This is a genomic window from Rhizobium ruizarguesonis, from assembly GCF_012349115.1.
Taxonomy (GTDB): domain Bacteria; phylum Pseudomonadota; class Alphaproteobacteria; order Rhizobiales; family Rhizobiaceae; genus Rhizobium; species Rhizobium ruizarguesonis.
Window position 1 is genome coordinate 1 of sequence record NZ_PQIG01000024.1, and the last position, 113,671, is coordinate 113,671.

Here is a 113,671-nt window from a genome sequence, read left to right on the forward strand (position 1 = left end):
CGGAGGAGAATTACTTCGAGGAAATCGACGAGAAAGCAGATCCGGATCTCATTCCCCTTGTGCAGCAGCTTATCAAGAAGAAGACCGCGCGTTGGTCTCCGGATATGGTGAGTGATCCAATCCAGGAGAGCCTGCTCAAGATCATCGCTGAAAAGAAGAAGGCGCTGAAGCCGAAAAAGGCGGCGAAGGGGAAGGCGGCCGAAGTCGCTCCGAAGTCCAATGTGGTCAGCATCATGGACGCGCTCCGGAAAAGCGTCGAGGCAGATCTCAAAGCTAGGAAGTCAGGGTAGTCGGATGCACTTGCTGGAAACGAAGATTGTTCACGAGAAAACCGGATGGCGGGTAGACTTTGTCGGCGACGACGGGGAAGCGGTGTCGATCAAGGTGGCGGACGGTCACGCTGCAAGCGAAGACGAGGCCATTGAGCGTGCGAAAGAGGTCATGGTTCAGTTGACGGCATATGGCACGCGTGGCGGCGGCCGGAGCCTCAACCCGTACGATGCCGCCAGCAATGGAAACTTTGACGACGACGAGCCGTTGCTGGATACTTGGCACTGATCCGCCCTGAGGAAACTCCAGCCTCTCAGGCAACAAAAAAGGCCGGGGCGAAACCGCACCGACCTTCCTCATCATCGCCTTCTTACCAGTGCCAGCGCATCCGTTGTCAAAAGCATTTCAGCGATGCGGCCTTGCGAGCAAAGAAATTCAGTGCTCATGGATCCTGAACAAGGAACCAACCTGACCCCACGGCGTGGTCAGTCTTGGGCAGCGGGCCAGTCATTCGAAGGTTCGTCGACCTCGGCGCCCGGATCGTCAGTGGGATCCGGGTCGCGGTCGTACACAGCTCTCAGAGAGTCGAGTTCCCGGCGAGTTGTGGTCCCACGCCCTCAATCGCACCAAAGAACGTCCTGATCAGCGTTACGCCCCCACGTCCCGAACGTGGTGCTAATGTCACAGCACCCACAGGCTCGAAAACCTCACCTTCGCCGTCACTATCGCAAACCCAGCTCCCCACCCTCCGGCGCACTACGTCTTGCATCTTCGCAACCATTCCCCTCGAAGCGACCGGCGCGCTATGATAAGTCGATTGGTTTCGGCAGCCCTGCTGTTACGTTGCGATTGAAGGCTTCACTGCGCTCGAACGGCACTAAGATCGAGGAGTCGATCTATCTCGCAGCAGATGACGCAGGGATATGATCAGCGAGCAGAAATCATGGAGCTGCGACAGAACCGCCTGACGTCCCATTATTCGCCTGATCCCCGTGCCCCCGGCAAGCCGTTCCACTTGGGGGCACCACCCGTGGTGCCTCACCTCACCTGCCCGGCCGTGCCAGTGACCGGGCGATATCGACGATGTCGTCGCGCGAGGCGGTTGGGTCCTCTTTATTCCAGGCGACACCAAGCCCGATCCGGAAGTCGATGCCCCGGACCGCCTTCAGCTCGAAGGCCCGGTTCGGCAGGCCCTCGGTCCATTCCGGCGCAAAGCCGATGCCAAGGCCTGCCGAAACCAGCGACACCAGCGAATAGGTGTCGTCGCAACTATAAGCGATGTTGCGGGTCAGATCGTATTCCTCGAACTTCTCGTTGAAGTACCGCTCTGTATAGGAGAGGTTCTTGCGATTGAAGGCGATGATCTTCTCCGAGCGCAGGTCGTCGATGGAAATCTCCGCCTGCTCCGCCAGCCGGTTGCTCCTCGCCACCGCCAGCAGATAACGCTCATGGGCGATCGAGGCGAAGCGCAACGAGCCGATGTTTTCCACCGGTCTGATGAAGCCGAGATTGATCTGGCCGTTCTCCAGGCCGCGGATGATGTCGCCGGTATTGCCGCTTGAGATATGGATGCGGATATCCGGGTACTTGCGGGCGATCTTTGCCAGAAACGCCGGCAGCACGCCGGTGGTCGCCGGATAGACGGTGCCGATCCTGATCTGCCGGATCGTCTTGCCGGCCACCGCCCTGGTGATCTCGGCGGAAAGATCGACCTCGCTCAGGATCCCGACGCAGCGCTCATGGAAGATCTCCCCTGCCCGCGTCAGCTCCACCCGTCTGGTCGAACGGATGAACAGCGCACAGCCGAGTTCGCGCTCCAGCGCCTGGACATGGTTGGACAACGCCGGCTGGGCGATGCGGACCTTGGCGGCCGCCCGGCCGAAATGCAGTTCCTCGGCCACCGCGACGAAGTAGGAGAGCTGGCGTAGTTCCACGATGACTTCCCCCTACGCCACAGCCGCGTAATGGAGGTCACCCAGCGTGACGGCAGACAAAGTTCTGCTATTGTCGGAATCAGCCATGATCCGAGCTCCTGACAGCTTAGGTTGTGGTCAGGCCGTATCCGGTGGCGCAAACACCGAATACGGCCGATGAACCAAAACATTGCACATGAACTAAAAAGTTTCAATGAGAAATCGAAAATAATGAGCGAAATAACCGGGGCTCAGATTCGGGCGGCGAGGGCTCTACTCCGATGGACAGCTGAAGATCTTGCAGACTCGGCCAGCGTAGGGTTGTCGACGATACGGCGTGCAGAAGCGGAGGACGGTCCGCCATCGATCACAGCTGCAAATTCAAAATTAATCCGAATGACACTGGAAAATGCCGGGATTCAGTTCATCACTAGGAACGGTGGAGGAGTGGGCGTTAGGTTTAAAGACCCGAACTGAAAGGAAGCAGAGTGGTTGAATGTACCGCACTCGAAATGCGGCATACCTGCAAGGGTATCGTGGGTTCAAATCCCACCCTCTCCGCCATAAGATTACCTTGGGTTTCAAGCATGCCCATGATGTTTTACCTGGGCAAGTGTAATTGCGACATGCTTCTCTTAGCCGTCGCGCAACGGGACGCTGTCGGCACTGGAGGCACTGGCGAACTGGGTAAGGGCGAGCAAGGTGGCCACGGCGACGAACGTGGTGGTCAGCATATCCAAACTCCTCCTGTCATTCAGAATCACCCCTTGGCCTGGCGGAAGCTTGATGCTGAGAAACGATGGCAGCATCGCGACGACGGCCCACGGGAACTGCGTCGGCGTCCGCGAGTTCTTTCTCCAGAAGGAGAACCAACATGGCCAGGAACTCTATCCCCGGTGCTGCAAAGCTTCCGCCGAAGTCCTTGAACGAAGACACTCAGGACAACGAGCTTCCCGAAACGAACCGCGACGAACAGAGCGCCCCACCCGTGAACATGGGTAACAGCAGGGAGGCCGGAGACGCCGTTGCCGATGCCGATCCGAAGACGGGGCGAGCCGGTGCGAAGGCCCGCATTCCGGCCCCTCGGACGGCAAACCGGGATTGAATGGAAGAGTGCAAAGGCTATTTGAATACCGAGGAGCTGCAGGCGGACGACGAACTGTCGCCGATTCCTGCGCGCGAGACCCCGCTTCGGCAAAGCGAGAATGCCCGCCGGGCCGGAATCGAAAGACGAGCGCTCCCGCCCCCGCGGCTGCGTCGGATTAGGTGAAACCCATGTCCAAGATCACGACCGGTGTCAATGACGCACCGAAAGACGCCACGATCGCCCAGAGCGGGCCCGGTCTTCCTGACGATTCCAGCCAGCCTGTCGAGGCGACGGAAGAAGAAGCCCGGCTAATTCGTGCGAAGCCCGGAAGCGAGGACGACGAGGAGCGGAAGGACGACGCCGACGATCTGGCGACGCAGCTCGCCCGCCCGCCCGAAGCACCGCCTGATGCCCGGAACGTTTTCCTCGATCAGCATATTCGCTTACGATCTCAATGATCGCGGCGATCAGTTCAGGCTTGGGAGTCGGTCGCCGCGGGTTCTCGAACTGTGCAAGCGGTCTCGCTTTTAGTTTGTTTGCAGGGGCCTGAGCGCACAGAGACTTGTAAAATCGTCGCTCTTGAGATGCGAACTGGAGACCCGGTCATCCAGATCGTTCTATGTCTGGATTATTCAACGACCTCGGGTACTCGTCCAGGCAAGAATGCTAACTCGCTTAGCACCCTAAACTGCAACATCACCTTTTATAGCACTTTGTCCCTGATGACCCTAGCAGGCGCCCGAAGCGGTTCGAGCGCCTGCGTCCTTTAGTAGAGCTGCAGCACCGGTCGATCGTACCGCAAAGGATTGGGGGCGGGTGCTGCAGGTAGCCCGAACGCAAGCCTTTGCATACAGGGCAGGCAAAGGTCCGTAAGTGTCATAAGCACAACGGGATTGAGCAGCTCCTTGTTGGAAAGATGGAATTCGGTTTCCTTGTTGTGAACGATTGAGCATCGGACTTGATAGATAATCTTCGGAAGTGCCGCCCGCAGGTCGCCCGCGTTATTGGTGTTCAACACCTCATTTCGTTTTTTCACGGTCAACCGCCGCATAAATTCTTGGAATGGTTGCTCGACGAAATCAGCCCGCTGAAACAGGCCCGCGAACTTAGTGTCCACGAAACCAGCCAGTGTCTGACCACCGATATCAATGTCCCAGGAGACCCTAAACAATTGAGTTAGGTGCTCCATTTCCTTTTTCTCAACTGCAAGCTCCATCTGCTTGAAATGACGAATGCCGAAAAAAGCACCGAGATTGTCATTGGCGACTTTGGCTATCTGTGCTCGTATCATATAGTTTTCGAGAACATGATAGCTGCTTAAAATCGTGTCCAGCACAGTCGTTCGGCCATTGATCTCGCCCAGGATCTCGAATGGTTCAGCGAATTGACTGTATTCGTTAGCGGTGGTTAACGTCTCCGCAATCCCCGCGAGCGCATTTGAATTGGGGGCCATTATCGCATTTGTCAGGCGATATCCGTTCAAAAGAAGATGATACTTCACGTAGGATTGACGACGAACCTCATTGTTCATTGAGGAAATTATCCATCGCCTCCCGATCATGTCACCGGGATGCTGGCCGACCATGAGCGTCGCGCAGGCGGTCATCATCTTAGGAACGGTTTGCGTGGTGACCGGGTTGCCCTGGGTCAGGTCGATAAATACGAAGGATTCCGCGAGATGATTAGGTCGTTCATAGACATACAACTGGACCGGTTGACCGTCACGAGCATAGGCATCCAAGTCTGTGACTTCGCTGATATTGAGCTGATTGATTCCAGCGGGCGCCGGTTCGTCTAAATCATCCAGGTCGACGAGGCTGGCCAAATCCAGGAAAGCAGGTAGATTCACCGCCTTCGGGAATATAGACACCAGCGGAAGCTCCGGGGGGAGGCCTTCCAGGAACGCTTTGACCTGTTCAGCATAATCACCGTCTTCCTCTACGAACAGGTCAGTGGCCCGGGAGGCGAGTTCCGATGCTGCGAAAATGATATGATTGTTGGCGTCAAGAATTTCGTTGGGCAGGACGGTTTCGTCGGCCGTCAAGGCCTCAGAAATTATTTCAATAATGTTCTCACGAAGCGTCATTGGCGGGCCCCTCCCCGATGTCTCCCCACCGGATGAGACCGTGATTAAGCCCCTTGAGAAACTGAAGGGTCGCGTTGAACACTTCGCGCTTGTTTACGTTTCCTATGTTGACCTTCGATAACTCGAGACTATTGCGCCACCGCTCAAACTCCTGAAGGTTCAGGCTTGCGATGAATCGTGGCATTTTTGTCTCAAAATCTCGGAGTGCCTCGACCTTACCTCCGGAACCTCTTTCAGCGAGCGCTCCAATGGCTCCAAAAATTCCGACGAGAACGACCTCTCGACCTAACCAACGCACGCCGACTTCCGTTCGGAGGCTATGATCGAGTGCGGCAATGGTATGGGCAAACGCTCGCAGAACCTGATCATCGACATCCAGCAGAGTCTCATCTGACTCGTTCTCCCCTGGAAAAGCTTGGTCGGCTGAATACTCCGCATTGGTCTTGACGAGCGCTCCATCGAGCAACGAAACGAATGCGGAGATCAGGTGGGCAAAATGATATTCGCCGGGTTTGCGACCCTTGCTGTAGCTGATGGAAGATTTATCTTTTTCGCGGAAAACCACGCCCGGTGCAAGCTCGGCTTGCAGCTTCTCGAACCGGCTCCAAAAGATCAATTCGATCTGGTGTTTTATGTTGACAGATTTGTGACCAGCATTGAGCACGAGCATTTTCTGAATCTGCGCGGCTTCTGAAAGTCCGAACCATACCTCCAACCAGATGGTATTACGTTCAAAAAGGAATTCCCGCCCATTGCCTTCGCGGTGTGCTCCAAGCGCTTTCTGAAAGATCTGCGGATTGATGCCTTTCTTCCGGAGATTATTTGCTTGCTGCCGTGCAAGTTGAGGTACGTTCAGCGAGGTGTTATCATCAAATTCGTTCTCAATGAAGGCGACGGTATCCCATATCTCCTTCAAACGATGGCTGCGCTGCAGTCCGTCAAGGACCTTGAAATCTGCAGAAAAGTCGAATTCTTCCTGTGAGGATAGATCAGGAGGCGTCTCGCCTCCCACCAGAACGATGGGTGGTATGTGACGCTGCGCCGACAGGGTATCCCAAAGATTGTCGAGAAACCTGTTCGTGACAATGCCGCGTTGAATGTAGAATTCGCGAAAGTTTTCTGGTAGGCCATTCACATAATCAGCGAGTGATGCTTTGCAAAGCAAGCATGTGGCATCTCCCTCGCGGAACTTGTCCAAAATCTTTAACTTCATATTTTTCTCTGACCCACTACAGGCTGATCACTTTACCGGACCCCAGCCGAGAAAAAACCTGTATCATAGAGCTTTGACCAATTGGTTAAATGCACGCGCGGGTTGATCGTCTCGCAGCCCGAGGGACCTACCCTCATTGCAAAACTTTGAATTGTTCCCTATACGTTCCGGAATGATTTGGCGGTCCACAGGAATATGGAGGCGTGGTGATGCAATGTGCACCACTTTGGCATAGCTTCGGTGATAACTGCACCGGTACGATTCATGCAAGCTCCAGTTCATAAGAAAACCGTCAGAACGTCCGTAATGCTTCCGGAAGCGGTTCATAACCGCATCCAGTCGCTTGCAGATGCCAGTGATGTTTCCGCCGCGTGGGTTATCCGTGCGGCAGTCATGCAGTTTCTCGCGGAGCACGGTGAAGAGACGAACCTCCCGCTGCGTCTTCCGAGATCGAAAGAGGATGTGAGATGAGCGCGGAAACGATTCGTCAGAAAATCGCGCGAATACAGGCCGGCGGCAAACCGCGACTTCTGGACCTTTTTGCCGGATGCGGCGGCCTTTCACTCGGCTTTCACTCAATCGGGTTTTCCGTTCGTGCTGCCGTCGAGTTCGACCTGGACGCAGCGCGTTCCCATGGTCTGAACTTTCACGGGGGTGACGCGCGTCACAGCAAGGCACGCGACATCATCAATACACATCCTGAAGATCTCGTTGCAGAGCTCGGCTTGGGACCGGTCCAGGATGCGTTCGACATTCTCGTTGGCGGCCCGCCATGTCAGGCCTTCGCACGTGTCGGCCGCCCGAAGCTTCGTGAGATCGATGCTCACCCGCAGGCTTTTCGTCACGACCCACGCGCGCGTCTGTATCAGGAATATCTGCGTTACGTCGATGCATTCAAACCGTTGGTCGTCGTGGTGGAAAACGTTCCGGATGTACTGAACCATGGGGGCCAGAACATCGCCGAGGAGATCTGCGAGGTTCTCGAGGATAAAGGATACGTCTGCGGCTATACACTGCTGAACGCGGCGTTCTATGGCGTGCCGCAGATGCGCGAACGTATGTTCCTGATTGCCTACCGTCGCGAAGTCTCCGAGAAAATATCATTTCCTGACCCGACAAACTGGCTTGTCCTTCCTCCGGGCTATGAGGGATCTCGGGCCGTTGCGCTCAAGGTGCTCAACGGCCACCTTTCGTCAGCGCATGACTATCTCGAACCCCCCTCTGCAGTCCCCTCCCTGCCCGCGGCAGTCACCGTCGAACAAGCGATCGGAGATCTTCCACGCATCGATGCCCGCAGCAAACTCGCCTCAGGAGAACTGCGGCGTGGCGCACGTCGCATGGATGAGACAATCCCTTACGACCGGCGTCAGAAGATATCGGCATATGCGAAGCTGATGAGGTCTTGGCCGGGCTTTGAAGCGCCGCAAGACGGGCTGCGCGACCACGTCATCCGCTACCTGCCCAGAGACTACCCTCTGTTTGCTCGTCTTAACCCAGGCGACCAATATCCGCAGGCATGGCAGCACGCGATCAACATGTTCAATGAAAAACTGGCTGATCTCAAAAAGACCGGGAAGCATATCGCCGAAGGTTCCCCCGAATACGAGAGCCTGAGGGATGCGATCGTCCCACCCTACGACGCATCAAAGTTTCCGAACAAGTGGCGCAAGATGTGGAGCGATCAGCCGGCCAGAACCCTGATGGCTCATCTGGGCAAGGACAGCTACAGCCATATTCACTATGACAGCGAACAGGCACGTACGATCTCGGTGCGTGAAGCCGCCAGATTGCAGTCGTTCCCGGACGGATTTGTCTTCAGCGGTACTATGAACCCGAGCTTCAAGCAGATTGGAAATGCCGTACCTCCCCTGATGGCAAGAGCACTTGCTGCCCGGATCATGGAGACCTTGTGTCCGAGTCAGAAAGAAAACCTTGATGGATATCCGAGAGCGGCAGCAGCAGTATAAGGACGCAGTTCAGGCCTTTCCGGGCATGACGAAAGGGACACGCGTAGCAGACGCATTTGGTGTTTCGAACAGCGCCAAAATTGTCGGCGGGGCACTCTTTGCCTTTAACATCAATCTCGCATCCTATAGCACGGCATATGATCAGATAGCGGTCCATTGCCTGCTTCGCTTCCCGCCGGAGGACGAGATCTATTTCACGATCTTCGTGAAGAACGACCTCCCCGTGCTCGAAGCGCGGCTTGAAGAGATGCGTGCCTCGGGCAGCTCGAAGCCGAGGAACTCCGGGCCGAAAAGCGTTGCTGATGAGGACGAAACCGTCGAGGAAAGCATCGTAAACGATGAATCGGTCGCTGCTACAGCCCCTGACACCTTGGATTACACTGACAACAACAAGAATGTGAAAGGCTACATTGCCAGCGACGGGCGTCTTTATCTGCGCAATAAGGGCTACTGGGATACGATGCCCGCAGACCTCTCGACGATCAGCAAGCCCGTAGCAATTGATAGGATTGTCTTTGCCATATGGCCGCCGGCAGCATCTGCCAGCCGCGGCCTGATGGCTCGCGAGTTGATCGGGTATCTGGGTAACCTGATCGGGCGCGAGAAAATCCATGAGTTACGCGTATGGGCTGACATGGACGCCGTCAGCGCCGACATGCAACGCATGCCGGCCAGTTTGACTGTTAAGGAGATCGAGGACGCAATCGCCGCGGCGGGCGGCCATTATGCCGACGGAGAAATTTCGCGCTTCCACGGCGCCATGAATTTCCTGTCCTCTAAGCATTTTGTCATCCTGTCCGGGCTATCGGGCACCGGGAAAACTCGCTTGGCGATCCAATATGCCCATGCTGTCCACGGATTAGGTGCCAACGACTCCCGGGATCCGTTCCTGTTTATATGCCCGGTGAGGCCGGAGTGGACGGATCCGACAGGACTGACCGGCTATTACGACGTGCTTTCGAACCGATATATGATTCCACCGTTTCTTGAGGCAGTTCTGCTGGCGACGGCGCATAGGGATTCGCCCGTGTTCGTCGTCCTTGACGAGATGAATCTCGCCCGAGTTGAGTACTACCTTTCAGATGTTCTTTCCGCAGTGGAAAGTGAAGAAAAAATACGCCTTCATTCGAGCGGCGTGCCGTTGGAGGGCTCAAACGGCACGCCGGTTCCTGCAGCGCTTGAGCTCCCGTCGAACCTTTACATCACCGGCACAATCAACGTCGATGAGACGACCAATCCTGTCAGCGACAAGGTACTGGACCGCGCCATCGTTATCGACATGTCCAATGTTGATCTCCCGGGCTTTTTTGATGCCCTTGTGAAACGCGAACCTTCTCTGACCGATGCGCGAGGGGCCTGCGAGGGAGTTCTTGGTAAGGCGAGAACAATCCTTGCCGCGCACGGATTGGGGTTCGGCTATCGCGTTGCTGAGGAAGTTGTGCGCTACCATGCCTTCGCAGAGAAGCACCTAAGCCCGGCTCCGAATTCAGTTATCGACGATCTGATGGTTCAGAAGGTTCTGGTCAAGCTGCGCGGCGGCGAGCGTCAGCGCGCTATGCTGGCGGGCCTGACAAAGGCGCTGGCAGGGCTTCCGAGATCTCAGAATTTTCTGACAAGGCTTCTTTCAGATTTGGACGAGTTCGGGGCCTTCCAGGCGAACAGGTAGCCAGATGGCAGCGCTGCTCATCAGAGACGAGAAAACCGGCGCTGAATGGCGCGTCTGGCCGGATACCGATGTCATACCGGCTGGATCCATCCACGAGACCGGCTCCTACCTATTTGAACTCACTGGAGCTGAGGACGCGGACACAGCGGATCTCCTGATTGACGACGTGAGGCTGGAGGCTTTGCGGGCTCCAGCACCCGACGCCGCGCGATGGCGATGGCCGCCGGGATTTCAGGCCGGGCTGGTGGAAGCTGAGCTTCGTCTTTCAGGCCGCGCGCCTCGCCGCTTCGAGATCACCACCGATCCTGATCTGCGCAAGCTGACGCGGGACGACTTCGATGCAATGGTTCGCGAAATCCTCGACGATACGTTTGCCCTTTTTTCACTGAGCAGCTTCAGAAAGGGGATCGCAAGGGGGAACGGCGCCCGCCCACCGGCGATAGCTCGGTTGGAATTCCTTCGCTCGCGCATCGAGGAACTGGAAATAGTCGTCGCTGCGATAGCACGCAGTCCAAGGCGGATCCTGAAGGCGCAGGAACGGAATGTCGCGCACTATCAGGCCACGCGGGCAACCGGCCCCGAAATTCTGCGATCCTTCCAATCCGGACCAGTTCTGAGAGAGACGACGAATACGACGCGGCTGCCGGCCGCCCTGAAAGGTTTTCTTCCAGGTCAGATTCGGATCCGTCAGCGCCAGAGTTCTCTTGATCTTCCGGAACATCGGCAAATGGCAGCCTGTCTTCGCGCCTGGAGCGCATGGCTGACGGTGGCGGCCGAGCAACTGGAAAAAGGTAGCCGCGAGCGCGGCAGCGAGGTCAGCAGGGAAGCGAGCGTCTGGGCCAGGCGCTGCAGGCGTCTTGCCAGACGGCTGAGCAAGCTCGGGACGTCTGCACCGTTCGTTGAGGCGGGAGACGCTCCACCGCGGCTGACGCTGTCGGCACTGTTTCGGAACGACCCGTCTTATCGCCGTTTTTATCGGCTCTGGCAGGACATGAATCTTGGCATCGCTGCGGTCTTCGGTAACTTCCTGAACCTGCCGCTGGCGCGAACCTTCGAGCTGTACGAACTCTGGTGTTTCCTGCGGCTCGTGCGGGCCGCGACGCTGGAATTCGGAGACGATAACGTCGCTGTTCAGGACCTCTTTATCAGCGATGGTTCGGGAGGGCTCACTCTTGCAGCCGGCGCGGTCACCGTCTCTGTCGGCGACGGCTGGCAGCTCTGCTTCCAGAAACAATATCGCGAATTCTGGCTTGAGCCTGATCGGCGTGGATCTTACAGCCGCACGATGACGCCGGACATCGTCGCCGCTCGAAACGCGCCGGCTGACGGCGACCGGGGCAGGATGATCGTTCTCGATGCTAAATACAGGGTCGCTGACGGGCTGAACGATGCTTTGACCTCAATTCACACTTATCGTGACGCGCTGGTTCAGGAGGCTGAAGCAGGAGACGTCAAAGGTATTGTCAGCGCTGCCTATCTGCTCACGCCCGACATGCCGGCCGTCGGAAGCACTTACCGCTCCACCGCTATGCCCGGCCGGCTGTTTCATCCGCAGTATCGGGCCGGCTTCCGCTTCGGAGCAATGACTTTGAAGCCGGGCATGGCTATGTCAGATTTGACCTCAGCCCTCCGACTGATCATCGCCGACGCCACGTCAGAGGAGCCTGCATAATGGATGTTCTGACGAAGGAACAACGCCGTCTGAACATGAGCCGCATCCGTGGCCGGGACACGAAACCTGAATTGTTGCTCCGCAAAGGGCTGCACGCAAGAGGCTACCGCTTCAGGGTAAACGTGACCGGTCTCCCCGGCCGCCCGGATATCGTTTTTCCAAAATACAGAGCAGTCATCCAAGTTAACGGATGCTTCTGGCACGGACACGACTGTCATCTGTTCAGGATGCCCGCCTCGCGTCAGGAATTCTGGGCGGACAAAATTTCGGCAAATCGTGAACGTGACAGACGGACTAACCAAGCTCTGTCAGACGCCGGGTGGAGTGTCCTCACGGTCTGGGAGTGTTCCATGAAGGGAGTAAAGCGGAGACCGCTTAGCGAGGTCCTTACTTTCTGCGAGGTTTTTCTTCAAGAATCAAAATCAAGCTTTCTAGCATTGGGGCCACGTAAACAATCACTGCTAGGGGGCTTAAGACAAACAACGCCATCGCCTATAAAGATACAAATTTTACCTCACATTGTTTAGCGAATGCCGGCAGGATTGCTTTCGACGGCGACGATGTCTTCCTCCGATCAAACCTTGTTGCTTACATTGGAACGAAGCTGAACAAGAGCAAGGCTCATGCACGGCCGTGCATTTGTATGCGTTTGGCTGCACATCAAAATTATCCTGCTAAAATCTATCTCAGCAGGTTGTGGGGACTTGCAGTTTTTCAACTTGAGTTGCTTTATGACAACGTGAGAGATGCACTTTTTTGGGAAGTGTAGGGCTTTGACTTCGAATCACAGTTACGGCCGATTTCAACTACATTTAATGGGGTAGCCTGCATACGGGGGGCAGATGAGTACGGTTCGTGTTGCCGTTCGTCAGGCAGGGCAGATTGTTGATACAATAGACCGGCCGTTGCGTGAAACCGCCGGCGTACCGGCGGTTGTCTACCGCCGCAAACTTTGGCGCCTGATCGACGGGCATATCGACCTCGACGAGCCATCACTCGACAGATCGGGAGCCGAAGCCCCTATATTGACGGCCGGGGCGGGAGCAGCGAGCCGAATGCTGCTGATCGAGCAGCCGGATGATACCGATGCGCGTCAGGAAATCATCAACGCGCCGGCCGCGGCCCGCATGATCGTGGAAGCGGGGCCGGGTATGGGCAAGACTGAGCTCGCTGCACGTCGGCTGGCAAGCCTTATCCGCAACGAACTCTCGCCGGCACAGATCCTGGTGCTCAGCTTCTCTCGAAGCGCGGTCAGAACCCTAACCAGCCGCCTTGGCAGGATCGGTGAGACAGATCCGCGCGTCTTGGAGGAATTGCGTCATCTTTCTGTGCGCACATTCGATTCATGGGCCTTTCGGATGCTGAGACTGCTTGGAGAAGCACCACGCATCCTGCTGACGCGAAGCCACGATTCTAACATCGCCGCGCTGACTAAGTTGGCCGCTGGCCCACGGCGCGACGACATTCGTCGCTTCATGGGTGATCGGCGGCACCTCATTGTGGACGAGTTTCAGGATCTTCCCGGTGTCCGTGGAGATCTCGTCCTCACTCTCCTGTCGCTTCTGGCTCCCCGGGACCACAAAGGATGTGGGTTCACTATCCTGGGCGATCCAGCACAAGCTATCTTTGGTTTTGCGCGTGGAGTTCGCGAGGACGGAGCGCCATTCCCGTCACCTCAGGAATATTGGCAGCAGGTTTCAGTGACCTACGGCGGTCAACTCGTCGAAAAGAGGCTGGCGCGCAACTTTCGTGCCGATCCGCCGCTCGCGCACATGTCGGCCGAACTGCGCGGTGTGCTCGTAAGCAGCCTATCGGAGAAGGAGAAGCTGCGTCACATGCTTGCGGCCGTGGCAGCGCTGCCGGAACCTTCGCGGCCCCTTGGACGCGATCTGCTCGGGGCGGCCACCGGTGGCAGTCGGGCCATATTGACCCAAACCAATGGAGAGGCGCTGAGGGTGCTCCGGGCGCTGTACGGCGAGGACCCCAAGCCTAGCGCGATTTCTGTGAGGTTACATGCGGGCAGCCACGCGACGTTGCCACCGGCATGGATTGGCGGCTTACTAAGAAAGCTGCGTTCCACTTCCTTGCCGCGTACGCAGTTTGCGAGGATCCATGCACTCCTGACGAAGCTGTGGGGCGAAGAGGCTTGCCTTCGGTTGGGTCTGCCGGACGAAGAGGTCGCCTGGGGTCGATTGGCACAGGCAAGCGGAGCCGCCAAAGATGCGACCGCCATCGACGTCGGGCAGCTTCGCGAACGTGTGGCGTGGCCCGATGCATTCCCGGATGACCAGCCGCTCGCCGAGGATGCTGTGATTGTCACCACCGTCCATCAATCAAAGGGCATGGAGTTCGACGTCGTCACACTTCTTGAACCTTCGGATGTTGGTGACGAGGAAGGCGATGAAGCGGCCGACAACGCGAGTGACGAAACGCAAGGTGAGCGCGCCAGCGTCGCCTACGTCGCCGTGACGCGGGCCGCCAAGTCTCTCGACCGCGCAAGCGCTGACCAGATTCTCCAGGCACCGGTTCACTGGGAGTTTGCCGGCGGGCGCCGCCGCCTGTGCTCACGGCAGAAGAACTGGATCAACATGGAAATGGGGCTGCGCGGGGATGTCGATCCCATTGGCTTCGCCGACCCGGCTCTCTTGGGTGGACCGGCTGGCGTCGAGGATCTGCAGGCGTTTCTACTCTCTAATGCCGGAGCGCTCGCGGGCCAGAAGGTCATGCTTTGCAAGCAACATGCGGATGGCAAAGCCGTGTGGCACATCTGCATCCAGGAGGGTACGAAGCCTGGCCGCTTAATTGGCCGAACAGCTAATCAGCTTTCGCTCGATCTCCTGAGCGTTCTGCACAAACGAGGTTTTCAGCTGCCGCGGATCATTATGAATCTCCGGATATCGTCTGTGGGAACCGTCACCTCCGATGGCGCGGTCAGCCTCGGTGAGCCTGAGAAAACCAGTGGGCTGTGGCTTGGCGTGGGCCTGTTCGGCACCGGGGATTTCCAAACATGGAAGGACAAGAAGTGACTCGCTCCGATCACCACCCGGTTCGCAGAGATCTGCTGCGCATTACAGAAGCTCTGCTCCTTGGACCTCTCCAGTCAGACGAAGAGATCTCTTCGGCACCCGTCGACACCTACCTCACCGGCATACTCTGGCCTGAGGGCGCAACGCTCGACGCAATCGAGGACGACCAGGACGATGGCGCGCCGAACGACATCGACGGCGAGACCGATGGCGGTGTGCCGGGCTATCGAGCCGTTCGCCCCTGTTCGATCGGCCTCACCTTCGCCGCTGACGAGAACGCTACCGTAACCGTGTCGACTGCGTCGACGGCGCGATACAAACCGATCGACCGTGAGCCTGCCGAAGGGGGCAAGAGACGCCGCCGGATGTGGTCAAGGCAGCAGCTTAATTATTTCTATGAGATCCAGCCCGGCCATGCCGGCACCTGGCGCGTTAACGACTTCACCGGGCCGGACGGCACTCCTGTTCACGACCCGGCTGTCAACCTCCATATTCGCCGCCGCCTCTCTGGAGGTCGGCAGGTCCTGACCATCACCCTGATCAACAAAGCGCAGCCGACAGAAGATCGTCTTAGGGACGAATTCTGCCTTCTGCAGGCTGGCCTCAAAATTCAATCGATTACGCGCGATGGTATAGGGGCGATCCGCCCGCGGCAGACTTCGCTACCCGCCGGCGCAGACGATGACGCCCGTTCCGCCGCGCTTCTCTACCGCGATGTGCTCGAATACGCGGTCGGACATGGTGTGGCGGTGATATGGGAGCCGAATTCCGATCAGCGGACAGGCTGGCTGGAAACGGCATGGATGCCGGTCGCAACTGTGAAAGGAATGAACGCATCTGGGCATGGGAAGCTGAGAGAATTTCTTAGCCGAAACCCACAGGCGCTATCTGCTCAGTGGCTAGCCCAATGCGAGGACCGTAGCGAGGTCTTGGACGTTCTTGGCGGTTTTGCGGGCGTATACGAAGAATGGATCCGCGAGGAGTTGGCTTCTCGAGTCGATCGCTTCTCTGGCGACCTCCGGATCGCGGCTAAGCGGAACGTGGATCTCTGCAGGGCGGCACTGAGGCGCATAGAGGCGGGTGTCGATATGCTTGCCCGTGACGTCCACGCCTGGAAGGCCTTCACGTTAGCTAACGCGGCGATGGACAGGCAGTCTCGTTTCCCGGCCAAGGGCGAACGCGCCGGGCCGCTTACCTGGAGGCCATTCCAGCTCGCATACATCCTTATGGTCTTACCGGGTTTGGTTGATCCGAGGGATCTGGACCGCGATCACGTCGATCTGCTCTGGTTTCCAACCGGCGGGGGGAAAACCGAAGCGTATCTTGGATTGACGGCCTTCCAAATCCTTCACCGCCGCCTCACTGACGCAGATCGACGCTCCGAAGGCGGCGTAGATGTGCTGATGCGATATACCCTCCGACTACTGACCGTGCAGCAGTTCCAGCGCGCGGCAGCATTGATTTGCGCATGCGAAGCCATCCGGATTGAGCGCGACGATCTCGGCGAAGCGCCGATCTCCCTCGGTCTCTACGTCGGTGGGGATGCCACTCCAAACAGGGGTCGCACAGCAATGGAAGCGCTCGATCTTGAACACGACGGTCAGAAGCCGAAGTCGACCCCCCGACAACTGTTAGAGTGCCCGGTCTGCGGTAACAGGCTTGGCGCCGATTGTTACCAACGGGCTCCAGAGGACGCTGGCATAGATATCCGCTGCTCCAACGAAGACTGTGCGACCTACGGCGCGCCGCTGCCAGTGATAACCGTGGACGACTTCATCTACGACGCGCCGCCCAGCCTTCTGATAGGCACAATTGACAAGTTTGCTCAGCTTCCCCGACGAAGCGACTTGCGTGTACTTTTTGGCCTTGATGGAGGCCTCCGACCTGGGCTGATTATTCAAGACGAATTGCATTTGATTTCTGGACCGCTCGGCTCGATGGCTGGTCTGTATGAGACCGTCGTGGACCTGCTCTGCACCGATGATGGTTTCCGCCCCAAAGTGATTGGTTCAACGGCCACAATCGGACAGGCCGGACGCCAGGTCCGGGCATTATTCGATCGTCCAGTGCTGCAGTTCCCACCGTCCGGCTTCGAGGCATCGGACTCTTTCTTCGCCGTCCGGGATGACGACGGACCGGACCGGCTATATGTTGGCTTGTGCTCTGCCGGCCGAAGCCCGAAGTTTGCCCTCCAAGCGGCAGCCGCGGCGCTTCTTCAGGGCATCGGTCATCTGGTCAATACTGGAACTGATCCTGCGCTCGCTGATCCCTACTGGACAGCGGTCCTTTACTTCAACAGCCTTCGTGAACTCGGCGGCGCACACGTGCTTTTGCAGGACGACATTCCGCGCCAGATTTCTTTTCTCGCGAGCCGCCTCGGGGGCCGTAGGCGCGTCCTGGAGACAGATGCAATCGAGCTGAGCAGCAGGGTATCATCCCGCGATCTCCCCGATTTCCTCGCGCAACTTGGAAATCCGCTTACAGATGGCAGCGATCCGTTCGAACCCCAGCCGCGTGATTCGGTCCTGGCATCAAACATGATTTCCGTAGGTGTCGATGTGTCCCGGCTCGGTCTGATGCTGGTGAACGGACAGCCAAAGTCGACCGCAGAATACATTCAGGCGAGCAGCCGAGTGGGCCGGGGCCTCGACGGTCTCGTAATGACTCTCTACAATTTCGGCCGTCCCCGGGACGTCTCTCACTTCGAGCACTTCCTCACCTATCACAGCGCACTTTACCGAAGCGTCGAGGCAACCAGTGTCACTCCCTGGGCTCCCCGGGCGCGAGACAAAGCACTTCATGCTGTAATTGCGGCCGCAGTCCGGCACCTCACCGACGGTATGAAGGACGACCAGGACGCCATAGCCTTCGACCCCCAGGACAAAGAAGTCAGACGGCTCATCGACGCCATCCGGCAACGTGCGGTTTCAGCTTCCGACGGAATTGAGGGGGAAGACGCCGCAGAGGACATCGATGCCATTGTCGAGGAGTGGGCGTCGAGAAGCCAAAGCGCTCAAGCTTCCGGAACTGACCTGCTCTACTGGAAACGGTCCGCACCATTCGGGAAGACCAAGCCACATCTGATGCTATCTGCTGAGGAGGGAGGACAACCGGGCTCGCTGGCCTGGGCAACCCCGAATTCTATGCGTGAGGTCGAGCCCTCGACAGCCTTTGCCTTGAAATCGATCAGCAGGAGGAACTGAATATGGCAAGACGTCCCCGGAACGCCCCTGCGTCCGAACCGACTGATGCGGTGGAACCGATCGGGACGGTTCGCCGATCCCAGCTTGTCTCTTCCTTCGGCATTGGGGCGATCATCGACCTTGAGAAGGGCTCGTTCATGCCGATGGGATTGGAGGACTGGGAACGGATCAACTCGCTTCCGTCTCTTAGGATCGGCGAGGAGCGGCTGCAGTCGATGCTTGGCGTCAGCCACTTCCGCCTTGGCCCGGTGAAGGAGCAAATAGCTGGAACAACACAAGTCCGCGCTCGCAGCGCAGCACCTGCCGTCAGGTTCCCCGAATGGCATGAATGCCCGAAGTGCCATATTATAGGACGGGAGGGCACTCCCTTCGAACTGGCCGACGATGGCGCTCGGCTTCGCTGCACGGCCCATGGTGGCAAAGTCTTCACGAACCCCGTCCGCTTTGTTGTAGCCTGCCGTCGGGGTCACCTCAGCGACTTCCCTTGGGAATGGTGGGCGCATCGTGGTTGTGAAGGGGGCATTTGCCAGCGTCCCCTGCTGCGGCTGGGCTCGCGCGGTGAGTCCGCATCGCTCGCAGACCTCTTTGTGGTCTGCGAGGCTTGCAGCACCCCCGAACGGAAAACCATGCAATCGCTCGGAACAGCCTTTGGTGCTGATGCGCTGACTGGATGGACGTGCGATGGCTTCAGGCCCTGGTTACATGATCGTCAGGCTGACTGCCGGGAGCAGGTCCGCGCATTGCAGCGCGGTGCCTCTAACGTGCACTTCGGTGTAGTTGGCTCAGCACTGTCCATACCTCCTGCATCAGAGGCGTTGACGCAGATCGTCGAGCAATCCCGGATGTATCTGGATGGAGTGCCTGAGGCGGCACTTCCGTCAGTGCTCACAGGTGTGTCGCAGACCTACGGCGTCCCCGTGGATCAGTTGCTGGCCGCATACCGACGGCTGCGGTCGATTGAAGTAGGCGGCCCTCCTCTGACCGAAAAAATCGCGCGTGAGCAAGAGTATGATGCGCTGTCGCAGGACCGCGACGACCCCATCGTCGGCGGGGTTGTGCCGCAGTTCCAGAACGAGGTATTCGACCCGCCTCCAGCGCTCTCACACTGGTTCGATCTGGTCGGGGCAACGTCGCGGCTTCGCGAGGTGCGTGCCCTTGCAGGGTTCTCCCGGATTGAGCCGCATCCGGTGAGTCCGGAGCGCGTGCGACAAGCGATTGCGGAAGGTAAGGTTTCCCCACTCTCGAAGACTGAAAGGACCTGGCTGCCCGGCGCCGAGATCAGAGGTGAAGGCATCTTTCTGCGCTTCAGGACGGAAACCGTCGATAAGTGGATCGACGACAATCCCGGCCTGGCCGCCCGCGTCGCCATCCTCGAGACTCGGAGCATGCAGATTGCCGAAGAGCGCGGCTATGAGCGAGACTACACGATCACCCCGCGTCTGCTGCTGGTACACTCTTTCGCTCACGCTTTCATTCGACAGATTTCGGTCGAGTGCGGCTATTCGGCCTCTGCATTGCGCGAACGGCTATTTGTTTCCGACACTGGGAGGACCATGAATGGCGTCCTGATCTACACCGGCTCGCCAGACTCCGAAGGCAGTCTTGGAGGGCTTGTCCGCCTGAGCACCCCCGACCTGCTTCAACCGATCGTACTTCGAACGCTTGCCAATGCCGGATGGTGTGGCAGCGATCCGGTGTGCCTGGAGACGGATCCCACGCAGTCAGGCGACCGGATTAGCGGTGCGGCCTGTCACTGCTGCCTTCTTCTTCCTGAAACCGCTTGTGAGCGTTTCAACCGCGAACTCGATCGCGCTGTTCTGGTCGGTGACGCGGATCAGTCGTTTGCAGGCTTTTTTGGCAATCTCATGCCGGAGTCCGAATGGCAGTCTTGATCCCCGATGTTCCTGAGCGTTGTCCTAACAGCGAGCGGCTCGTCTATGAGCGACTGGGTCGCGAACTGCCGGACGACTGGGTTGTGCTCCATTCGCTGGGATTGCCGGGTCACGAGAAAAAGATCTGGGGCGAAGCGGACATGATAATCCTGTCGCACCTCGGCGTCTTTGCGATCGAGGTAAAGGGAGGAAAGGTATCCTGTACCGACGGCGTGTGGACTTTCTCAGGCGACTTCAAGAGCTACACAAAGAAGGAGAGCCCGTGGTCACAGGCGTCGGGCGCCATGAACGCAGTGAGAGACCGTCTTCATGCCGCAGCCGGCTCGTTCAAGGATGTACTTTTTGGCTTTGGCGTAGTGATGCCCTACACGACCTTCACTACGACGGGCGCGGAAATCATACCGGAGGTTCTACTCGACAAGCGGAAATTCCGCGATACCCTTGCCCACTTCATCTCCGCGATCCAGCGATACTGGCATGATGTCTGTCTCGAAAAGCGTGGGAGGACTTATCGCGGCCTCAGACCGGACGAGATCCTTCTCGCGAGGCAGATATTAAGGCCGGATCTTGAAACTGCACTAAGCCTGGGCGGATATCTCACCGGTGTCGACGCGCGGCTGATCTACCTGTCCAATGAGCAGATTCGGGCATCGCGCCGCCTCGCGGCCAATCCGCGGACGGTCGTGCGTGGAGCGGCCGGTACGGGCAAGTCGGTTATCGCGCTGGAACGAGCGCGACAGCTCGCCGCTAATGGCAAGCGCGTATTAATGCTCTGCTTCAATCAGCTATTGGCCGCCCACGTGCGGGAGGGGCTCGCAGCCGATGATAGTGGCGCGAAGCTGGAGGTCCGCCATACACACGCCCTTTACCGCGAACTTATCGCAGCCGCCGGTCTCCTACCACAACTTGAGAAGGAGGACTCTGACCACCACGAGTTCTTCCCGAAGCGGTTTCCTGAACTGGCGGCGGAAGCGCTTTGCGAACACGCTCCAGAGCTATGGGACGTCCTGATTGTTGACGAGGCTCAGGACCTTCTCACCCCGGAGCATCTTGACGTTATGGATCTGCTGGTTCGTGGCGGGTTGCGGCGAGGCCAGTGGCACCTTTTCCTGGACCCGCTTCAGAACATTTACAGCGTCGAGACCCAGGAAATGGTGGAGCAGAGGCTGAGCGAAGGAGCACCCGCTTTCGATGATCTGTTCGAGAATTGCCGGAACACGCGACAGGTAGCCGTGCAGGCTTCGATTATCTCAGGGATTGACCTGGCCGTAGTCGGTGCCCCGGACGGACCACAGTGCCAAATTCACTACCATGCTGATGCGAAAGATGGAATCACGCAATTAGAAGCCATCATTCGCGATCTCATCGCCCGGGATGTCCCGGCCAGCGACATCGCTATCCTCTCGACCCGCCGCCATGAGAACTCACTCCTCGCGGGGCAGCGCGAATTAGCGGGCCGTCGACTCGCCGATCCCGCGGACAAAGCTGCACTGCGCGCCGGGTCTCTACTGTTTACGACGATGCACTCATTCAAGGGACTGGAACGGCAGGTCGTGATTGCGATCGACATGGCGGAAACAGGTGACGAACGATGGGCCATGCTCCACTATGCCGGACTTTCGCGTGCAAGGGGACTGCTCCACGTGCTTTTGCCCACATCTGCCCGCCGGGCGTACGATAGACAGGGAGAGGCATTTGGTAGGCGACTAGAATCCCGCCGAGCCTGACTCCTGCAAGTTCTGATCTTGAGGCTTGCTGTGTCTGATGCCATCCGTCAGGTACGTTACGGCGCCGGCTGGCTCGACTTCTCATACACTCCGCCGATCAAGATGACGCGTAATGGTGAGATCCAGCAGGCATTGCGCCTGCTCGGATATAGCGGATATTGGCGCCTGCTGCCTGATCGGCCGACCCTCGCCGCTTATCTGGACGCCCGTACCGGTGCTGAGCGCGATCATCCCTGTGTCGTGTTTCTCAGCACGCACTGCGTTGCCGTGAGCGGTCATGTGTTCTGCGATGTCTTCAGCCGCGGTGTCGTCATCGACATCGACGACGCGAACGGCCGCCGCAAGAGAGTCAACCGTGTCTTCGTGCTGACCAAGCGGATCGCACCCTCGCCGATTGCCACCAGGCAGCCGGTGCCGAACGCGGCGAAAGCGGGTGCGAACAGCAAAGTCGACGGCTTTTTCGTGTGGCGATCAAGGCTGAGACGGGAGCACTCCGCGTCAAGATCACCCCGAATGAGGTCTTCATCGTCCATCCTGGTGAAGGCGGCTGGTATTGGCTGGGAAGCCGGGAGAGCGTCGAGGACCTGATTATCCGGCCGACCTCCGATGGCCGGCTTCGCGGCAATACCGACGAGGCCGCGGCCTACCGCAAGGCCATGGGCGGTTAGCCACGCCGACGGGATGAGCGTGATCGCGGCAATTATTGCCATGAGCGAACCCTTTGCTCCGCGGCACGCTCGCACCTCCGGCGCCCCCAATCGCGAACTGCCGCTGGGACCATCCGATGCCCAAACGCGTCCTGTTTTATGCTCGCCATTCGTCCGACGACCGCCTCTGCGCTTGCTTCGACAGGCAGAACTATCATGCCAAACGCTTCATCAAGGAGAACGGCTGGAAGTTGGAACTGACCTGCCGTGATGAAGACATCGGCGGAGTTGTGTTCACCGCGCAGCCTGGTATCCACAAACTCCTTGAGAAGGTTGATCATGGATCAATCGATGTCGTCCTTTGCCACACGCTGGATCGTCTGTGCTCGAGTTTCACCGTTGCAGCACGGCTGCTGCATGATCTCAAAGCCAAAGGCATCGAGCTCTGGGCGGCGGACCCCGCGGTATGCGGATCAAGACCAAGGACCTGATCGAGTACTATTGCACTGATCCGGGTAGACCGCTCGGAGGTGGTCGCCATTTCTAGGCGAAGCCTGATGACCTCTATGAAGTGGAACACCTTGTCCGCCTCCCGTACGGATACCGCTATACGGGCGCCTACAATGCCGATCGGCAGTATGTCTTCGGGTTCAGGATCCTGGATCCCGAAGCCGCCGACGTCGTCCTGCGGATCTTCCTGATGTACGCCGACGGGTTGTCGCCGGCAAAAATCGCGGCAGTCCTCAATACGCAAGGGGTGCCGAGCCCCCACGGTCGGATGTGGCGTGACGCCACCATCCGCGGAGACCGCGCTCGGAGAACCGGCATTCTCAACGACGACAGCTACATCGGCCGCTCCTGGGTGCCCGGCAGGAACTACTACGATTACTCGCAGGCCCTGCAGATCGTCAGCGATGAACTCTGGAGCCGCGTAAAGTTGCGCCAGGAATTCTCGGCGCGGCGTGCGGCGCCGTAACGCCCTTAAGCCAGCAGGTCGAACGCACCTGCATCAAACTGGCCGGCCTCGCCGGCCAGTTTTACCAATGACTCTGTTCAAGATGGAATCCAGCACATGACCAAGACCGTTCTGTTTATGCCCGCTACTCCACCGAGCGCCAGCACGAAGTCTCGATCGAGACGCAGATCGAACTGGGCGAAGCCTTCGTTAAAAGGCAGGGTTGGAAGCTGGCTGCGACCTATTCTGACGCCGCCATCAGCGGAACGAGCTATCAGTCGCGCCCCGGGATTCAGAGCCTGATCTCGCATGTATAGCGCGAGCGCATCAATGTCGTGCTCTGGTGACCGTCGATCGCTTGTCGCGCGACGTCGAGCATAGCGCCAAGATCCTCAAGGAGCTTCGCTGTCGCGACGTCGAACTGTGGACCGTCCACGCCGGCACCCCTGTCACCGACCTGGAACTGGCAATGCGCGCAGCACTCAGCCACGAGATGGTCGAGCAGATCCGTTACCGGACGCGTGAAGGCATGAAGACGGCGGTACGCAAGGGTACGCGCGACAAACTGGTCTTGGAGCTTGCCGGCACGGACGCGCCGGTGGAGGATTTTCAGGAGAAGATCGCCAAGCTGAAGCAGCAGTTCAATCCGGCCAATGTCGAGGTTGCCATCGCAAGCTGCTGTTCCTCGCCCGCAACAATGGCGACGAACACGCCAAACAGCGTCTGATGCCGATCGTCCGCGATCTGATCCAGACGGTTGTGATCGGCAAGACGCCCGGCCACCAGCCGGCAAGCCTGCAGGTGCACGGCGACATCGCCAATATCATGGCGTCCATGAAGGTGCTGGATCTGATGGAGCAGCAGTTCCTCGCTGCGGCAGGCAACGACATGATGGCGCGGATTGCGTCCGGCGAGATTGACACGGAGGCCAAACGCAAAAAGCTCCTCGACCGTTATGGCGAGGAGCTCAAGAGCAAATATTTGGAATGGGAGAATTTACAAGTTTCAGTGGTTGCGGGGGCAGGATTTGAACCTGCGGCCCGGTTATGAGGCGCCCGCCACCTCCGCCCGGAACGTTCAGAACGCGCTGGAATGAGCACCACGGCTGCAGAGCAAAAAGGGCGCTCGACCCTTGCGGGGAGCGCCCTTATCCTGTCGGACACGAGCAGCTCGACGACGTCGATACCGCGCGCATCCATTTTTCAGGCAGGACCGGTATATGGACCCTTCCCGCCGGGGTTTCAAGAGGCGGTTCAGCGGTTTTACACGACAATTGACCGTAGTCGATCAGGAGGCGACCCCGGTGATCGGATTGACCACGGGTCGTTCGCTCTTGTCCCTGACCCCGGCCGGCTGCACCACCGGCGGCGCCATCGATTCTGCGTCGGCGGGCTCCGGCTTTTCAGGAACGGCGCCGACATCCTTGGGTCGTCGCTGCTCGGGCTTTACGTTTTGATCATTCGTCGACATTGTCGGTCTCCTTTCCAGAAAGAAGTCACGGCCGGCGACATGGTTCCGGCGATGGGATGGAGGACTACCGATGCTTGACAGGTTTTTGCTGCAGGGGCCTCAGGATGCGCGCTTCACGATCCTTCTTGCGCATGGCGCCGGCGCGCCGATGGATTCGGCGTCGATGACATCAGCGGCAAATGCACTCGCCAACGTTGGCTTCCGCGTCGCCCGTTTCGAATTCGCCTACATGGCCGCCCGCCGCACCTCCGAGGGCCGCAAGCCGCCGCCGCGGGCCGAAATGCTCAATCCCGAATACGAGGCGGCCATTGCCGAGCTCGGCGCCAGCGGCCCGCTTATTATCGGCGGTAAGTCGATGGGCGGCCGGGTCGCCAGCATGGTCGCCGACGATCTCCATCGTCGGGGAAAGATCGTCGGCCTGCTCTGCCTCGGCTATCCCTTCCATCCGCCCGGCCAGCCTGGGAAGCTGCGTACCGGCCATCTCGCGGGGCTGACGACGCCGGCGCTGATCTGCCAGGGAACACGCGACGAATTCGGCACGCGGGACGAGGTGCCGGGCTACGATCTGTCCGACAGGATCGAGATCCTCTGGCTCGAGGACGGCGACCACGATCTCAAGCCGCGCAAGTCGATCTCCGGTTTCTCCGGTGCCGATCACCTCGCCACGATGGCGAAGGCGGTGAAGGCATGGGCCGAACGATTGCCGGTTTGAGCATCACCCATATCCCCGGGGCCGGCCCGCGGCTGCCGCCGTCAGGCTGCAAGCTTCCTGACGTCGATACGCCGGTCGGTGGCCGAAACGGTGATTTCGAAGTGGTCGGCCTGCACCACGCCCTGAATATTGCGCGGCCGATGCGCGACGATGGCCACTCCGCCTTTCATCCGGACACTATCATAGAAGATACCGGCGCCGCCGCTTGAGCGCACCTCCTCCCCCAGCACCTGCGACGCCGCATAGCTGGTGCCGTCATAGACATCGGGCCGCAGCGTCTGCTCGCCGCGAATGTCGAGGTAATCGCCAATCAGAGTGGCCGAATAGCTTCGATAGGTGCGCGCCATCGTCGCGACCCCGCGCGCGACGGCCTCGCGCCTGAGATGATGGCCAACCTCCGCGGCGGCCGTTTTGAGATTGTCGGCGGCATACCAGGCGCCGAGATCAGGGCCGTTGAAGCGCATTCCTCCCGGCGCGACATGCAGGAAGGCCGCCATGACGATGCTGGCATTGGCAACGCCATAAACCCATTGGTCCTCGGGAAGTCGTTGGATGCGGTCGGCGACAAGGCGGTCGTTGGTCCAGCCGACGAGCTCCATCACGGCTTGGAGATCGGCCGCCCGCGTCACCGTCTCGAAAAGCCCGATGGGCGGAAATTGCGAGGGGATCAACCGGTGTGACGGACGCGGCGCCTCTGCAAAACGATCCCTCACCGGAAGACGATGTCCGTATCTTCGTAGGGCGTGAACGCTTCGTCGAGTATATTTGGCTGCATGTAGAGACCGCCTCGCGCGCCATCGAGAAACCGGCGGACGGTCATCAACCCGTCCTGGGTCCCGTTCGTCACGATATCAAGCGGCGGATGCCCGCTGAAAACGAGCGCCTGATGCGGCGTGCGTAGCCAGGCGACGCCGGCGCGTTCATCGGAAAACAGCACGCCGAGAGCCTGATGGATACCAAGCAGGGCCGAGATGCGGGTCAACGTATCGACATCAAGCGTAAATGCGCCGAGCTCGCGCGCCTGTTTGGCCCAATTGTGGTAGGTCGACCGAGATGGATAGCCGAGCACGAGCAGACGCTGCTCTTCCGTCAGCCCCCAGAGATCGGCGATCGCCAAAAAGGTTCGCAAAGCAGGCGCGCTGAGCCTCTTGCGGTTTGCCGGAGCAAACCGCTCCATTTCCAGCCGCTGCGGCCCCTGGCCTTCTCGTTGCTCCCGTCGTGCATGCAGCATAAGGACCTCCTGTCTTGAAATAGACATAGTCCAAATCTGGGCATTCAACAAGCGAATTTAAAGAGCTGGTCCTGCTGACCACCGATTTAGCCGTCACCATAACCAGGCAGCAGCCGGTAGCGGACCTTGCGGCGGTATTCGGCGTAACCCGGCAGGTCTCTTGTCAGAAGCTTCTTCTCATCCAAGCAGCCGCGCAGCAATTCCGGCAAAGGCATGGACGAATTCCACCATCGCGTCCGTCGCCCTCCTGCCCAGATCCTTGTCCTGATTCTCCATCGGTTCGACCTCCGTTATGTTAGGCAACCTCGCCTGCCGCCTCGCGGATCGTCTGCATCAGGATCGATTGCGGCAGCGACGGCACGGCATCGGCGCGCATCGTCAACCCGACCGGTCCCTTGGTCTCGCCGGTATCGACCGGCAGAAGCGCCAGCCGCCCGTCGGCGACATCGTTGGCCACCACGCCGTTGGAAATGATCCAGATCGCATCGCTTGCCCGCAGAAAAGCGCGGCCGAAGGAATCCGACACCGTCTCGATCTGGTTCGGTAGGCTGGAGACGCCGTTGGCGATCAAGAAATTTTCGACCACCGGCCGGATGATCGAACCCCGCGTCGGCATCAGCACCGTAAAGTTGGCGAAGCCGGCAAACAGCGATTGCCGGCCGTCGAGCAGCGGATGGCCGGCGCGCACGGCAAACACCACCTGCTCGGAATAAAGATGTTCGAAGGAAAAACCCGCCATGTTCTCGGCGCCGGCCAGACGTCCGACAACGATATCGAGATCTCCGACACGAAGCTGCTCCAGGAGCACCGCGTTCTCGCCGGTGACGATCTTCACCCGGCTCCAGGTCTTTTCCTTGAGGAAGAGTTCCATCGCCCGCGGCATGATGCGCGATGACACCGTCGGCAGCGCGCCGATGCGGATCGGCGGCGCCTCGGAAAATTGCTCCTGCGACACGGAATCGAGGCCCTGGCGCAACGCGGTCAGTGCCGCGCCTGCGTGGCGCAGGAAGACCTCGCCGTAGCGGGTGATCTTGATGCCGCGGCCATCGCGCTCGAAAACATCGACACCCAGCACCTGTTCCAGTTCGCGGATCGTCTTGGTGACTGCCGGCTGGCTGACACGCAGCAATTCGGCGGCCTTCATGACGCTCTTCTGCCGCGCCACCTCGACAAAGGTTTGCAGATGGCGGAACTTGACCCGGCTGTCGATCATCGCTCGCATAACTCCAGGGTTATCGAAACGCCAATAAATATCATTTTACTTAACCGGATCAACCAGTCAATTTCACTAGACAGGAGGAGAGTGACGTGCAATTCGCCCGCATAAACGACGTGACGATCCATTATCAGATCATTGGTGCCCCTGCCGACAGGCCGGTGATCGTCTTTACCAATTCGCTTGGAACGGATTTCCGCATCTGGCGTGATGTCGTGGTGCGGCTTGCCGGCGAATTCGCCATCGTGCTTTACGACAAGCGCGGCCACGGCCTTTCCGATGTCGGCCAGCTCCCCTCATCGATCGAGGACCATGCGACAGATCTCGCCGGCCTGCTCGATCTGCTGTCGGTCAAGGATGCCGTCATCTGCGGCCTCTCCGTCGGCGGCCTCATCGCCCAGTCGCTCTATCACCGCCGGCCGGACCTGGTCCGCGCGCTGATCCTCTGCGACACCGCTCACAAGATCGGCACGGCGGAGAGCTGGGACGCCCGCATCGCCGCCGTCGAGAGAAACGGCATCGGCAGCATTGTCGACGCCATCATGGAGCGTTGGTTCACGCCCGCCTTCCGCCGGCCCGAGAGCACCGCCTATGCCGGCTATTGCAACATGCTGACGCGCCAGCCCGTCGAGGGCTATCTCGCCGCCTGCGCCGCGATCCGCGATGCCGATTTTACCGAAATCGCCAAGACGATCACCGTCCCGACGATCTGCATCGTCGGCGATCAGGACGGCTCGACGCCGCCCGATCTCGTGCTTTCGACCGCAAAGCTGATATCCAGCGCTCGCTACGAGGTCATCCCTGATTGCGCGCACATTCCCTGCGTCGAGCAGCCGGAGGCGCTGACGGCGATCATCCGCGCCTTCCTCACATCCGTTCCGTCTGGAGAAGTCAGCCCATGAATGAGACCGCATCCTCCTCCGAGCGCTATCGCCAGGGCATGGCGACCCGCCGCGCCGTGCTCGGCGACGCCCATGTCGAGCGCGCCGCCAGTGCATCGACGGAGTTCGACCGCCCCTTCCAGGAATTGATCACCGAAGCTGCCTGGGGCCATGTCTGGTCGCGCCCGGCGCTGACGAAGCGCGAGCGCTCGATCATCACGATCGCTCTGCTTGCGGCGCTGGGCCAAGACGACGAGGTCGCCATGCATGTGCGCGCCACCGCCAATACGGGGGCGACCCGGGAGGATATTTGCGAGGCGCTGCTGCATGTGGCGATCTATGCCGGCGTTCCCGCCGCCAATCACGCGATCAAGATCGCAAAGCAGGCTTTTGAACAGATGGACGCCGAAAAGGCGGCCTGAGGGAGGAACATGTCCGAACGACCGAACCGCAAGCCCGAGACCGGCGGCTTCTTCGCCCGCGACCGCGCCTGGCATGCGCCGGCGCTGACCCCCGGCTACAAGACCTCCGTGCTGCGCGCGCCGCAGCGCGCGCTGCTGTCGCTTGACGGCACGATTTCCGAGACCACCGGTCCGGTCTTTGGCCATTCGATGATCGGCGAACTCGACAACGACCTGATCCTGAACTATGCGCAGCCCGGCGAAAGTGCGATCGGCGAACGCATCATCGTCCATGGCCGCGTGCTCGACGAGCGCGCCAGGCCGGTTCAAGGCGCCTTGGTCGAGTTCTGGCAGGCCAATGCCGGCGGCCGCTATCGCCACAAGAAGGAAACCTACCTGGCGGCGATCGACCCGAATTTCGGGGGCTGCGGCCGCGCCATCACCGACGAGGACGGCCACTACCATTTCCGCACCATCCGTCCCGGCGCCTATCCCTGGCCGAACGGCATCAACGACTGGCGTCCCGCCCATATCCATTTTTCGATCTTCGGACACGGCTTTGCCCAACGCCTGATCACCCAGATGTATTTCGAAGGCGATCCGATGATCTGGAAATGTCCGATCGTCGGCACGATCCCCGACAAGGCGGCGATCGAGCAGCTGATCGCGCCGCTCGACTGGGGCAATACCATCCCGATGGATTCACGCGCCTATAAATTCGATATCGTGCTGCGCGGCCGCCGCTCGACGATGTTCGAAAACAAATTGGAGGGCAACTGACCATGCAACAGCTCGGCTATCTCAAGGAAACCCCGTCGCAGACGGCCGGCCCCTATGTCCATATCGGCCTGACGCCGAATTTCTGCGACATAGCGGGCGTCTACGACACCGATCTCGGCATCGCGATGGTCAACGACAAGACGCTCGGCGAGCGTATCACCGTCACCGGCCGGATCTTCGACGGCGCCGGCGCGCTGGTGCGCGATGCGGTCATCGAGATCTGGCAGGCCGACAGCGCCGGCCTCTACAACAGCCCGTCGGAAATGCGCGGCGCCGCCGATCCCAATTTCACCGGCTGGGGCCGCTGCCCGACCCGTGCTGAAGACGGCGTCTACAGCTTCGAGACGGTCAAGCCCGGCCGCGTCCCCTTCAAGGACGGCCGCAGACAAGCCCCGCACATCACCTTCTGGATCGTCGCCCGCGGCATCAATATCGGCCTGCATACACGCATGTATTTTCCGGAGGAGACGGAGGCCAATGCCGCCGACCCGCTGCTTTCGCGCATCGAACATCGCGAGCGCGTCGCAACGATGATCGCCACCCGCGACGGCGCCACCTGTCATTTCGACATCTATCTGCAGGGTCCGAAGGAAACGGTTTTTCTCGATATCTGAGGGTCTGCATGCCGGCTGCTTGTTCTAAGGGCTCCGTGCAGGTAGCCTCCCCTCACTCTACCCTCTCTCCCCGAGGGGAGAGGGTGCGGCAGCCGGATGGGGACGACGCAATAAACGAGAGACCGATGACCGCATCGCCCTTCGACCACCCCTTCCTTTCCGGCCTGCTCGGCGACGATGAAATCGCGCCCTATTTCTCCGCCGAGGCGGATATACGGGCGATGCTTTCCTTCGAGGCCGCGCTCGCCAAGGCTGAAGCCGCTCACGGCCTCATTCCTGCCGAAGCGGCAAGGCGCATCGCTGACACCTGCGCTGCCTTCTCGCCCGATGTGTCCAGTCTTCGATCGGCAACGGCAAGGGACGGTGTCGTCGTTCCCGATCTCGTCAAGCAGCTGCGCGCTGATGTCGGCGAGGAAGCGGCCAAAAGCCTGCATCTCGGCGCGACCAGCCAGGATGTCATCGATACCAGCCTGATGATCCGCCTGAAGGCCGTCGTCTTCCTGTTTGCCGGCCGGCTTTCCACTATTGCCGCAGGGCTCGATGCGCTGGACGGCCAGTTCGGGCGGAACCAGCTGATGGGTCATACCCGCATGCAGGCGGCAATCCCGATCACCGTCTCCGATCGCCTCAATACGTGGCGCGCACCGCTCGCGACCTATCGCGACCGCCTGACCGAACAGAGCTTTCCCGTTCAGTTCGGTGGTGCGGCCGGCACGCTGGACAAGCTCGGATCGCAGGCCGCAGCCATCCGCGCCTCGCTCGCCCAGGAGCTCGGCCTCACCGATGCACCGCAATGGCAGAGCGGGCGTCTGCCGATCGCCGATATTGCCGGCCTGTTCGCGTCGATATCGGGCAGTCTCGGCAAGATCGGGCAGGATATCGCGCTGCTCGCCCAGGCCGGCGATGAGATCGAAATTTCAGGCGGCGGCACCTCGTCGGCCATGGCACACAAGCAAAACCCCGTTTCCGCCGAAGTCCTCGTCTCGCTCGCCCGCTTCAACGCCACGGCGCTCTCGGGCATCCATCATTCCTTCGTCCACGAACAGGAACGCTCGGGCTCTGCCTGGACGCTCGAATGGCTGCTGCTGCCGCAAATGACGATGGCAACCGCCGCCAGCCTGCGGCTCGCCGGGGAGCTGATAAAAAATATTAAGAGACTTGGAACGGCCTAATTCAGAACCTGAAGCCCGTGCTTCTGCACGATCGAGAGCAGCTTCAGCGCTATTCCGCTCGGCCGCTTGGCACCGCTTTCCCATTTCTGCACGGTGGATTCGCTGGTGTTGAGATATCGTGCGAAAACCGGCTGGCTGACGTGATTGCTTTCCCGCAGTGCCTTGATGGCCTCGGGACCAAGTGCGTGCGGCGAAACCAGGCAGCTTTCATCGAAGGAGCGCATCGTTTCCTTGTCGATCGTTCCTATTTTATGCATGGGCTTCGCAGACGTGTGAATCGCCTCGAACGCATCGTTCTTGTACTTAATGCTTTTTGCCATGTTCGATCTCCAGACGCCGCCCAGATCACCGGCCTTGCCTTCCGCGACCTGCCTGATAGTTTTCAATAATTCGGAATCCGATATCCGCGCTTTGCGAGCTGCCTTGGTAAACCACCCGGTTTTGAAAGCGGTTCCGCCATGTCTCAAAGTAGCACCCGGTGCTATGTTTTTCAAGTTGACTTCCCAAGATGAGAGCAACCCCGTGACCTTCCCCCTCTTCGATCTCTCCGGCCGCCGCGCCCTTGTCACCGGCTCCAGTCAGGGCATCGGCCGCGCATTGGCGGTCGGGCTTGCCGAGCATGGCGCTTCGATCATCATCAACGGCCGCAACGCGCAGAAGGCGGAGGCCGCCGCCGAGGATATTCGTCGCAGCCATCGCCATGCCGTCAGCGCCGCCTTCGACGTCACCGATGCGGAGGCCAGCCGCACCGCCATCGCCTATATCGAGGCCGAGATCGGCCCGATCGACATCCTCGTCAACAATGCCGGTATGCAGTTCCGCTCACCGCTGGAGAACTTTCCGGTCGACAAATGGGACGAGATCTTCAAGACCAACGTCTCCAGCCTGTTCTATGTCAGCCAGCCGGTCGCCCAGGCGATGATTGCGCGTGGCCGCGGCAAGATCATCAACATCGCCTCCGTCCAGGCCGAACTCGCCCGTCCCGGCATTGCGCCCTATACCGCTACCAAGGGCGCGGTGAAGAACCTCACGCGCGGCATGGCGACCGACTGGGCGAAATACGGCCTGCAGATCAATGCGATCGCGCCCGGCTATTTCCGCACGCCGCTTAACCAGGCGCTGGTCGATGATCCAAAGTTTTCTGGCTGGCTTGAAACCCGCACCCCGGCCGGCCGCTGGGGCGAGGTCAAGGAGCTTGTCGGCGCCGCGGTCTTCCTGGCCTCGGATGCCTCCTCCTTTGTCAACGGCCATATGCTGACCGTCGATGGCGGCATCACCGCCTCGCTTTAAATTTGCATCATCCGAGCTTGGCGATGGCACGCAGATTGTCGGCCGTCGTCGTCGGGAATTCGAAGAATTCGAGATAGGCTGGAATCTGTTCGAACAACATGTCCGTCCCCACCTGAAATGCACAGCCGCGCGCCCGCACGGCCTCGAGAAAAGGGGTTATCTCCTTGGTCATCACGACTTCGCCGACGAAGGTCGAAGGCGAGATGCGGTCGATATCGATCGGCAGCGGGTCGCCCCGTCGCATTCCGAGAGGTGTCGCATTGACGACAATGTCGAAGCCTGCCGGATCGGCGGAGCCGACCGTTACTTCAAGCTGCGGATAATATTTCTTCAGCCTGTCCAGCAGCGCGGTCGCGGTCGTCTCGTTGGCGTCGAAGATGGCGAGATGCTCCACGCCCGCCTGTGCCAACGACGCGGCGATCGCCGAGCCGACGCCGCCGGCACCCGCAATGAGCGCATGGGCTCCTTCAACCTTTTTACCCTTGCGCAACACGCCGCGAACGAAGCCCTCGCCATCGAACATGTCACCGATCAGCCTGCCATCCGAACCGAGACGCACTGCATTGCACGAGCCGGCGACTTTCGCGTTGGTCGACGTTTCGTCGAGCAGCGCCATCGTCGAAATCTTGTGCGGCATCGTGATCAGAGCACCGTGGATATTGGACAACCGGAACAGAAGCTTCAGAAATGCCGAATAGTCCTCCGGCCTGCAGCCCATCGGCACGACGACGGCATCAATTCCGTTCTTCTCGAAGTAAGGATTGTAGATCAGCGGCGCCTTGAAGGACTCCGTCGGGTAGCCGAGGTGAGCGATGAGTTTGGTCGTCCCGGTGATCATGTGGTCAGACTTTCTGGGGATCGGAAGAGGCGCTGGCGTTAGAGAGGTGGATCATCTGCCCCCAGTGCGCCGATCTCTTGATCGCTTCGACGACCCTGAGCGTAGCAAGGCCCTCCCGGCCACTCACCAGAGGCGTGGCATCGCCACGAATGACATCGCAAAAATGTCTGAGCTGAACGCAAAGGGGATCGGCTGCTGCGAAAGGCACGCGCTGCTCGGCAAGCGGCTCCAGCCAATCGGGCTTCGAAGGGCTCGTCCAAAGCGTCAGATCAGGAATTCCGAGCGAACCCTTGGTGCCGCCGATCTGGTAGCAGAATTGGTCGTAACGGGGAAAAGCAGGGTTTTCGCCGGTGGTCGTCTCCCAGCTCCAGGGCGCGGCCACGGCATCACTGCCGTTGAGAGTGGCAAGCACCCCGCTTTCGAAACGCAGCGTCACGACAGCCGTATCCTCGACGGCATGGTTCCGCACGGCGTGGGATTCCATCGCATGGACTGCTTCGACCTCGCCGAAGAAATATCGGAAGAGATCGACATCGTGGATCAGGTTGACGAAAACCGGGCCGGCGCCCGCCTCGCGCCGCCAGGGGATGTCGAAATAGTCGTCGGGCTTGGCGACCCAGAACGTGCCGTGCACCGTGAGGATCCGGCCAAGCGTTCCGCCGTCGACGATCTGTTTGACCACCTGGATCATCGGATTGTGGCGCCTGTGATGGCCGACGAGCAGCGGTATGCCTGCCTTCTCGCCGGCGGCAACCAGGGCCGCTGCAGCATCGACATCGTCGGCGATCGGTTTCTCGATCAGGACAGGAATGCCGGCAGCGACGATCTCCATTCCGTTCTCAACGTGGAGCTGGTTCGGCGTTGCCACGATGATGCCGTCAGGCCTGTCCTCGACGCGGATGTCTGAGAAGCTCCGGTACCATCGGGCGCCGACATTCTCGGCAAAGTCGCGACCGGCGGCAGAAGGATCGATCACCGCCGAGAGAACGGTTCCGGGCTCGGAGATAATGCGCCCGACGTGGCGCCTGCCGATGAGGCCGGCTCCCATGACTGCAATCTCTATCGGCTTCATTGCCGGCTCCCATAATTTGCCAGAGGCATCGACCTTGAGACGCCTTACTTTCGCAGGATTTCTCCGAGGAATTTCCTGGTTCGCTCATGCTGTGGGTTGGTGAAGAACTCGGCCGGCGGGGCCTCCTCGACGATCGCGCCGCTGGCCATGAAAATCACGCGGTCTGCGACCTGGCGGGCAAAGCCCATTTCGTGGGTGACGCAGATCATCGTCATGCCCTCGTCGGCGAGCGCAATCATCGTATCCAGCACCTCCTTGACCATCTCCGGATCAAGCGCCGATGTCGGCTCGTCGAACAGCATCACCTTCGGCCGCATGCAAAGCGCGCGGGCAATGGCGACGCGCTGCTGCTGGCCACCCGAAAGCTGCACCGGATATTTGTCGGCTTGCTCCAGGATCTTGACCCGCTCGAGCAGCCCGCGTGCCCGTTCCTCGGCCTCCGCCTTGCCGACGCCGATAGCCTTCATCGGCGCCAGCATGCAGTTCTGCAGCACCGTCAGATGCGGAAACAGATTGAACTGCTGGAAGACCATGCCGACCTCACGACGGATCGCATCGATGGTCTTGGCCTGATTGCTGAGAAGAATCCCGCCGACGCGGATTTCACCTTTCTCGTAGGTCTCCAGATGATTGATGCAACGGATGAGCGTCGACTTCCCACTACCGGAAGGCCCGCACAAGACGATCCTCTCGCCGCTACGAACCGATATGTTGATGTCGTGCAGGGCTTGAAAAGCGCCATACCACTTCTCCACCCGCTCCATGGTGATCATCGTTTCTGCGCCTTGAGCAGGACTGGGACTGGTCATCAGTAGAACTCCACGTTGGCGGGCTGGACCGCGTCGAAGACGAGGGATGCGGATCAGCGCGCAGAGGCGGCAAACTTTCGTTCGAGGCGCGCGCCAAGGATCGTCAGTGGGCAGCACATCAGGAAATAGAGAGCGCCGACGATGCCGAAGACCGTCAGCGGTTGGAAGATCTGGTTGGAGATGATGTTGCCGGCCCGCGTCAGCTCGGTGAAGCCGACGATCGATGCCAGCGAGGTACCCTTGATCAGCTGCACGAGGAAACCGACCGTGGCTGGCAGCGAGATGCGCAGCGCCTGCGGCAGGATGACATCCCTCATGCGCGAGACGTATCTGAGGCTGAGAGCCTTTGCCGCTTCCGTCTGACCGCGCGGAACCGCTTCGATCGATCCGCGCCAGATCTCGCCGAGATAGGCGCTCGCATGCAGGGTCAGGCCGATGGCAACGGCCACCCAGGCATCGAGCATCAGCCCCAACAGCGCCAGACCGTAATAGACGACGAAAAGCTGCATCAGCAGCGGTGTGCCCTGGAAGACGGCGATATAGGCGGCCGTGACGCGTTCCAGCAGCGGTATGCCCGAGGCGCGCGCAAGGGCGACGCCGAGCCCTGCAATGCCGCCGCAGACGAAGCCGACGGCGGACAGGACCACGGTCCACTTCAGGCCGATCAGGAGGAAGACGAATTCGTCGTGACCCATGGAATTCCTCCTACTTGACCGGATATTTGAAGTAGCGCGCCGAAAACAGCGCGAAGATGCGCATCATCAGCCAGGAGATCACGAAATAGAAAACCGTGACCGTGAAGTAGACCTCGAAGCTGCGGAAGCTCTCCGACTCGATGCGCTGCGATACGGAGGTCAGCTCGTAGGCCGAAATCGCCGATGCAATGCTGGTGGTGAGCGTCAGGAGGACGAACTGGCTCGTCAGCGACGGATAGATCGCCCGCAATGCCGGCTTGAGAATGATCAGACGGAAGACCTGAGCCTTGTGCAGACCAAGGGCGAGCCCCGCTTCCATCTGTCCCTTCGGGATCGACTGAACGCCGCCCCGAATGATCTCGATGGCATAGGCACCACCGTTGATGCCGAGCGCGATAATCGCCGTCGGCGTCGGATCCAGCCTGATGCCCGTCAGCGGAAGCGCAAAATAGATGAAGAAGATCTGCACCAGAAAAGGTGTGTTGCGGATCAGTTCGACGAAGGCGATGACCAGCCATCGCGCCGGTTTGAGCGCAGAGTCGCGCAGCGCAACGCCGCCAATTCCAATGATGATCGCCAGCAGCATCCCACAAATGGCAAGCAAGAATGTCCCGAGACAGCCAAGCAGAAGGCTCGGCAGGCCATCTATGACCGGGGTGAAATCCAACTTATAATTCATGGCGATCCTTCCGGTCCGTCTTCCTGAAAGTTCAGTCCCGCTTGACCATTCCTGCCATCGCCTGGATAGCGAGTTCGTAGCCGTCGGCTCCAAAGCCGATCATGATGGCGGTGGCAACGCGCGAGATCAGCGAATTGTGGTAGATGCTCTCGCGCGCATGAACATTCGAAATGTGCAGTTCGATCTTCGGCGGGTCGAACATTTTCAACGCATCCAGAAGAGCGATCGATGTGAACGTATAACCGGCAGGATTGATGATGATGCCGCAGGCGTCGGTCCTGGCCTGATGCACGCTCTCCACCAGTTCGCCCTCGAAATTGGTCTGGCGAAACTCGACGTCGAATCCCAGGGCCTTTGCCTTGGTCACGCACCGTTTCCTGATATCGGCAAGCGTCGTGGTCCCATAGATTGCCGGCTCGCGCTGACCGAGAAGATTGAGGTTCGGTCCATTGAGCACAAAGATTGGCTTGTTCATGATCGCGCTCCCGGACGCGGGCCGAAGCCGGTCTCGAAACATGATGGTAGCGTTGGCGGGCATCACCAGGGATGCCCACCTCCTCGACTAAATTCTCGATTTATGAGCTTTCAGTTCGCCGCGAACGGAATGCCTTCCAGCTTTTCCGGGAATTCCGGAACTGGAACCTTCATCCACTTGTCGTAGACGGTCTTGAGTTCGCCGTTTGCCTTGATCTTGTCGATAAAGGTGTTGATCGCCGCATTGATTTCCTTTTCGCCGAGACGCGTGCAAGCACCGTTATAGAGCTTCTGGAATTCAAGCTTGTTTTCGAATTCGCCCGGACGGGCTTTCTCTACTCGGTCCATATAGAAAATGTTGCCACCAAGCGTCTCGACCTGGCCGGACACCAGGGCCTGGACGCTCGCGGCGTCTCCATCATAGCGCCGGATGGTGGTGCTCGGCGGCGCGTTCTTGGTGACCTGCGTGTCCTGAGCAGCACCCTTGGCGACGCCGACAGTGAACTTGGCCATGTCGGCATTCGTCTTGATCTCAGCCGATTTCGGACCAATCAGAACGATCGCGTTGGCAACATAGGGCTTGCTGAACTGCACGGCCTTTGCGCGATCCGGCAGCATCGCCATCGTGGCAAACAGAACGTCGACACGGCCGGCCGTCAGTGCGGGAATGCGATTGTTGACTTCAAGTGGCACGAACTCGACGGAAACACCCAGTTCCTTGGCAAACAGCGTTGCGATGTCGGCATCGAGGCCGTCCTGTTTGCCGCCGCTGGTCACAAAGCCCCAGGGCGGATTGTCACCCTGAATCCCGACGATGATCTTGCCGCGAGCCTTGATTTCATCAGGCGTGATAGCGGCGGCCGGTTGCGCCAGGGTGACGGCAGCCACCAGGGCCGCGGTTCCGAGCATCGCGTTTCGGCGCGTTAGCAAAGACTTGAACATGTAACTCCTCCTCCTTTGGCGGTCATTCGACCGGACAGCCACCTCACCTTTGACTGTGGAAGAAATGATTGCCAGAGAAGGACTCTCAAATCAACAGAGTTTTTCAAAATCATATGAGAATTTATCATAAGACACGCTATTTGAATTCCTCACGACATTTGCCATAATAGTAGCGAGCGGTTTTCCTGGAACGCATTGTCGTGTTCGGCGCTCGTTTAATCCCGCACGGATATCGGAAGGGCTTTGACATGAGGACCTCGATTGCGACTGTCACGATCAGCGGCGAACTGCCGGAGAAGCTCGAGGCGATCGCCCGGGCGGGCTTCGACGGCGTCGAGATCTTCGAGAATGATTTCCTCGCCTTCGACGGAAGCCCGGCCGATGTCGGAAAACTCGTCCGCGACCATGGCCTGGAGATCACCCTGTTTCAGCCATTTCGTGATTTCGAAGGCATGCCGGAGCCGCTGCGGAGCCGTACTTTTGACCGCGCGGAACGGAAGTTCGACGTCATGCAGCAGCTCGGAACGGACCTGGTGCTCGTCTGCTCCAACGTCTCGCCGGCCGCCATCGGCGGCATCGACCGGGCAGCAGAGGACTTTCATGAACTCGGCGAGCGTGCCGCCAGGCGTGGACTGAGGGTGGGCTACGAGGCGCTTGCCTGGGGTCGCCATATCAGCGACCATCGCGACGCCTGGGAGATCGTGCGTCGCGCCGATCATCCAAATGTCGGCCTTATCCTCGACAGCTTCCACACCTTGTCACGCAAGATCGACGTCAATTCCATCCGCTCGATTCCCAAGGAGAAGATCTTCATCGTCCAGCTTGCCGATGCTCCGCTGATCGACATGGACCTGCTCTATTGGAGCCGCCACTTCCGAAACATGCCGGGTGAAGGCGACCTGCCCGTCACGGCGTTCACCGAAGCCGTCGCGGCGACAGGGTATGACGGGTATTTCTCCCTGGAAATTTTCAACGACCAGTTTCGAGGTGGTTTGTCGCGGGCGATTGCCGCCGACGGCCACCGCTCGCTGATCTATCTTGGCGATCAGGTGCGCCGCCATCTCGGCATCGGCAGCATGACCGGGGCGGCGATGCCGGAAAGGCCTTCCGTCAAGGGCGTCGGCTTCGTCGAGTTTGCAACGGACGAGGAAGATGAAGTCGAGCTGGTTGCCTTGCTGCGCACGCTGGGATTCAAAAAGACGGCGGTCCACCGCACGAAAAAGGTCTCCCTCTTCGAGCAGGGCGAGATCCGGATCCTCGTCAATGTCGATCAGGCAGGATTTGCCAACGCCGCCTACGCCGTTCACGGTACTTTTGCATATGCCATGGCCCTGATCGTCGACGATGCGGCAAAGGCCTATGAGCGGGCGCTCGCCTTGGATGCCGAGCCATTCATCCAGCCTGTCGCAGATGGTGAGCTCGAGCTGCCTGCCATTCGGGGTGTGGGGGGCGGGATCATCTATCTCATCGATGACAAGAGCGCATTGGGTCGTTTCTCCGAAATCGACTTTCAGCCGGTCACGGACGACAGCGACGCGCCGTCGGCAGGCCTTTTGCGCATTGATCACGTCGCCCAGACGGTCGGCTACGATGAAATGCTCACCTGGCTTTTGTTCTACACGTCCATTTTCGAGACGCGGAAGACCCCGATGGTCGATATCATCGATCCGGCCGGGGTGGTCCGCAGCCAAGTCGTCGAGAACGACACCGGGGCGCTGCGCATTACCATGAACGGCGCCGAGAACCGCCGCACGCTGGCCGGACATTTCATGGCCGAGAAATTCGGAGCCGGCATACAGCACCTGGCGTTTTTGACCGACGACATCTTTGCGACCGCCGAAAACCTTCGTGTTTGCGGTTTCAGATCGCTGCACATTTCGCCGAACTACTACGATGACGTCGAAGCACGGTTCGGCCTCGATCCTGCACTGACCGAGCGGCTGAAGGCGGAAAACATCCTCTATGACCGGGACGAGCATGGCGAATATTTCCAGCTCTATAGCGGAACATATGGAGAGGGTTTCTTTTTCGAGATCGTCGAGCGCCGCGGCTACCGTGGCTACGGCGCGCCGAACGCTATTTTCCGGATCGCCGCTTTGAAGAAACAGATGCGTCCGGAAGGAATTCCGAAAGACGCCTCCTGAGGCCCTGGTTTAGAGCGGTTCAGCTTTTCATGGAGCGCAGAGCCACTCTAAGCTTTTGTTTTTACGCATTCCGGACGGAAAACCACTTCGCACTTTCCTGGAAATGCTCTAGCGAATCCGGCCGCTCTTGAGCACATGCTCCACGCCGCTTTGAACGTGCCGTTTGACGACGTCGGTCGCACCCGCGACGTCGCGCTGAATGGAAAGTTCAAACAAAAGCCGGTGGTCATCGACGACTGGCTTGCCGCGAAAACTCTCGGCCAGCATATGGTAACGAAGAAAGCGATCGAAGACCGACGACAATGTCGCCATCAGCGTCGCTGAATTGCAGGCCGAGACGATCGCCTGATGGAACTCCCAGTCGTATCGGACCCAGTCGACTGTCCGCGACACGTCGCCGGCAAGGAGCTTGCGTTCGGCGGCAGCCAGCCGGTGATGGGCGGCGACGATACGCCCCTCCCATTCGAGATTTCCCGCAGCGAAGGCAAGGCCGATCGCATGCGTTTCAAGAACGATCCTGAGGTCGGCGAGCTCGAGGAGTTCTCGGCGCGACGCAGGGCTGACCTCAAAGCCACGCTGCCCCTCGGCGACAACGAGGTTTTCCGTGGTCAGGCGGCTCAGAATTTCACGCAGCGATGAAATGCCGATGGAGTAACGCTCCTTTGCCTGCTCCAGCTTGATCTTGGCTCCCGGCGGCAATGTCCCGGATATGATATCCTCGCGGATCTGCCGGAAGACGACATCGCTTACTGTTTCAGCCGGGTCGTGGACTTGCTTGAGCATGGCTTTTCCTGGTTTTGCCGAAATGTCATCTGTGTTGGTGGACCTAAAGCGCGAAGAGAAACCTCCGGATCATCTCTATTTCAGCGTCCCTCTTGCCAGCGCATGTTCGACCCCGCCCTGGATATGCAGCACAAGCACGCGCTTGGCCGTCTCCGCGTCACGTCGCAATGCCGCATCCAAAAGCTGCTGATGTTCATTGGCCGCGACATCGCCTCGATAGGACAAGGCGACCATCTGATATCTGAGATATCTGTCGAAGATCACCGAGTGCGTCTCCATCAGCAGTTTCGACCCGCAGGCGGATATCAGCGCTTGGTGAAACTCCCAGTCGTAACGCTTCCAGTCCTCCGCCCTGCTGGTGTCGCCCGATGCCATCACCTGTTCCATCCGTGCCAATTTGTAATGCGCCGAGACCAGGGGAGCCTCCCATTCAACGTCGCCATGCACGAACGACTGTTCCAGCGCATGTGTTTCCAGGAGAAGCCTGAGTGCCGCTGTCTCCTTGAGGTCTGAAACGGACACCGGAGACACTTCGAAACCTTTTTGTCCCTCGGCAACGACAAGCCCCTCGGAGGACAGCCGATTCAGCACTTCTCGAAGCGTACTGATGCTGGTCTCGTAGGACTCCTTCAAGCTTTCCAACTTCAACTTTTGTCCTGGCGCCAGCCGACCAAAAATAATGTCGGCCCGAATGCGCCTGTAGCTGCTCTCGGCAATGGTCTCGTTTATAACCGGCTGCAACATGGCGAGTCTCTTATATTTTCTGTTTCGTCGGATATATCTCTTTCTGGCCTTCTCAATCAAGGAAGCATTCGCAGAATGGGAATTAGAATTTTCTCATATGATGCTGGTTTTTCCGGAGAACGTGGAGCCGACCGGGTCGAGCAGGGCCTGACCACAATACAGGTGCCCCATGCCTGTTAGACCAAGCCCTTTGGCCCGGCTTGCGTACTGCTCAAAAAACTGGATTTTTCGGCTCAACAGGGCAGCAATTGTTTTTTCAATCGCGCGCAACCATCTAATAGGCATGACATACGGGAAAATCCCGCGCTCAGCAGCCCGTTTACCGAAAACGAACCATACTGGGTTGCTTTCCGAAGCGAAAGCCGATTGCTTAGGAAAATCTACTTCTTCTTCCGCTAGCGGTTAGGAGAATGAAAGGGGGCACAGGCAAACCCGTGGAATTCTACTGCTTCGCATCGGGATGAACAATGACTACGATGGCGACGTGGGAAGGCCGGTTTGAAGAACGATGACGACAGATTTGTTTCAGGTAAAATTTTGGGGCGTCCGCGGCAGTATTCCCGTGTCGGGCCCCGAGTTCGATCGCTACGGCGGTAACACTTCCTGCATCGAAATTCGCTGCGGAGAACATAGGATGATCTTCGACGCAGGCTCCGGCCTGCGTGAGGCTGGGCTTTCGCTGCTCGCCGACAGTGTCAGCGACGTCGACCTGTTCTTCAGCCACTGCCATTATGACCACATCATCGGCCTGCCCTTCTTCAAGGCGATCTATTACCCCTCGATCAACGTCAACATCTGGTCCGGCCATCTCGATGGCAAGATGAGCACGCGGGAAATGGTCGAGCAGTTCATCAGCCCGCCCTGGTTTCCCGTCAAGACCGACATCTGCCAGGCGACGATGAACTTCCGCGATTTCCACGCCGGCCAGGTGCTGACGCCCCATGCGGGCATCGAGATCAAGACCTTCATGCTGAACCATCCGGGCGGCGCCATCGGCTACCGCATCGAATGGCAGGGCCGTTCGGTCGCTCTCGTCTATGACATCGAGCATATTCCAGGCAGCTACGATCCGGTTTCGCTGGAGATGATGCGGGATGCCGATCTCGTCGTTTACGACTGCACCTACAACGAAGACGAAATGCAGCGTTTCAAGGGCTTCGGCCATTCGACCTGGCAGCACGGCACCGAGCTTGCGAAGATGGCGGGCACCAAGCGCTTTGCGCTCTTCCACCATGCCCCCTCCCGCACGGACGAACAGCTGGCCCAGATGGAAATGCAAGCGCAGGCAGCCTTCCCCGAGTCCTTTGCCGCCCGCGACAATCAGATCGTGGTGATTGAGTAGGTCCGCTAGGGGCCTCCCGTTATCTTGTCCAGTCTGAAGCTCTTCGACGAAGTCGAACCGAGCATGCCTGCTTCGTCGCCACGGAACAGATGCCGGGCCAGACCGTTTTCCCGGCAGCGCAAATCAACGAAACAGGCTCCGTCATGACCGTGCTTTCCGGAAAGTGTCTCTGCGGGCAGGTGCACATTTCTGTCCGGGGCGAACCCTTGCGCGTTGGAATCTGTCATTGCACGGACTGCAGACAAGAAAGCGGTTCGGCCTTTACCTTCTATGGGATCTGGCCCGCCGGCCAATTCGAACATTCAGGGCAGACCGACGAGTTCCAGGGTCGGCATTTCTGCACCGGCTGTGGTTCGCGCCTGTTTTCCGCCGATGACCAGGAGGCGGAAATCAAACTCGGCATCCTATCCGAGGCCCCAACGCCGCTTGTGCCGCGCTACGAACTCTGGATCAAACGCCGCGAACCGTGGCTGCGGCCGGTGGAAGGCGCCGAACAGTATGAGGAAGACCGAGGGAAGAAAAACGAAAAACGATTCTGAGGAGCTCCCCATGGTCACTCTCGTCCGACATCGCTGGATGACCGTTGCAGGGGTCGAGACTTTCTACCGCGAGGCCGGCCGAGAGGATGCTCCGGTCTTGTTGCTGCCGCACGGATATCCCTGCTCATCCTATGAATTTCGCAATCTCATGCCGCGCCTTGCCGACCGTTGGCGCCTGATTGCGCCGGATTTCCCGGGTGCCGGCTACAGCGGCACGCCTGATGATTTCGACTATAGCTTCGATGGATACGCTGCCTGGCTGGAGGCCTTCGTCAGCGCGATGAATGTCGACCGGTTTGTCCTCTACCTCCACGACTTCGGATCGCCTATCGGTGCGCGGTTGGCGATCAGAGACCCCCGGCGGATCCTGGCGCTGATCATCCAGAATGGCGATATCCCCTATGAAGATGCCCTCGGGCCGAAATATGCGGATATCGAGGCGACGTGGACGCTTCCGGAATCGGAGATGAGAAGGGTGCTGGCGAAGGCAGTCAGCGAGGAGACTTTCAAGGAGGAATTCCTCAACGATCTGCCGCCCTCTCTGGCCGACACCATCCCACCGGATCTCTGGAAGCTGCATTGGTCGCTGATCAAGCCGCGCCGCAAGGAAATCGCCATAGACCTAATCGCCGGACTGAAGGAGAACCGGGCCTGGTTTCCGCAACACCGCAAATATCTGCAGGAATACCAGCCTCCGACCTTGATCGTCTGGGGGCCGAACGACCACTACATGCCGGAAAAATCGGCGCGAGCCTATCTGCGCGATCTGCCGGATGCGGAATTGCATCTGCTCGGCGGCGGCCACTGGCTGCTAGAGACGCATCTCGATGACGTCGTCGCAATCATGCGAGATTTCCTCGGACGCGTTCACGCCGCCTGATCGGCAATGTCTAGGTCCCTAAAGCGCGTCGCGATCTTTCAGATCCGCTCCTCGCGCTTTAGGTCTTGCTTTTGCGCATGTCGTTATCGCAAAACCGCGGCGCACTTTTACGCGACATGCTCTAGCAGTTCCGACGCCGATGACCAGCGGACGGCCGGATGCCCGCCCGTCACTGCAAACAAGGCCGACAGGAAGTCCCATGCGGCCGCGTCATGCACCAGATGGTGGGTGAGGACACCGATAGGCTCGTCGCTGCCGACAAACCGGTCGCGAAGCTCGGCCACCAGCTCGGCCACCAATTCCGCCTCGCTGCGTCCGCCGCGCGTGCCATGCCAGTCGATGATATCGACATGGGTGTTGAGAAGTGGCAGCGGACCGCCCTGCTTTGCCCGCCCGTAGACCGAAAGGGCTGCAAATCCGAGACCGGGCAGCGCCGGAATGAGGGCCGCATCGATCCGGTTCCACGGCGGCACCAGCACTGGCAGGAAGCGGGCCGGATGCAGCCGCTGCAGCAGCCGGAACCCCTCACCCAACTCGCTGAGCACGACCTCCGTCGGCCGCTCGCCGCCGAGTTCCTGTTTCTTCGCCTTAAGCCCCGCATGGTTCTTATGCGACCAACCATGCACCGCAACCGTGACGGCTGTTTCCTCCCCCAGGCGTGCGGCTAAGGCCTCGCCGGTCAGGCCGGGAATGACGGCGAGCGTCAGCGGAACCCGGCTTTCGCCAGCCAGCGCCATCAGCATCTCCAGCGCCAGGGTCGGCTCGACAGCATCGTCATCCCGCAGCCAGAACCGCGCCACGCGGCCGGCAGCCTGCCAGCGCTCAAGCTCGCGGCGCAGAGGGTCCCAGGCCGCCATCCTGTCGGTCATCACGTCACTCCTATTCCTGCATTGTCCCGCAAAATTCCGTTCAATAGCTGCGCCGCCATCACAAGCGAACGTTGCCCAAGCACGAAGCGCCGCGCCGCCTGCCCCATGGCGTCGCGCCTTTGCCTGTCGTCAAGCAGGGTAGCCACGGCCTCGGCATAGGCGGTGACATCGCCATCCGGCGACAGCAGGCCGGTCCCGCCAGCCTCGACCACTGCTGGCACGCCTGCCGTTTCCTGCGCGACGACGGGCAGGCCGGCGGCCTGGGCCTCCAGATAGGCAAGGCCATAGGCCTCGCCGCAACCGGGCCAGACATAGATGCCGCCATGCCCAAGCAGTTCGGCGATCTCGACGGCATTCCGCTCGCCCAGCCATTCGATGCGGCCGGCAAGGCCGGCAAACAGACCCTGCACCTCCTGGCGCATCGGACCATCGCCGATGACGGCAAGCGTCCAGGGCCGGTCTTCGATCAGCCGCAATGCTTTTGCGAGCATGACATAACTGTCCATCTTGTCGCCGGCCCGCATCATCGCCACCGTCATCAGCCGGCGCGGATCGGGCGCCGGCGACACCCTCTCGAACAGCGCCGTGTCGATGAAGGGTTTCAGCCCGGCAAGCCGTGCCTGCGGAAATGCGGCTGCAAGCCCGGCCTGGTCGCGCTCGGTGAAGCTGATATTGACCGCCGCCTGCATGATCGCCTCGCCCACGCGCTTCTGTGATGCTGCCCAGCCGGTCCGGTCGCGTTTTGCCGCGTAGGAGGCTTCGGCGGTGACATAGGGAATGGCAAATTCGGCTGATATCGCCGGCCCGAAGGGATCGGGCGATTTATAATAGGGATGATAGCAGAACCAGAGTTCCGGTCGCGGCGCGGATTTCCATGTCAGCCGCAGCCGCTCCAGCTCGGCGCGGATGGCGGGTTCGAGCGCCGCTGCCGCCTCCGGTGTCGAGGCATGGGTACGGAATTCGGAAACGACGTCGACCTGATGCCCGCCAAGTTCCAGCGCCCGGATCAACAGCCGCGCCATCAGCCGGTCGCCCGACGGCACCGGATGGTTCGGCGATTTCATCGGCGCGTAGAAAGCCACCCGCATTGACACCTCATGTACGACAGACTGTTTACAACTGGCACTCGTGCTATCACGAAAAATTCCGCTATTGTCCCTTTCCCTAAAACTTGCGCATAAGCATATGGAATGTGATCGCGATCGAAGCAATTCCGCCTCTTTCTCAATCTCTATGGGCCTGCGGTTACATCGACAAGAACGGGAATGAATGACGACGGTCTCGGCCACAGGGATTTTTTCAGAGCGTACGATCAGAAGGGCGAGGCTCGGTTCCGGCCTCGTCATTTTCATCTTCGTCCTCTTGCATTTGTCGAACCATGCGATTGGCCTGATTTCGGTCACCGCCGCCGATAAAGCCGCCCACCTCTTCCTGGCGATCTGGCGCAATCCTTTGGGGACCGCCATCTTCTATTCGTCGGTTCTCACCCATATCGCGCTGGTGCTGCGCGCCATCTACATGCGCCGCAGCCTCGTCATGCCGAAGGGGGAAATGGCGCAGATCGTGCTCGGCTTGCTGATCCCGCTGCTGCTTATGGATCATGTCATCGGCACGCGCATCGCCCACGAGTTCTACGGCTACATCGACGACTACGAGACGGTCGTCAGTACGCTCTGGATCAGGAACCCGACAAACGGCGTGCGGCAGGTGTTCGGTGTCGTCGCCGTCTGGATCCACGGCTGCATCGGCATCCATTTCTGGCTGCGCTACCGCTCCTGGTATCCGGACTTTGCGCCGCTGCTGCTGGCGCTTGCGATCCTCGTGCCGGTGCTCTCGCTGCTCGGCTTCGTCGAAATGGGCCGCACGCTCGCCGATCCCTCCTACCAGCAGGCAATGACCATCAGCGCCTACAAGGAGGACATCAACACCCGTTACGCCTCTAACCCGGAAGTTCACCGTCAGGTCGCCATGATCCGCGCCGGGCTCTACGGCGCCTTCTCGGCCTCTCTGCTCATCGTCGTCGCTGCCCGCGCCCGGCGCAAGCTGAAGGAGCGGCTCGACCAGGTCGCCGTGAATTATCCGGGCGGCGAGGTGATCCGCGTGCCGCGCGGCTTCTCGGTGCTGGAAGCAAGCCGGCTCGGCGGTCTGCCGCATTATGCCGTCTGCGGCGGCAAGGGCCAGTGCTCTACCTGCCGTGTGCAGATCCTTGGCGATTACGACAGCCTGCCTGCCCCCGACAAGATGGAACAGACGACATTGAGGCGCATCAATGCCGGCCCGGATGTCCGGCTCGCCTGCCAGCTTCGTCCAAACCGCGACGTTGCGGTCGCGCCGCTTCTCGTACCGGCGACCGAGGCAGCCCTTCCTGCCAACAGCCAGGAAACGAGCCCCGGCCGCGAGCGTGAGATCGCCGTGCTCTTCGTCGATATCCGCCATTTCACCACGCTGACGGAAACCCGCCTGCCCTTCGATGTCGTCTTCCTGCTGAACCGCTATTTCGCCATCATCGGCAAGGCGGTGGAGCAGGCGGGCGGACGGCTCGACAAGTTCATCGGTGACGGCGCCATGGCGCTCTTCGGCCTCAATACCACGCCGGAGGAAGCCTGCCGCCAGGCGCTCGCCGCGGCAGCAGCGATCGTTACGGAGATCGAGAAACTCGCAGCAGAACTCGCCGACGAACTGGCACTGCCGCTGCGCATCGCGATCGGCATTCATACCGGTCCCGCCGTCGTCGGCACGATGGGATACGGCCGGGTGCGCAGCATGACGGCGATCGGCGATACCGTGAATGTTGCGAGCCGGTTGGAAAGTGCTGCCAAGGAGTTCGAGGCGGCGATCGTCATCTCCGAACCGGTGGCGAGCCTTTCGGGTGCCGATCTCGCCGGCATCGAAAGCCGTGAAATCAGTGTGCGCGGCCGGGCCCTGCCCTTGAAAGTCTACGTCATCCCGAGAGAGAAAGCGGCAGAACCGCTCGAAGGAATAACCTGATGCCCGGCAAGCCCTGGCTGACCGCCAAATACTGGAGCCGCCGGCTGCGCAGGGCGCGCAATGCGACCGCTTCGCGCTTCTTCGACACCCGCTTCGGCCGCCGCCTGCTGATCGAGAATATCGGCCCGCGTGTGGTTTCGATGACGGTCGACGCCGGTGATCACCTGATGACCTTCTCGCCGGCCGACTATATCGGCCGCAAGGTCTTCCGGAAGGGCCATTTCGAGCGCGAGGCAGTCGACCGGCTGATCGTCATCCTGCGCGAGCGCGGCCTGCTCAGGAGGGACGCAACGCTGCTCGAGATCGGCGGCAATATCGGCACCCAGACCGTCTATTTCGCGCTGAGCGACACATACGCCCATATCGTCAGTGTTGAGCCCGACCCACGCAATTTCCCGCTGCTTCAGCTCAACATTCGCCAGAACCGGCTGGAGGAGAAGGTCCGGCTGATCAATTGCGCCGCCGGCGAGAGCGAAGGCGAGATCGACTTTTTCCTCAACCTCAACAATCACGGCAAGAGCAGCGCCATCCGACAAAGCCCGACAGACAAGAAGATCAGCGTGCCGGTGAAGCCGGTTTCCGAAATCCTTGCCGGGCTTTCGGTCGATCCGGCCGCAATCGGCCTCGTCTGGATGGATATCGAGGGCTACGAGCCGGTCGCCTGCCGCTCAATGCAGCCGCTGCTTGCCCGCCGCGTGCCGCTCTACATGGAGTTCACGCCGCTTTTTTACGGGCGTGAGGGAACGAAAGCCTTCATATCAATGCTCTCAGGCTTCTACGAGGATTGCCTCGTGCTGTTCGAGGATCGCGAAGAGGAAATGAAGGTCCGTGAGCTGCCGGGCGATTTCGATCAGTACAACGTGCTGTTCCTGCCCTAAACTAGGTCGCGATCTTTCAGATTCGCTTGCCGCGCTTTAGGTCGTGCGGTTGAGGACGACCTCGAAGTACGGCTTCGTCCCCTTGCGCCCGGTCGGGGCATGGCGGAATATGACCACCAGGGTGAAGGAACGGGTGGGGAATGGAGGCGGATCGGATAAGGGGCCTTGATGGCATCAGGGCTATTGCCATCCTTGGTGTGTTCTATACGCATTTCGTCGACGGAGATTCCTTGCTCGGCGACCTGGCGGTACGAACGTTCTTCATTTTGAGTGCCTTCCTGATTACCGCCAAACTGGTCGCGTTGCGCGACGCCGAAGGGTTCAGTTTTGCGGCGTTGCGATCTTTCTACACGCGAAGGGCGCTCAGGCTCCTGCCGACATATTACGCCATGGTCCTGGCCCTCGCCGCGATCGGCCTCGTCACGATCCGGGATGGGCTTTTTTATCATCTCGCCTTTCTGTCAAACGTCTGGTTCGCGATGAACATGAATTGGCACCCATGGGTGCTTGCCCATATCTGGACCCTGTCCGTCGAATGGCAGTTCTATCTCATTTGGCCGCTAGTTGTCCTCAGCTGCGCAAACAGATCGGTGGCGCTGGTCGCCGCGGGCGCCATCGCCATTGCGCTGGCATTCTGGCTCAGATGTTATGTCACCGGCTATTACCCCGACAACATGGTCTTGTGGTCTCCCTTCTCGCTTGATGCATTCGGCGTGGGAGCTTTGGTCTTCTTCCATTCGGGCATGCTGGCACGTCCGGTCCGAACACGCCTCCTTGCGGCAATCCTGCCGGCAGCGCTGTGGGGTGCCCTGCAACTCGTTGAGACGGATGGCCGTCCACGGTTGCTGTTGGTCGTCGATTTCCTTCTACAAATTCTTCCGCTTCTGCCGATGGCAATCCTGATTGCCATAACGGCATCGGGGACAAGCCCGATTATCAATCGCGTACTTGGAGCCCGGCCCTTGGCCTATCTCGGCCGCATCAGCTACGGATGTTATCTCTACCACTTTCCGATGCTTTGGCTGATGATGCATCTTATGTGGCGGCTCTTCGATTACCCGCTGAAGCGGGGGATCATCCAACTGGTCGTTGTTGCGATCCCGACAATCGCCTTTTCCGCCCTAAGCTGGGAATTCTTCGAACGGCCGATCCAGAAATGGGGGGCCGGCCGCCAAAAGGCGCCGCAGGCCAAGATCACCGTATGAGCTAGACTAGCCAGTCGCTTGGCTGGAGCAATGATCGTCTCCAACCAAATTGGGTGGAGGGCTCCTACATGGAGATAGCGCAAGGGATCCTTCGAGATGCCAGCATATGTGCTTAGACGGATCTGTCTGCGGGGTCTGTATGGAATAGACCTTATCGCTCAGGGGTCATACACCAGCCAACCATGGCGAATGCGAGAAATGCTAGGCGCGGCATGTGCGTCATGGTTGTGGGGTGACGCAGTTAAACGTTTCGCTGCGGGTGAAATCGCTTCTCGCTCAAGCTATTTTTGGTGCCAGCTCCCGATCATCATTTAATGGCGGTGATTTACCACCTTCCAGCCCAACGCACTCTTCCGCCTCAAACAAGTTTCTTCGCACTTGTCTGCGCATGCTCATGATACTTATTTTCGCGAAGCGTGCCGAAAAGCTTCAAGCTTTCCAGATGCTCGCGCTGGGCCCGATAGAACTCGTTGAGGAAGTGCAGCTCCCGGCCGGGCTTCACAGTGTCTTCAAACCGGATCCTTCGGGTAATGGTTCGAACGATCTGTTCGATCTCCTTATAGTTGGACCTCTTTGTGGAGTCGCGAAGCACGTCCTCCAGCGTCTGCAGCTCATATTTGCCGTAGACATCGAGATGTTCCGGCAGGAATTCGTACTCCGCCTGCGTCGATGCGGCGGCAGGAGCAGAAAGCACGAGATCGGAGAGCAGCACGGAGCGCGGAGTGTCGACCACCAGGGTGCCGGCGATGATGTCGCCAAGCCTTTGCCGGCGTCGGTTGGTGAAGGGGACGATGACCACCGCTAAAAGCCAGAGGCTCGTCAGACCGTTTTCCCAGGCCGACTGCGTGCCGACCGAAGCCAAAAGGCCCATGGGGGCGAAAATCTCCACCTGTTTCATCAGGTTGCGTGCGGTCACCTGGTGCGGCGTGAGCCGCCGTCCGTCCATGTTGATGACGCGGATGCCCGTGATTCTTTTCCCGAGCGTGCGTCCGTTCCAGATGAGCTCCGAGAGGATGTAATAGGGGATCTGCACCAGAAAACCGAGCAGCACCATGAGCATCGCCTCGGCGGTCATGGGCAGCACGCCTGTGAAGAGGATGGCCACAGCGCAGACGAACATGATGATCGAGGTGAAGACGATGTCGAGGAATTGCGCGCCGAAACGGGTTCCAATCGAGGCAATGGCGAAGGTGATCGGGACGCCTTCCGGCGGGATGAACTGCTCGATGCGCTTGCCGTCCGTGACTGCCTGGCTCATCGCATGGCCTCGCGCGAAACCTTGCTTTCGCGACCTCCAAGCAGCAGCCAGCCTACCCAGACGAGGCCCATCCCCCATCCGATGACGATGCGCCAGAGCGGATCCTGAATCAGCTGACGCAGGAACCCTTCGATGAAGGCTGCCACGATGAGCATCAGCGCTGCCAGGATGGCGAGCTTGACGGCATCATGCGCCTGGTGACGCAAGGCTTCCTTTCGGGTTCTGGCACCGGGCAGGAGAACGGCAAGTCCGAGCCTTGCCCCGCCCGCGCAGGCAATGGCGATGGCCGCAAGCTCGGTCACGCCGTGGATCGAGAGCCAGGCGAACACATCGTAGCCCAGCCCTCTGCGATAAAACATCGCGAAGAACGCGCCGAGGATCAGACCATTGTAAAAGGTCAGGATGAAGCTCGGCACCGACACGAAAACACCAAGGGTGAAGATCAGGATGACGATGGTGGTGTTGTGGGAAAAGAGAAAGGCGGAAAATGCGGCCAGCCGGTCGCTGTCATGCCCTTCATCGCCATAGATGGTCGAGCGGAGGTAATCGGTCGAGGCATCAGGCGTGCGCTGGTCGGCCATCTCCGGCGGCACCAAGGTATAGAACCAGCTCGGGTCGTTGGCGCAGAGCCTGTATCCGGCTAGCGCGCCCAAAATGAGCGCCAGGAAGCCGATGAACAAAGGCAGGGCCGAGCGCCGCACGGCCTGGGGAATGCCGTGCAACAGCAGGCGCGACATCAGGCCGCCCAGGCTTTCCTGCGGGGCATAGACGACGAGATAGGCCCGGGCGCAGAGGCTTTCCAGATAGGCGATCAGGGCGCGATCGAGAGAAATATCGCGCGCCACGCTCAACGAGTTCATCGCCTGCCTGTATCCGGTAGCGAGATTGCGGACTTCATCATAGCCGAGTGTGGCTGCGCCCCCTTTCTCGGCACGCGTCACGAGTTCGTCCAGTTGACGCCAGTGTGCCTCGCGCTCCAGCCGGAAGCGGGCCGAACGAAGCGTATCGTTCTGGACGGCGCCGACATTGACTGTCGCGCCCCTATCCATCCTGCCGTCGATACCGATATCCATCATATCATCTCACGGGATTTGATTTCGATGTAGCGCGCAATGAGATCCGAAGTCAGTGCCTCCGGCGTGCTGTCGAGGCAAAGCACCCCGAGACGCGCCAGCTTTTCCATGACGGCGCGCCTTTCGTGAAGGATCTGGCGCGCCGCAACCGAGCGGGCGACGGCATCGAGCGTCGTTTCCTCAGGCTCGATGAGCTTGGCCAGCATCGGATCGCGCAAGGCGACATAGACGACGAAGTGATGCCGGGCGAGCACCTGCATGTTCTCGATCATCAGCTCCGCCGTGATGGTGTCGACGAAATCGGAGAATATCACAATCAGCGAACGTCGCTTCAGGCGTCCCGACAGGTGGGTCAGTCCCAAAGTATGGTTGGTCTCCTGGGTTTCGTAGCGCAGCCCGGCGCACACCGTCTGCAGCCGCGGAAAGGCCGCTCGTCCGGGCAAGGCCGGCACGAACAGACGCGGCCGGCTGTCGAAGCTGTAAAAACCGACGAGATCGCCGGCAAGGCCCGCGCCCCAGCACATGGCGAGCGCCGCATTGATGGCGCGATCGAGCTTCGTGAAGCCCGCAAGCTGCTCGGCCATCAGCCGTCCGGAATCGACGCAGAGGATGATCTGGTGGTTTCGTTCGGCCCTCATCTCGCGCACGACGAGACTGCGCATGCGCGCCGAGCGCTTCCAATCGATGCTGCGCGGATCCATGCCGCTTACAAATTCACGCAGCTGGTGGAATTCCGATCCCTCGCCGCGCAACCGCAAATCCTTCTGGCCGGCCTCCAGCGGCAGGATCTGGGTCCTGATCGCTCCCGACAGCACCGGCGATATGTCGGGCTGGACAGCGATCTCTTGCCCGACGGGCATCTTCGCGATGATCTCGAGCAGCTTCAATCGCGATGGCCACTTCAGCCATAGCGCATTGACCGCGTATCGTCCCCGCCGGGTCAGATGAAGGTCCAGAGAGGCCTTGACCTCTCCTTCTCCGGCACCCGATGCAGGGTTGAGCCATCTGATTTCGTCGACGACCAGCTCGGGAGCGAGATCGAGCCGGATTTCGATTTTCCGGGACAGCTGCGACCGGATACCGACCGTAAACGCGGCGGTATGGCCGACAAAGCCCTGCGGCGGCAGATCGAAATCGACCGTCATCCTGCCCGCCAAGTTGGAGATGACCAGATCGGCGACGGTCAGGGCTGCAAGCGCAAGCCACATGAGGAGCAAGAAGTAGCTCATGTCGCGCCACCACACGCTGGTGAAGACCGTCACCGCGGCGGATATCAGAACGAGCGCGATCAGAGTGGAGGATGGCCGCATTTAACGGGGCGCATCCACGCGGTTCATGATGTTCCGCAGCACCTCGTCCGGCGTGCGCCCATCAATTTCTGCCGAGGGCGAAAGCACGATGCGATGGCGCAAGGCAGGCACCAGCAACGCCTGGACATCGTCCGGCAAGCCGTAATCCCTTCCCTCGAACGCCGCGCGCACGCGCACTGCCGATGCTACGGCGTCGGCCGCGCGGGTGGATGCGCCATAGAGAATGTCGGGATCGGAGCGCGTGGCGCGCACCAGGTCGACGATGTAGGTCAGGATCGTGTTGTCCAGACGGATCGCATCGATCAGCGCCCGCCCCTCGGCAAGTGCGGCACTTGTGACAAGCGGACGGATGCCGGCATTGCGCAGGTCTGATTTCAGCGCCTGCGTCGCGTGTTTGGAGAGGATGGCAATTTCCGTATCGCGGCTGGGAAAATCGACGACAAGCTTGAACAGGAAGCGATCGAGCTGTGCTTCGGGCAAAGGATAGGTGCCCTGCTGCTCGATCGGGTTTTGCGTGGCAAGCACGAAGAAATCCGGTCCCAGGGAATAATCGGTTCCATCAAGCGTGACCATCCGCTCGTTCATCGCCTGCAACAGGGCGGATTGCGTCTTCGGGGGCGCGCGATTGATCTCATCGGCGAGAAGAATGTCGGTAAAGACCGGGCCCTTGGTCAGGTGGAACTGATTGGTCTGGAAATTGAAGAGATTGACGCCCAGAACATCGCCGGGCATCAGGTCTGGCGTGAACTGGATGCGACGATATTGCAGCGCCATGGCAGCAGAGACCGACCGGGCAAGCAGGGTTTTGGCCGTGCCGGGCGGACCTTCGACCAGGCAATGCCCGCCGGCAAAGATCGAGATCAGGACGAGATCGATGATCGCGTCCTGCCCCTGCACCGCTTTGCCGATTTCGCCACGAACCGCAGCGATAAGATTGCGAAATTCACCTAGATCCAAGGTCAGTGCTCCCCAGCGATTTTCTAAAAATTTCGAGATTGCGGTGCAGATCCGCCCGCGTCATCCGATGTCCACGATCGATCAGCGCCTGCGCTGACGAATGCAATGCCTTCGCCGCCGCCTGATCGCGGCGCGCCAGGCGTTGAAACAGCCGCTCTATGCCCGCCTCGTTTCCGGCTCCGGGGCCGAAGACCAGTTGCGCCTTGTCCGCAAGCAGATGGAGCACGAACTGTCCGGTCATCCGGCCATCATTGCCCGACAGGCGCAGCAGACGCGCCGTCGCGTCGATCGCGGCGGTCTTCGACAGCTCGATGTTTCCGGATGTCTCCTTCAAGGCAGGCCCGAAGCGATAGGCGCCGCGCCAGAAACAAATCGCGGCGACGACAAACAGCACTCCCCAGATGACGGACAGCGGATAAGCGAAAAACCGCTTGAAATCGGAGGCAGAGCGCTCGTAGGTCCGGCCCTCATCCGCCGGTTTCTTGCTATCCAGGGGCAGGCCGGCCGTATCCAGATAGACCGGCCGCTTCTCGCCCGCGCCGCGTAACAGCGTGACGAGCGACACGGCAAAGGAGGCGTTATCGGCCAGAGCCAGTCCGTGATTGTTCAACAGGTCCGGATCCGACAGCAGATAGACGTTGGGGTCGTCCGCGCCACGCAGGAGCAGCGCGCCCGACGGCGTGCCCGCGAGCTCCTCCCAACCGCTCGGGAGGCTGGACCGTTCGAAGGTTTGGGCCAGATAGAGGGCAATCTTGATTGGCTGGCCCGGTTTCAGCTGTGGTTGCGCCTCTTCAAAATCGGTGCTACTGCGGGCGAAGCCAAAATCTGAATAACCGATCTTGTCGAGTTCGCCGCCGATATCGGAGAGATCGGCCAGTCCGGATTTGCCGGCAACACCATCCGTTGAGACGCTACCGCGCCATTTCGGCAAAACGATCAGTGTCGGCAGCGCATAGCGGTTTGACTCCCGGATCGGGCTATCTGGTCCTGCGTCATCCGCTTCCTCGTTTGCCTGAGGTGCGACAGCCTCGGCTTGGTGTATCGACAGGGGAATGATGCGCAGCGAGATTTCCGAGCGCGCCCGAGCGACATGAGGGTCGGATCGTACGACAGGGATACCCTTGGCTTGCAGCCACGTTTCCAACCCCTTGTTGCCAAGCGGCGAGCGGTCGAAGTCGCTGCCGCGCGAAAGCGCAAAGACTGCCAGAGCCGCCAGCGCAAGCAGCAGCCCCAGCAACAGAAGAGGCCCCGAGTTACGCATTGGCCACTCTGCCTGATGACAGCAAGCCGCGCGCCGTCGTCAGAAGGACGCCGAAATGGCTTTCCGCAAGCGTGCGGCCGCCGTAATGAACGAGCTCCACTGCCGTCAGAAAATTTTCAAGCCGATCGCGTTCGGGCATATTGCTCGGTAGACGGGCGAAAACGGCCCGTTCCGTATCCGAGCGGAAAAGCCGTGTTCCCGTCATATCTGCTGCATGAAGCAGGCAATGTCGGAGCAGGAGGACAAGCGCCTGCCTGCGATCCGCCATGGCGGCAATGCGCTGCAGAAAGTCGCTCGGCTTTTCCTCGGCCTCGGCTGCTGACGTGCGCCAGCTTTCCGGCGCCTCCCCCTGCCGCTTGATGTCGCGTGGGGCCGATGAAAGCAAGACGCCACCGTTGCCGAAGCGTATCCACAAGCCGATGACCACGATGAGACCGACAAGCACGATAGCAACCGCCAGAGGACCGTTGACGACCGGCTCCCGCGGGCTCATCAACGGCTTGCGTTGTGGCGACGATTTTGTCGTATTCGATGCCGGTTCGACCTTTGCAGAGGCGTCGCCATAGACGAGCGTGCAGCGCAATCCGTTCTGCTGGCACTGCGCGGCATATTCGGCTCCGACGGCGCTCTTTTGATGATCGCCGCCCCCAACCTGCTGACTGTCGCTGTCTTGCGCCCAAGCAGGCGAAAACTGAGCCGAGGCGGCAAGCAACAGAGCCACCAGCAGGCCGAGATTGCGGATGGTCATTCTCTAAGCAAAGACCTCTGCTCTCGCTTCGGGACGCAGCGGATCCGGCCCGAACCTGTTCGGACCATCCGTGCCCCTCATTACGGAAATAACCGTGATCGCGAGACCGGTAATGGTACCGATATAGGGAACCATGCCCAAGACGATCAGCGCGAGATACCACCAACCGGAAATGTCGCGATCGTGGAAACGGCGAACCTGAAGGGATAATATTGGTAAAAAGATTGCAAGTCCAAACAATCCGCCGATCACCATGATGGCGACCACCGCTGACGAAACTCCACCCTGTTGGTCGGAAAAGGCGCCTACCGCCAAAGCCAAAATTACAAGCGCGAGCCCTACCAAGGTATAGAACAACACGAACCACCAATATTCCGAGCGGGAAGCCCTGCCGGAGAAGGTTGCGTACTTCTGCGTTAAAACTGTCCGAACAGCTTCAGTAAATCCCATTTCAATGCCCCCATTTATGCTGATTCAAGCACGGTGATCGACGGTCTCATCATCGTCTTGCCTGAAAGTCACTTCAGAAAACTGCTACAATTCAAACGTAGAAATTGCAATAAGTCGGTTGCTTCAAACAGACGCTCGCTGATGCGGAAACTGAATCGTGGCCCGGGGACAGACCCAACAGGCCAACGTTGCGGATGGCCATGTGCTAGGCAAAGACCTCCGCTCGCGCTTGGGGACGCAGCGGATCTGGCCCGTATTTGTTCGGACCTTCCGTGCCTGGAAGCAAGCAGATCACGAGGATCGCGATACCGGCAATGACGTTGAAGTAGGGAACGAAGCCGCCGCCGAACAGCGCGAGATACCACCAAGCGGAAATATTTCGATCATGGAAACGGCGAACCTGAAGGGCCACCTGTGGCAAAAACATTGCCAGCCAAGTCAATCCGCCGATGAACACGAGGAGGCCGACTGGTGGCGGAACTCCGTCCCGGAAATCGGAAAAGTTGGAGGTCACAAGACACGCGATTCCGATCGCGATCAGCACCGTGAAATAGAATAAGACAAACCACCAATATTCCGAGCGGGAGGCCCTGCCCGAGAAAGTTGCATATTTCTGTACAAGAGCCGTCCCAACAGCGTCAGTAAACCCCAACTCGATGCCCCCGTCCTGCGTGCTGCGCGTCTGCTACTGTCTCACCACGGTCGTTGAGCCATAGTAGCTGCGGCTGAAAAACAGCTACAATTCAAACGTAGAAATTGCAATAAGTCGGTTGCAACGGCACGTTATTTTAGAAGCAATGATTAACGCCTTGAGATTTTCACCTCGGTGACGAGTCGTTCGGCCACCCTTTTTGCTGTCCATGTGATGCGGTCGTTTGAAGGAGAATTTGGATTTGCCAATTGGCAACAATATGCTATCTTTCTGCCAGAAAGAGAGGATGCCATGCAGCTTCAACCTATTGCTTCGACTCCCTTTAACAGGACATCGGCTGAAATCACCGATGTGGAAGCAGGGGCGCTGGCCCGCACGACGGTAAACCTCTTCAACGCCTGGAAGCTCACGGAGGCCCAGGCTTGCACCTTGCTCGGAGGTTTGTCAGCCCGCACATGGGCACGGTGGAAAGAAGGCAACGTGGGACGTGTCGATCGGGACCTGAAAATGCGGATGGCTCACCTAATGGGTATCCACAAGGGGGTGCGACATCTGTTTAAGGACCCATCAAGGGGATATGAGTGGATCAAAGCACCTAATGCGGCCTTTGGCGGCAAGTCGGCGCTGGACGTGATGCTTGAGGGCGAGCTTTCTGATCTTGCCGTGATGCGTGAATGGCTCGATGCGGAGCGGAGCGCATGGTAAGTGGGCTTGCTGTCCGCTCCCACGTACAGTGGCCTAAAACCTACCGCATCATTCGATCGATCTATCCGCCAATCGATTTGTTCGAGGACATCGCCGACCCCCGCGACTGGGAGGCCCTTGTGGCCGTCGAGGCGAAAACGAATCCGCGCATTCGATATGAGGTGGGCGATCTTGGAAAGGTGCCCGCGAACCGCCGCGTTTCGGGGACCGGCGCTAGTTATGTAATGGCCCCATTCGTCCATTGCTCAACGGGGCGGCCGGGACGCTTCACGGACGGAAGCTATGGTCTCTACTATGCAGGCGACAGCGAAGAAGTCGCTGTCGCCGAAACAATACATCATCATCAGAAGTTCATGAGCTCAACGCCCCAGCGTGCGGGGTGGACATCGGACTTTCGCGTCCTAGTGGGCAGCGTGGACCGAGAACTGGACGACGTGAACGCGGTGCCTGGCGCCCTGCATCCGGACGATTACACCGCTTCCCAGATTGAGGGACGCGAACTTCGTGCAGCGGGAAGCGATGGTCTCTTGTGGAACAGCGTTCGAATGCCCGGTCAACGTTGTATCGGCATTTTCTGGCCGGACGCCATAACCATTCCTGTCCAAGGGCGTCATTACTGCTATCACTGGAACGGCATGCGGGTGGATTTCGTGCGTCAGTACGACACCGGGGCGGTACTGGCGGTAACTTAACCGTGGCTTGTGGCAATTGCTCCATATTGCCGCGGATTTATGTGTTTCAGCGGTAATCGGCTGATTATATTAAAAGCAATGCTTAAAGCGCTGAGATTTTCAGTTCGACGAAGCGATGTGGACCTGACCTGCTGGGAAACTTTCACCCGTTTGACGTGCTGTTTCCGCCTTATACGACCGAATGCATGACAAGCGATTGATGGCAATGCACGCCGGCGAGCACGCCTGAGGCGGAAGCGAGCGTGGCATTATGCATGGCGCTTGCCGCATCGCCGGCGGCAAAGACACCCTTGATAGTGGTTTCCTTATTCTCACCGGTCCGGATGACCGGCCCGAACGGGCCGTCGTCGAAGGCGCAGCCGAGCTGTTCGGCAACCGGGCTTGCCATCGAAGTCTTCGGCGCGACGAAGACGGCATCGAGCGGCACGACGCGGCCATCAGCGAGGCGAACGGCCTCAAGCTTCGGATCGTCGCCCAACAATTCGACGATAGGGCTGCGTTCGATGCGGACGCCACGGGCTGTCAGCTTCACCAATTGCTCTTCCTCGGGCTCGAACAGCGCCTGGGTGAAAAAGGTCGTTGCGCCCCAGTCCGGGATCATCATGGCCGAATGGGCCGAATGCGGATGGTTTGCGAGAACGCCGAGCTCGCCGCCACTGACCTCAAAACCGTGGCAATAGGGGCAGTGCAGCGCGGAGCGGCCCCATCGCTCCTTGAGGCCCGGGATTTCCGGCAGTGTGTCGCTGACGCCGGTTGCAAGCAGGATGCGCGCGGCTCGTTCTTCGTCGCCGTCTTCGGTGCCGACAATGAACGCGTCACCATCGCTCTGCGCCCGGACGACCTTCCCCTGTCGGATTGTGACGGTCGGATAAAGCGAGAGTTGCCGTTTTCCCTCCCGCATGATCGTCGCCGGCCTCTGGCCGTCCTGGCCCAAGAACCCATGCGACGCTTCAGAAAAGCGATTGCGCGGCGCGCCGGCATCAACGAGCAGCACGCGCCGCCGCGCCCTGGCCAGCTGCATGGCGGCCGAAAGGCCGGCGAAGTTTCCGCCGATGACGATGGCTTCGAACGACATGGAACTCTCCTTGGGTATCGAACTCATGGCTCAACATAAGTTACATGACATGACGCCGTCAAGCATCATGTCACTTGTCTTGTTACGATCCGCTTGCGATAATGACCCGTCCGATCGACAGGAAGAGACCCATGCGCAATGACAGCCGCCTTTCACGCATGCTGCACGTGCTGATCCACATGGATAAACACCAGCATTCGGCGACCTCCGACATGATTGCCAAGATGCTGAATACCAATCCGGTCGTCGTCCGCCGCACCATGGCCGGCCTTCGCGAACAGGGCTACGTCCGCTCCGAGAAAGGCCATGGCGGCGGCTGGACGCTGGTGCGCCCCTTGTCTGAGATCACCCTGCTCGACGTCTACCGCGCCATCGGTGAGCCGCATCTCTTCGCCATCGGCCCAGCCGACGATCAGCCGGAATGCCTCGTGGAACAAGCGGTGAACGTCGCCCTCGGCGACGCGATGAAGGAAGCCCAGGCGCTGCTGCTGCGACGGTTGGACAGTGTGACGCTGGACAAAATCGCCGCCGACTTCGAGGCGAAACTGACCGCCCGCCCGGCCACATCCTATTCCTGCGCTTCCTGAGCGGGGATTACGTCCTGCGGTAGAGGAAATACCGGCCCTCCTTGACGTCGGCAGGCGGAGACAGAAGCTCGGAGTGCTCCAGCGGCAGACCACAGACGGCGATGCCGATACGGGCGAGCACGCCGGCCGAACCGTCACCTCGCAAGCGCACAAGGTGTGTCGTTTCCGCATCACTTTCTGTAAGGTTGCAAATATCCGCTTGGCAATGGCGAATTGCTTCGGTACAAAACGCTCACCGCTTTAGTTCAAACATAAGGGAGGCGTTGCATGCCAGCAATCATCGAAACCTTCCCGTGCGGAATGTCCCGACACTAGGTCATTTCCATTCGCGGCCCGCCTCAAGCGCGCCCGACATGCGGTTTTCCCCTAATTCATAGCCCGATTGATCTGACGGGATCATTTCGTCTCCCGCCTGGGCTGTGCCATCCAACTCTCGATTTTGAGGACCGGCCGCCGACACGGCGCCGAGCGATTAAAATGACTCGCAAGAAGCTCGATTTCCGCGCCGATGCCTATCGCCATGTGCTCGGCTTTGTTTTCCATCATTGGCGCCATCGGCCCGTATTGGTGGGCATTATTATTGTGCTGGTCATTGCCAGCACGCTGGCCGAAGTCATGGTGCCGGTTTTTTCCGGCCAGATCGTCGATGCCATTGCCGGCAGCAATGCGGCTGACCGGGCGCTGCGCGCCTTCGTCATCGTCGTGGCTCTGGGCCTGACCAGCGTGGCACTGCGCTGGTTCATCTTCAACGGCATCATCCGGCTGACGCTGCGCACCATGGCGGATGTGACGAATAACGGCTTCCACAAGGTGCAGCGGTTTTCGACCGACTGGCACGCCAACAGCTTTGCCGGTTCGACGGTGCGCAAGATCACCCGCGGCATGTGGGCACTCGACCAGCTCAACGACCTGTTGCTGGTCGCGCTTTTGCCGTCCATCGTCATGCTGGTCGGCGCCAGTATCGTGCTCGGCAGTTACTGGCCGATCATGGGCCTGATCGTGGCTGCGGGGTCGCTGATCTATATCGGCGTGACCGTGGCGCTTTCCATGGGCTTCGTGTCGCCGGCGGCACGGCTTGCCAATGCCTGGGACACCAAGCTGGGTGGCGCACTGGCGGATGCCATCAGCTGCAATTCGGTGGTCAAGGCCTTCGGCGCTGAAAGCCGCGAAGAGACGCGACTGGGCCAGGTGCTGGCCAAATGGGACAGCCGCACGCGTCGGACATGGAAGCGCGGCACATTGAGCGGCACGATCCAGGGCTTCCTGATGGTTTCGATGCAGGCAGGTATTCTGGGAACGGGCCTGGTGATGTGGCGGCAGGGGCTGGCGACGCCTGGCGACATCACCTTCGTGCTGGCCATGTTCTTCGTTCTGCAAGGCTATCTGCGCAATGTCGGCCAGGACATCCGCAATCTGCAGCGTGCCGTCAACGACATGGAAGAACTGGTGCTGCTCGACAAGATGCCGCTCGGCATCGAGGACAAGCCCAACGCCAAGCCGATCAATATCGGCGAGGGCGAGATCGTCTTCGATCGCATCACCTTCCAGTATGGCGCGCATCCCACCCCGCTTTATGACGACTTTTCGGTCACCATCAAGCCGGGTGAGCGCGTCGGCCTGGTGGGACATTCGGGCTCTGGCAAGACGACCTTCGTCAAGCTCATCCAGCGCCTCTATGACGTCAACTCGGGGGCGATCCGCATCGACGGGCAGGATATCGCAGGGGTCAAGCAATCAAGCCTGCGCGGCCAGATCGCCATCGTGCAGCAGGAGCCCATTCTGTTCCACCGTACGCTGGCGGAAAACATCGCCTATTCCAGGCCGAACGCCTCGCGCCGCGAGATCGAGCAGGCGGCAAAACAGGCGAGTGCCCACGACTTCATCATGGACCTTCCCAAGGGCTATGAGACGATGGTGGGGGAACGCGGCGTCAAGCTGTCGGGCGGCGAGCGGCAGCGTGTCGCCATAGCCCGTGCCTTCCTGGCGGCCGCGCCGGTGCTGATCCTGGACGAAGCGACATCGAGCCTCGACAGCGAGAGCGAAGTGCAGATCCAGCAGGCCATGGAACGTCTGATGAACGGCCGCACGACGCTGGTGATCGCCCACCGGCTGTCCACGGTGCGAGCGCTGGACCGGCTGCTGGTCTTCGACAAGGGAAATATCGTCGAAGAAGGCGACCACCAGGCGCTGATCCGGCTCAACAACGGTATCTATCGCCGGCTGTTCGAACGGCAGGCGCTGGAACTGACCAAGGGTCTGGTGGCGTGAAGCGAAACACGACAGCGCCGCGCCTCTTTTCGAGAGCCGCGGCTCTGTAGCACTTTGAATGGCTGCATAATTTTATGCAGTGGGGCCGATGCTATCCTCTACGTGCGCCGGTAGAGGAAATAACGGCCTTCCTTGATGCCGTCCGGCAGCGGCAGCGCCACCAGCTCGGGATGCTCCAGCGGCAGCCCGCTGACGGCGAAGCCGTTATGGGCGAGCACGCCGGCCACCAGCTGCGGCAGCCAGGTCAGCGTCACCGCATCGATCTCGTCGTGGCCGGTGCCGATATCGGCATGGGCAAGGGCCGCGCCAATGCCGACGAAGGCCTGACCGGACTCGCGGATATTGCCGGTCACCATGTCTTCTGCCTCCGGTGTCGAGGCCGAATAGGAGCGCACTTCCCAATCGAAGGCGACGATGCGCCGGCCTGGAAAATTCTCGCGCAGGTGATCATAGGTGCGGCCGTTACCGAGGCCGAACTCCAGCACCGGGCCTTCAATTTCTCCCACCAGATCGATGATCGAGTTCAGAATGTCGCGTTGAGCCGTCAACCGGCGAATGAAGCTGTCGAGGCGGCTCATCTAATCCGTATCCGTCATGAAATCGTTAGCGGTCCTGGAGCAATTCCAGCAAAAAGTGCGGCAGCGGTTTTGCGTTCGGAATTGCATAAAAACAAAAAGATAGGGCGTTTCCGTGCGTCCCGGAAACCAGGAAAGGCTCTAACACATGAAACCTTGCCAAGTCGATTGCCGTAAATGGGAATTGGCGTTGCAGTGGCAACATGGGTCTGTGCTAAGCTCGATGACATGAAAACCGTGACCGACGAAGATTTCTTTGCCGAAGTGCCGCTCTTCAGCGAATTCGAGGGCGTGACCGACGCGGCCAACTACCGGCCGTTGCCGGACGGATGGGTGCTGGCGCTCGCCGACATCGTCGGCTCGACGCAGGCGATCGGCGCCGGCCGTTACAAGGACGTCAACATGGCGGGCGCCAGCGTCATCTCAGCGGTGCTGAATGCCGTCGGCAAGGGCGACTATCCCTTCGTCTTCGGCGGCGACGGCGCGCTGATCGCGCTTCCGGGTTCGCTGGAGGCGGCGGCACGCGACGCCCTTGCCGCCGCGCAGGTCTGGGTCGAGGAAGATCTGAACCTGGTGCTGCGCGTCGCCATCGTGCCGGTCGCCGACACCCGCGCCGAGGGCCTCGACGTCCGTGTCGCGCGTTACTCCGCAAGCCCCAACGTCACCTATGCGATGTTCTGGGGCGGCGGCACCAGCTGGGCCGAAAGACAGATGAAGCTCGGCCGTTACGGCATTGCCCGCGCGCCGGCTGGAACCCGCCCCGATCTGACCGGTCTCTCCTGCCGCTGGAGCCCGATCGATGCGAGAAACGGCGAGATCGTCTCGATTATCGCCGTGCCCGGCGAAGGTCGGCCAGGCCGGGAATTTCAAGAGCTCGTCGGCGGCATCGTCGCCATCACCACCGAGCAGAACAGGGACAGCCATCCGGTACCGGCCGATGGTCCGGACCTTGCCTTCTCGCTGCATGGCATCAATCGCGAGGCCAAAGCCACCGCGCCACCCAGCCGGCGGTTGTGGCAGAAGCTCTTCATCTTCCTGCAGCTCGGCATCACGGTTGCGTGCTACAGGCTCGGCATTCCGCTCGGCCGCTTCGATGCACGCCGCTACAAGCGCGACGTCGCCGACAATTCCGATTTCCGCAAGTTCGATGACGGGCTGAAGATGACGATCGACGTCGACGCCGAACACCTGAAGCGCATCGAGACCCTGCTGCAACAGGCACAGGCCAAGGGTGTGGCTCGCTACGGCCTGCATCGACAATCCTCAGCGCTGATGACCTGCTTCGTGCCGACGCCGATCGCGCGCGATCACATCCATTTCATCGATGGCGCCGCCGGCGGTTATGCGGTGGCCGCCAGCCAGATCACCGGCAAGTCGCTTTCAACAGCACCGAGCACGATTTAACACTATGACCGGACAATCTTCGGACGTCGCAATCACCTGCACTGCGCAAGAGGGCCCATGAACATTAAAGGGGCACAGATATACGGTAGCCGGATCAAAGACCGAACGAGATTGCGCGGAAGCCCTTTTCTTCGACAGCGGGTTTGTCTTCCCAAAGGTAGTCGCCGGTCAGGCTCACGTGCTCCCATGTGAGCGGGGACAGACTGGAAAGCAGATGCTCGGGGACGGCTTCTCCAGCGTTTCGCACGGCATCGACGACGCGGCCGGTATAAATCGTATTCCAGTGAATGATGGCGGTGACGACCAGGTTGAGGGCCGATGCCCGGATCGATAGGTTCTCCTGGCTACGATCGCGGAAACGCTCTGCGAGCGTCACATTTGAATGTAATTTTTGGGTGTACCCAAAAGTGACGTGGACAAAACGTTGTCGTAAGAATCACACGCTTCAGGCGGACTCTTACGACACGAATTTGAGCGCGATTCCAACTCGCGATATTTCAAGTGAAAAGCCAGGCTATCTGCGAAAGCATCATTCAACGCGAGAATTCCTTCCATTTGCTGAGACATTTACCGCGAATATCCGACCTATCGTATTGAGCAGAAGCTGTGCAGCCAGAATAGCTGTTGTTCCGGTGTGGTCGTAATCGGGCGCGACCTCGACAAGATCGACACCGACAATGGTGCCTCGCTTTGCAAGACCGGCAATCAGTTCCAGGACCTCATAATAGATGAAGCCTCCATGGCTGGGTGTGCCGGTGCCAGGTGCAATCGATGGATCGAAGCCGTCGATGTCGATTGAGAGGTAATAGCGTTTGCCTGCTGGAATACGCTCGAGAACCGCATCTACGCCAAGTTTGCGGATCTGGCGCACGGACAGGATGTCCGACCGCTGGGCGCGGGCGTGGTCGTAACCTTCCTTGGCGGTGGATGACACATTGCGGATGCCGAGCTGCGTCATGCCGGTCACCCAAGGCTTTTCCGAAGCACGACGCATCGGGCTGCCATGGCCGAAGCGTACGCCGTGGCGCTCATCGACGAAATCGAGATGCGCATCGAACTGCACGAGATGGACAGGTTCCTGATCGCCGAAGGCGTTGATGCAGGGGATGTTGATGGAATGATCGCCGCCGAGCACGACTGGAAGCGCACCTGCCGAAAGGATCTTGCGAACGCCGATTTCAATATTGGCATGGCTCGATGCGGTGTCGGTGTGAATGATATCGGCATCGCCGATATCGACGATCCTTACACCTTCTAGATACGTCACGTCGTCCTCGTGATCGTAGGCACCGGCGTGGCCGAAGGCAAACAGCGTAGACGCCTCGCGTATGCTCCTTGGCCCGAAACGGGCGCCGGATCGCCACTGCGTACCGAAATCGAACGGTGCGCCGAGGATCGCGACATCGGCGTCGATCTGGTCCCAGTTCTCGACATAGGGGCTCTTGGCAAAGGTGGAAATGCCGACGAAGGGCAGGTTAAGCCGGCCTTTATCGTATCCGTGAGCAGCCATGATCGTTCCTTTCAAGCTATCAAAATGCGCGTTCGCGCCAGGTCTGGAGAAATTGAGAAAGACGTTCGCTTTTCGGGGTGGCGAAAAGCATTTGCGGCGGGCCCTCCTCGACAATGCGGCCGCTATCCATGAAGACGACGCGGCTGGCCGCATGGGCGGCAAAACCCATCTCGTGGGTGACGATGACCATGGTCATTCCCTCTGTCGCGAGTGTCTTCATGACAGAAAGCACTTCGCCCACCAGTTCCGGGTCGAGCGCCGAGGTGGGTTCGTCGAAAAGCATCGCCCTCGGCCGGACTGCCAGCGCCCGGGCAATGGCCACGCGCTGCTTTTGCCCCCCGGAAAGGCTTTCGGGACGGCGATCCGCGAAGGTGGAAAGCCCGACCTTCTCCAGCATCGCCCGCCCTGTTTCCTCTGCCTGCTTTCGAGGCACACCATGCACCAGCCGAAGTGCCAGGGTCACATTGTTGAGCACGCTCATGTGCGGCCAGAGGTGGAAGTGCTGGAACACCATGCCAAGGGGCCTGCGTGTTTCCGCCAGTTGCCTCACACCGGCCCGTTCCCGTCCGAGTGGCGTTTCCCGCCAGCCGATCAGCTTTCCAAAAACCTGCACATCGCCGCCGTCGTAAGGATCGAGAAAAGCAATAGAGCGCAACAGCGTGCTCTTGCCAGAACCAGATGGGCCGATGATGCAGGTAACATCGCCAGCATGAATATCGAGGTCGATGCCGGTCAGCACCTTCTTGTCGCCGAAATGCTTCTGAAGTCCGCGCACCGAGATTGCAGCTTTACTTGCGGTCATATCAGGAGCCTTTCACCGTAAAGCGTCGCTCTGCATAGAAACCGAGACGCGCGATAGTTTCGACGAGCGCCCAGTAGAGGAGGGCGATGGTAAGATAAGGGGTGACGACAGCGAAGGTGATGGAGCTGATCGTACCTGCGACCTTTGTCAGTTCACCAAGCGTGATGACTGAAAGCACGGCAGATTCCTTGACCAGATTGATTGTCTGCCCGACGCTGGCGGGAAGCGTGACCCGCAATGCCTGGGGCAGTTCGATATTGAGAAAGCGCTGGCCCGGTGTCAGGCCAAGCATTTCGGCGGCCTCCCGTTCACCCTTCGGTATCGCACTGAAGCCGGCACGAAAGATTTCCGCAAACGGTCCGGCTCCATAAAGCCCGAGACCGACGATGCCGGCGACATGGGGGCTCAGCAGCAAACCGAACTGCGGGCCTCCGTAATAGAGGAGGAACAACACCAGCGCGAGAGGTGCGCCACGCGAAAATTCGATGTAACCGCGGGCCGGAATCGCAATGAGCCGAAGGCGACTGCGCAATGCAAGTGCAAGAAAAATGCCGCCGACTACGGAAATGAAGATGCCCAGCAGCGAAACACCAATCGTAGTGGCAAGGCCCGCCGCGTATAATGGAATATCGTTGACAAAATCCGACATTATTGTTTCGCCTCCCGTGATAGGTGGCGCTCCAACAAAAGGCCAATACACGCAAGAACTGCGCCGATGATCACGTAAAGTAACAAAGCCGAGGTATAGGCTTCCAGTGGACGAAATGTCGATGCGGCGACCTGCTGCGCCCGACGGGTGATGTCGGTGACGGCGATCACCGATACCAGCGAGGAGTTTTTCACCAGAGCCTGCATTTCCCCGATCAGGGCCGGCAGCATCAGACGTATCGCTTGGGGCGCTTCGATCCTGAAAAACGTCTGGCTTGCGGACAGACCGAGCATGCTGGCAGCCTCGATCTCACCCTTCGGGACTGCCAGCAGTCCGGCGCGGTAGATCTCGGACTGGAAGGCTGCGGTGTTCAATGCGAGCGCCAGTGTTGCGGCTAGCGTTGGTTGCAACTCCAGCCCGAAAAATGGCAGCAGATAGAAGACGATCAACAATTGGACGAGGATGGGCGTCCCCCGCCAAAAGGAGAGATAAAGTCCCGCCAGACGGGTTGTAACCCTGCCGCCGCGTGAAGCTGCGGCAAGGAGAATGGCCAGCGGCGCACCGAGAAGCAGCGCTGAAAAGCTGACTATGACTGTGGTGGCGAAGCCATCGAAAAGAGCTGGCCAGACACCTGCGAGTCCTCTGTCCATGACTGGATCTTACTCGCTAACTGCCAGCTTTTCCGGCAGTTCCATCGTCGCGCCGAACCACTTCTTCTGTAGCTCGCCCAGTTTGCCGGATGTGTTCAGCTTGACCAGTTCGGCGTCCATCAGCGCATTCAGCGAGGCGCTTTGGGCATCGTTACGGCCAGCCCATGAGAAATAGGTTTTTGCACCAAAGGTCGGCAGCACCACCTCGAATACATCGGGACGCTGACGTGCTGCTTCGAGCAGGTTTGGCAGCGAGTTGATGACAGCTTTGATGCGACCGGTCCCAAGGTCTGCATAGGCTTCGGAAAAGTCGGTGTAGGTGGAAATCGTGGCGTCGCCTTTGCCACCTGCCTTCAGTTCGCCCGCGAATTTTTCAAGCGCGGCAAGCTGGGCCGAACCTGCCTGTGAACCGACCGGTTTGCCGGCAATGTCTTCCGGCTTGGCAATGTCGGTATCACCCTTGCGCTTCAGCACAGCCATTGTGGCATCGGCGATCGGTGCGGACAGATGATAAGCCTTCATGCGTTCCGGCGTGACCGTGACGGAGGTCACGACATAATCGAACCGACTGGCGGCTAGACCCGGGAGGATGCCCTGCCAAGGCAGGTCGAGCCGCTTCAGTTCGACACCGGGCAGAGCCTTCATGATCTCTGCCATGATATCTGCGGAATAGCCGACAATCTTGCTGTCCTCGACAAATTCGAACGGCGCGAAGCGCGCTTCGGTAGCGACAGTGAAGACCTTATCCGTTTTGATTTTTTCGAGTAGCTCGGCGGCCGAAGCGACGGGTGCGGCCAACGCGATGGCAAATGCGGCGCAGATCAGAAGGCTTTTCGAATTCCGAATGACTTTCATAGTCCTGTTCCCCTGTTTTTCCGGGACCGTTTCGTGGTCTCCGAAGACAAGGAAGCATGGACAATGCTACAGAAAAATAGGAAATATGTGGAGTTTACATCAAGATTATTAATGTAAGGATGCGCGGATGCTGCTCGCCCAATCCGACCTCAGGTCATTGACCGTGTTTCGGGCGGTCGTTGACCATAAGAGTTTTCTCGGTGCACAGATCGCGCTGGGCCTTAGTCAGTCGGCGGTCAGTTTCCACATCAAGGCGCTGGAAGATCGTCTGGGTTTCAAGCTCTGCCAGCGTGGCCGCTCGGGTTTTGAACTGACGGACCGTGGTGCTATCGTGCATGAGCGTTCAAAAGGGCTTTTTCTGGCACTCAATGCCTTCGAGAGCGACATCGGTGCACTCAAAAACCGCATTACCGGCACTCTAAGGCTCGGCCTCGTTGATAATACCATTACCGACAGCGACCTACCTATCCACCGGGTGATCGCCCGTATCAGCGAACGGGCGCCCGAAGCGCGCGTTGAACTGGCAATAGACACTCCGGACGCGCTTCTTTCGGAAATTGCCAATGGCGGTCTGGACATAGCATTGCTACCGGAAACGCAACCCTATCAGGGTCTGAAGCTCTCGCGGTTCCGGGAAGAAATCCATTCGCTTTACTGTGCCCAAGGGCACCCCCTCTTCCGGCAGGCGGAAGCCGAATTGACGATCGAACACGTCGAGACTTTCGATTTCGTTGTGCGGCCCTACGCCAACATGCGTGAATTGCAGTTTTTCCCAAAAGCACGTGCGCGGGCCATTGCCTCCAACATGGAGGCGCAAGCAATGTTCGTGATGTCTGGACACTATCTTGGATACTTGCCGGACCACTATGCCCGCGGCTGGGTGCAGAAAGGGCGTTTCAGGCAGCTTATGCCGGAGGAAACCCGTATTCATTCCACCTTCGTCATCGCGACGCGGTCTACCGAGAAACCGTCGACCATCCTTGACTTTTTCATCCGTGAACTGGCGGGCATTGCTTCGGAGGCGGTACACATGGGACATTCTTTCGCCCCAGGAAATGCGACAAGCTAGCACCGTCGTCTAATAGCGAGATTTGCAAGCGCCTTTTGGGTGCAGGAGGTTGTTTGCCGGGAGCATGGTCGTCTACGCGGTCGACATAGGTCGCCGCATTATGGTGCTTCGCGGGTCAGTCCTTCCAATGTGTGTCTCGCACGCTCCGAGCAAACTCGTGGTGCCGGTAGGCGCGTCGGCCGCATAGGTGAATGTGCCGAATTTCTGCACGTCTTCAGCGGCCCGCATCAGCCCGCCACATGCGGCGCGCGCCATTGAGCCGCCCACGCTGATGCGGCGAACTCCGTGACACTCACAGATCGAACGCCAGCTTGTTCAATTGCTGTCCAGAGCTGTCGAAGTTGTCAGATTGCAACCAGCGCTCATAACCGGCGCGAAGACGCGGCCATTCCCTGTCGGTGATGGAATACCATGCGGTATCGCGATTGAGGCCCTTGACGACCATGTGCTGTCGGAAAATGCCCTCGAAGCAGAATCCGAAGCGCTCGGCTGCTCGCTTGGAAGGAACGTTGCCGTTGTCTAACTTCCACTCGAAGCGGCGGTATCCAAGGCAGAACACATAGTCAGCGAAAAGAAACAGTGCTTCCGTTGCGGTCCGCGTCCGTGTGATCGCCGGTCCCCACAGGATATTGCCGACCTCGATTACGCCGTGGACCGTATCCACGCGCATTAAAGCCTGGCGGCCTTCAGCACGGCCGGTCGCCTTGTCGATGACCGCAAAGAATAGAGGGTCCGCGCTGGCTTCCGCCCTCTCGGCCCAGACCCGCAGACCGCTGAAATCGGAAGGGGCATCGTCAAAAAGATACTTGAATCGATCTTGCGCGCCGGGTGCAGCCGCCGCCTCGAACAAAGTCTGTGCATGCCGATCCGCGCTCAGTGGCTCTAGCCGCGCGTAAGACCCTTCCAGTATTTTTCGCTCCGCTTTGGGAGCACCTTTCCAATTGCTGAGTTCCATGAAGACACCATCCAGAATCTGACGGAACAATGCCGTCGTTGAGTATGTAGCCCTGTAATTGCATATATATGGCTGGTTGTTCCCATCCATTTTGACAGCTGCGAGCAGGCCAATTGGATGGGAATCGATTGCGAGCTTAGTGGGGTGGATAAACCCCTCAGGCCGGAACAGCGAGGCGCTGCCGAATAGCAGACTTATGCAGTGACGTTTCTGTCACGCCTTGATGACGTGTTCGGCCGCAAGCCCGAGCCGGTTGAAGACGTTGCGCGTGTCGATAATCAGCGCCGCACTTTTCGACAGCGCCGCATAATCCACCCTGTCGTGATCGGTCGCCACCAGCACCGCATCGTAGCCGGCAATGGTATCAGGCGTCAGCGGCACCGATTTGCGGCCCTTCAGCGCCTGGTATTCGCGCGTCGGCGGGATCTCGGCGACGAAGGGATCATGGTAATCTGCGTGTCCGCCACGCTCCTCGATGATCTCGATCAGCCGCAGCGACGGGCTTTCGCGAATATCGGCGACGTTCTTCTTGTAGGCGAGCCCGAGCACAAGCACCCTGCTGCGGCTCAGCGCCTTGCCGGCGCGGATATCGAGCGCTTCGGCGAGCTTGCCGACGACATAACGCGGCATGGCCGAATTGATCTCGCCGGCAAGCTCGATGAAGCGGGTCGGCAGCTCGTATTCGCGCGATTTCCAGGTGAGGTAGAAGGGATCGATCGGGATGCAATGGCCGCCGAGGCCGGGGCCGGGATAGAAGGGCATGTAGCCGAAGGGCTTGGTCTTGGCCGCGTCGATCACTTCCCAGACGTCGATGCCCATCGCCGCATAGACGGTCTTCAGCTCGTTGACGAGGGCGATGTTGACCGAGCGGAAGATGTTTTCGGTAAGCTTCACGGCTTCAGCCGTCGCATTCGAAGAGACCGGAACGACAGATGATACCGCCGCACCATAGAAGGCCTTCATCAGCGCCAGCGCCTCAGACCCGTCGCCGGCGACGACCTTCGGGATGGTGGCGGTATGATAGTGCTGGTTGCCGGGATCCTCGCGCTCCGGCGAAAAGCCGACGAAGAAGTCCGAGCCGGATTTCAGCCCGGTGCCTTCGAGAATGACCTTCACCACGTCATCGGTCGTGCCGGGATAGGTGGTCGATTCCAGCACGACGAGCTGACCGGGGCGCAAATGCGCGGCGATCGAGCGCGACGTCGCCTCGACGAAGGAAAGATCGGGATCGCGATGCTTGGTGAGCGGCGTCGGCACGCAGATGATGATGACGTCACACTCGTCGAGACCGGCGAAATCGGTCGTCGCCTTGAAGCGGCCCGCATCGATCTCGGCAGACAGCGCCTCGTCGCTCACCGCGTCGATATAGGAGCGGCGGGCATCGAGAGCCACCATCTTGCCCGGATCGATGTCGAAGCCGGTGACCGCAAAGCCGCTGCGCGCCACCGCCATCGCCAGCGGCAGGCCGACATAGCCGAGGCCGATGATGCCGGCACGGGCCGCGCGGGTTTCGATCTTCTGCAAAAGCGTATCGAAGGTGGAGGTGGCCAAGGCGGGATCTTTCAAACGGGGAAGAGAAGGCTGATCTAATGCATGATCCAGCCAAATTAAACCCGGGCGCCGATCTTCCTCGTCTTTCCGGCGGCACGGCCGTCCGGTTTGCTCTAATGGCTGCCCTCAGCCTAACCTTCTCGCCGATCTCCTGGGCCGGGATATCGCGTGGCATTGACGTCCAAATCCCTTAACCGGGTGTGGCGGAAATGACTCAGGCCGCGCCCTTTGATGCAACTTGGGCGCACAAAAAATTGAAGCTCCCATTGTTTCGCATTTGCAGCATCCCTATTTTGACTTTTGATAATGAACCACCGCGAAAGGACAACCCGTCCGATCCCCCGACATGGGGAGCTGAGGGGCGCCGCTGCCGGGCTTTCGGCAGATCCGTTGACACAATAATACCGCTCGTACATCCTGTTTTCCTTGTGACCTGCGCATGAAAATGTGCCGGCCGGGGGACTTTTGGCTCTTGGGGATGGCGTGCCTTATGAGGATCATACCGAGAATGAGCACGATCGAATCCAGCGTGTCCTCCATCCTGTTGGACCGGGTCGCTGAATGGCTGACGAACTCTTCGCTGGCCGGAGACGAGCTTGAAAACATCGTGCGCGGTTTCTGCGAAAGGCTCACTGCTGCGGGCCTGCCACTTGCGCGCGTGCATCTTTCCTTCTCGATGCTGCACCCGCTCTACGATGCGCTGAGCTTCACCTGGCGGCGCGCCAGCGGCGTCACCATCGAGGGCTTCCGCATGCCTGCCGGGCAAAAGCCGGACCGCTTCCTGCAGAGCCCTTATTATTACCTGCTCGACAACAATCTGCAGCATATCCGCCGCCGGCTGTTACAGGATGGGCCGAACGAATTTCCGATTTTCGAGGACCTGCGCAAGGACAGCATCACCGACTATCTGGCCTTCGTGCAGCCCTTCGGCGACGGCTCGGTGCAGGGCATGATGGGTTCCTGGTCGACGGACCATAATACCGGCTTTTCCGACGACATGATCGATGCGCTGCTGAGGATGCAGAACCATCTGGCGGTCGCCGCCAAGATGGCGGTGCTCGGCAAGCTCGCCAACAACATGCTGACCACCTATCTCGGCGGCGACGCCGGCAAGCGGGTGCTGAACGGCCAGATCCGCCGTGGCGACGGTGAGACGATCCGGGCGGCGCTGGTCATGGGCGACATGCGCGAATCCACCATGTATGCCGAAAAGGAAGGCCGGCAGGCCTATATCGACACGCTGAACCAGTTCTTCGACGCGATCGCCGCCCCCTTCAACCGCAATGGCGGCGAGATCCTGAGTTTCCTCGGCGATGGTTTCCTCGCCGTCTATCCGTGCGGACGCCACAAGGACCCATCGAAAATTGCCTGCGAGGCGGCACTTTCGGCCGTGCATCAGGCGCAGGCGCGGGTCGCCGAGCTCAACAGGGACCGCGAGCAGAAGGGCCTGACCAGGGTCGGCTACGGCATCGGCCTGCATGTCGGCAACGTGATGTTCGGCAATGTCGGTCTCAAGGACCGCCTGACCTTCTCCGCCTTCGGCTCGGCGGTCAACGAGGTCCAACGTTTGCAGATCCTTACCAAGAAATACGGCCGCGAGGTCGTCGCCAGCCAGGCCTTCGCCGGTTACTGCGGCGGCGAATGGACGACGCTCGGCGAGGAGAAGCTGCGCGGCATCCGCCAGAAGGTGACCGTGCTGCAGCCGCGTGCGCCGGCACCCGCAATCAACGTCGACGAAAGCTTCCGCGAGGCCGTGCAGAACGGACTTTCAGAAGCCGAGCAGGTCATTCTCCTGCATCGTGACGCCAAGAAACAGGTGAAGCGCACCAGCATGGAGAAATTCATCCAGTAACAGCTTAGAACCCCTGCCATAATCTGCGTGTCTCGCCCGAGGGAACTTCGGCGGGAGACGGCGGTTTTTCTATGATTGTCATCAGCTAGACACCCCGTTTGCGGTACGGTAGTGTGCCTTAACGGGAACATAGAAGACTGGGGAATTTCATTGGTATGGCGTCTGCAGCCGATCTGTTGCGTATTGAAAATCTCGACGTCTCCTTCTCGGTTTTCGGTGACCGGTTACGCGTCGTAAAAGAAGCCAATCTTCGTATCCTTCCGGGCAAGGTCACCGCTCTCGTCGGTGAATCCGGCTCCGGAAAATCGGTGATCAGCCAGTCGGTCATGGGCATCCTGCCCAATCCGGCCAAGGCGTCTGGCCGTATCCTCTTTACCGATCCGCTCGACGGCAGCACGACCGATATCCTGTCCTTTCCGCGCGACAGCGAGGAAATGCGCGACCTGCGCGGCCGGCGCATGGCGACGATCTTCCAGGAGCCGATGACCTCGCTCTCGCCGCTGCATACGATCGGCAATCAGATCAGCGAAGTGCTGCTGATCCACACCGAGACCGACAAGCAGGAAGCCCGTGAAAGGACCGAGGAGATGCTCGGCCTGGTCGGCTTCTCCAATCCACATCGCACCTACGACATGTATCCGTTCGAACTGTCGGGCGGCATGCGCCAGCGCGCGATGATCGCCATGGCGCTGATCTGCAAGCCGGCGCTGTTGATCGCCGACGAGCCGACGACGGCGCTCGACGTGACGATCCAGGCGCAGATCCTGGAACTGCTGCGCGAGCTGCAGGCCAAGCTCGGCATGGCGATGCTGCTCATCACCCACGATCTCGGCATCGTCGCCAATATGGCCGACGAGGTGGTCGTCATCTATCACGGCGAGATCATGGAAGCAGGACCCGTCGAGGCGATCTTCCGCAATCCGCAGCATCCCTATCTCAAGGGCCTGATGGCCGCCGTTCCGCATTTCGACATGAAACCCGGCGAGCGGCTGAAAGCGCTGCGCGAGGTAACGGTCAATCTCGAAGCCCTCGTCGGCAAGAAGAAGCCGCTCCAGGCAGAGACGCCGGGCATCCTGCTGTCCGTCGCCAATCTCTCGAAGACCTACAAGACGCGCAAGCGCAGTTTCTTCGGCAAGCACGAAGCCACCGTGCTGCGCGCCGTCGACGATGTCAGCTTCGACATTTTCCGCGGCGAATGTCTTGGCCTGGTCGGGGAGTCCGGCTGCGGCAAGACGACGCTCAGCAAGATCCTGATGCGCGCTATCACGCCGGACAGTGGCGCGGTGGTGTTCAACGACGGCAAGGAGGTCGTCGACGTCCTCTCCGTCAAAGGCGCCGAACTGCAGGACATGCGAACCAAGATCCAGATGGTGTTCCAGGATCCGGTTTCCTCGCTCTCGCCGCGCATGACGGTGCGCAACATACTGAGTGAACCGCTCGAGATCCATGACCGCGGCGACAGTGACGAGCGCAAGCGCAAGGTCGAAGGATTGATGGCGGCAATCGGCCTCGACAAGCGTTATCTCAGCCGTTACCCGCACAGTTTTTCGGGCGGCCAGCGCCAGCGCATCGGTATTGCGCGGGCGCTCGCGCTCGGGCCGAAGCTCGTCATCCTCGACGAGCCGGTCTCGGCGCTGGACGTCTCCGTGCAGGCACAGATCCTCAACCTGTTGAAGGACCTGCAGAAGGAGCTGGGGCTTACCTATCTGTTCATTTCGCACAACCTCGCCGTCGTCGATTACATGGCCGACCGCATCGCGGTGATGTGCAAGGGCCGCATCGTCGAAATCGCGCCGCGCGAGATCATCCTGCGCGATCCGGTGCATCCCTATACGAAATCGCTACTTGCCGCCGTCCCCTTCCCCGATCTCGACCGACCGCTCGATTTCAAGGCGCTGAGAGAAAACGGCGCCGCCGACAAACAGAACTGGGGCGTGACCTTCACTGCCGAACATGACGACGCTTCCGAACTTGCCTATGCCGACCTCGGCGACGGCCATCTGGTGCGCGCCCGCAAGGGCGCCGATGCCAAGGAGTTGCGTTGATGGTGACGCGTCGCACGTTTCTTAGCGGCCTCGTCGGTGCGGCAATCGCGCCTGCGGTGGTGAGGGCGCAACTCGCCGCCGAGCCGGAATTCCTGAAGGAACGGCTGACAGCAGGCAGCCTGCCGCCGATGGCCGAGCGCATTCCTATCCGCCCGCGCATCGTCAACCTGAAGGAGATGGGGCTCGAACCCGGTGCCTATGGCGGCACGGTGCGCACCATCATCGGTAGCCAGCGCGACATCCGCTTCATGACGATCTACGGCTATGCCCGTCTGGTCGGCTACAACAAGCACCTGCAGTTCCAGCCGGATATCCTGGCCGGTTTCCAGTCCGAGGACGACACGGTCTTCACCTTCACGCTGCGCGAGGGCCATAAATGGTCCGACGGCCAGCCGTTCACGGCCGACGATTTCCGCTACTGGTGGGAAGACGTCATCTTGAACGACAAGCTGACGCCCGGCGGCGGCGCGCTGGAACTTCGTCCGCATGGCAGCCTGCCACGCTTCGAGATGCTCGATCCGCTAACCGTGCGCTACACCTGGGAAAAACCCAACCCGATGTTCCTGCCGACATTGGCAGGCCCCCAGCCGCTCGTCATCTTCGGCCCTGGTCATTATCTCAAGCAGTTCCACAAGAAATTCCAGCCGGACCAGGCGAAGATGGACGAGCTGATGAAGACCTACCGCGTCAAGAAATGGCAGGATCTGCACATCAAGATGGCGCGTTCCTATCGTCCGGAAAATCCGAACCTGCCGACGCTCGATCCCTGGCGCAATACGACGCCTCTGCCGTCCGAGCAGTTCGTCTTCGAGCGCAACCCGTTCTTCCACCGCGTCGACGAGACCGGCAGGCAGCTTCCCTATCTCGACCGTTTCATCCTCAACGTCTCCTCCTCGTCGATCATCGCCGCCAAGGCGGGTGCAGGCGAAGCCGACCTGCAGGCGACCGGCATCGATTTCAACGACTACACCTTCCTGAAGGAGGCCGAGAAACGCTTCCCGGTGAAGGTCAATCTCTGGAAGCTCGCGCGCGGCTCGCGCATCACGCTGCTGCCGAACCTCAACTGCGCTGACGAGGTGTGGCGCGGCCTCTTCCGCGACGTGCGCCTGCGCCGGGCGCTGTCGCTGGCGATCGACCGGCACGAGGTCAACATGGTGGCCTTCTACGGCCTCGGTACGCCAAGCGCCGATACGGTCCTGCCCGACAGTCCGCTCTTCAAGCAGGAATATGCCGACGCCTTCGTGAAGTTCGATCCCGACGAGGCCAACCGCCTGCTCGACGAGCTCGGCTTGACCAAACGCGACGACGACGGCATCCGGCTGCTGCCCGACGGGCGGCGCGCCGAGATCACCGTCGAGACCGCCGGCGAGAGCAATCTCGACACCGACGTGCTGGAGCTGGTGCACGACCACTGGGCCAATATCGGCCTGGCGCTCTATACCCGCACCTCGCAGCGCGACGTCTTCCGCAACCGGGCCATGAGCGGTTCGATCATGATGTCGATCTGGTACGGCCTCGACAATGGCGTGCCGACGGCCGACATGTCGCCCGCAGGCCTTGCGCCGACACTCGACGATCAGCTGCAATGGCCGCTCTGGGGCATGCACTACCTCTCCGCTGGCCAGGAGGGCGTCGCACCCGACCTGCCGGAGGCCGCCGAACTGGTCGACCTGCTCAGCCAATGGGGCTCGACGGCGAAATTCGAGGAGCGCCAGGTGATCTGGCACAAGATGCTGTCGCTCTATACGCAGCAGGTGTTCTCGATCGGCCTCATCAACAGCACGCTGCAGCCGATCCTTCGCGCCGCCAAGCTGCAAAACCTGCCGGAGAAAGCCCTCTACGGCTTCGATCCCACCTCCTATCTCGGCGTCTATATGCCGGATGCATTCTGGTACAAGGAGGCCTGAGGCGTGTTCAGATACATTCTCTGGCGCATCGCCGCCATGGTGCCGACGCTCTTCGTCATTTCAGCGCTGGTCTTCACCATCATCGAGCTGCCGCCGGGCGACTTCTTCGAGAGCCAGATCGCCGAGCTGCGCGCCTCCGGCGAGACCGCCAACCTCCAGGAAATCGAGGAGATGCGCCAGCAATACGGCTTCGACAAGCCGGAGATCGTGCGCTATTTCTACTGGGTCGGCGGCATGCTGCACGGCGATTTCGGCTATTCCTTCGAATACCAGCTGCCGGTCTCCGACGTGGTCGGCGATCGTCTGTGGCTGACGATGCTCGTCTCCTTCACGACGATCCTGCTCACCTGGCTGATCGCCTTTCCGATCGGCATCTATTCGGCCACGCACCAGTACAGCTGGGGTGATTACGGGCTGACCTTCCTCGGCCTGATGGGCATCGCCATTCCGAACTTCATGCTGGCGCTGATCCTGATGTATTTCGCCAATATCTGGTTCGGCATCTCGATCGGCCATCTGATGGACCAGCAATATATCTCGGCGCCGATGAGCTGGGCGAAGGCGCAGTCGATCCTCGCCCATCTCTGGATCCCCGTCATCATCGTCGGCACGGCCGGCACCGCCGGCATGATCCGGCGGCTGCGCGCCAATTTGCTCGACGAGATGCAGAAGCAGTATGTCGTCACCGCCCGCGCCAAGGGCCTGCCGCCGCTCAAGGCGCTGGTCAAATACCCGCTGCGCATGGCGCTCAACTTCTTCGTCGCCGATATCGGCTCGATCCTGCCGTCGATCATCTCGGGCGCCGAGATCGTCGCGATCGTGCTGTCGCTCGAGACGACGGGGCCGATGCTCATCAAGGCGCTGCAGAGCCAGGACATGTATCTCGCCGGCTCCTTCCTGATGTTCCTGGCCTTCCTCAACGTCATCGGCGTGCTGATCTCCGACATCGCGCTCGGCTTCCTCGATCCCCGCATCCGTCTGCAAGGCAGGAGCACCAAATAATGTCGCCCCTTCCCGCACCCGGCGCGCCGCTTCCACATTACGTCTCGACCGCGCCTTTCGATCCGCGTGCGACCGAAAGCATGACGGCGGCGCAATCGCGCATCCATCTCGCCTCGCAGAAGCAGCTGATGTGGTGGAAGTTCAAGCAGCACAAGCTGGCCTTGATCTCCGGCATCTTTCTCGCCGCCGTCTACCTGATGATCCTGATCGTCGAGTTCCTGGCGCCCTACGGCCTGCACACCCGCAATGTCGATTTCATCCACGCGCCGCCACAAACCATCCACTTTTTCGACAAGGGCAGCTTCGTCGGTCCCTACGTCTACGGCCGCAGCATGACGCTCGATATCGACACGCTGCACCGCGTCTATACCGACAAGACGAACGACGTGCAGCCGATCCGTTTCTTCTGCCGCGGCGATGCCTATAAATTCTGGGGCGTTGTCGCCTCGAACTATCACCTCGTCTGCCCGGCGATCGGCGGCCAGATGTTCCTGCTCGGCACCGACCGGCTCGGTCGCGACGTGCTGTCGCGCATTCTCTACGGCGCGCGGATATCGCTGACGATCGGTCTGATCGGCATTTCGATCAGCTTCGTGCTCGGCATCGTCATCGGCGGCCTTGCCGGTTATCGCGGCGGCATTTTCGATCTCATCGTCCAGCGCCTGATCGAAGTGCTGCAATCGCTGCCGAGCCTGCCGCTGTGGATGGCGCTGGCCGCCATCATGCCGGTGACGTGGAGCCCGATCGTCATCTATTTCGGCATCACCGTCATCCTCGGCATCATCGACTGGACGGGGCTGGCGCGTGCCGTGCGCTCCAAGCTCCTGGCGTTGCGCGAGGAGGATTATGTCCAGGCCGCACAGCTGATGGGCGCCAGCACGCCGCGCATCATCGGCCGGCATCTGGTGCCGGGCTTCATGTCGCATCTCATTGCTTCGGCGACGATTTCAATCCCCGGCATGATCCTTGGAGAGACCGCGCTCTCCTTCCTCGGCCTCGGCCTTCGTCCGCCGATCACCAGCTGGGGCATTCTGCTGACCGAGGCAAAAAGCGTCAGCGTCATCGCCTTCTATCCGTGGCTGCTCTATCCGATCATTCCTGTTGTTCTTGTCATTTTGGCGTTCAACTTTCTGGGAGACGGCTTGCGTGATGCGGCAGATCCCTACAAATAGCAGGAAACGCGGCGGCCCCTCACGGCACCGCTCCCACCCCTTGGCCTCCGGACGGTGGGGGTACTAAGTATGTTGCTCACCCCAGAAGGGATGCCCATGTCCAGACGTCTCGAAGATGCGCGCATCCTCATGTACAGCCACGACACTTTCGGTCTCGGCCATCTGCGCCGCTGTCGCGCCATCGCCCATGCGCTGGTCGAGGATTATCGCGGCCTCAACATTCTGATCATTTCGGGTGCCACGATCGCCGGCGCCTTCGACTACCGCGCCCGCGTCGACTTCGTGAAGATCCCGAGCGTCATCAAGCTGCGCAACGGCGAATATACGTCGCTTGCCAGCCATATCGACCTGCACGAGACGCTGAAGATGCGCGAATCGAGCATTCGCCACACGGCCGAGACCTTCCAGCCCGATATCTTCATCGTCGACAAGGAACCGATGGGCCTGAAGGGCGAAGTCGAGGATACGCTCGCCTATCTCAAGGCCCGCGGCACCGTTCTGGTGCTGGGGCTTCGCGAGATCATGGATGCGCCGCATCTGCTCGAGGCCGAGTGGAAGAAGAACAGCATCATGCAGAAGATCGACCAATATTACGATAGCGTCTGGGTCTATGGTCCGCCGGATTTCTACGATCCGCTGATCGGCCTCGACGTGCCGGCCAGCCTGCGCCGGAAGATGGATTTCGTCGGCTTCCTGCAGCGCAGCGTCTCCAGGGGCAAGACCTCGATCAACGCCCGCAAGGACAATTACATCCTCGTCACGACAGGCGGCGGCGGTGACGGCTCCGATCTCGTCCACGACGTCATGAACGCCTACGAGGCCGACCCGACGCTGACGCAGAAGGCGCTCGTGGTGCTCGGGCCCTATATGCCGGCCGCCGAGCGCGCCAAGCTGGTGCAGAAGGGAGAAGCCATTCCCTATATCGAGGTGATCGAGTTCGACAATCACATGGAAGAGCTGATCGACAGCGCCACCGGCGTTGTCGCCATGGGCGGCTACAACACCTATTGCGAGATCCTCTCCTTCGACAAACCGGCGCTCATCGTGCCGCGTGTCAAGCCACGCGAGGAACAGCTGCTGCGCGCCCAGCGGGCAAGCGAGCTCGGCCTCGTCGACATGCTGCTGCCGGAACAGTCCGTCGACCCGACAATCATGGCCGAGGCGCTGAAGCGTCTGCCTTCCCGCCAGCCACCGTCAAAGAGCGGCGGCAATATGCGTCTCGAAGGGTTGGACCATATCTCGCAGACCGTCGGCCGGTGGATCGACGGCCGCGGCAGCCACCTTTCCCTCGTCGGCGCGGAATAGGGCAAAGCGTTGCCGCCACGCCGCAAGATCCTCGTCGTGCTGAAAGGCTATCCCCGCCTTTCGGAAACCTTCATCGCCCAGGAGCTGCTCGGCCTCGAAAAGGCCGGCTTCGACCTGACGCTGATTTCGATGCGCCGGCCGACCGACAAGAAGCGCCATCCCGTGCATGACGAGATCCGGGCGCGGGTCGTCTATCTGCCGGAATATCTGCACGAGGAGCCGATTCGCGTGCTGAAGGGCCTCATCGCCGGCTTCTCCAGACCCCGCTTCAAGGCGCTGATGAAACGCTTCCTCGCCGACCTCAAGCGCGACATCTCCCGCAACCGCTTCCGCCGTCTCGGCCAGGCGCTGGTGCTTGGGCGCGAATGGCCGGACGAGGGCGAATGGCTGCATGCCCATTTCATCCACACGCCGGCCTCGGTGACGGAATATGCGAGCATCCTGACCGGCACGCCCTGGACCTGTTCGGCGCACGCCAAGGACATCTGGACGTCGCCCGACTGGGAGCTGCAGGAAAAACTCGGCAGCGCCCGCTGGGCGGTCACCTGCACCAGGACGGGCTACGAACACATGCGGGCGTTGACCGACCGAAAGGATGCGGTGCATCTGAGTTATCACGGTCTCGATCTCGCCCGTTTCGGCCATTTTGCCGGCGAGCGTTCGAACCGAACCGGCAGCGACCCCGACGATCCGGCCTTCATCCTCAGCGTTGGCCGCGCCGTCGAGAAGAAGGGTTACGACGTGCTGCTGCGCGCGCTGGCGCTGCTGCCTGCCAACCTTCACTGGCGCATGGACCATATCGGCGGCGGCGAGGAGCTTGCGAAGCTGAAGGCGCTCGCCAGCGAACTCGGTATCTCCGGCCGCATCGTCTGGAAGGGTGCGATGGCGCAGGAAGACGTGCTCGATCATTACCGCCGCGCCGACCTCTTCGCGCTGGCCTGCCGGATCGCCGCCAACGGCGACCGCGACGGCCTGCCGAACGTGCTGGTCGAAGCCTCGAGCCAGCGGCTCGTCTGCGTCTCGACGGAAGTATCCGGCGTGCCGGAGCTCCTGAAGAACGGTGAAAACGGCCTCGTCGTGCCGCCGGAGGATCCGGCGCTGCTGGCCAGGGCGCTGGAGGCGGCGATCCGCGACCCGGCACTGCGCAAGCGCCTCGGCGACGCCGCCGAAAGCCAGGTGCGCGAACATTTCGACTATCACTCCAGCATCCGACAGCTCACCGGCCTGTTCGAGGCCGAATGGCAGAAGGCGTCATGACGACACCGCGTATTTTCTTCTATGTCCAGCATCTGCTCGGCATCGGCCACATAGCCCGCGCCAGCCGCATCGCCAATGCATTGGTGAAAGACGGTTTTGACGTGACTGTCGTGACCGGCGGCCTGCCGGTGCCGGGCTTTCCGGGCGAAGGCATAAAGACCGTGGCCTTGCCAGCAGTCGTCGCCAGCAATGCCGGTTTCTCCGGCCTCGCCGATGCCGATGGCCGGCCAGCCGGCGAGGATTTCCTCCATGCCCGCCGCCAGCTGCTGCTCGATGCCTTTCATGCCGCAAGGCCTAATGTCGTCATCATCGAGGCCTTCCCCTTCGGCCGGCGACAGATGCGCTTCGAACTCCTGCCCCTGCTCGCGGCGATCGAAAAGGCCGAACCGCGGCCGAAACTCTTGAGCTCGGTGCGCGACATCCTGCAGGAAAACCGCAAGGCCGGCCGCGACGCGGAGACGGTCACGCTGGTCAAGGACCATTTCGATGCCGTGCTCGTCCACGGCGATCCCGATTTCGTCAGGCTTGAGGACACCTTCCCGCTGACATCAGAGATCGCCGACAGGCTGCTTTATACCGGCCTCGTCGCAGCCCCGCCGGCGCCGGAACCGACCGAGACATTCGACATCATCGCATCGGCGGGCGGCGGTGCGGTCGGTGCTGCGCTGATCGGCGCGGCCAAAGAGGCGGCAGCGCTGTTGCCCGCCGATCTTCGCTGGCTGCTGGTCGCCGGCCCGAACCTGCCGGAGGCAGATTTCGCCGCACTGTCTGAGGACGCGGCCCCGAATGTGACGCTGGTGCGTTTCCGCAAGGATTTTCCCTCGCTGCTGCGTGGCGCCAAGGTCTCGATTTCGCAAGCAGGCTACAACACGGTCGGCGATCTCCTGCGCACCGCGTGCCGGGCGATCCTCGTCCCCTTCGTCGCCGGCGGCGAGACCGAGCAGACGGTGCGCGCCGAACGGCTGCAGGCGCTCGGCCTTGCCGATATTCTGCCGGAATACGGACTGACGCCGGGCCATGTGAAAGAGGCCGTCGAAAAGGCGCTCACCGTACAGCCAAGGGGATCGGTCCTGCTCGACCTCGACGGGGCGGAGAAAACCGCCCTCATCATTCGCTCCATGATTGCCGAATCCCTCGCCTAATCCAAAATTCCTGTGGTATAAGCAATGTTCCGGCGAGAATCGGCACCTTTGCAGCCGGTCGCTTCGCCTTGTTTTCATTGCGATATCGGCGGTCCAGCTGCATGATCCTAATCTCAGAATTCCTCCCCGTCCCGGCGCCCGGCTCGCGCCCCCGGAATGTCCCAGCAAGCTGACGGTTAGCCATGGAAAAAAGCCTCGCCCGCTACATCTGGAAGAACACGCGGCTGCAGCAGCTGTGGATTCTGGCTGTCGTCGCCGCCTCTATGGTGCCCTATTTCCTGTCCTTCGACCTGCCGAAGCAGATCGTCAACGGACCGATCCAGGGAGACGGCTTCGAAGGTCCGGGCGCAAGGCAGACCTTCATGCATATTGCCTACGACATTCCGCTGATCGGACATGTCGAATTCTTTCAAGGGTTGCAGCTCAACCGCTTCCAGATGTTGATGGCCCTCAGCCTGGTGTTTCTGGCGCTGGTGGTGCTGAACGGCCTCTTCAAGTTCTATATCAACACCTATAAGGGCCGGCTCGGCGAACGCATGCTGCGCCGGATCCGCTTCGAGCTCATCGACCGGGTGCTGCGCTTTCCGCCCATCCATTTCAAGCGGGTAAAATCGGCCGAAATCGCCACCATGATCAAGGACGAGGTGGAGCCGATGGGCGGCTTCACCGGTGATGCCTTCGTCTCTCCTGCCCTTCTCGGCGGCCAGGCGATCACGGCGCTCGCCTTCATCATCGTGCAGAATTTCTGGCTCGGCATGATCGCCGCCGGCATCGTCGGCGTGCAGGCAATCGTCATTCCCCGCATGCGCAAGCGCCTGCTGGATCTCGGCCGCCAGCGGCAGCTGACGGCGCGCGAGCTCTCCGGCCGCGTCGGCGAAATCGTCGACGGCATCGGCACGATCCACGGCAACGATACATCGAACCTCGAACGCGCCGACATCGCCTCGCGGCTCGGCCGGATCTTCTCGATCCGCTACGACCTTTACCAGTGGAAGTTCCTGGTGAAGTTCATCAACAACTTCCTCGCCCAGGTCACGCCTTTCCTGTTTTACGCGATCGGCGGCTACCTGGCGCTGCAGGGCCGGCTCGACATCGGCCAGCTCGTCGCCGTCATATCAGCCTATAAAGATCTGCCGGGTCCGCTGAAGGAACTGATCGACTGGGACCAGATGCGCCAGGACGTGCAGGTGAAGTACCAGCAGGTCTATGAGCAGTTCAATGTCGAGCCGCTGATCGACAGCCGCATCCAGGAACTGGCAACCGCCCCGGTCGGCGCGCTGACGGGCGCCTTCGTCGTCACCAACCTGTCGCTCTCCGACGACAGCGGCGCCCGCCTCGTCGACCACGTCTCCGTCGAGATCAAGCCGAACGAGACGGTGGCGATCGTCGGGCCGAACGGCAGCGGCGCGGAAGCCTTCGCCGAAGCGCTCGGCCGCATGGTCTGGCCGGACTCCGGCCGCATCACCATCGACGGCCGCGATCTCCTCGACATGCCGGAATCGATCACCGGCCGGCGGATCTCCTATGCCTCGTCCGACACCTTCTTCTTCCACGGCACGCTCGCCAGCAATCTGCTCTACGGCCTGAAACATGCGCCGATGACCGATCCGGTTTACGACGAGCGGGAAGCGCTGGAGTATAAATGGCATTCCGCCGAGGCGGAGAAAGCCGGCAATCCGACGCTCGACTTGAACAGCGACTGGGTGGACTACAAGGCCGCCGGCGCCAGCGGCCCCGAGGACATTCTGAAAGCGATCCGCCCGGTGCTCGACGCCGTCCTGATCTCGCAGGACATCCTCGATCTGGCGCTGCGCTCGACCGTCAACACCGACGTGCATGTGGCGCTCGGCGACCATGTCGTCGCGCTACGCGCCTCGCTCAGGGACCGGCTGCGCGACGAGGGGCTCGACACGATCGTCGTGCCTTTCGATTTCGACGCCTACAATGCCCAGGCGACGGTCGGCGAGAACCTGCTCTTCGGCACGATGAAGCGGCCTTTGATGACCAATCGCAGGCTTGCCGCGCATCCCTATTTCCAGCAGCTCTTCCGTGAGACCGGCCTCAGCACCGATCTCTACGACATGGGCCTCGAGATCGCCGAGAACGCCGTGGAACTCTTCCACGACCTGCCGCCGGACCATCCTTTCTTCCAGCAGCTGACCTTCATGACGGCCGACGACATCCCGACCTACCAGGCGCTGCTGCAGAAGCTGCAAAGCCGCCGCTTCGAGGACGCCACGCCAGAGGAACGTTCGGCCATCATCCGACTGAGCTTTGCCTATATCGAGCCGCGCCATCGCTTCGGCTTGCTGACAAACGAACTCATGGAGAAGATCGTCAACGCCCGCAAGCAGTTCCACGAACATATTCCGGCCGATCTCGCCGAGCTGATCGAGCGTTACGACGCCGAGCGTTTCACCCCGTCGGCAAGCCTGATGGACAATGTGCTCTTCGGCCGTATCGCCTATCAGCAGGCCGACGCCTCCGACCGCATCCGCGGCATCATGGGCGAACTCTTCGATGCGCTCGACCTTTATGACGACGTGCTGTCGATCGGCCTCGAATTCGACGTCGGCTCCGGCGGCAAGCGGCTGACCATGGTGCAGCGGCAGAAGCTGAACCTGGCCCGCGCGCTTTTGAAGCGCTCGGACTATTTCATCTTCAACCGGCCGCTGTCGGCGCTCGACCAGCGCGTTCAGGATCAGATCACCCGCAACATCATCGAAGGCCTGCATGAAGAAGGCCATCGGCCGGCGATCATCTGGGTGCTCTCCAATGCCCGGCTGGCCGAAATGTTCGACCGGATCCTGCTCTTTGACCGCGGCGGATTGGCGGAAGCCGGAAACTATCCGGAACTTTCCGAGAAAAACGGGATGTTCAAGGAACTGTTATCGTAATATTCTATAGGGGCGGCGATGGTGGGTGTTCCCGATGGGGAACACCTCGGAGTTTGAAGATGCCTGGTCCTGCGGACCCTGCGTCAGGGGATTGAAACGCTCATGCTGTTGAGAGACGAAGTCGAAATGCTGCGAAGGGTGCCGATCTTTTCAAGAATCGCGCCAGCAAAGCTCAAGCTTTTGGCCTTTACCTCAGATCGCATGACCTACAAAGCCGGGCAAAATCTCTTCCTTCAGGGCGATGTCGGTGATGCCGCCTACGTCATCCTCTCAGGTACCGCCGATATCGTCGTCTCCTCGCCGGCTGGCGAGATCAAGGTCGCCGACGTCGAACCCAATTCCATCGTCGGCGAAATCGCCATCCTCTGCGATGTCTCGCGCACGGCAACGGTACGCGCCACCTCGCCGCTTGAGGTGCTGCGCATCAGCAAGGAGCACTTCCTGAAGCTGCTCAGCGATTTCCCTGAAATGGCCGTGGAAATCATGCGGGTGCTGGCCGACCGCCTCAACCACACCACCGCGGAGCTGACCGCTGCGCGGGCGGCCAAGCAGCCGCAGATGGCGCAGTAGGATTTCGCTTCAGGATTTCGGCGGCCATTTCTGTGCGCCGCGGACGAGACGCAAAATTTCCACCTGTTTGATTTTTTGGCGAACCCGATAGATCACGATAAAGGATGTGCGTGAAATGATCAGTTCGCGCGTTCCATCAATTCGTCCGGGCCGGTCGATCTCCGGCTGATCGATGAGCAAATCGGTCTGACGCTCGATCTCATCAAGCTGGCTTATTGCGGCGCCGACGTTCTGGTCGGTGATAAACTGAATTGCTTTCTTGCGATCTGATTCAGCTTTCGCACGCCAGACGAGCTTTATTTGGCCTCGCCCTTAAGCCGCGCCAGGAGCTCTGCCCGTTGACGCGCCATCTCCTCCTCAACGACCTCGTGAGGAATCCAGACGGTATTGGGATCATCGGCATCCCGGATCGCTTCCTCGACCTGTTCGCGGAACCACGTGTCGTATTCCGCCGCCTCATGGGTACGACGCAGAGCTGCGGCCCGATCCGGCCGCGATGCCGTCCCCGGAGCATAATCGACTGCATCGACATCGAACTTAGAGATGCCGACATCCCTGAGATAAGACACCAAGGTATCGATGCGCTTGAACACGCGCACCTGCCGGCTGCGTTGGGCGGCGAGCGGGCGCTCGGCCTTGCCGTAGCGGATGACGACGGACCAGCCACCGGTCTTGCCGACGACATGAGCCGCCTCGACCGCTCCTGCTTCGACAAGGCGGGAAAGGGTCGAATGATCGATGGTTTCCGCGGTCATGGCATATCCTCGTTCAGGCCGACAAGGATTTAATTATAGATTGCCATGCATTCTCATTGGAATTGCGCTGCCCGAAAACGACAGCCTGCATGGTTTCCCATGCAGGCCGGTGCGTTCAAGCCCGCCTATTCGCGCTGTTCCAGCGCCCTGCTGAAGGCGAGGGCCGCAAGCGTGCAGACTGCGCCGGACAGCAGGTAGTAGCCGACGAAGGTCAGGCCGAAGCGGCTGGAAAGGCTGAGCGCCACCAGCGGCGCAAAACCCGCGCCGATCAGCCAGGCGAGGTCCGAAGTGAAGGCGGCACCCGTATAGCGGTAACCGCGACCGAAGCGCGACGAGATCGAGCCCGTCGCCTGGCCGAAGGAAAGGCCGAGCACGCCGAAGCCGATGATGACGAAAGCGTCATGGCCGCTGTTGCCGGATGCGATCAGGCTCGGCCCGATAAAGCTGAAGACAGCGATGATGACGGCGCAGATGGCAAGCTGGGCGCGCCGGCCGATACGGTCGGCAATCAAGCCCGACGCGATGATGGTGAGGATGCCGACCGCGGCGCCGATCACCTGCACCACCATGAAGGCGCCGATCGGCTGGTTGCCGTAAAGGCTCATCCAGCCGAGCGGGAAAATGGTGACGAGGTGGAACATGGCAAAACTTGCCAGCGGCACGAAGGCGCCGATCAGGATGTCACGGCCATGAACGCGCAGCACGTCTAGGATGGGGGCGGCTTCCAGCTCGTGCTGTTCCAGCAGCGTGCCGAATTCCTTGGTCATGACCAGGCGCAAACGCGCAAACAGCGCCACGACATTGATCGCGAAGGCGACGAAGAAGGGATAACGCCAGCCCCAGGAGAGGAAATCCTCACTGGAAAGATTGGCGACGAAATAGCCGAACAGGGTACTCGCCAGCGCAAAGCCGATCGGCGCGCCGAGCTGCGGGATCATCGCATACCAGCCGCGGTGCTTGGCCGGCGCATTGAGCGCAAGCAGCGAGGCAAGGCCGTCCCAGGCGCCGCCGAGCGCAAAGCCCTGGCCGAGACGGAAGAGCGCCAGCAACGCGATCGACCAGACGCCGATCTCGTCGAAACCCGGAAGGAAGGCGATCGAGGCCGTGGAGCCACCGAGCAGGAAGAGCGCAATCGTCAGCTTGGTGCCGCGGCCATACAGCCGGTCGATCGTCATGAAGACGACGGAGCCGACCGGGCGGGCCAGGAAGGCCAGCGAGAAGATCGCGAAGGAATAGAGCGTTCCCGTCAGCCTGTCCGGCGCGAAGGGGAAGATCAGCTGTGGAAAGACCAGGACCGAGGCGAGGCCGTAGACGAAGAAATCGAAGAATTCCGACATGCGGCCGATCACCACGCCGATGGCGATGCTGCCCGGCGAAACCGGCTTGTCGTCGTGAATGCGCCGCGCGTCGCGTTCCAGCGACGACGATGACGGTCCGTAATGCGATGTTGTAGCCATAAACGCCTCCCTCGTTGAAGCGCTTTCGGCAAGGCGCCTCAGCCTGATCTTGATCAAACCTGCAGGCTTATCAAGTCCGTAAGACGTAAATAGTTCATCATGGCGGCTCAAAATGAGGCGTGGGCGGAAAAAACAGCGTGATCCGGAGCGCGATTTTCCGATGGGATGCTGGCCTGCTCGGTTCTGGCGGATATATTGATTGGAAACATGCGCTGGCGGAAGAATCCTTCTTGATTTCATCAGGATTTCAAAGCTGTAGTGCAACATGATTCTTGCCGCAGTGCGGCATGATTGCTGCACTGCGACCAAACACCTCATGTCGCTATCGGGTCCAGTGCGTTAGTCGCGAACAAACGAAACAACAAGAGCTTAGAGACGTGCCAAAACTCGCGAAGTTTTCCCGCCTTCTATCCGTCTTGCCGCTGCTTTTCCTGGCAGGATGCAACATGGTGGTCATGGCGCCCTCCGGCGACATCGCCATGCAACAGCGCGATCTCATCGTCATCTCGACGGTGCTGATGCTGTTGATCATCATACCGGTGATCTTCCTGACGCTGTTCTTCGCCTGGCGCTATCGCCGCTCCAATACGGCGGCAACCTACGCGCCGGAATGGCACCATTCGACCCGTCTCGAAATCGTGATCTGGGCAGCACCACTGGCAATCATCATCGCGCTTGGCGCCGTGACCTGGATTTCCACCCATAAGCTCGATCCCTACCGCCCGCTCGACCGCCTCGATGCGCAGCGCGCCATCCCGGCCGATACCAAGCCGTTGAACGTCGAGGTCGTGGCGCTCGACTGGAAATGGTTGTTCTTCTATCCCGAGCTCGGCATTGCCACCGTCAACGAACTCGCTGCCCCTGTGGACAGGCCGATCAATTTCAAGATCACCGCCTCCTCGGTGATGAACTCCTTCTACATCCCTGCCCTTGCCGGCCAGATCTACGCCATGCCGGGCATGGAGACGAAGCTGCACGCCGTCATCAACCGGGAAGGCGAATATGAGGGCTTCTCCGCCAATTACAGCGGCGCAGGCTTCTCGCACATGCGCTTCAAGTTCCACGGCCTTACTCAAGACGGGTTTGACGCCTGGGTGGCGCAGGTCAAGCAGCAGGGCACGATGCTCAACCGCGACGCCTATCTGAAGCTCGAGAAGCCGAGCGAGAAGGAACCGGTGCGTTATTATGCCGGCGCCGATGCCGACCTTTACAACGCCATCCTCAACATGTGCGCCACGCCAGGCAAGATGTGCATGAACGAGATGATGCACATCGACATGATGGGCGGCGGCGGCAAGGAAAGTGCGGAGAACCGCGAGAAGCTGCAATATGACGACCGTCATGCCGACGAAGGCATCGTGGCGCCCGCCGCCACCGTGCCGGCGACGGGGGCACCGGCGCGAAGCGAGCCCGCCGAGCGGACCGACGGCAACAGCATGCAGCACGACATGCCCGGCATGCCCGGCATGCCCGGAATGGACATGCAGCATGAGGGTCATTCCATGCCCGGCATGAGCAATGGCGCCGATCCGGCGCCGGCGCAGCTCAACAACAACAATTAACCTGGCGCTTTGCGTCGCAAGACATAATGAACGGGTTGTTCCATGTTTTCCAATCCTGACCTCCTGAAGTTCGTCTTCGGCCGGTTGACCCTCGATGCCATCCCCTATCACGAGCCGATCCTGGTCGTGACCTTCATCGGCGTCGTCATCGGCGCCATCGCGGTGCTCGGCATCATCACCTATTTCAAGTTCTGGGGTCCGCTCTGGCGGGACTGGATCTGCAGCGTCGATCACAAGAAGATCGGCATCATGTATGTGATCCTCGCCGTCATTATGCTGTTGCGCGGCTTCTCCGACGCGATCCTGATGCGCGTCCAGCAGGCGATCGCCTTCAACGGCTCAGAGGGCTATCTGCCGCCGCACCATTACGACCAGGTCTTCACCGCCCACGGCGTCATCATGATCTTCTTCGTGGCGATGCCCTTCGTTACCGGGCTGATGAACTTCGTGGTGCCGCTGCAGATCGGCGCCCGCGACGTTTCCTTCCCCTTCCTCAACAACTTCTCGTTCTGGATGACCACCGCCGGCGCGATCATCATCATGCTGTCGCTGTTCATCGGCGAATTCGCCCAGACCGGCTGGCTCGCCTACCCGCCGCTGTCGGGCGCAGCCTACAGTCCGGGCGTCGGCGTCGATTATTATATCTGGGGCCTGCAGGTAGCCGGTGTGGGAACGACGCTTTCGGGCATCAACCTGATCGCCACCATCGTCAAGATGCGTGCTCCGGGCATGACCTTCATGAAGATGCCGGTCTTCACCTGGACGGCACTCTGCACCAACGTGCTGATCGTTGCCTCCTTCCCGATCCTGACGGCAACGCTCGCGCTGCTGTCGCTCGACCGCTACGCCGGCACGAACTTCTTCACCAACGACCTCGGCGGCAATCCGATGATGTACATCAACCTCATCTGGATCTGGGGTCATCCGGAGGTCTACATCCTCGTGCTGCCGGCCTTCGGCATCTTCTCGGAAGTCGTCGCCACCTTCTCCGGCAAGCGCCTCTTCGGCTACGCCTCGATGGTCTACGCGACCTGCGTGATCATGATCCTGTCCTACATCGTCTGGCTGCACCACTTCTTCACGATGGGCTCGGGCGCCAGCGTCAATTCCTTCTTCGGCATCACCACGATGATCATTTCGATCCCGACGGGGGCGAAGATGTTCAACTGGCTCTTCACCATGTATCGCGGCCGCATCCGCTACGAGGTGCCGATGCTGTGGACGGTCGGATTCATGGTGACCTTCGTCATCGGCGGCATGACGGGTGTCATGCTGGCCGTGCCGCCGGCCGACTTCGTACTGCACAATTCGCTGTTCCTGATCGCACACTTCCACAACGTCATCATCGGCGGCGTTCTCTTCGGCATGTTCGCCGGCGTGAACTACTGGTTCCCGAAGGCCTTCGGCTTCAAGCTCGATCCCTTCTGGGGCAAGATGAGCTTCTGGTTCTGGCAGATCGGCTTCTGGTTCGCCTTCATGCCACTCTATGTCCTTGGCCTGATGGGCGTCACCCGCCGCATGAGCCAGTTCGAGGACCCGTCGATACAGATCTGGTTCATCATCGCCGCCTTCGGCGTCGGCCTGATCGCGCTTGGCATTGCCGCCTTCCTGATCCAGATCGTCGTCAGCTTCATGAAGCGCGAGGAATTGCGCGACGACAGCGGCGATCCCTGGGACGGCCGCACGCTGGAATGGTCGACCTCTTCGCCACCGCCGGAATACAACTTCGCCCTGACGCCTGTCGTGCACGATCATGACGGCTGGTACGACATGAAGAACCGCGGTTATGCGCGTCCGCTGGAAGGCTTCCGGCCGATCCACATGCCGAAGAACACCGGCACCGGCGCGATCCTGTCTGCTATCAGCGTTGCACTCGCCTTCGGCCTGATCTGGTATATGTGGTGGCTGGTGGTCGTCTCCTTCGTCGCCATGCTCGCTGTGGCGATCGGCCATACCTTCAACTACAGACGCGACTTCTACATCCCCGCCGAAGAGGTGACCGAAACGGAAGGCAAGCGAACTGCGCTGCTTGCCGAGCAGGTGTGATGACCATGAGCGATCAGATTATCGACACGGCCGAAAAGCCTGAATTCTACCTGACGGAAGACCATCATCCGGAAAACAGCACCAATCTCGGCTTCTGGCTCTACCTGATGAGCGACTGCCTGATCTTTGCGGTGCTGTTTGCAACACACGGGGTGCTCGGCCGCAACTATGCCGCCGGTCCGTCGCCGGCCGATCTCTTCGATCTGCCGATCGTTGCCCTCAACACCTCGATGCTGCTGTTCTCCTCGATCACCTACGGCTTCGCCATGCTGCAGATGGAGCGGAACGCAAAGGCGGAAACGCTGTTCTGGCTTGCTGTGACCGGCCTGTTCGGCGCGGCTTTCATCGGGCTGGAACTCTACGAGTTCATCCACCTGATCCATGAGGGAGCCGGGCCGACGCGCAGCGCCTTCCTCTCCTCCTTCTTCACCCTGGTCGGCACCCACGGGCTGCACGTCACCTTCGGCATCATCTGGCTGATCACGCTGATGGTACAGGTGTCGATGCACGGGCTGATCGAGGCCAACCGCCGCCGCCTGATGTGCCTATCGATGTTCTGGCACTTCCTCGACGTCGTCTGGATCGGCGTCTTTTCCTTCGTCTACCTGTTGGGAGTTCTCGGATGAGTTCGCAAGCACCTGCACATGAGGACGCCCACGAGGCTCATCACGGCCACAGCCACGGCCATCAGGCCGGCCATGGTACGTTCCGCAGCTACATGACGGGCTTTGCGCTCTCCGTCATCCTCACCGCCATTCCCTTCTGGCTGGTCATGTCAGGCGTCTTCGAAAGCCCGGCGGTGACGGCGGTGCTGGTGATGGGCCTTGGCGCGATCCAGATCGTCGTCCACATGGTCTTCTTCCTGCATATGAACACCAGGAGCGAGGGCGGCTGGACGATCATGGCACTGATCTTCACCCTCATCATCGTCGCCATCGCGCTCTCCGGGTCGCTCTGGGTCATGCATCATCTCAACACCAACATGATGCCAATGAGCCCCGAGATGATGAAGAACATGCCGTGATTGGAACGAAGGGGCGGCGGCAGCGCCGCCCGCAGCGGTTCAGCCCAACAGCGGGTCAGCCCAACAGCGAATCAGGCATGAGCGAGGCTTACTCGGAACAATCGCAAAGGCGGCACTATCAGGTCAAACGCGCGATCTTCGCCGCCTGCCTGATACTGCTTGCCGCAGCACTCGCAGCCCTCGGCACCTGGCAGGTTGAGCGCCTGGCCTGGAAACGCGATCTCATCGCCCGCGTCAACCAGCGTGTGCATGCGCCACCCGTGCCGGCTCCGGCACGCGCCGACTGGAGCAAGGTCAACGCCACCGATGACGAATATCGGCGGGTGAGCGCAGTGGGGACGCTGGCGAACGACAAGGAAACGCTGGTCTATGCCGCAACCGCGCTCGGTCCGGGTTACTGGGTGATGGCGCCGCTGACGCTTGCCGACGGTACATCAATCCTCATCAATCGCGGCTTCGTGCCGACCGAGAGGCGCGACCCGGCCTCGCGCCGCGAAGGCGAACTGTCTGGCCCGGTCGAGATCACCGGGCTGATGCGGATGACGGAGCCGAAGGGATCGCTGCTGCAATCCAATGACGTCGCGGCCGACCGCTGGTATTCGCGCGATGTCGCAGCGATCGCTGAAAAGCGCGGCGTCGCTGCGATCGCGCCCTATTTCATCGACGCCGATGCCACCGCCAATCCGGGCGGCCTGCCCGTCGGCGGCCTCACGATCATCGATTTCCCCAACAACCATCTCGTCTACGCGATCACCTGGTACGGGCTGGCGGCGATGGTGCTTGTATTGCTGGTGTTCATTCTTCGCGGCGACAGAGGGAGCGGATCGCCCCTATGAAGCAATCCGGCTGATCGCCTCGGCGAGCTGCGCCTGCGAGAAGGGCTTGCCGAGACGGGGCAGGTCGACGATGCCGGCTCCTTCAGGGATCTCGGCGTAGCCGGTTGCGAGGATGATCGGCATGTCGGGCCATTCGCTGCGGATCGCCTCGGCAAGCTGCGCGCCCGTCATGCGCGGCATGGCATGGTCGCAAATCACCAGGTCGACCTGCTGCTTGCGCAGGATGTCGAGCGCCTCGGGACCTCCCATCGCCTCGAATACGGTATGGCCGAGATCTTCGAGCATCAGCGTCGTATTCATCAGGACCAGACCGTCGTCATCAACGGCGACGATGCGCAGCCGGCGCGACGCATATTCCTCCTGTTGCGGACGGTCGGCAGCGGCCTCGGTCCCCTGTTCGACCGTTGCGACCGGGAACCATAATTCGGCCGTCGTACCTTCGCCGAGGCTGCTCTTCATCACGAGCCGGCCGCCGGACTGGGACGCAAGGCCCTGCACCATGGAAAGACCGAGGCCGGTGCCCTTGCCGACACCCTTGGTGGTGAAGAATGGGGTGATTGCCTGTTCCAGCGTCTTTGCATCCATGCCCTCACCTTGGTCGATCACCGCGATACGGACATAGCGGCCGGGCGACAGCGGACCCTCGCCTGACGGCAGCGATTCCTCGGAGGCGCGAAGCACGATCCGGCCGCCGGACGGCATGGCATCGCGGGCGTTGACGACGAGGTTCAAGATCGCCATCTCCAGCTGGTTCGGATCGGTCAGGATCGTTGGCAGCCTGACGGGGAAGGAGGTCTCGATCACGGTGAGCGGGCCGAGCGAACGGCTGAGCATATCCATCATGCCGCGCACCAGGCCGGAGACGTCGATCGGCTCCATGTGCAGTTCCTGCCGGCGGGAAAAGGCAAGCATGCGCTGCGTCAGCGCAGCACCACGCTGAGCGCCCTGCATGGCATTGTCGACCAGCGATGTCAGAGAGAGATCTCTCGGCATGCGTTTCTTCAGGATTTCGAGACTGCCGAGGACAGCCATCAGCAGATTGTTGAAATCATGGGCAATACCGCCGGTCAATTGACCGATTGCCTCCATCTTCTGCGACTGGAAAAGCTCTTCTCGAGCCTGTTCCAGTGCCCGCTGGGTCTCCATCTTCTCGGTGATATCGCGGGTGATCTTCGCAAAACCGAGCACATCGCCTTCGTCGTCGCGGATGACGTCGATGACGACGCTGGCCCAAAAACGGCTGCCGTCCTTGCGGACGCGCCAGCCTTCCCGCTCGAACCGACCCTCGGCGCGGGCAAGCCGGAGCGCGGTCTGCGGCACGCCGGCTTCGCGGTCCTCGGGCGTATAGAAAGTCGAGAAATGCCGACCAATGATTTCTTGCGGTCGATAGCCCTTGATCCGCTCGGCGCCGAAATTCCAACTGCTGACATTGCCGTCGGGATCGAGCATGTAGATCGCATAGTCCGAGACGCCCTGGACCAGCCTGCGAAACTGCTCCTCGCTCTGGCGGATCGCCTGTTCGGCCGCCCTGCGTTCGGTCAGGTCGCGGGTGATCTTGGCATAGCCGATGAGTTCGCCGGAGGGACGACGGATCGGATCGATGATCACATGCGCCCAGAAGCAGGTTCCATCCTTGCGCTGGCGCCAGCCTTCCCCCTCGAACCGGCCGTGCTTCTCAGCCGTGGCGAGCGCACGCGCCGGAACTCCTGCGGCGCGGTCCTCTTCCAAATAGAAACGGGAAAAATGCTGGCCGAGAATTTCGGAAGGCCTGTAACCTTTGAAGCGCTGCGCGCCGGTATTCCAGCTGGTGATGATGCCTTCCGGGCTCAGCATATAGATGGCGTAGTCGGTGATGGCATCGACCAGAAGGCGAAAGCGTCCCTCTTCGTCAAGAGACGTGTCATGTCGATTCAATACTTCCATCGGCCCCTCGGAGTCACCAGCGCTTTATAACGCAGCAGGGGGTGGATAGTTCCGAAGCAGTCCGAATTTCAGACGGCCTTGACCTGCGGGTAGAACCGCTCGCCGACACGCTCGGCAGCGGCATAGGCCTGCGAGACGATCTCCGGCACAAGATCGATATCGGGCAGGCTGCCGAGGCCGAGGGGACCGACGGCAAAGAGCCCTGCGACCGTCGAACCGTCCTCGAGGAAGGGCTCGCCGCGCGCATTGACCGCCAGGCCGAGCGAGAGCTCGTCCTGCATGGCGAGGCCGGCCGAAAGCAGGCTTTGCATCAGCGGCGCTGAAAGATCCGGCGCCTGACAGCGGCAATCGATGATGCGCTCGGCATGGATGACCTCCTCGGCAGCGGAACCGGCCGGCGTGAAGAACAGACCGCTCAGGCCCCGGCGGCCGGCCCGGCCGCGGCGCAGCACCGTGCGGCCTTCGGCGAGCTCACGTTTCAGCCGCAGGTGCATGGCTTCCGGCAGGCGGTTGCGATGGCTGTCGTAGATGGCCCTGAGGTGCCGGTTGAACTGATGCTTGTCGCGGGCCGGCAGCGAGCGCCAGAGCGAGCGGGCATGTTTTCTGAGGCCGTTCATCACCGATTGCCAGCTTCGCCCCGCCTCCTCCGCCTCGCGACAGGCTTCACGGATGAAGCGCACGATCTCCGGCAGGCTGTGCGGCAGCGCTTCGGCCGGGAAGACCGGATCGGCGGAATTCGGCGTATGGCTCTGGGGCAGGAAGCCGCGCCGGGAAATAATCGTCACCTGGCCGGCGTAACCGGAATCGCGCAGCTGCAGCAGCTGGTCGACGACGCGGATGCCGCTGCCAAGAAGTACTGCATGCGGCCGCGCGACGAGGCGCTGGGCCCTGATCGGCGAAGCGTCCTCACCGCCCGCATCCGGCACAGTCAGGCCGTAGCCGGTGGCGAGGATCACGGTATCGAACAGCGGATTGGCGGGATTGGCGCTTTCGAGCAGGAAGCGGTTGCCGTGGCTCCTGCGGATCGCCACGACCGGATCGTTGCAGACCTGGACGGTGATATCCCTGCGCGCGGCCAGCGCTTCCGAAAAGCGCTGATAGACATAATCGCTGAAGATCTCCTTTGGCACGAAGATCTGCCGGAATCCCGGAATGGCGGCCGGCACGGCGGCGCGGAAGGCGGCGTTGCTGCAGAGCCAGTCGTTGAAATCGTCATTGTCGCCGACCGAGACCGAGAGATCCCGCACACGGGTGTTGAGGATCGTCGAGGAGCGGACTGAGGCCAGCGCCTGCCCACCGCTGACCGACGAATTCGGATCGAACAGCTGCAGGTGGAAGGGCGCGCGCACCGTCTTCATCAGCGCGATGGCCGTCATCATGCCGGAAAAGCCGCGCCCGACGATCGCAATGCGTGGTACGGCTGATATCTGCGCCGCCGCATTGGCTCTCGCGGAAAAAAGTCCCTGAACCGTCATCGCAACTCCTTTGCGGCTTCATCCGCACCCTGGGTCGATTGAGGTTTCAACGCATAAAACAGCGGTTCATGCGTTGACGAGGTTCATGCGGCCATTCACAACACCTGCCGCGGCACCGGGGTCCGAACCAGCAGCCCCGCAAGAGAACTAGGGGAGCAATCACGCTCGTCCATAGTCTATCAAACTAGTAGTGTATGAAAGCGCTAAATGGCGCAGGTGGCAAGAGCTTTGTTGCCCCATCAATTCAAGCTATTGAAATATAACATATTTTTGAAGTATCCCGTGGAAGTATGGCCGAGTTTTGCACCCGAACTGCGAATTGATCGCTGAAAACGTCGGTTCGACAGCGACCCTAGCTACCCTCTCCCGGATATTGTTTTGCCTTCAGCAGGCTCGCCAGATGCGCCGTGTTGCGCGCCAGCATGTCAACGGCTTTCGTCACGACCTTCGGCACCTTGTCGAGATCGACGAAATTGGTGGAACCCATTGCCTCGCCGACCCAGTAGGCGACCGCATTCGCCGGAATGGTGAAGCCGACGTCGTTCAGCGCCTGGAAGAGCTCGGCCGACACATGATGGGCGCCGTCCTCATTGCCGACGACGGCAACAGCCGCGACCCTGCCATAGGAGACCATACGGCCCTCTTCGTCGGTCTCCTCGAGAAAGGCGTCCATGCGCTCCAGCGCCCGCTTGCAGACGCTGGACGGCTGGCCGAGCCAGATCGGCGTTGCCATCAGCAGGATATCGGCACCCAGCACCTTGGCGCGAATATCCGGCCAGTCATCGCCGGCACCTTCGTCTGAGGTGACGCCCGGCTTGACGTTGAAATCGGCAAGGCGAAGCACTTCGGTCTCAACGCCATGTGCAGACATCGCCTTGTCGATCAGACCGATCATCCGGTCGGTCGAGGACGCATCCTTGGCGTCGCTGGTCTTCAGCGTGGCGTTGAGGGCGAGAGCTTTGAGCGGCATGGGTCTCTCCGGCGGTTGGTATTCGCCTGCTGCAACCCGGTCGCGCACAGATTGTTCCAGCCCGGATGCGAGGAGACCTCACGTAAAAATAACCAACTGGTGAATTCTTTACTTGAACCCCCAAATGGAATCGGCAAAAGTGAAGGTGCTATCAATCCCTTTCATGGATTTGCCGTCTTTTCGGGCCAGCGTCCGACCACACATCTATTGGAAAAAATACCGTGAGCAGCGATGCGTTAATACGCGCGACGAAGCCTTCGGCTTCGATGGCGCTTGCAACTGCGGCAGGCTGGGGCCGAGGCCTCTTCACATTGGTGCGCATCACCATGATGGCCTTCCGCCACCCCTGGCAATCCGGCTTTGCGATCGGCGCCACGCTTGTTGCCTCCACCTTCCAGCTGATGATCCCGCGCCTTCTCGGCCGGGCCGTCGACCACACGCAGATGGCGATGAGCGGCGGTGCGGCGGGCCAGGCGGCACAGGACGCGCTTTTGACGACCGCGCTACTGCTACTCGGCGCCAGTGTGCTGCGCGGCCTCTTCACCATGGTGCAGAACTATTACAGTGAAGCCGTCGGCCATCACATCGGCTACGAGCTGCGGCTGGCCTGCTACGAGAAAATCCAGCGTCTCTCTTTCAGCTTTCACGACACCGTGCATTCCGGCGACCTGATCACCGTCGGCCTGCTCGATCTCGAAGGCGTGCGCATGTATTTCTCGACAGCGCTCGTCCGGATGATCCTGCTGTCGATCCTGATCGGCATCGGCGCCTATATGCTGCTGTCGACCGATGTCGTGCTCGGCCTTCTGGCGCTGAGCTTCGTGCCCTTCGTTGGCTGGCGCTCCTCGGTGACGCAGCTCAGGCTGCGTGCCACCTGGCTCGACCTGCAGGAGCAGCTTTCGGTGCTGACCCGCATCATGGAGGAGAATCTCGGCGGCATCCGCGTCGTGCGCGCTTTTGCCGCCCACGAACACGAGATTTCGAAATTCGAGGCCGCGTCGAAGAGCGCATTGGCGCTTGCACATCAGCGCGTCGGCATCCGCGTCACCAATACCAGCGCCATGACCTTCTCCTTCTTCGCGGCGATGGGCCTGGTGCTCTGGATCGGCGGCGGCAAGGTGATGTCGGGCGAGATCACCGTCGGCACGTTGGCTTCCTTCCTGACCTTCATGACCATCCTGCAGATGCCGGTGCGCCAGCTCGGCCTGATGGTCAACGCCTTTGCCCGCGCCTCCACTTGCGGCTCGCGTCTCTTTGCCCTTCTCGACCTCGACATCGCGATCAAGGATGCGCCGGATGCGAAGGAACTGAGCCTCACCAGCGGCGTGTTGCGCTTCGAGAATGTCAGCTTCGCCTATCCGAGTTCCGAAAAACGCACCGTGCTCCAGGATGTCTCCTTCGAAGCCCGCCGCGGCCAGACGATCGGCATTGTCGGGCCTCCGGGCAGCGGCAAGTCGACGATCGCCCATCTCATTCCCCGCTTCTACGACGTCAGCGGCGGCAAAATCACGATCGACGGCCAGGACATCCGCAAGGCGACGCTGCAATCGCTGCGCAGGGCGGTTGCCGTCGTGCAGCAGGATTCCTTCCTGTTCACGACGACGATCGAAAACAACATCGCCTATGGCGACCCATGGGCGAAGGAAGGCCGCATCGAGCGCGCCAGCGAAAGCGCCCAGCTGCACAATTACGTGCTCGGCCTGCCCACAGGTTACGGCACCGTCGTCGGCGAGCGCGGCGTTTCGCTTTCCGGCGGCCAGCGGCAGCGACTTTCGATCGCCCGCGCGCTGATGCTGAGACCGGCGGTGATGGTGTTCGACGATTCGACGGCGGCGATCGATGCCGCCACCGAACAGCGCATCCGCAGCGCCATGCGCCGCTACGCCGCAGACCGCGTAACGATCATCGTCGCCCATCGCCTGAGCTCGCTGATGCATGCCGACCAGATCCTGTTCGTCGAAGACGGCCGGATCGTCGAACGCGGCACGCATGCGGCGCTGCTTTCGCTCGGCGGGCGTTACAAGGCGCTCTACGACCTTCAGGTGCGGCCGGGCGACGAGGCTTTGAGCGCCTAGCAGAAAGCATATTCCCCCTCCTCCCCTGGGTGGGGAGAGGGGAACGGGTAGTGACTATGCAGGCCACCTGAAGTGTTGGCCGCGGGAGGAATGACATGGCCGAGGAACTGGAAACCGAGCGTCCCGACGTTCGCGAGGATGGACGCCGCCCGCCACGGGCGGTCGTCGGTTCACATCGCGTCGAAGAGGAGATGTTCGGCAAGGCCTTCGACGGCAACATCGTCAAGCGCATCTGGGTCTTCGTCAGCCCCTATCGCCGGCAGGTCCTCTGGTCGGTCGTCGCCGTTTTGACCTTCACGATGATGCAGCTCACCATCCCGCTGATCATCCGCTATGCCATCGACCACGGCATGTCGCCGGGCGGCAGCCCTTCGGCGCTGATCTGGTCGATCGTCGCCTTCACCATTGCCATCCTCATCAACTATGCGGCGAGCTACGCGCAGGAGACGCTGGTCGGCGGCGTGGCGGAAGACGTGCTCTTCGATATCCGCAAGGCGATGTTTTCGCATCTGCAGCGCGTCTCGCTCTCCTTCATGGACAAGACCGAAGTGGGACGGTTGATGTCGCGCCTGCAGGGCGACGTCAACTCGATGCAGGAATTCCTCGAAACCTCGGTGCTCTCCGTCGGCGACATCATGCTGCTCTTCGGCATCGTCTTCGTGATGCTCTATCTCGACTTCAAGTTGGGGCTGCTGACGCTCTCGGTGCTGCCGGTGCTCTTCATCGTCCGGCTGTTCTGGTTGCCGTTGGCGCGCAAGTCCTTCATGGCCGCGCACGAGACCAATTCGGTCGCAAACGGCGCGCTTGCCGAGGCGATCCACGGCGTGCGCGCCGTCCAGAGCATGGACAGGCAGGGCGTCAACTTCACGCTCTACGACGACAAGGCGCATGCCAACCTCGAGACGCATCTGACGGCGGCGCGTTATGCGCAGGTGATGGTGCCGATCGTCGACAGCCTGACGGGCGTGGCGATGGCGCTCGTCATCGTCGTCGGTGGCGCCCGCGTTCTCAATCAGGCGCTCGATGTCGGCGTGCTCGTCGCCTTCCTGTTTTATATCCAGCGTTTCTTCGACCCGATCCGTTCTCTGACCCTGCAATATTCGGTGATGCAGCGCGCCATGGCGTCCGGCCAACGGCTGACCGAGGTGCTTGACGTGCCTGTCGACATCAAGGATGCACCCGGTGCCACGGCGCTGTCGCGCGACATGGACGGCTCGGTGGAATTCAAGGACGTCGTCTTCGGCTACAATCCGAAACATCCGGTGCTGAAACATGTGAGCTTCAAGGTCAATCCCGGCGAGACGGTGGCGCTGGTCGGGCCGACGGGGTCCGGCAAATCGAGCTGCATGTCGCTGATCCATCGCTTTTACGATGTGCAGCAGGGCCAGGTGCTGGTCGGTGGCCATGATGTGCGTGATCTGACGCAGGATTCGCTCGGAGCGCAGATCGCCATGGTGCTGCAGGAACCCTTCCTCTTCACCGGAACGGTCTTCGAGAATATTCGCTACCACATGCACGAGGCGACGCGCGAACAGGTGATCGAGGCGGCGAAGGCCGTTGGCGCGCACGAGTTCATCATGCGCCTGCCGGAGGGCTACGACAGCGTTCTCGGCGAGCGCGGCGGCAATCTCTCGCTTGGCCAGCGCCAGCTTTTAAGCTTTGCTCGCGCGCTGGTGGCGGATGCGAAGATCCTCGTGCTCGACGAAGCGACGGCCAATATCGACAGCTATACCGAGATGCTGATCCAGAAGGCACTGGTGAAGCTGCTCGAAAACCGCACCGGCCTCGTCATCGCCCATCGCCTCGCGACGATCCGCGAGGCGGATCGCATCATCGTGCTGCAGAACGGCGAAATCATCGAAAGCGGCAACCACCACCAGCTGATGAAGAATGGCAAGCTCTATTCGAAGCTCTATAATCTCAACTACGCGTCCTTCGACGACATTCCCGAAGATGTGCTGGAAGAGACGACGGCTGCCCACTCGGCGACCTAGAGCATTTCCGTTTTTCTTCGACGCTCTACAACCGCTTCATTCGCTGGAGCCCACCCGGCGTGTTCGACAGGATTCTCACCGCTTTGGCCGGCGAAGGCCCCCAAGCCCCGAGCATATCATGATCGACGCAACACATCTGAAGGCCCACGCACCGCGGCAAGCCTTCTAAAAGAAGGATGTGCGGTCTGATCTCGCAGCTCCATGCCGTCTGCGATGGTGATGGCCGGCGATCATCATGCTGCTCTCTGAAGGCCAGATGAGCGACCACAAGGGCGCAAGGATCGTGCTCAACGCATTGCCCAAAGCAGTGCCTCATCGCCGATAAGGGCTGCGACAGCACCTGGTTCCCCGAAGAGCTCCTCGCCAGGGAATCGAGCCCTGCATCCCGTCCTCAAAAAGCCGGAAGAAACCATACCTCTAGGCCAAGGCTCGTATCGCAATACGTTGTGACCGATGTTCCCACACCTTCTCCTCGGCAATCTGCATCGCAGCTTCCGTCATCTTCTGGCTGCGATTAACGAGTTCCAAATCGTTCGATAAGCATCTCAGTGAGGGTTCGCACTTTTCGAGAGGGATACTGGCCGGGCGGCCTCACGACGAAGATGCCGGCTGGCGGAATCGGATGACCCGTCATGATCGGCACCAGTGCACCCGAACAAATATGGTCCGCGACAAGCGGTTCTGGCAGATAGGCGACCCCCACTCCATCCAGAGCGGCCGCTACGAGGGACATTGCGTTATCAGCGATGAAGCGTCCCTGGGGACGCACCGTGACAATCTCGTCGCCATCCATGAACTGCCACTTCTCGGCGTCCCGCATAACGACTTGGTGATTCACAATCTCGTCCGGTGTTTCGGGGGCACCGTGAGCCTCGATGTAGGCAGGACTCGCAACCAGCTTGCCAAAGATCGGCCCGATACGTCTTGCGACGAGGCTCGAGTCCGACAGATGCCCCAGCCGAATTGCGCAATCAAAACCCTCTCCGACGAGATCTACGAAGCGATCGGTATAGGAAGAAAGGATTTGTAGTTGCGGGTGTCGGCTAGCCATCTGGGAGAGGACGGGAGCAAAATAGGTCGGGCCAAATGAGAGTGGCGCGGCTACCCGCATACGGCCTCGAAGCTCACCGGCGGGCAGGATCGTTTCGCGCACCACATCCAAGTCAGCAGAAACCCGTGCTGCGTAATCTCTGAATGTACAACCTGCTTCCGTGAGCGCGATACCACGGGTCGTCCTTGCAAATAGCTGTGCGCCGAGTTCCGCCTCAAGCCTGGTGATCCGCCGGCTGATCATCGACTTGGAGATGCCCAGTCGCAGCGCTGCAGACGATACTCCGCCGGCATCAGCAACTTCGACAAATATTCTTAGATCCTCAAGTTCCACAAAGCGTTCCTTATTTTGCAACACGGCTTCACACGACCGAGGACTACCAAGGCAAAGAGGAGGATGACACCTTCGCTGCGGCTGACTCTCCTACGAGGGCTCCTCGCAACGTGCCTACGAACCGCCAATATAGGATTTATTCCATAATCTTTCTAACGGCTTCAATCACTTCTTCGTCCATCGCACGCGTCCGTAAGCGCCGGCTTGCGCATGACCGCAATTGGCAAAAATCAGTCGAACGAGGGTAAAATGATCAGAAAAATATTCATCGCGTTTGTGACAAGTTTTTCTTTCTCTGCAGTTCAGGCACAAACGACGCAGGAACAGCCCGGCGCTGATCTGATCGTTTTCAACGCAAAGATCTTTACCGGCAACCGTGCGCAGCCCGAAGCTTCGGCTTTAGCCATCAAGGAAGGCCGCATTTATTCCGTAGGCTTGGATGCGGACATTCTCAGTCTGACAAATTCAGAGACCAGGGTGATTGATGCGCGCAGCCGCAGGCTCATCCCCGGCATCATCGATGCCCACATACATGTCCTCAACGACTTGGCCTATAACTACAATGTTCGATGGGATGGTGTGCCGACGCTGCGTCGCGCATTGGCCATGCTAAGCGAGCAGGCCGCACGCACGCCGAAGGGCCAATGGGTCAAGGTCATTGGAGGCTGGTCACCCTACCAATTCGAGGAGAACCGCTTCCCGACGCTGGATGAATTGCGCAGCGCCGTGCCCGATCGCCCCATGATCGTGCAATATGCTTATAACCAAGCCTTCTTGAACAAGCAGGCGATGGAGGCGCTTGGCGTGGGTACCGATCGGTTCCCAAAGGTGCCGGACACCGAATTCGAAAAGGACAGCCACGGCAATCCCACCGGTGTGGTCCACGGCTATACTTGGTTGTTTCTCGCCCTCGAGAGGATGGTGCCGCAGCCCACGTTCGACGAACAAGTGAGTTCGTTGATCTATAGCATTCACGGTCTGAACCGGTTCGGCGTGACCTCGATCGTCGATAACGGCGGCAGGTGGCCCTACCCCAAGGCCCAGGCGAGGGTAGACGTGCTTGCACGAGACAACCGCCTCAATGTGCGCATGCCGTTTGTGGACTTGCAACTCGGCGACGGCGGGCCGGTAAACATGGTGGATCTGGAAATCGAGGCGATCACGAAAACGGCGGCGATAAGTCCAGGGCAAAACCTCCACCCCACCCTGGCACATGGCCATGAATATCGAGGGGCCGGGGAGGTTCTGAGCGGGGAAGTGCACGATCATGAGAACTTCGACCGTCCGGCGGTCATCATCGAGCCTGAGAAGATGCGGCGCTTCGTCGAGCAGGATGTGCTGAAGCTGGTCGAGCGGCATATCCCGTTTCGCATGCACGTCAGCTACAACGAGAACATCTCCCCCTTTCTCGACGCTCTGGAGAAGGTGAACGAGACGACCCCGCTCGATGGCCTGAAATGGAGTCTCGAGCACGCTGAGACCATTAGTCCGCAGAACATCGCTCGGGTGAAAAAGCTGGGTGGCGGAATTGCCCTGGACGCCAAAATGGCGCTGCACGGCGATGGTTTCATAAGAACATATGGTCGCGAGAAGGCGTTGGAGACCCCGCGTCTGCGCATGCTCGTCGATAGCGGCATGCCGCTGGCCATGACCACCGACGCCTTCCGGGCGGCCACGTTCAACCCTTGGGTGGCTGTAAGTTGGATGGTATCTGGCAAGTCTGTGTCCGGATCCGAGATACTTGCCGAGGACAATCGCCTATCCCGCACCGAGGCGCTGAAACTTTTTACCAATGGTGCAGCGTGGTTCATGAATACAGAATCCGAAATGGGCGTAATCGCCCCCGGATACCTGGCGGACTTTGTTGTGCTCGACAGGGATTACTTCACCGTGTCGGAAGATCAGATCAAATCCATCTCTTCTGTGCTCACTATCATGGACGGAGAGGTCGTGTTTGGTGCGCAGGACTATAGCGCGCTATCGCCAAAACTGCCCGAGATCCTTCCGGCTTGGTCACCCGTAAAATACTTCGGCAGCTATCATGGGGAAAAATGAACCCAGCTGACAGGTTCTCCCCGCTTTCCCCGACAGTTCCATTGCAGAAGCCCGTTGGACTCCGGTTTCGCCGGCTGGCCGTACCCTGCTGCGGCGGAAGCACCATCGGCTATATGCGGGAGCAGCGGCTGCTCAACACCCGAGTGCCGACGATCACGAGCGCGCACTGATTAAAAGTAGGGTTGATGAGACCGCGGACGAGGCATCTCGAAGAGCCACGTTGGTTCCAGCCTGCCGTGCCAATGGCGGACGGCGGCGATCACCCATGAAAAGTTAACACAGGATGTGGCTATGGGCCGAAGGCTGAATGGCAAGCAGATGATCGACCGACAAGGATGTGTCAGCTCGCGTCTTTCAATAGCGCTCAGTCTTCGGTCCGTATCCAAGGCGCGGTCACTCCTGCTTTCGCTTGCCGCTCTTGCCTTTGCTCAATGGGACGACCGGTCAGCCCTGGCAGCGGATGATTTTCTCTTGGAGCAGGAGAGGCCCTCGATAAAGGCCGACCGGTCGCAGGAGGACTGGTCGCTTCTCGCGGATCCGAAACTGCGGACTCAGCCGCTGGATAGTCTCAAATACATTCCGTTGTTTCCCTCCAATCCCGACAGCTACATCTCGTTAGGGCTCAATCTACGCGAAATCTTCGAAGTCAGTGATGCGCCGGCTTTCGGAACCGTGCCGGCGAACCCCAGAGATTCCTATTGGTTACAGCGCGCGCAGTTCCACATCGACGCTCACCTGAATGAAAACTGGCAACTGTTCACGCAGTTCGAGGATGTGCGTGCTTTCGACAAGACAGTGGTCGGCCCCAACGACGCAAACCGATTTGACCTTCGGCTGGCATTCATCGGCTACACGCAGGAGACTGACGCGGGAACGTTCAGGGCAAGGGTCGGTCGCCAAGACTTCGCGTTCGACCTGGAGCGGTTCGTATCGGTGCGCGATGGGCCGAATGTCCGCCAGTCTTTCGATGCGGTCTGGGCCGGGTGGGAGACGGATGCATGGCGCTTCTACGGTCTTGCCAGCCAGCCTGTTCAGTATCGGGATGGCCACCCTTTCGACGATCGATCAAGCGGCGACGTGCTGTTCAGCGGGGTCCGCGTCGAGCGGCAGCTCTCGCCTACGATCGAGGCATCCGCCTATTACGCACTTTATCAACGCAAGGATGCCACTTTTCTCACCGCGTCGGGTGAGGAGGACAGGCACGTGCTTGATATCCGATCGGCCGGCAAATATGCCGGTTTCGACTGGGATGCGGAAGCGATGGGACAGGTTGGCGAGGTCGGCTCAGCCGACATTCTGGCCTGGGCCGTGGGTGCGAGGACCGGCTACACCTTTGAGGATGTCACCTGGTCGCCGCGGATCGGTCTGCAGTTCGACCTGGCGTCGGGCGACCGTGATGCAGGCGACGGCACGCTTGGCACCTTCAATCCACTGTTTCCAAACGGTTTCTATTTCTCGCTCGGCGGTCATACCGGATACGCCAACCTCATCCACCTCAAACCGTCGATTACCGTTCAGCCGACAGAAGACCTGATCCTGATGGCCGGGGTCGGCCTGCTCTGGAGACGGACGACACAGGACGCCGTTTACACCCTGCCAAGCGTTCCCGTCGCTGGCACGGCGGGTAACGGGCCGGCATGGACCGGAGCTTATGGGCAGGTCAAGGCGGACTACCGCTTCAATCCCAATCTCACGGGGTCGCTGGAGGCTGTCCATTACCAGGTGGGCTCGGCGCTTCGCAACGCCGGAGGCCGTGACAGCAACTACTTTCGAGCGGAATTGAAATTCTCATGGTAGCAGATGCACCAATGCCGGCCTTTCGCCTTGCGAAAGAGTCCTGACACCAGCGCATCGACCCAAAAATCGGAATCGAGGTTCGCAAAGCACGATGCGAGGATTGAAAGTGTTAGAGCGTCCTTTGTGCGTCCAAAAGGACGCACGGCGCTCCAATCTCGGGCGTGCATTAATGCCTGTCGCAAAGTTTGAACGAACAAACGACTTGCTGCCGCATTTCCCTCTTATCTGGGGCAAGTGCCACTGAGGAGAATATTATGAAGAGAGTTATTAGCAGCCTGTTGATCGCAACGGCCCTTGTTGGATCGGCCATTCAGCCTGCTGCCGCACGCGACCACCACCATCATCACGACAACACCGGTCGAATCATCGCCGGCGGCGTTGCCGCAGGTGTTGTCGGCGGGTTAATTGGCGGCGCAATCGCCAATAACGGCGGCCCTCGCTACGTCGATGAGCCTCGCTATGTCCAACCAGCGCCGAGATGCTGGTATGAGGACCGCGATGTCCGCAACCGCTATGACGGCGGCTATCATGCCGAAACTGTACGCGTCTGCGAATAACGGGCTCATAAACCCGCCACCAGGAGGCTCGGGCGGCGCGACTTGATCATATGTCGCCGCCGCTCGCATTCGCCCCCCAGCCGAGGTTCGTCCGCAGCCGCGGCACTTCCTGCAATGAACATTGGCGGCGTTTAGCGCCATGTCAGCTTATTCTGCGGTTATCCCCCTATCGCAAAAATCTCATTGCCATGCGATCGCTGTCATGCGGCTGTCAAAGACGATGAATAGCTGAAAGCCGATGAATGATGGTCCAGTAGACGGCGGCAAGACGCCAAAGAAAGAACGCATGCGCTTCGTCAGCGCCGAGCAGGTGGCGCAATTGGCGGGGGTTTCGCGCTCCGCCGTGTCGCGCACCTTCACGCCGGGTGCCAGCGTGGCGCCTGCAACGCGCGAAAAGGTGCTGCAGGCGGCGCAGGAACTCGGCTACCACGTCAACGACCTGGCGCGCGGCGTGCTTGCCAATCAGAGCCGCCTCGTCGGCATCGTCGCGACCCGGCCGGAAGTGGGTTTTCGCGCGCACCTGGCGGCAGCGCTTGCCAAATGCCTGATCAAACGCGGCAGCATCCCGATCCTCATCAATACCGGCCAGACGGAAGACGAGCTGCTCGCCGCCCAGAAAATGCTGATCGGCCACCGTGCCGAGGCGATCATCATCCTGTCAGGCTCGCCGCCGGCGAGTTTCTTCGAACTCGCGCAGCGAAATGGCCAGCCACTCGTCGTGATCGGCCGTTCGGAACCCGACGCCGACCATGTGCGCGCCGGCAACTCCGAGGCCTCCCGCAAGGCGGCGGTGGCCTTTTACGAAAGCGGCAGACGGCGGCTGGCGGTCATCGGCTCCAACACGGGAACGCCCAGCATCGTCGAGCGCGAAAGCGCCTTCATGTCGACGGCCGAATCGCTCGGTGTATCCGTCGTCGTCGGACGCGGTGGCGATTCCGACTATGACGGCGGCGTTACCGCCGCACGCGCGCTCTTCTCGGAGACAATAAAGCCAGACGCGGTTTTCTGCGCCAACGACCAGATCGCCTTCGGGCTGATGGATGTCGTGCGCCTGGAAACGCAGCTGCGCATCCCCGAGGATGTCGCCATTATTGGTTTCGACGACGTGCCGGAATCCTCCTGGCTGAGCTACCGGCTGACCACCTTCCGCCAGGATCCGCTGACCATGGCGCTGCGCGCCGTCGCGCTGATGGAACGGCGGCTTGAAAATCCTGATGCACCTCCAGGTTACGAACGCGTCATTCCGGAGCTCGTCATCCGCCAGAGCTTCAGACCCTAATCCCTCCCCCGCTTTTCGCAGGCGCCATCCTGTGGCAAGAAAGGATAAGTGCGATCCGGTGGGGAGGAAAATCGTAGAACATGAGGGGAATCCGCCAGCTCGCCGAGCATCTCGACATTTCGATCGGAACGGTGTCCCGTGCGCTGAACGGCAAGCCCGACGTCAACGAGGAAACGCGCCGGCGCGTGCTCGCCGCCGCCGAGGAGCTCGGTTACGTCGCCAACCAGTCGGGCCGCAGCCTTCGCCAGGGCATGACCAACGTCATCGGGCTGATGCTCGAGGTGAGCCGCGAGACGGTCGAAAACAGCGACGATTTCTTCCTTGGCGTCACTGACGGGCTGCAGAGGGTCTTTTCCCGCCACAAGCTCGATCTCGTCATGCTGCCCTGCCCCGATGACGAGGACCCGCACGAATATCTGAAGCGCATGGTGGCGCGCCGGCTTGTCGACGCGCTGATCATCTCTGCGACACGACGCATCGACAGGCGCATCGAGCTTCTGGAAAGGGCCCGCATCCCCTTTGTGGCGCTGGGCCGCAGCGCGTCGGGCGGCAGCTACACCTGGATGGATCTCGATTTCGAGGGCGTGGCGACGCGCGGCGTCGACCGGCTGGTCGCCAAAGGCCACCGGCGGATCGCCGTGGCTGTTCCCTCCTCCGACATCAATCTCGGCTACGTCTTCCTCGACGCCTACCGCCAGGCACTGCAACGGCACGGCATCCCCTTCGACCCGGCCCTCGTCATCCGTGTCAAGTCGAGCGAACAGGGCGGTTATCAGGCCGGCCATGAATTGCTGATGATCGAAGAGCGGCCGACCGCGATCATCCTGATCCATGAACTGATGGCGATCGGGCTTTACCGCCGGCTTGCCGAGGCCGGCGTCGTGCCCGGCCGTGACCTCGCCGTCATTGGTTTCCGCGAGGAGCCGCGCACGCTTTTCCTGCAGCCGGCTCTGACCTCCTTCCGCATGTCGCTGCGCGATCTCGGCGCGCAGCTCGGCGAAACCCTGCTCGCCACCATGCCGGCCTATGCAGATCATTATCCGCAGGGCGCCCGCAACAGGATCTGGCCGCTGGAACTCGTTCCAGGCGAAAGCGACGCTTTCACGCTGACGACCTGAAGCCCGTCGCGTAGATAGTTTTGGGTGTCTGCATCAGACCCTGCTTGGAGCCGCCGAATGCTCCCGGTGCGACAGCTGACGCGTGACGACGAAGACCAGCAGGGCGCCGACCGCAAGGCAGGCCGAGAGAAAGAACATCGGCGCGATCGTGCTTCCGCTCTCATCCTTGATCCAGGGCACGACGTTC

The 113,671-nt window shown here is 60.3% G+C and carries 106 protein-coding genes, 1 tRNA gene and 4 pseudogenes (1 of these 111 cut by a window edge); 63 read left to right on the forward strand and 48 right to left on the reverse strand.

From position 1 onward, the window contains the following. Window positions 1–290: pseudogene (locus C3Y91_RS03470) on the forward strand (non-homologous end joining protein Ku); the annotation flags it as partial. A 4-nt stretch (window positions 291–294) separates the two neighbouring features. Continuing rightward, window positions 295–558, forward strand: a complete 264-nt coding sequence (locus C3Y91_RS03475) for a hypothetical protein (RefSeq protein ID WP_075226193.1) — start codon at window positions 295–297, stop codon at window positions 556–558. A 755-nt stretch (window positions 559–1,313) separates the two neighbouring features. Here the strand turns inward: C3Y91_RS03475 and C3Y91_RS03480 are convergent. Then, the gene (locus C3Y91_RS03480; RefSeq protein ID WP_168574988.1) at window positions 1,314–2,204 is read right to left on the reverse strand and encodes a LysR substrate-binding domain-containing protein; all 891 of its coding nucleotides are present in this window, start codon (window positions 2,202–2,204) and stop codon (window positions 1,314–1,316) included. A 210-nt stretch (window positions 2,205–2,414) separates the two neighbouring features. Here C3Y91_RS03480 and C3Y91_RS37715 point away from each other — a divergent pair, with 210 nt between their 5' ends. The 4 genes from C3Y91_RS37715 (at window position 2,415) to C3Y91_RS03495 (ending at window position 3,728) form a co-directional block, all read left to right on the forward strand. Further along, window positions 2,415–2,660 (forward strand): helix-turn-helix domain-containing protein, encoded by a 246-nt coding sequence (locus C3Y91_RS37715; RefSeq protein WP_246780171.1) that lies wholly within the window; start codon window positions 2,415–2,417, stop codon window positions 2,658–2,660. Between the two features lie 2 nt (window positions 2,661–2,662). Further along, window positions 2,663–2,747: transfer RNA gene (locus C3Y91_RS03485), tRNA-Ser, on the forward strand. A 310-nt stretch (window positions 2,748–3,057) separates the two neighbouring features. Continuing rightward, complete coding sequence (locus tag C3Y91_RS03490; RefSeq protein ID WP_168574989.1) at window positions 3,058–3,288, forward strand: hypothetical protein; 231 nt, start codon at window positions 3,058–3,060, stop codon at window positions 3,286–3,288. 170 nt (window positions 3,289–3,458) lie between these two features. Then, the gene (locus C3Y91_RS03495) at window positions 3,459–3,728 is read left to right on the forward strand and encodes a hypothetical protein (RefSeq protein WP_168574987.1); all 270 of its coding nucleotides are present in this window, start codon (window positions 3,459–3,461) and stop codon (window positions 3,726–3,728) included. Window positions 3,729–4,036: 308 nt separating this feature from the next. Here the strand turns inward: C3Y91_RS03495 and C3Y91_RS03500 are convergent, their stop codons facing one another. Both C3Y91_RS03500 and C3Y91_RS03505 read right to left on the reverse strand, forming a co-directional pair. After that, window positions 4,037–5,356, reverse strand: coding sequence for a hypothetical protein (locus tag C3Y91_RS03500; protein WP_168574990.1), 1,320 nt, complete (start codon window positions 5,354–5,356; stop codon window positions 4,037–4,039). Next, window positions 5,343–6,569, reverse strand: a complete 1,227-nt coding sequence (locus C3Y91_RS03505) for a hypothetical protein (RefSeq protein ID WP_168574991.1) — start codon at window positions 6,567–6,569, stop codon at window positions 5,343–5,345. Before C3Y91_RS03505 ends, C3Y91_RS03500 begins: the two co-directional genes overlap by 14 nt. 264 nt (window positions 6,570–6,833) lie before the next feature. Between C3Y91_RS03505 and C3Y91_RS03510 the strand changes: the two genes are divergently transcribed. The 15 genes from C3Y91_RS03510 (at window position 6,834) to C3Y91_RS03570 (ending at window position 24,374) form a co-directional block, all read left to right on the forward strand. After that, window positions 6,834–7,040: a ribbon-helix-helix domain-containing protein gene (locus tag C3Y91_RS03510; RefSeq protein ID WP_210267737.1), complete on the forward strand. Its 207-nt coding sequence runs from the start codon at window positions 6,834–6,836 to the stop codon at window positions 7,038–7,040. Continuing rightward, entirely contained in the window at window positions 7,037–8,536 is a 1,500-nt protein-coding gene (locus tag C3Y91_RS03515; RefSeq protein ID WP_168574992.1) for a DNA cytosine methyltransferase, read from the forward strand. The genes C3Y91_RS03510 and C3Y91_RS03515 overlap by 4 nt, the downstream gene beginning before the upstream one ends. After that, window positions 8,505–10,202, forward strand: a complete 1,698-nt coding sequence (locus tag C3Y91_RS03520; protein WP_168574993.1) for an McrB family protein — start codon at window positions 8,505–8,507, stop codon at window positions 10,200–10,202. The genes C3Y91_RS03515 and C3Y91_RS03520 overlap by 32 nt, the downstream gene beginning before the upstream one ends. Before the next feature lie 4 nt (window positions 10,203–10,206). Beyond that, entirely contained in the window at window positions 10,207–11,874 is a 1,668-nt protein-coding gene (locus tag C3Y91_RS03525) for a DUF2357 domain-containing protein (RefSeq protein WP_168574994.1), read from the forward strand. After that, window positions 11,874–12,401, forward strand: coding sequence for a very short patch repair endonuclease (locus C3Y91_RS03530; protein ID WP_168574995.1), 528 nt, complete (start codon window positions 11,874–11,876; stop codon window positions 12,399–12,401). The genes C3Y91_RS03525 and C3Y91_RS03530 overlap by 1 nt, the downstream gene beginning before the upstream one ends. A gap of 315 nt (window positions 12,402–12,716) precedes the next feature. Beyond that, window positions 12,717–14,900: a UvrD-helicase domain-containing protein gene (locus C3Y91_RS03535; protein WP_168574996.1), complete on the forward strand. Its 2,184-nt coding sequence runs from the start codon at window positions 12,717–12,719 to the stop codon at window positions 14,898–14,900. Next, on the forward strand, window positions 14,882–18,103 hold the full coding sequence (locus C3Y91_RS03540) for a DEAD/DEAH box helicase (RefSeq protein WP_168574997.1): 3,222 nt from the start codon (window positions 14,882–14,884) through the stop codon (window positions 18,101–18,103). The genes C3Y91_RS03535 and C3Y91_RS03540 overlap by 19 nt, the downstream gene beginning before the upstream one ends. Window positions 18,104–18,105: 2 nt before the next feature. Further along, on the forward strand, window positions 18,106–19,995 hold the full coding sequence (gene drmB, locus C3Y91_RS03545; RefSeq protein WP_168574998.1) for an MrfA Zn-binding domain-containing protein: 1,890 nt from the start codon (window positions 18,106–18,108) through the stop codon (window positions 19,993–19,995). Further along, window positions 19,983–21,722, forward strand: coding sequence for a nuclease-related domain-containing DEAD/DEAH box helicase (locus C3Y91_RS03550; protein WP_168574999.1), 1,740 nt, complete (start codon window positions 19,983–19,985; stop codon window positions 21,720–21,722). Before drmB ends, C3Y91_RS03550 begins: the two co-directional genes overlap by 13 nt. A 30-nt stretch (window positions 21,723–21,752) precedes the next feature. Next, window positions 21,753–22,310: a hypothetical protein gene (locus C3Y91_RS03555; protein WP_168575000.1), complete on the forward strand. Its 558-nt coding sequence runs from the start codon at window positions 21,753–21,755 to the stop codon at window positions 22,308–22,310. A gap of 196 nt (window positions 22,311–22,506) precedes the next feature. After that, window positions 22,507–22,860, forward strand: coding sequence for a recombinase family protein (locus tag C3Y91_RS37720; RefSeq protein ID WP_246780169.1), 354 nt, complete (start codon window positions 22,507–22,509; stop codon window positions 22,858–22,860). A gap of 80 nt (window positions 22,861–22,940) precedes the next feature. Further along, window positions 22,941–23,345, forward strand: a complete 405-nt coding sequence (locus tag C3Y91_RS37725) for a recombinase family protein (RefSeq protein WP_343227708.1) — start codon at window positions 22,941–22,943, stop codon at window positions 23,343–23,345. Window positions 23,346–23,518: 173 nt separating this feature from the next. Next, entirely contained in the window at window positions 23,519–23,641 is a 123-nt protein-coding gene (locus C3Y91_RS38350) for a recombinase family protein (protein WP_281411351.1), read from the forward strand. 26 nt (window positions 23,642–23,667) lie between these two features. Continuing rightward, window positions 23,668–24,051, forward strand: coding sequence for a recombinase family protein (locus C3Y91_RS03565; protein ID WP_343227709.1), 384 nt, complete (start codon window positions 23,668–23,670; stop codon window positions 24,049–24,051). Then, the gene (locus tag C3Y91_RS03570) at window positions 24,051–24,374 is read left to right on the forward strand and encodes a hypothetical protein (RefSeq protein ID WP_168575001.1); all 324 of its coding nucleotides are present in this window, start codon (window positions 24,051–24,053) and stop codon (window positions 24,372–24,374) included. The genes C3Y91_RS03565 and C3Y91_RS03570 overlap by 1 nt, the downstream gene beginning before the upstream one ends. A gap of 237 nt (window positions 24,375–24,611) precedes the next feature. Here the strand turns inward: C3Y91_RS03570 and C3Y91_RS03575 are convergent, their stop codons facing one another. Further along, on the reverse strand, window positions 24,612–24,794 hold the full coding sequence (locus tag C3Y91_RS03575) for a hypothetical protein (protein ID WP_003548476.1): 183 nt from the start codon (window positions 24,792–24,794) through the stop codon (window positions 24,612–24,614). A 70-nt stretch (window positions 24,795–24,864) separates the two neighbouring features. Here C3Y91_RS03575 and C3Y91_RS03580 point away from each other — a divergent pair, with 70 nt between their 5' ends. Then, entirely contained in the window at window positions 24,865–25,506 is a 642-nt protein-coding gene (locus C3Y91_RS03580; RefSeq protein ID WP_168575002.1) for an alpha/beta hydrolase family protein, read from the forward strand. A 41-nt stretch (window positions 25,507–25,547) separates the two neighbouring features. On the opposite strand, the gene C3Y91_RS03585 is transcribed toward C3Y91_RS03580, so the two are convergent. The 4 genes from C3Y91_RS03585 to pcaQ all read right to left on the reverse strand — a co-directional run bounded on the left by C3Y91_RS03585 (window position 25,548) and on the right by pcaQ (window position 27,950). Beyond that, window positions 25,548–26,219, reverse strand: coding sequence for an RES domain-containing protein (locus C3Y91_RS03585; RefSeq protein WP_168575003.1), 672 nt, complete (start codon window positions 26,217–26,219; stop codon window positions 25,548–25,550). Then, window positions 26,216–26,737, reverse strand: coding sequence for an MbcA/ParS/Xre antitoxin family protein (locus tag C3Y91_RS03590; RefSeq protein ID WP_168575004.1), 522 nt, complete (start codon window positions 26,735–26,737; stop codon window positions 26,216–26,218). The genes C3Y91_RS03585 and C3Y91_RS03590 overlap by 4 nt, the downstream gene beginning before the upstream one ends. An 86-nt stretch (window positions 26,738–26,823) precedes the next feature. After that, entirely contained in the window at window positions 26,824–26,952 is a 129-nt protein-coding gene (locus tag C3Y91_RS38355) for a hypothetical protein (protein ID WP_281411350.1), read from the reverse strand. 80 nt (window positions 26,953–27,032) lie between these two features. Next, window positions 27,033–27,950 carry a pca operon transcription factor PcaQ gene (pcaQ, locus tag C3Y91_RS03595; protein ID WP_168575005.1) on the reverse strand — a complete coding sequence of 306 codons (918 nt, stop codon included), beginning with the start codon at window positions 27,948–27,950 and terminating at the stop codon, window positions 27,033–27,035. A gap of 95 nt (window positions 27,951–28,045) precedes the next feature. On the opposite strand from pcaQ, the gene pcaD reads away from it, so the two are divergent. The 5 genes from pcaD (at window position 28,046) to C3Y91_RS03620 (ending at window position 31,801) form a co-directional block, all read left to right on the forward strand. Further along, a complete protein-coding gene (gene pcaD / locus C3Y91_RS03600) occupies window positions 28,046–28,855 on the forward strand; it encodes a 3-oxoadipate enol-lactonase (protein WP_168575006.1) in 810 nt (269 codons plus the stop codon). Further along, window positions 28,852–29,256, forward strand: a complete 405-nt coding sequence (gene pcaC, locus C3Y91_RS03605) for a 4-carboxymuconolactone decarboxylase (RefSeq protein ID WP_168575007.1) — start codon at window positions 28,852–28,854, stop codon at window positions 29,254–29,256. Before pcaD ends, pcaC begins: the two co-directional genes overlap by 4 nt. 9 nt (window positions 29,257–29,265) lie before the next feature. Next, window positions 29,266–30,015: a protocatechuate 3,4-dioxygenase subunit beta gene (gene pcaH, locus C3Y91_RS03610; protein WP_168575008.1), complete on the forward strand. Its 750-nt coding sequence runs from the start codon at window positions 29,266–29,268 to the stop codon at window positions 30,013–30,015. A gap of 2 nt (window positions 30,016–30,017) precedes the next feature. After that, window positions 30,018–30,629 (forward strand): protocatechuate 3,4-dioxygenase subunit alpha, encoded by a 612-nt coding sequence (gene pcaG, locus C3Y91_RS03615; RefSeq protein ID WP_168575009.1) that lies wholly within the window; start codon window positions 30,018–30,020, stop codon window positions 30,627–30,629. A 125-nt stretch (window positions 30,630–30,754) separates the two neighbouring features. Beyond that, complete coding sequence (locus tag C3Y91_RS03620; RefSeq protein WP_168575010.1) at window positions 30,755–31,801, forward strand: 3-carboxy-cis,cis-muconate cycloisomerase; 1,047 nt, start codon at window positions 30,755–30,757, stop codon at window positions 31,799–31,801. Here the strand turns inward: C3Y91_RS03620 and C3Y91_RS03625 are convergent. Continuing rightward, on the reverse strand, window positions 31,798–32,370 hold the full coding sequence (locus C3Y91_RS03625; protein WP_343227710.1) for a helix-turn-helix domain-containing protein: 573 nt from the start codon (window positions 32,368–32,370) through the stop codon (window positions 31,798–31,800). The genes C3Y91_RS03620 and C3Y91_RS03625 overlap by 4 nt on opposite strands. On the opposite strand from C3Y91_RS03625, the gene C3Y91_RS03630 reads away from it, so the two are divergent. After that, entirely contained in the window at window positions 32,324–33,091 is a 768-nt protein-coding gene (locus C3Y91_RS03630) for an SDR family oxidoreductase (protein WP_168575011.1), read from the forward strand. The genes C3Y91_RS03625 and C3Y91_RS03630 overlap by 47 nt on opposite strands. 7 nt (window positions 33,092–33,098) lie before the next feature. Here C3Y91_RS03630 and C3Y91_RS03635 read toward each other — a convergent pair whose 3' ends face one another. The 7 genes from C3Y91_RS03635 to C3Y91_RS03665 all read right to left on the reverse strand — a co-directional run bounded on the left by C3Y91_RS03635 (window position 33,099) and on the right by C3Y91_RS03665 (window position 38,600). After that, on the reverse strand, window positions 33,099–33,929 hold the full coding sequence (locus tag C3Y91_RS03635; RefSeq protein ID WP_168575012.1) for a shikimate dehydrogenase family protein: 831 nt from the start codon (window positions 33,927–33,929) through the stop codon (window positions 33,099–33,101). Between the two features lie 4 nt (window positions 33,930–33,933). Continuing rightward, entirely contained in the window at window positions 33,934–35,001 is a 1,068-nt protein-coding gene (locus tag C3Y91_RS03640) for a Gfo/Idh/MocA family protein (protein ID WP_168575013.1), read from the reverse strand. 44 nt (window positions 35,002–35,045) lie between these two features. After that, window positions 35,046–35,810 carry an amino acid ABC transporter ATP-binding protein gene (locus tag C3Y91_RS03645; RefSeq protein WP_128402471.1) on the reverse strand — a complete coding sequence of 255 codons (765 nt, stop codon included), beginning with the start codon at window positions 35,808–35,810 and terminating at the stop codon, window positions 35,046–35,048. Window positions 35,811–35,863: 53 nt separating this feature from the next. Further along, the gene (locus C3Y91_RS03650; RefSeq protein ID WP_018071495.1) at window positions 35,864–36,505 is read right to left on the reverse strand and encodes an amino acid ABC transporter permease; all 642 of its coding nucleotides are present in this window, start codon (window positions 36,503–36,505) and stop codon (window positions 35,864–35,866) included. 10 nt (window positions 36,506–36,515) lie between these two features. Further along, entirely contained in the window at window positions 36,516–37,184 is a 669-nt protein-coding gene (locus C3Y91_RS03655; RefSeq protein ID WP_017991876.1) for an amino acid ABC transporter permease, read from the reverse strand. A 31-nt stretch (window positions 37,185–37,215) separates the two neighbouring features. Further along, complete coding sequence (locus C3Y91_RS03660; RefSeq protein ID WP_018071496.1) at window positions 37,216–37,659, reverse strand: type II 3-dehydroquinate dehydratase; 444 nt, start codon at window positions 37,657–37,659, stop codon at window positions 37,216–37,218. A gap of 110 nt (window positions 37,660–37,769) precedes the next feature. Then, window positions 37,770–38,600 (reverse strand): transporter substrate-binding domain-containing protein, encoded by an 831-nt coding sequence (locus C3Y91_RS03665; protein WP_168575014.1) that lies wholly within the window; start codon window positions 38,598–38,600, stop codon window positions 37,770–37,772. A 248-nt stretch (window positions 38,601–38,848) separates the two neighbouring features. Here C3Y91_RS03665 and C3Y91_RS03670 point away from each other — a divergent pair, with 248 nt between their 5' ends. Continuing rightward, a complete protein-coding gene (locus C3Y91_RS03670; RefSeq protein WP_168575015.1) occupies window positions 38,849–40,744 on the forward strand; it encodes a bifunctional sugar phosphate isomerase/epimerase/4-hydroxyphenylpyruvate dioxygenase family protein in 1,896 nt (631 codons plus the stop codon). 108 nt (window positions 40,745–40,852) lie between these two features. On the opposite strand, the gene C3Y91_RS03675 is transcribed toward C3Y91_RS03670, so the two are convergent. Next, window positions 40,853–41,527 (reverse strand): GntR family transcriptional regulator, encoded by a 675-nt coding sequence (locus tag C3Y91_RS03675; protein ID WP_018482622.1) that lies wholly within the window; start codon window positions 41,525–41,527, stop codon window positions 40,853–40,855. A 75-nt stretch (window positions 41,528–41,602) separates the two neighbouring features. Then, window positions 41,603–42,271: a GntR family transcriptional regulator gene (locus tag C3Y91_RS03680; protein WP_018494407.1), complete on the reverse strand. Its 669-nt coding sequence runs from the start codon at window positions 42,269–42,271 to the stop codon at window positions 41,603–41,605. A gap of 508 nt (window positions 42,272–42,779) precedes the next feature. On the opposite strand from C3Y91_RS03680, the gene C3Y91_RS03685 reads away from it, so the two are divergent. The 3 genes from C3Y91_RS03685 (at window position 42,780) to C3Y91_RS03695 (ending at window position 45,032) form a co-directional block, all read left to right on the forward strand. Then, the gene (locus C3Y91_RS03685) at window positions 42,780–43,613 is read left to right on the forward strand and encodes an MBL fold metallo-hydrolase (protein ID WP_018071502.1); all 834 of its coding nucleotides are present in this window, start codon (window positions 42,780–42,782) and stop codon (window positions 43,611–43,613) included. Window positions 43,614–43,756: 143 nt separating this feature from the next. Continuing rightward, complete coding sequence (locus C3Y91_RS03690) at window positions 43,757–44,152, forward strand: GFA family protein (RefSeq protein ID WP_168575070.1); 396 nt, start codon at window positions 43,757–43,759, stop codon at window positions 44,150–44,152. 10 nt (window positions 44,153–44,162) lie between these two features. Next, window positions 44,163–45,032, forward strand: coding sequence for an alpha/beta fold hydrolase (locus C3Y91_RS03695; protein ID WP_168575016.1), 870 nt, complete (start codon window positions 44,163–44,165; stop codon window positions 45,030–45,032). Window positions 45,033–45,139: 107 nt separating this feature from the next. On the opposite strand, the gene C3Y91_RS03700 is transcribed toward C3Y91_RS03695, so the two are convergent. Both C3Y91_RS03700 and C3Y91_RS03705 read right to left on the reverse strand, forming a co-directional pair. After that, entirely contained in the window at window positions 45,140–45,901 is a 762-nt protein-coding gene (locus C3Y91_RS03700) for a polysaccharide deacetylase family protein (protein WP_168575017.1), read from the reverse strand. Continuing rightward, the gene (locus C3Y91_RS03705; protein WP_168575018.1) at window positions 45,901–46,989 is read right to left on the reverse strand and encodes a glycosyltransferase family 4 protein; all 1,089 of its coding nucleotides are present in this window, start codon (window positions 46,987–46,989) and stop codon (window positions 45,901–45,903) included. The genes C3Y91_RS03700 and C3Y91_RS03705 overlap by 1 nt, the downstream gene beginning before the upstream one ends. 181 nt (window positions 46,990–47,170) lie before the next feature. Between C3Y91_RS03705 and C3Y91_RS03710 the strand changes: the two genes are divergently transcribed. The 3 genes from C3Y91_RS03710 to C3Y91_RS03720 all read left to right on the forward strand — a co-directional run bounded on the left by C3Y91_RS03710 (window position 47,171) and on the right by C3Y91_RS03720 (window position 50,972). Next, entirely contained in the window at window positions 47,171–48,889 is a 1,719-nt protein-coding gene (locus C3Y91_RS03710; RefSeq protein WP_168575019.1) for an adenylate/guanylate cyclase domain-containing protein, read from the forward strand. Beyond that, window positions 48,889–49,767, forward strand: a complete 879-nt coding sequence (locus C3Y91_RS03715; RefSeq protein ID WP_168575020.1) for an FkbM family methyltransferase — start codon at window positions 48,889–48,891, stop codon at window positions 49,765–49,767. The genes C3Y91_RS03710 and C3Y91_RS03715 overlap by 1 nt, the downstream gene beginning before the upstream one ends. A 140-nt stretch (window positions 49,768–49,907) precedes the next feature. Continuing rightward, window positions 49,908–50,972: an acyltransferase family protein gene (locus C3Y91_RS03720; protein WP_168575021.1), complete on the forward strand. Its 1,065-nt coding sequence runs from the start codon at window positions 49,908–49,910 to the stop codon at window positions 50,970–50,972. A 358-nt stretch (window positions 50,973–51,330) separates the two neighbouring features. Here the strand turns inward: C3Y91_RS03720 and C3Y91_RS03725 are convergent, their stop codons facing one another. The 8 genes from C3Y91_RS03725 to C3Y91_RS03760 all read right to left on the reverse strand — a co-directional run bounded on the left by C3Y91_RS03725 (window position 51,331) and on the right by C3Y91_RS03760 (window position 58,681). Then, entirely contained in the window at window positions 51,331–52,230 is a 900-nt protein-coding gene (locus tag C3Y91_RS03725) for an RDD family protein (protein ID WP_168575022.1), read from the reverse strand. After that, window positions 52,227–53,303: a stage II sporulation protein M gene (locus C3Y91_RS03730; protein ID WP_168575023.1), complete on the reverse strand. Its 1,077-nt coding sequence runs from the start codon at window positions 53,301–53,303 to the stop codon at window positions 52,227–52,229. Before C3Y91_RS03730 ends, C3Y91_RS03725 begins: the two co-directional genes overlap by 4 nt. Further along, window positions 53,303–54,613, reverse strand: a complete 1,311-nt coding sequence (locus C3Y91_RS03735) for a DUF58 domain-containing protein (RefSeq protein WP_130663591.1) — start codon at window positions 54,611–54,613, stop codon at window positions 53,303–53,305. Before C3Y91_RS03735 ends, C3Y91_RS03730 begins: the two co-directional genes overlap by 1 nt. Beyond that, complete coding sequence (locus C3Y91_RS03740) at window positions 54,614–55,570, reverse strand: AAA family ATPase (RefSeq protein ID WP_018071512.1); 957 nt, start codon at window positions 55,568–55,570, stop codon at window positions 54,614–54,616. Beyond that, window positions 55,557–56,831: a hypothetical protein gene (locus C3Y91_RS03745; protein ID WP_168575024.1), complete on the reverse strand. Its 1,275-nt coding sequence runs from the start codon at window positions 56,829–56,831 to the stop codon at window positions 55,557–55,559. The genes C3Y91_RS03740 and C3Y91_RS03745 overlap by 14 nt, the downstream gene beginning before the upstream one ends. Next, window positions 56,824–57,579: a hypothetical protein gene (locus tag C3Y91_RS03750; protein ID WP_130657183.1), complete on the reverse strand. Its 756-nt coding sequence runs from the start codon at window positions 57,577–57,579 to the stop codon at window positions 56,824–56,826. The genes C3Y91_RS03745 and C3Y91_RS03750 overlap by 8 nt, the downstream gene beginning before the upstream one ends. 3 nt (window positions 57,580–57,582) lie before the next feature. Further along, entirely contained in the window at window positions 57,583–58,029 is a 447-nt protein-coding gene (locus C3Y91_RS03755) for a DUF805 domain-containing protein (protein WP_047618252.1), read from the reverse strand. A gap of 205 nt (window positions 58,030–58,234) precedes the next feature. Further along, a complete protein-coding gene (locus tag C3Y91_RS03760) occupies window positions 58,235–58,681 on the reverse strand; it encodes a DUF805 domain-containing protein (protein WP_168575025.1) in 447 nt (148 codons plus the stop codon). Between the two features lie 291 nt (window positions 58,682–58,972). On the opposite strand from C3Y91_RS03760, the gene C3Y91_RS03765 reads away from it, so the two are divergent. Together C3Y91_RS03765 and C3Y91_RS03770 are read left to right on the forward strand one after the other, a co-directional pair. Further along, complete coding sequence (locus tag C3Y91_RS03765) at window positions 58,973–59,386, forward strand: MbcA/ParS/Xre antitoxin family protein (RefSeq protein ID WP_130663637.1); 414 nt, start codon at window positions 58,973–58,975, stop codon at window positions 59,384–59,386. Then, window positions 59,380–60,078: an RES family NAD+ phosphorylase gene (locus tag C3Y91_RS03770; protein WP_130784097.1), complete on the forward strand. Its 699-nt coding sequence runs from the start codon at window positions 59,380–59,382 to the stop codon at window positions 60,076–60,078. The genes C3Y91_RS03765 and C3Y91_RS03770 overlap by 7 nt, the downstream gene beginning before the upstream one ends. Window positions 60,079–60,247: 169 nt before the next feature. On the opposite strand, the gene C3Y91_RS03775 is transcribed toward C3Y91_RS03770, so the two are convergent. Next, window positions 60,248–61,153: an NAD(P)/FAD-dependent oxidoreductase gene (locus tag C3Y91_RS03775; RefSeq protein ID WP_168575026.1), complete on the reverse strand. Its 906-nt coding sequence runs from the start codon at window positions 61,151–61,153 to the stop codon at window positions 60,248–60,250. Window positions 61,154–61,284: 131 nt separating this feature from the next. Here C3Y91_RS03775 and C3Y91_RS03780 point away from each other — a divergent pair, with 131 nt between their 5' ends. Beyond that, window positions 61,285–61,740, forward strand: coding sequence for an Rrf2 family transcriptional regulator (locus tag C3Y91_RS03780; RefSeq protein ID WP_029872157.1), 456 nt, complete (start codon window positions 61,285–61,287; stop codon window positions 61,738–61,740). 7 nt (window positions 61,741–61,747) lie between these two features. Here the strand turns inward: C3Y91_RS03780 and C3Y91_RS03785 are convergent. After that, window positions 61,748–61,867, reverse strand: a pseudogene (locus C3Y91_RS03785) (class I SAM-dependent methyltransferase); the annotation flags it as partial. 350 nt (window positions 61,868–62,217) lie between these two features. Here C3Y91_RS03785 and C3Y91_RS03790 point away from each other — a divergent pair. Then, entirely contained in the window at window positions 62,218–64,008 is a 1,791-nt protein-coding gene (locus tag C3Y91_RS03790; protein ID WP_130726120.1) for an ABC transporter ATP-binding protein, read from the forward strand. 98 nt (window positions 64,009–64,106) lie between these two features. Here the strand turns inward: C3Y91_RS03790 and C3Y91_RS03795 are convergent, their stop codons facing one another. Next, window positions 64,107–64,586 (reverse strand): class I SAM-dependent methyltransferase, encoded by a 480-nt coding sequence (locus C3Y91_RS03795; RefSeq protein ID WP_164582430.1) that lies wholly within the window; start codon window positions 64,584–64,586, stop codon window positions 64,107–64,109. Between the two features lie 225 nt (window positions 64,587–64,811). Here C3Y91_RS03795 and C3Y91_RS03800 point away from each other — a divergent pair, with 225 nt between their 5' ends. Then, entirely contained in the window at window positions 64,812–65,987 is a 1,176-nt protein-coding gene (locus C3Y91_RS03800) for a DUF3095 domain-containing protein (RefSeq protein ID WP_018071523.1), read from the forward strand. A 94-nt stretch (window positions 65,988–66,081) separates the two neighbouring features. On the opposite strand, the pseudogene C3Y91_RS03805 reads toward C3Y91_RS03800, so the two are convergent. The 6 genes and pseudogenes from C3Y91_RS03805 to C3Y91_RS03830 all read right to left on the reverse strand — a co-directional run. Then, window positions 66,082–66,348, reverse strand: a pseudogene (locus C3Y91_RS03805) (Tn3 family transposase); the annotation flags it as partial. Between the two features lie 168 nt (window positions 66,349–66,516). Continuing rightward, window positions 66,517–67,497, reverse strand: a complete 981-nt coding sequence (speB, locus tag C3Y91_RS03810; RefSeq protein WP_018071525.1) for an agmatinase — start codon at window positions 67,495–67,497, stop codon at window positions 66,517–66,519. 19 nt (window positions 67,498–67,516) lie between these two features. Then, the gene (locus C3Y91_RS03815) at window positions 67,517–68,299 is read right to left on the reverse strand and encodes an amino acid ABC transporter ATP-binding protein (RefSeq protein ID WP_130657188.1); all 783 of its coding nucleotides are present in this window, start codon (window positions 68,297–68,299) and stop codon (window positions 67,517–67,519) included. Window position 68,300: 1 nt separating this feature from the next. Next, a complete protein-coding gene (locus tag C3Y91_RS03820) occupies window positions 68,301–68,948 on the reverse strand; it encodes an amino acid ABC transporter permease (RefSeq protein WP_174826353.1) in 648 nt (215 codons plus the stop codon). Beyond that, a complete protein-coding gene (locus tag C3Y91_RS03825; protein ID WP_027690032.1) occupies window positions 68,948–69,598 on the reverse strand; it encodes an amino acid ABC transporter permease in 651 nt (216 codons plus the stop codon). The genes C3Y91_RS03820 and C3Y91_RS03825 overlap by 1 nt, the downstream gene beginning before the upstream one ends. 9 nt (window positions 69,599–69,607) lie before the next feature. Beyond that, the gene (locus tag C3Y91_RS03830; protein ID WP_075224644.1) at window positions 69,608–70,453 is read right to left on the reverse strand and encodes a transporter substrate-binding domain-containing protein; all 846 of its coding nucleotides are present in this window, start codon (window positions 70,451–70,453) and stop codon (window positions 69,608–69,610) included. A 127-nt stretch (window positions 70,454–70,580) separates the two neighbouring features. Between C3Y91_RS03830 and C3Y91_RS03835 the strand changes: the two genes are divergently transcribed. Beyond that, complete coding sequence (locus C3Y91_RS03835) at window positions 70,581–71,522, forward strand: LysR family transcriptional regulator (protein ID WP_018071528.1); 942 nt, start codon at window positions 70,581–70,583, stop codon at window positions 71,520–71,522. A 72-nt stretch (window positions 71,523–71,594) separates the two neighbouring features. Here C3Y91_RS03835 and C3Y91_RS37735 read toward each other — a convergent pair. The 3 genes and pseudogenes from C3Y91_RS37735 to C3Y91_RS03845 form a co-directional block, all read right to left on the reverse strand. Beyond that, window positions 71,595–71,807 (reverse strand): annotated as a pseudogene (locus C3Y91_RS37735) (hypothetical protein); the annotation flags it as partial. A 7-nt stretch (window positions 71,808–71,814) separates the two neighbouring features. After that, complete coding sequence (locus C3Y91_RS03840) at window positions 71,815–72,477, reverse strand: GNAT family N-acetyltransferase (protein WP_026170864.1); 663 nt, start codon at window positions 72,475–72,477, stop codon at window positions 71,815–71,817. 213 nt (window positions 72,478–72,690) lie between these two features. Further along, window positions 72,691–74,028 carry a nucleotide sugar dehydrogenase gene (locus C3Y91_RS03845; protein ID WP_024321671.1) on the reverse strand — a complete coding sequence of 446 codons (1,338 nt, stop codon included), beginning with the start codon at window positions 74,026–74,028 and terminating at the stop codon, window positions 72,691–72,693. Window positions 74,029–74,536: 508 nt separating this feature from the next. Between C3Y91_RS03845 and C3Y91_RS03850 the strand changes: the two genes are divergently transcribed. From C3Y91_RS03850 to C3Y91_RS03895, 10 genes are all read left to right on the forward strand, one after another. Then, window positions 74,537–75,880: an adenylate/guanylate cyclase domain-containing protein gene (locus C3Y91_RS03850; RefSeq protein WP_024321672.1), complete on the forward strand. Its 1,344-nt coding sequence runs from the start codon at window positions 74,537–74,539 to the stop codon at window positions 75,878–75,880. 155 nt (window positions 75,881–76,035) lie between these two features. After that, window positions 76,036–77,925, forward strand: a complete 1,890-nt coding sequence (locus C3Y91_RS03855; protein ID WP_075224641.1) for an ABC transporter ATP-binding protein — start codon at window positions 76,036–76,038, stop codon at window positions 77,923–77,925. Then, complete coding sequence (locus C3Y91_RS03860) at window positions 77,925–79,832, forward strand: ABC transporter substrate-binding protein (protein ID WP_168575027.1); 1,908 nt, start codon at window positions 77,925–77,927, stop codon at window positions 79,830–79,832. The genes C3Y91_RS03855 and C3Y91_RS03860 overlap by 1 nt, the downstream gene beginning before the upstream one ends. Window positions 79,833–79,835: 3 nt before the next feature. Continuing rightward, complete coding sequence (locus C3Y91_RS03865) at window positions 79,836–80,834, forward strand: ABC transporter permease (protein WP_018071534.1); 999 nt, start codon at window positions 79,836–79,838, stop codon at window positions 80,832–80,834. Then, window positions 80,834–82,006 carry an ABC transporter permease gene (locus C3Y91_RS03870; protein WP_027690037.1) on the forward strand — a complete coding sequence of 391 codons (1,173 nt, stop codon included), beginning with the start codon at window positions 80,834–80,836 and terminating at the stop codon, window positions 82,004–82,006. The genes C3Y91_RS03865 and C3Y91_RS03870 overlap by 1 nt, the downstream gene beginning before the upstream one ends. 96 nt (window positions 82,007–82,102) lie before the next feature. Then, the gene (locus tag C3Y91_RS03875; RefSeq protein WP_018071536.1) at window positions 82,103–83,311 is read left to right on the forward strand and encodes a glycosyltransferase family protein; all 1,209 of its coding nucleotides are present in this window, start codon (window positions 82,103–82,105) and stop codon (window positions 83,309–83,311) included. A 9-nt stretch (window positions 83,312–83,320) separates the two neighbouring features. Continuing rightward, complete coding sequence (locus tag C3Y91_RS03880; RefSeq protein WP_168575028.1) at window positions 83,321–84,568, forward strand: glycosyltransferase; 1,248 nt, start codon at window positions 83,321–83,323, stop codon at window positions 84,566–84,568. After that, window positions 84,565–85,710: a glycosyltransferase family protein gene (locus tag C3Y91_RS03885; protein WP_168575029.1), complete on the forward strand. Its 1,146-nt coding sequence runs from the start codon at window positions 84,565–84,567 to the stop codon at window positions 85,708–85,710. The genes C3Y91_RS03880 and C3Y91_RS03885 overlap by 4 nt, the downstream gene beginning before the upstream one ends. A 182-nt stretch (window positions 85,711–85,892) precedes the next feature. Then, window positions 85,893–88,607: an ABC transporter transmembrane domain-containing protein gene (locus tag C3Y91_RS03890; protein WP_024321679.1), complete on the forward strand. Its 2,715-nt coding sequence runs from the start codon at window positions 85,893–85,895 to the stop codon at window positions 88,605–88,607. Between the two features lie 102 nt (window positions 88,608–88,709). After that, the gene (locus C3Y91_RS03895) at window positions 88,710–89,177 is read left to right on the forward strand and encodes a cyclic nucleotide-binding domain-containing protein (RefSeq protein WP_018071540.1); all 468 of its coding nucleotides are present in this window, start codon (window positions 88,710–88,712) and stop codon (window positions 89,175–89,177) included. Window positions 89,178–89,186: 9 nt separating this feature from the next. Here C3Y91_RS03895 and C3Y91_RS03900 read toward each other — a convergent pair whose 3' ends face one another. The 3 genes from C3Y91_RS03900 to C3Y91_RS03910 all read right to left on the reverse strand — a co-directional run bounded on the left by C3Y91_RS03900 (window position 89,187) and on the right by C3Y91_RS03910 (window position 91,389). After that, complete coding sequence (locus C3Y91_RS03900; RefSeq protein ID WP_024321681.1) at window positions 89,187–89,477, reverse strand: type II toxin-antitoxin system RelE/ParE family toxin; 291 nt, start codon at window positions 89,475–89,477, stop codon at window positions 89,187–89,189. Continuing rightward, window positions 89,474–89,932, reverse strand: coding sequence for a ParC-related protein (locus tag C3Y91_RS03905; RefSeq protein WP_168575030.1), 459 nt, complete (start codon window positions 89,930–89,932; stop codon window positions 89,474–89,476). Before C3Y91_RS03905 ends, C3Y91_RS03900 begins: the two co-directional genes overlap by 4 nt. Window positions 89,933–90,057: 125 nt before the next feature. Next, complete coding sequence (locus C3Y91_RS03910) at window positions 90,058–91,389, reverse strand: MFS transporter (RefSeq protein ID WP_168575031.1); 1,332 nt, start codon at window positions 91,387–91,389, stop codon at window positions 90,058–90,060. Window positions 91,390–91,766: 377 nt separating this feature from the next. Here C3Y91_RS03910 and cyoA point away from each other — a divergent pair, with 377 nt between their 5' ends. From cyoA to C3Y91_RS03935, 5 genes are read left to right on the forward strand one after another with little or no spacing between them, the layout of a single operon-like run. Beyond that, window positions 91,767–92,951, forward strand: coding sequence for a ubiquinol oxidase subunit II (cyoA, locus tag C3Y91_RS03915; RefSeq protein ID WP_018071544.1), 1,185 nt, complete (start codon window positions 91,767–91,769; stop codon window positions 92,949–92,951). A gap of 42 nt (window positions 92,952–92,993) precedes the next feature. Further along, window positions 92,994–94,997, forward strand: coding sequence for a cytochrome o ubiquinol oxidase subunit I (gene cyoB / locus C3Y91_RS03920; protein ID WP_075224635.1), 2,004 nt, complete (start codon window positions 92,994–92,996; stop codon window positions 94,995–94,997). Window positions 94,998–95,002: 5 nt separating this feature from the next. Further along, the gene (gene cyoC, locus C3Y91_RS03925) at window positions 95,003–95,623 is read left to right on the forward strand and encodes a cytochrome o ubiquinol oxidase subunit III (RefSeq protein WP_168575032.1); all 621 of its coding nucleotides are present in this window, start codon (window positions 95,003–95,005) and stop codon (window positions 95,621–95,623) included. Continuing rightward, the gene (gene cyoD, locus C3Y91_RS03930; protein WP_018482589.1) at window positions 95,620–96,021 is read left to right on the forward strand and encodes a cytochrome o ubiquinol oxidase subunit IV; all 402 of its coding nucleotides are present in this window, start codon (window positions 95,620–95,622) and stop codon (window positions 96,019–96,021) included. Before cyoC ends, cyoD begins: the two co-directional genes overlap by 4 nt. Further along, a complete protein-coding gene (locus C3Y91_RS03935) occupies window positions 96,018–96,857 on the forward strand; it encodes an SURF1 family protein (protein ID WP_425523603.1) in 840 nt (279 codons plus the stop codon). Before cyoD ends, C3Y91_RS03935 begins: the two co-directional genes overlap by 4 nt. Here C3Y91_RS03935 and C3Y91_RS03940 read toward each other — a convergent pair. The 3 genes from C3Y91_RS03940 to C3Y91_RS03950 all read right to left on the reverse strand — a co-directional run bounded on the left by C3Y91_RS03940 (window position 96,852) and on the right by C3Y91_RS03950 (window position 101,225). Beyond that, the gene (locus tag C3Y91_RS03940; RefSeq protein WP_168575034.1) at window positions 96,852–98,780 is read right to left on the reverse strand and encodes a hybrid sensor histidine kinase/response regulator; all 1,929 of its coding nucleotides are present in this window, start codon (window positions 98,778–98,780) and stop codon (window positions 96,852–96,854) included. The two genes, C3Y91_RS03935 and C3Y91_RS03940, sit on opposite strands and share 6 nt — an antisense overlap. A gap of 68 nt (window positions 98,781–98,848) precedes the next feature. Continuing rightward, complete coding sequence (locus C3Y91_RS03945; protein WP_168575035.1) at window positions 98,849–100,255, reverse strand: FAD/NAD(P)-binding protein; 1,407 nt, start codon at window positions 100,253–100,255, stop codon at window positions 98,849–98,851. A 352-nt stretch (window positions 100,256–100,607) separates the two neighbouring features. Beyond that, window positions 100,608–101,225 (reverse strand): flavodoxin family protein, encoded by a 618-nt coding sequence (locus C3Y91_RS03950; RefSeq protein WP_130665840.1) that lies wholly within the window; start codon window positions 101,223–101,225, stop codon window positions 100,608–100,610. A gap of 266 nt (window positions 101,226–101,491) precedes the next feature. Here C3Y91_RS03950 and C3Y91_RS03955 point away from each other — a divergent pair, with 266 nt between their 5' ends. Both C3Y91_RS03955 and C3Y91_RS03960 read left to right on the forward strand, forming a co-directional pair. After that, a complete protein-coding gene (locus tag C3Y91_RS03955) occupies window positions 101,492–103,300 on the forward strand; it encodes an ABC transporter ATP-binding protein (RefSeq protein ID WP_168575071.1) in 1,809 nt (602 codons plus the stop codon). 95 nt (window positions 103,301–103,395) lie between these two features. After that, window positions 103,396–105,294 carry an ABC transporter ATP-binding protein gene (locus tag C3Y91_RS03960; protein ID WP_168575036.1) on the forward strand — a complete coding sequence of 633 codons (1,899 nt, stop codon included), beginning with the start codon at window positions 103,396–103,398 and terminating at the stop codon, window positions 105,292–105,294. A gap of 514 nt (window positions 105,295–105,808) precedes the next feature. On the opposite strand, the gene C3Y91_RS03965 is transcribed toward C3Y91_RS03960, so the two are convergent. Further along, window positions 105,809–106,678: a LysR substrate-binding domain-containing protein gene (locus C3Y91_RS03965; RefSeq protein WP_168575072.1), complete on the reverse strand. Its 870-nt coding sequence runs from the start codon at window positions 106,676–106,678 to the stop codon at window positions 105,809–105,811. Window positions 106,679–106,927: 249 nt separating this feature from the next. Between C3Y91_RS03965 and C3Y91_RS03970 the strand changes: the two genes are divergently transcribed. From C3Y91_RS03970 to C3Y91_RS03990, 5 genes are all read left to right on the forward strand, one after another. After that, on the forward strand, window positions 106,928–108,733 hold the full coding sequence (locus tag C3Y91_RS03970) for an amidohydrolase (protein ID WP_168575037.1): 1,806 nt from the start codon (window positions 106,928–106,930) through the stop codon (window positions 108,731–108,733). Between the two features lie 318 nt (window positions 108,734–109,051). Beyond that, a complete protein-coding gene (locus C3Y91_RS03975) occupies window positions 109,052–110,530 on the forward strand; it encodes an alginate export family protein (RefSeq protein ID WP_168575073.1) in 1,479 nt (492 codons plus the stop codon). A gap of 254 nt (window positions 110,531–110,784) precedes the next feature. Beyond that, a complete protein-coding gene (locus tag C3Y91_RS03980; RefSeq protein WP_018071557.1) occupies window positions 110,785–111,087 on the forward strand; it encodes a hypothetical protein in 303 nt (100 codons plus the stop codon). Window positions 111,088–111,325: 238 nt separating this feature from the next. After that, window positions 111,326–112,366, forward strand: coding sequence for a LacI family DNA-binding transcriptional regulator (locus C3Y91_RS03985; RefSeq protein WP_168575038.1), 1,041 nt, complete (start codon window positions 111,326–111,328; stop codon window positions 112,364–112,366). Window positions 112,367–112,446: 80 nt separating this feature from the next. Then, on the forward strand, window positions 112,447–113,484 hold the full coding sequence (locus C3Y91_RS03990) for a LacI family DNA-binding transcriptional regulator (RefSeq protein ID WP_168575039.1): 1,038 nt from the start codon (window positions 112,447–112,449) through the stop codon (window positions 113,482–113,484). Between the two features lie 33 nt (window positions 113,485–113,517). Here the strand turns inward: C3Y91_RS03990 and C3Y91_RS03995 are convergent, their stop codons facing one another. Next, window positions 113,518–113,671, reverse strand: the end of a protein-coding gene (locus tag C3Y91_RS03995) for an MFS transporter (protein WP_168575040.1). It continues 1,139 nt past the right edge of the window; 154 of the gene's 1,293 nt are visible here — the last part of the coding sequence; its start codon lies off the right edge, out of view; its stop codon occupies window positions 113,518–113,520.

What these genes read in the sequence shown, in the direction of transcription:
- C3Y91_RS03890 (WP_024321679.1), top strand. Translation starts at nt 85,893, where the DNA reads ATGGAAAAAAGCCTCGCCCGCTACATCTGGAAGAACACGCGGCTGCAG.
- C3Y91_RS03755 (WP_047618252.1), bottom strand. Translation starts at nt 58,029, where the DNA reads ATGGGATTTACTGAAGCTGTTCGGACAGTTTTAACGCAGAAGTACGCA.
- C3Y91_RS03475 (WP_075226193.1), top strand. Translation starts at nt 295, where the DNA reads ATGCACTTGCTGGAAACGAAGATTGTTCACGAGAAAACCGGATGGCGG.
- C3Y91_RS03985 (WP_168575038.1), top strand. Translation starts at nt 111,326, where the DNA reads ATGAATGATGGTCCAGTAGACGGCGGCAAGACGCCAAAGAAAGAACGC.
- C3Y91_RS38355 (WP_281411350.1), bottom strand. Translation starts at nt 26,952, where the DNA reads ATGCCTTTGCCGGAATTGCTGCGCGGCTGCTTGGATGAGAAGAAGCTT.
- C3Y91_RS03905 (WP_168575030.1), bottom strand. Translation starts at nt 89,932, where the DNA reads ATGACCGCGGAAACCATCGATCATTCGACCCTTTCCCGCCTTGTCGAA.
- C3Y91_RS03830 (WP_075224644.1), bottom strand. Translation starts at nt 70,453, where the DNA reads ATGAAAGTCATTCGGAATTCGAAAAGCCTTCTGATCTGCGCCGCATTT.
- C3Y91_RS03750 (WP_130657183.1), bottom strand. Translation starts at nt 57,579, where the DNA reads ATGACCATCCGCAATCTCGGCCTGCTGGTGGCTCTGTTGCTTGCCGCC.
- pcaC (WP_168575007.1), top strand. Translation starts at nt 28,852, where the DNA reads ATGAATGAGACCGCATCCTCCTCCGAGCGCTATCGCCAGGGCATGGCG.
- C3Y91_RS03635 (WP_168575012.1), bottom strand. Translation starts at nt 33,929, where the DNA reads ATGATCACCGGGACGACCAAACTCATCGCTCACCTCGGCTACCCGACG.
- C3Y91_RS03945 (WP_168575035.1), bottom strand. Translation starts at nt 100,255, where the DNA reads ATGACGGTTCAGGGACTTTTTTCCGCGAGAGCCAATGCGGCGGCGCAG.
- C3Y91_RS03725 (WP_168575022.1), bottom strand. Translation starts at nt 52,230, where the DNA reads ATGAGCCAGGCAGTCACGGACGGCAAGCGCATCGAGCAGTTCATCCCG.
- C3Y91_RS03705 (WP_168575018.1), bottom strand. Translation starts at nt 46,989, where the DNA reads ATGCGGGTGGCTTTCTACGCGCCGATGAAATCGCCGAACCATCCGGTG.
- C3Y91_RS03735 (WP_130663591.1), bottom strand. Translation starts at nt 54,613, where the DNA reads ATGCGGCCATCCTCCACTCTGATCGCGCTCGTTCTGATATCCGCCGCG.
- C3Y91_RS03800 (WP_018071523.1), top strand. Translation starts at nt 64,812, where the DNA reads ATGAAAACCGTGACCGACGAAGATTTCTTTGCCGAAGTGCCGCTCTTC.
- pcaG (WP_168575009.1), top strand. Translation starts at nt 30,018, where the DNA reads ATGCAACAGCTCGGCTATCTCAAGGAAACCCCGTCGCAGACGGCCGGC.
- C3Y91_RS03990 (WP_168575039.1), top strand. Translation starts at nt 112,447, where the DNA reads ATGAGGGGAATCCGCCAGCTCGCCGAGCATCTCGACATTTCGATCGGA.
- C3Y91_RS03685 (WP_018071502.1), top strand. Translation starts at nt 42,780, where the DNA reads ATGACGACAGATTTGTTTCAGGTAAAATTTTGGGGCGTCCGCGGCAGT.
- C3Y91_RS03870 (WP_027690037.1), top strand. Translation starts at nt 80,834, where the DNA reads ATGTCGCCCCTTCCCGCACCCGGCGCGCCGCTTCCACATTACGTCTCG.
- C3Y91_RS03590 (WP_168575004.1), bottom strand. Translation starts at nt 26,737, where the DNA reads ATGCTGCATGCACGACGGGAGCAACGAGAAGGCCAGGGGCCGCAGCGG.
- C3Y91_RS03495 (WP_168574987.1), top strand. Translation starts at nt 3,459, where the DNA reads ATGTCCAAGATCACGACCGGTGTCAATGACGCACCGAAAGACGCCACG.
- C3Y91_RS03960 (WP_168575036.1), top strand. Translation starts at nt 103,396, where the DNA reads ATGGCCGAGGAACTGGAAACCGAGCGTCCCGACGTTCGCGAGGATGGA.
- C3Y91_RS03815 (WP_130657188.1), bottom strand. Translation starts at nt 68,299, where the DNA reads ATGACCGCAAGTAAAGCTGCAATCTCGGTGCGCGGACTTCAGAAGCAT.
- C3Y91_RS03765 (WP_130663637.1), top strand. Translation starts at nt 58,973, where the DNA reads ATGCAGCTTCAACCTATTGCTTCGACTCCCTTTAACAGGACATCGGCT.
- C3Y91_RS03835 (WP_018071528.1), top strand. Translation starts at nt 70,581, where the DNA reads ATGCTGCTCGCCCAATCCGACCTCAGGTCATTGACCGTGTTTCGGGCG.
- C3Y91_RS03520 (WP_168574993.1), top strand. Translation starts at nt 8,505, where the DNA reads ATGGATATCCGAGAGCGGCAGCAGCAGTATAAGGACGCAGTTCAGGCC.
- cyoD (WP_018482589.1), top strand. Translation starts at nt 95,620, where the DNA reads ATGAGTTCGCAAGCACCTGCACATGAGGACGCCCACGAGGCTCATCAC.
- C3Y91_RS03790 (WP_130726120.1), top strand. Translation starts at nt 62,218, where the DNA reads ATGACTCGCAAGAAGCTCGATTTCCGCGCCGATGCCTATCGCCATGTG.
- C3Y91_RS03780 (WP_029872157.1), top strand. Translation starts at nt 61,285, where the DNA reads ATGCGCAATGACAGCCGCCTTTCACGCATGCTGCACGTGCTGATCCAC.
- C3Y91_RS03690 (WP_168575070.1), top strand. Translation starts at nt 43,757, where the DNA reads ATGACCGTGCTTTCCGGAAAGTGTCTCTGCGGGCAGGTGCACATTTCT.
- C3Y91_RS03840 (WP_026170864.1), bottom strand. Translation starts at nt 72,477, where the DNA reads ATGGAACTCAGCAATTGGAAAGGTGCTCCCAAAGCGGAGCGAAAAATA.
- C3Y91_RS03575 (WP_003548476.1), bottom strand. Translation starts at nt 24,794, where the DNA reads ATGTCGACGAATGATCAAAACGTAAAGCCCGAGCAGCGACGACCCAAG.
- C3Y91_RS03510 (WP_210267737.1), top strand. Translation starts at nt 6,834, where the DNA reads ATGCAAGCTCCAGTTCATAAGAAAACCGTCAGAACGTCCGTAATGCTT.
- C3Y91_RS03975 (WP_168575073.1), top strand. Translation starts at nt 109,052, where the DNA reads ATGATCGACCGACAAGGATGTGTCAGCTCGCGTCTTTCAATAGCGCTC.
- drmB (WP_168574998.1), top strand. Translation starts at nt 18,106, where the DNA reads ATGGCAAGACGTCCCCGGAACGCCCCTGCGTCCGAACCGACTGATGCG.
- C3Y91_RS03700 (WP_168575017.1), bottom strand. Translation starts at nt 45,901, where the DNA reads ATGACCGACAGGATGGCGGCCTGGGACCCTCTGCGCCGCGAGCTTGAG.
- C3Y91_RS03950 (WP_130665840.1), bottom strand. Translation starts at nt 101,225, where the DNA reads ATGCCGCTCAAAGCTCTCGCCCTCAACGCCACGCTGAAGACCAGCGAC.
- C3Y91_RS03775 (WP_168575026.1), bottom strand. Translation starts at nt 61,153, where the DNA reads ATGTCGTTCGAAGCCATCGTCATCGGCGGAAACTTCGCCGGCCTTTCG.
- C3Y91_RS03695 (WP_168575016.1), top strand. Translation starts at nt 44,163, where the DNA reads ATGGTCACTCTCGTCCGACATCGCTGGATGACCGTTGCAGGGGTCGAG.
- speB (WP_018071525.1), bottom strand. Translation starts at nt 67,497, where the DNA reads ATGGCTGCTCACGGATACGATAAAGGCCGGCTTAACCTGCCCTTCGTC.
- C3Y91_RS03855 (WP_075224641.1), top strand. Translation starts at nt 76,036, where the DNA reads ATGGCGTCTGCAGCCGATCTGTTGCGTATTGAAAATCTCGACGTCTCC.
- C3Y91_RS03970 (WP_168575037.1), top strand. Translation starts at nt 106,928, where the DNA reads ATGATCAGAAAAATATTCATCGCGTTTGTGACAAGTTTTTCTTTCTCT.
- C3Y91_RS03620 (WP_168575010.1), top strand. Translation starts at nt 30,755, where the DNA reads ATGACCGCATCGCCCTTCGACCACCCCTTCCTTTCCGGCCTGCTCGGC.
- C3Y91_RS03715 (WP_168575020.1), top strand. Translation starts at nt 48,889, where the DNA reads ATGCCCGGCAAGCCCTGGCTGACCGCCAAATACTGGAGCCGCCGGCTG.
- C3Y91_RS03505 (WP_168574991.1), bottom strand. Translation starts at nt 6,569, where the DNA reads ATGAAGTTAAAGATTTTGGACAAGTTCCGCGAGGGAGATGCCACATGC.
- C3Y91_RS03570 (WP_168575001.1), top strand. Translation starts at nt 24,051, where the DNA reads ATGCCGATCGTCCGCGATCTGATCCAGACGGTTGTGATCGGCAAGACG.
- C3Y91_RS03940 (WP_168575034.1), bottom strand. Translation starts at nt 98,780, where the DNA reads ATGGAAGTATTGAATCGACATGACACGTCTCTTGACGAAGAGGGACGC.
- cyoC (WP_168575032.1), top strand. Translation starts at nt 95,003, where the DNA reads ATGAGCGATCAGATTATCGACACGGCCGAAAAGCCTGAATTCTACCTG.
- C3Y91_RS03850 (WP_024321672.1), top strand. Translation starts at nt 74,537, where the DNA reads ATGAGCACGATCGAATCCAGCGTGTCCTCCATCCTGTTGGACCGGGTC.
- C3Y91_RS03980 (WP_018071557.1), top strand. Translation starts at nt 110,785, where the DNA reads ATGAAGAGAGTTATTAGCAGCCTGTTGATCGCAACGGCCCTTGTTGGA.
- cyoB (WP_075224635.1), top strand. Translation starts at nt 92,994, where the DNA reads ATGTTTTCCAATCCTGACCTCCTGAAGTTCGTCTTCGGCCGGTTGACC.
- C3Y91_RS03670 (WP_168575015.1), top strand. Translation starts at nt 38,849, where the DNA reads ATGAGGACCTCGATTGCGACTGTCACGATCAGCGGCGAACTGCCGGAG.
- C3Y91_RS03820 (WP_174826353.1), bottom strand. Translation starts at nt 68,948, where the DNA reads ATGTCGGATTTTGTCAACGATATTCCATTATACGCGGCGGGCCTTGCC.
- C3Y91_RS03795 (WP_164582430.1), bottom strand. Translation starts at nt 64,586, where the DNA reads ATGAGCCGCCTCGACAGCTTCATTCGCCGGTTGACGGCTCAACGCGAC.
- C3Y91_RS03720 (WP_168575021.1), top strand. Translation starts at nt 49,908, where the DNA reads ATGGAGGCGGATCGGATAAGGGGCCTTGATGGCATCAGGGCTATTGCC.
- C3Y91_RS03860 (WP_168575027.1), top strand. Translation starts at nt 77,925, where the DNA reads ATGGTGACGCGTCGCACGTTTCTTAGCGGCCTCGTCGGTGCGGCAATC.
- C3Y91_RS03535 (WP_168574996.1), top strand. Translation starts at nt 12,717, where the DNA reads ATGAGTACGGTTCGTGTTGCCGTTCGTCAGGCAGGGCAGATTGTTGAT.
- C3Y91_RS03525 (WP_168574994.1), top strand. Translation starts at nt 10,207, where the DNA reads ATGGCAGCGCTGCTCATCAGAGACGAGAAAACCGGCGCTGAATGGCGC.
- C3Y91_RS37715 (WP_246780171.1), top strand. Translation starts at nt 2,415, where the DNA reads ATGAGCGAAATAACCGGGGCTCAGATTCGGGCGGCGAGGGCTCTACTC.
- C3Y91_RS37720 (WP_246780169.1), top strand. Translation starts at nt 22,507, where the DNA reads ATGCCCAAACGCGTCCTGTTTTATGCTCGCCATTCGTCCGACGACCGC.
- C3Y91_RS03650 (WP_018071495.1), bottom strand. Translation starts at nt 36,505, where the DNA reads ATGGGTCACGACGAATTCGTCTTCCTCCTGATCGGCCTGAAGTGGACC.
- C3Y91_RS03530 (WP_168574995.1), top strand. Translation starts at nt 11,874, where the DNA reads ATGGATGTTCTGACGAAGGAACAACGCCGTCTGAACATGAGCCGCATC.
- C3Y91_RS03885 (WP_168575029.1), top strand. Translation starts at nt 84,565, where the DNA reads ATGACGACACCGCGTATTTTCTTCTATGTCCAGCATCTGCTCGGCATC.
- C3Y91_RS03665 (WP_168575014.1), bottom strand. Translation starts at nt 38,600, where the DNA reads ATGTTCAAGTCTTTGCTAACGCGCCGAAACGCGATGCTCGGAACCGCG.
- C3Y91_RS03675 (WP_018482622.1), bottom strand. Translation starts at nt 41,527, where the DNA reads ATGCTCAAGCAAGTCCACGACCCGGCTGAAACAGTAAGCGATGTCGTC.
- C3Y91_RS03645 (WP_128402471.1), bottom strand. Translation starts at nt 35,810, where the DNA reads ATGACCAGTCCCAGTCCTGCTCAAGGCGCAGAAACGATGATCACCATG.
- C3Y91_RS03540 (WP_168574997.1), top strand. Translation starts at nt 14,882, where the DNA reads ATGGAAGGACAAGAAGTGACTCGCTCCGATCACCACCCGGTTCGCAGA.
- pcaQ (WP_168575005.1), bottom strand. Translation starts at nt 27,950, where the DNA reads ATGATCGACAGCCGGGTCAAGTTCCGCCATCTGCAAACCTTTGTCGAG.
- C3Y91_RS03550 (WP_168574999.1), top strand. Translation starts at nt 19,983, where the DNA reads ATGGCAGTCTTGATCCCCGATGTTCCTGAGCGTTGTCCTAACAGCGAG.
- C3Y91_RS03680 (WP_018494407.1), bottom strand. Translation starts at nt 42,271, where the DNA reads ATGTTGCAGCCGGTTATAAACGAGACCATTGCCGAGAGCAGCTACAGG.
- C3Y91_RS03655 (WP_017991876.1), bottom strand. Translation starts at nt 37,184, where the DNA reads ATGAATTATAAGTTGGATTTCACCCCGGTCATAGATGGCCTGCCGAGC.
- C3Y91_RS03745 (WP_168575024.1), bottom strand. Translation starts at nt 56,831, where the DNA reads ATGCGTAACTCGGGGCCTCTTCTGTTGCTGGGGCTGCTGCTTGCGCTG.
- C3Y91_RS03500 (WP_168574990.1), bottom strand. Translation starts at nt 5,356, where the DNA reads ATGACGCTTCGTGAGAACATTATTGAAATAATTTCTGAGGCCTTGACG.
- C3Y91_RS03895 (WP_018071540.1), top strand. Translation starts at nt 88,710, where the DNA reads ATGCTGTTGAGAGACGAAGTCGAAATGCTGCGAAGGGTGCCGATCTTT.
- C3Y91_RS03580 (WP_168575002.1), top strand. Translation starts at nt 24,865, where the DNA reads ATGCTTGACAGGTTTTTGCTGCAGGGGCCTCAGGATGCGCGCTTCACG.
- C3Y91_RS03490 (WP_168574989.1), top strand. Translation starts at nt 3,058, where the DNA reads ATGGCCAGGAACTCTATCCCCGGTGCTGCAAAGCTTCCGCCGAAGTCC.
- C3Y91_RS03710 (WP_168575019.1), top strand. Translation starts at nt 47,171, where the DNA reads ATGACGACGGTCTCGGCCACAGGGATTTTTTCAGAGCGTACGATCAGA.
- C3Y91_RS03660 (WP_018071496.1), bottom strand. Translation starts at nt 37,659, where the DNA reads ATGAACAAGCCAATCTTTGTGCTCAATGGACCGAACCTCAATCTTCTC.
- C3Y91_RS03730 (WP_168575023.1), bottom strand. Translation starts at nt 53,303, where the DNA reads ATGGATATCGGTATCGACGGCAGGATGGATAGGGGCGCGACAGTCAAT.
- C3Y91_RS03515 (WP_168574992.1), top strand. Translation starts at nt 7,037, where the DNA reads ATGAGCGCGGAAACGATTCGTCAGAAAATCGCGCGAATACAGGCCGGC.
- C3Y91_RS03910 (WP_168575031.1), bottom strand. Translation starts at nt 91,389, where the DNA reads ATGGCTACAACATCGCATTACGGACCGTCATCGTCGTCGCTGGAACGC.
- C3Y91_RS03955 (WP_168575071.1), top strand. Translation starts at nt 101,492, where the DNA reads ATGGCGCTTGCAACTGCGGCAGGCTGGGGCCGAGGCCTCTTCACATTG.
- C3Y91_RS03640 (WP_168575013.1), bottom strand. Translation starts at nt 35,001, where the DNA reads ATGAAGCCGATAGAGATTGCAGTCATGGGAGCCGGCCTCATCGGCAGG.
- C3Y91_RS03770 (WP_130784097.1), top strand. Translation starts at nt 59,380, where the DNA reads ATGGTAAGTGGGCTTGCTGTCCGCTCCCACGTACAGTGGCCTAAAACC.
- pcaH (WP_168575008.1), top strand. Translation starts at nt 29,266, where the DNA reads ATGTCCGAACGACCGAACCGCAAGCCCGAGACCGGCGGCTTCTTCGCC.
- C3Y91_RS03825 (WP_027690032.1), bottom strand. Translation starts at nt 69,598, where the DNA reads ATGGACAGAGGACTCGCAGGTGTCTGGCCAGCTCTTTTCGATGGCTTC.
- C3Y91_RS03875 (WP_018071536.1), top strand. Translation starts at nt 82,103, where the DNA reads ATGTCCAGACGTCTCGAAGATGCGCGCATCCTCATGTACAGCCACGAC.